We start from the raw sequence: 115,343 nt of genomic DNA, 5'->3' as shown, positions 1-115,343 counted from the left end.
CCCGTAGATGGGAGAGGGAGGTCGGAGACTTGCCTGTGGCTGCTCATTCACTTGAAGATGCCGAACGTCGAAAGGCCTGGGGTTTCGTGGCACCGGCGCTCGTCTGGACCATCGTCTTCTTCGTTGCTCCTTTTCTGTTCATGGCGGCAATGAGCCTCTGGGCGCAACAGGGCGGCTCGATCGTCCGCGTTTGGAACCTTGGCAACTACATCGCCTTCTTCGAGAAGGATGCGCTGTTCCGCGGGCTGACGAATTCCCTCGAGATCACCGCGATCGTGACGGCCCTCTCCATCCTGCTCGCCTATCCCCTGGCCTGGATCATTGCAGAGCGGGTGCCGCAAAGGTTCCAGCGAACGGCGTTAATTCTTGCGGTCCTGCCGTTCTGGACCTCGTACGTCGTCCGCTCCTATTCGTGGCTGCTCGTGCTGTCGCGCAATGGCGTCATCAATCAGACACTCATGAACATCGGCGTGATCAGCGAGCCGCTGGAGCTTGCCAGCAACCGTACGGCGACCGTTATCGGCTTCGTCCACTTCTTCGTCATGCTTTTGACGCTGACGATCTACGCAAACCTTGTGCAGCTCTCGCCAAATTACCGCCGCGCTGCTGCCGACCTCGGCGCAAATGCATTTCAGACGTTCTGGCACGTCATTTTGCCCCTGACCATGCCGGGCATCATGACGGGAGCCTTCCTCACCTTCGTGCTCTGCATCGGCGACTATGTCACGCCGCAGATCCTGGGCGGCAACAACGAACTTGTCTTGCCTCAGATCATCATGCTGCAACTTGGTCGCCGCGCGGACTTTCCGATGGCCGCAGCGCTCTCGATCATTCTGATGCTAGCGGTCACCGCAGCCTATGTCGCTTGCGCGCGCTGGCTGAAGATTGAGAGAACGTGATGATACGCAACCGGATCACCAGTATCGCCTGCAGCGCCTACGCGGTTCTGATCTTCGGCTTCATCTTTTTGCCTGTTATCGTGCTGGTGCTGTTTTCGTTCCAGGATGGGCGCCTGCCGGTACCGCCATTCAATGGCTTTTCCCTGCAATGGTATGAAGCAGTCTTTGCCGATCGCAAGCTGATGTCGGCACTGCTGCACTCCTTCTTGGTGGCGACGATCTCGTCGTTCGTCGCGTGCCTCCTCGGCTTCCTGGCGGCCTACGCGCTCGCCCGCTTCAAGCTGCCGGGCTCGGCCTGGCAGCGCGGCTTGCTGATCGCGCCAATGACAGTCAGCTACCTCATCATTGCGCTCGGACTCCTGACCGTCCTCAACGCGTTCGGAATTGGCCTATCGCTATGGACGGTCGGCATCGGTCACGTGGTGATTAATCTGCCGCTGTGCTTTGCGATCATCTACTCGTCGATGGGGGACCATCACATCAACATTGAACGCGCCGCACGCGATCTCGGCGCCAGCGATATCAAGGTGATGGTGCTGGTGACGGCGCCAATGCTGCTGCCGTCGCTGCTCGCCTCCTTCTTCCTGTCGATGACGTTTAGCTGGGATGAATTCATCATCGCTTTTCTGCTGTCGCGCTTCGACGTTACGCTCCCGGTCGAAATCTGGAGCCTGCTTCGTTCGGGCCTCAATCCTAAGACCAATGCCATCGGATCGCTGGTGTTCCTCGTTTCTGTCACCTTGCTGATCATGCTGGAACTGTTCCTGTTCAAAAGGACGAAAAGATCATGACCGCTCCGGTTTTAATCGAAAACGCGACGAAGACTTTCGGCAGTTTCACCGCTCTCGACGATGTTTCTCTCGACATTGCTGCAGGCGAATTCATTGTTCTGCTGGGACCGTCCGGCTGTGGCAAGACGACGCTTCTGTCCATTCTCGGAGGCTTTCTGTCGCCGAGTAGCGGTCGAATTGCCATCGGTGGCAAGGAAATGACCCACGTTCCACCGGCAAGACGTCCAACGACGACGATGTTCCAGGACTACGCGCTGTTCCCGCACATGAAGCTAAAGGACAATGTCGGGTTTGGCCTCAGAATGCGGGGCATCGGCAGGGCCGAGCGCGAGGAGCGCGCAAAGAGCTTTCTCGACCTCGTTGGGCTCAAGGCTTCGGCGGACAAGAAACCACATGAGCTTTCGGGTGGGCAGCGCCAGCGTGTTGCACTTGCCCGGGCCCTCGCCGTCGACCCTGACGTCCTGTTGCTCGACGAACCGCTCGGCGCGCTTGATCTCAAGCTTCGCCGGCAGATGCAGGATGAGCTGAAAGCCATCCAGAAGCGTGTCGGCACGACGTTCGTCCACGTAACCCACGATCAGGAAGAGGCCATGGCAATTGCCGATCGGATCGTGGTGATGAACCAGGGTAAAATCGAAGACTTCGGACCACCGTCGGAAATCTACATGCGGCCACGCTCGTTGTTTGCGGCAGGCTTTATGGGCGAGGTCAACTTCGTTCCCGGCAAGATCAGAGATATCGACGGCACCGGGGCGGTCGTCGAAACAGCGCTGGGGAAGGTCACATTGCCGAAAGCCTGCTTCACGGCTGGCTCGCCGTCCGCCGGGCAGGGGACAATGCTCTGCATCCGGCCGGAACATTTCCGCCGTGCAGGCGAAGGTGATGGCGCCGTTACGGCGCTCGGGCAGGCCACGGTGTCCAACAGCGCCTTCTTCGGAACCCACTATCGATGCCATCTGGCGCCCAATGGCGCTCCTGATATCAGCATCGTCGCGCATATGCCGCAATCAACCGTCATCGCCGAAGGTCAAGTGCTCACGCTTGCGGTCAACGTTGGTGATATCGTCGCCCTGCCGTTGAAACAGGCATAGGCACAGAAGATGGAACGGATCGCTGCGCACAAATGGTATGAGCTGAAGCGGCTGGCCGACGATGTCACGCAGATTTCCGAGCCCTTCATCCAGGAGTTCTATCGCTGCAACATCTGGCATGTGCGCGGACGGGATCGCGATATGCTGGTCGACAGCGGCATGGGCGTCGTTTCCCTGCGCGAATGGGTGCCGCTCGTCACCGAGCGGGATCTGATTGCCGTCGCGAGCCACACCCATTTCGACCATATCGGTTGCCATCACGAGTTTGAATGCCGGGCCGTCCATTCGGCGGAGGCCGATCTGCTCGCCGACCCTACCCGGCAAAACACGCTTGCTGATCCTTACGTGACCGACGATATCTTTGACGCGCTGCCGCCCGAGCCCTATTGCTCGAAGTGCTATGGCGTGAAAAAGGCGCCGGCCACGCGCATTCTGGAGGATGGCGATGTGATCGATCTCGGCGACCGTAGGTTCGAGGTTATCCACACGCCGGGTCACTCACCGGGCGGAATCGCGTTGTGGGAAGCCGAAACAGAAACGCTGTTTTCGGGAGACATCCTCTACGACGGGCCGTTGATCGAGGACACCTACCACTCGAACGCCGATGATTACCTCGCATCGATGGAGCGGCTCCTGGGAATTCCGGCCAGAACGGTACACGGCGGCCATTTTCCAAGTTTCAGCGGCGAGAAGTATCGCCGCCTGGTCACGGACTGGCTGAACGCAAAACAGAACAAAGTATGACGGGAGTAACGACATGCTCGACAAGCGCAAATTCTATATCAATGGCGAATGGGTAGCGCCGCTTGCTGCCAACGATCTGGAGGTTATCAATCCGGCGACCGAGAAGCCGGTCGCGGTGATTTCCATGGGCACGCCCGCCGATATCGATCGTGCGGTTGCTGCCGCGAAGACTGCGTTTGCCACGTACAGTCGCACGAGCGTGGAGGAACGACTTGCGCTTCTCGAAAGGCTGCTTGAGATCTACAAGCGCCGCTACGAGGAGATGGCACAGACGATCACGCTCGAACTCGGCGCGCCGATCACCATGAGCCGCGAGCAGCAGGCTGATGTCGGCGTAGGTCACCTGCAGGGCTTCATCGATGCACTGAAGCAATTGAAGGTGCGCGACGTGTTGTCGAACGGCGACGTGCTCTTGCGGGAACCGATCGGTGTCTGCGGCCTCATTACCCCCTGGAACTGGCCGATCAACCAGATCGCGCTGAAGGTGGTTCCGGCGTTGGCAACAGGCTCGACCTGCGTGCTGAAGCCCTCCGAGTTCACTCCGCTCAACGCCATGCTCTATGCGGAGATGGTACATGAGGCGGGCTTCCCAGCCGGCACCTTCAACCTCGTCAATGGCGACGGTGTTAATGCCGGCGCCGCCCTTTCGAGGCACAGGGACGTCGACATGATGTCCTTCACCGGATCGACGCGTGCTGGCATCGCCGTCAGCAAGGACGCAGCGGATACCGTCAAGCGTGTCACCTTGGAACTCGGCGGCAAGTCTCCCAACCTCGTCTTTGAGGACGCCGATCTCGAAGACCGCGTCACTGGCAGCGTCCTCGAATGTTTCAACAATTCCGGACAATCCTGCGACGCGCCAACTCGTCTACTGGTACAGAAATCGGTCTACGACAGGGCCGTCGAGATCGCTCAGCGCGTTGGCGGCAGTGCCACCGTGGGAAGCCCTGCGGAGGAAGGTGGCCACATCGGGCCGCTTGTCAGCGACGTCCAGTATGGCCGCGTGCAGGCATTGATCGAGGCAGGCATCGCGGAGGGCGCGCGCCTCCTCGTCGGTGGTGCCGGCAAGCCGTCGGGCTTCGAAACCGGCTATTTCGTCAAGCCGACGATTTTTGCCGACGTCAACAACTCCATGCGGATTGCCCGGGAGGAAGTGTTTGGTCCGGTCTTGGCTATCATGCCGTTTGAGACCGAAGAGGAGGCGATCGCAAACGCCAACGATACCAGCTACGGGCTGGCGGCATACGTGCAGACCAGCGATCCAGTCCGCGCCGAGCGTGTGGCAGGACGACTGCGCGCCGGCATGGTTCATATCAACGGCGCGCCCCATCGCTATGGGAGTCCGTTCGGCGGCTACAAGCAGTCGGGCAACGGCCGCGAAGGCGGGGTGTTCGGATTGGAAGATTTTCTAGAGGTGAAAACACTTCACCGTCCCGACGCTGCTTAATCTAATGGCTGGCTCAGTCGTGAATTCGGCCGTGACTGAGCTGGCTTGCCGATCACTGCGAAAGCTGTTCGCGGTTCCGTTACTGGGAGAGGGTCGACATATCCCGCATGCGCGTGGTGTTGAACCAGGTGAAGAAGGCTTCCCTTCGCATGCTGACGCTTCATGAAGTCTATGCGGCACAGCCCACAAATTTGCGCCAGCTTCATGCGTTCGGACGCATTCCAACCATCGATCGGATCGGAACGACTTGGCAACTATAGGGAGAGCAATGACTTGGCATGAACATGCGTCGCTGCTAATAAAACACCAGGGCACACCACAATGAGCAGGTAACAATGGATAAAGACCATATTACGCGCCGGAGCCTACTCTTGAGCTGTCTGGCGATGATGGCGACCTCGTGCAGCACGTCGAATTCTTCAGTCCGGAATCCCTATGCCTCAAGAACTTCCCCTATTCAACGACGGGAGGTTGCGTATTCGGGCGGCGAGGCGCCGGGCAGTATCGTCGTCAACACCTACGAACGTTACCTCTACTACGTTGAGGACGAAGGCCGCGCGACACGCTATGGCGTGGCAGTCGGCGAGGAAGGTCTTACTCTGAAGGGCAATGCCGTTGTCGGACGGAAGGCCGAGTGGCCATCGTGGACGCCGACCGCGAGCATGATCGAACGCAAGCCCCGGTTGGCTGAGTATGCTGGGGGCGTTCCCGGAGGGGAAAACAACCCTCTGGGCGCCGCGGCGCTTTATCTTTACCAAGGCGGGCGGGATACCTATTTCCGGATCCACGGAACGAACGAGCCCTGGCTGATCGGACAGGCCGTGTCGAATGGTTGCATCCGCATGACCAATGAAGACATTCTTCATCTTTACGGCAGGGCACCCGTAGGAACCCACGTATTGGTCATATGATGCTCGTATCCCTCAGTTTGGGCATCGCCCTCACAAACTGTACTAGCGACGGTAGGGAGCGTGCCTTAACCATGTGGCACTCCCCATCGGGGCGAACCTTCCCGCCGTGGTCATCGAGATTTCCGAGGGCGTGCGGGCACTTGCGAGTGTTCAAACCATCGATCCGCCCATGCCGCCGGACTGTGCTGTCAGCTTAACTGGTGATGAAGCTTCTGGCTAATATTCGGCCGTCATGATTGAGCCCTCCGCCAGTTACAAGCGTCAACGTGATCCGCCGTCCGTCATTAGCTACGCAGTCTGGCTGTGTTTTCGATTTCCGCTGAGCCTGCGTCTGCTGGAGCGTGGTATCATCGTTTTTCACGAGACGAACCGATGCTGGGCGACGAAGTTCGGCCCGGACTACGCCCGCCGTTTGCGGCGCAAAGCGCCGAGCCCAAACGATGTGTGGCATCTGGACGAGGTGGTCGTGATGATCGGCGGCCAAAAACACTGGCTGTGGCGCGCCGTCGACCAGCATGGTTACTCGACGAGATCATCCAGACCCGCCGCCCACCAGTGGGTGAGGCGATCCCGGTCAGTATATTTAACCCAAACAATGATGCTGGATCACAAGTTGTAAGGAGGGTATGATCTCTGCGCGCTCCTTTAAGCGCCCGAGAACCCCAGTGAGAACGGTTGAAATTGCATACCGGTATCAGGAGAAGGACGTCGGCGTTCGCCCCAGACCGCCTGACGCGACTACTGCCCTTTCGCGGTTGATCGACGGCAATCGCGCATTCGCCGACCTGCTTGACAGTGTGAAAGACGAAGGCACTTCAGCGCGCCGCGTCGTGCAAGTCGACGCGCGTGATCTAGGGCTGGCGTCCGGCATGGCCGAAGCGCCTTCACAGCGTCCGTTCGCGGCTGTCCTGGGCTGTTCCGATGCCCGTGTCCCCCTCGAACTGATCTTCAACGAGGGACCGAACGACCTGTTCGTCATTCGCGTGGCCGGCAACGGCCTCGGCTCCGACGTCTTGGGCAGCTTGAAATACGCTGTTGAGCACTTGGGCGGCACCCTCAAGCTCATTGTCGTCCTTGGACATAGCGGATGTGGCGCCGTGTCCGCAGCCGTGGATGTCTTCCTCAATCCTGGAATGTACCTCTCGCTGGTCGACCGACATTCGTTGCGAGAGATCCTCGACCGCCTGCTGGTCGTCGTGCACGTCTCGGCGCAAAAACTTCAGGCGGCGTTCGGGCCAGACATTCTCCAACGTGCAGGGTACCGCCAGGCGCTGATTGAGACATCGGTCGTCGTCAATGCTGCATTGGCTGCTTGCTCTGCCCAGCAGGAGATCGAGACACAGGGCGAACTGCGCGTTGTTTACGGCGTGTACCTTTTGGAGACGCGCAGGGTGTGGACGCCCAGTACCGGCCACCCTGACGGCGTCGGCTTGGCACCTGCACCCCGCGACGTGGCCGAATTTCAGCAGCTTGGAGACGCCATTGTTGGGTCGTCGCGGGTGACCGCCCTGCTTGGCGCTTAGCCCGAGTGGTTGCCGCAGCGCCCGGGCACCCCCTCGGCGCGAGGTCCACACAGGCTTGCAGGCGGCATCACGGGAGGGCGAAGAATGTCATGGAATCGGTGGTACAGCATTAAGAGCTACCTAAGATCCACACTGTGGGTCGTCCCGTTCATCGCACTGCTATTCTACGTAATGGTTATCCAGGTTGTAGACTGGATAAATGCGAGATTCATTGTGATCCCATTGTGGCCATGGGGGACGCCTGGGGCGCAGCGCATACTGGAGACCATCGTCACCCTTACGCTGACGTTCATCGTCTTCACCTTCGGGTCATTGCTTGTCGCAATTCAGGTTGCCAGCGGTCAGCTGAGTCCGAGAATCATTGCAACAGCCCTACTGCGTGACAATGTGATACGGACAACTGTGGGCATCTTTATCTTTACGCTCCTGTTTTCAGTAGGCGTGCTGGGACGACTTGAAGCCGAAGCACCATTCTTTCTTGTCGGAATTGCCGGAATTCTTGGATTCGCTTCCCTAATCGCCTTCCTCTATCTGATCGACCATGCTGCGCGGTTGCTGCGGCCCGTCAGCATCGTTCAGCGTATAGGCGACCTCGGATGTGACGTAATCGAAAAGGTCTATCCTGACTTGTTCGACGGTCATGACTCGCACACAGACTCGCGACGAACAATCAATCTGCCAGACCGCACCATACCCCATCGCGGCAAGTCGGGGGTCATACTAGCGGTAAATCTGAAGGGTCTTGTGAAAGAGGCGCAGCGGTTCGGGCTCGTCATTGAGCTCCCTCACTTTGTCGGGAGCTTCTTAGAGTCAGGCGAGCCACTTTTTCGGCTCTATGGCGACATTGCAAAAATCGAGGAAAGACGGTTCCCCCAAAATGTGGCGATCGGGCCCGAGCGCACGATCGAGCAGGATCCCACCTTTGCCTTCCGTATCATCGTCGACATAGCGATAAAGGCCCTGTCCAAAGCTATCAACGACCCTACCACTGCCGTACTCGCCGTCGACCAACTTAATCGACTGCTTCGAAAGGTTGGCGAGCGGCGGCTGCACGGCGACCAGGCTTTCGACAAATCCGGCCAATTACGACTGATCCTTCAGACGCCAAACTGGGAGGATTTCGTGCAACTGGCCGTGAGGGAGATTCGCTTCTATGGGGCTGAGAACTTCCAGGTCGCGCGGCGGCTACGCGCAATGCTGGAGAACCTATTAAAGACCCTGCCGGAGGCGCGTCACCCGACACTGCGTACTGAGCTCAACCTGCTCAATGACGCCATAAAGACTATCCATGTCCTGCCCGCCGACCTGGCGCTTGCTTCTATTGCCGATCCTCAAGGCCTCGGAGCAGGCTTGAGCCATAGAGTTTGAGGCGCCTCGGCGAGGAGCGGGATTGCAGTCCTGGCGATGCCCAAGTCTTAGCCTTCGCAGACCAACTCAGGCGGAGCATCCGACGCCATGGGCGGAACGGGAAATGTTGCCTCTTGGGCGCCTCCGGGAGGCCAGAAGGCGTCTTTTCCGAGTGCCACACTTCAGACCGAGCTTTGGCTGGATATTGCAAGTTGGCGGTGGCATAATGTCTATCACTGGTGGTGCACAAGCTGGGGTATTGGGCACTCAGAATCTAAAGGGTGGTAGTGGACTGAAACGCGCAGAATCCGACCGGGGGAGACGCGCATGTCAGCGGGCGCAGAAGAATCTCTGGGTTTCTGGGCCGAGCGCCTAGTAGGCCTCCTTATCATAGGCGTGATCATTTTAGCTTGCTTCTGGATCGCGTGGCCGCTGATAGGTGTGCTCGCATGGGGAGCGTTAATTGCTGTCGCGCTATATCCGGTGCAGCGCCGCCTCGCGAGCGCAATTGGAGGTCACCCGAAAACGGCGACGATGCTCATCGTCCTCTCCCTCCTGATCCTGGTGATAGTCCCGCTCTCTTATCTGCCGGGCTCCTTCGATCACGCGACCGAAGCGATAGCAACCATGACCAACAATTGGACGGAGCTGACCCTGCCTCCGGCACCGTCCTGGGTGTCCGACTTTCCACTGGTTGGGTCGACGATCGGAGAGAAGTGGAATGCGGCCGCGTCATCCTCGCGCAATGTACTGATTATTTTGAAACCCTATCTTGGGCCGGCTTTTCAATGGCTTGCGGCTCTTGGTGCATCGTTAGGGCTCACCGTCGTGCAGATGCTGCTTTCCATTATCCTCGCCGGAGTTTTTCTCGCCACTCAGGGAAGCACGGCCTCAACATTCCGCACAATCGGGCGGCGCCTTGGAGGCCCGACCGGGGAGAGCCTGGTCGATGTTGCGGTTCGCACCATTCGAAGCGTCGTGCAGGGGGTGATGGGGACGGCGCTCATACAGAGTATACTATCAGGCATTGGCTTCGCGATCGCGGGGGTTCCGTTTGCCGTCCCGCTGGGCGTGCTCTGCTTTGGCACGGCAATGCTGCAGATCGGCACATGGCTAGTATGGATCCCGGCTGCTGTTTGGCTGTCTTATCAAGGCGAAACTGGTTGGGCGATCTTCACCACAGTTGCGGGCATAATCATCAATATCCTCGACAATGTCATCAAACCGTTGCTGATCGGCCGCGGCGCTGGCTCTCCCATCTGGATCATCTTTATCGGCGTGATCGGCGGTGTCCTGACGATGGGACTCATCGGCATCTTTGTCGGCCCCCTTGTCATGGCTATTGGTTACTCGATCGTCAGGAACTGGCTGGGAGAAGAAGTGTCCTTAAACGCCTAGAAAAACGGACAGGGATGGTTGTTTGTGGGAGTGGGGGTCGAGCATTTCATGGCGAAAACACCTCAGGTGTCAGATCGGAGAAGAAGGAGGCGACTCTTTTTTGCTGCGCTCCTGAAGCAGCTTTACGTATTGTGGCCAATTTTCTCCGGGATCCTCGTCGTCATGGTCGGATGCGGGATCGTCATCAGCCGCATTGAAAACTGGAGTATCGGCGAAGCACTTTACTTCACTTTTGTTACGGGCTTGACCATAGGGTACGGCGATCTCACGCCCAAGCATGCCCTTGCGCGAATTCTTGCCTTGGTGATTGGATTTTCCGGTATCGTGCTGACCGGGATAGTCGCAGCGGTTAGTGTGCAGGCGCTCGGCGAGGCGGCTCGCGACCACGCGGAACGGAATTGATAGCCCGGCAACGTTGGAGTTGCGCCTGACGTCAGACGGTGGGCTTGACAGCGCGCCGCGGGAAGCTATCTGTCCCGAATTCTGCCAGCCGTTCCCTTGCTCGGCCACAGCAACGTTGCAAAGAACAGCGTGTAGACAATTGCAAGCGCTATATATCCGACGCGTGTCGCAAAGGTTTCGGCTGCGCCGCTAGAAAGTGGTGAGACAGCGGAGCCCAGCACCAGCAGAAAGACAGTCAGGGCTCCTGCATTGATCTTCGCCACGACAGTTGGTGTCGCCGCGCGGCCGCCGAATACGAGCCCGGCAAGCAACACCAGCAGAAACAGCGTCGCCAACGAATGCCTTAGTTCCAACACTGCGAACCCTAGCATGGCCGCCACGCCACCTAGTATGTTGACGAGGACAGTAGCCAGAGCAGGCCTGCCGTTAGCCTCTACGTCCAACTGCGACAGCAGCGACGCGACGGTGATGGGAATCACTACCGCGGTGGCAAGCCGGTCCTGGGTAAGGCAGAGCGTCACCGCAAGAAGCAGAATCAATGCGTCTGCAGCAGCGCGCCAAACTGGTTTCGGGGTTGAGGATGTAGATGGCCGCGCAGCTTCGACCGTTTCGATATCCGGTATCAATGCATAGGCCAGCCACGTTACGATGGCGCCGGCTGCAATGCTTTTGACGAAGACCGTCAAAATGGAGCTGCCCAAGTCAATGTTCAAAATAGTCAGCAGAGGGATCATGACGCTGACCACAAGGATGAGGAAAACGAGCGGATTGGGCTTGCCACTCGCCTGCCTCAGAAAGCAGGCGAAATAAATCAGGCCAAGTAACAGCAGCAGGACCGGTGGCTGCTCGGCCAGAAACGTGGTCAGGAACTGGACGATCAACGCAGCGATTAGGATGATCAGGGTCAGCAAGAATGCGCTTTGGAGAGAAATCGCTCGAGAACTTGAAATGAGGATCTGCGCCGCAAACAGGGCACATAGAAATGGGAGGGGATCGCTTGTGGCGACCGCCCAAGTGAATGCAGCCGCGACGGCGAGGGCAACGCGCAATCCCTTGCGCTTTTGGTTCGTGATGGAACTCAAGTTGATGTCTCGCGAATCCTCACTAGCTGACATAGGTGAGCACCGAGAGTAGCCGCATCCAACAGTACCCTATCCAGTTGGTAATCGGGTGCTCACCGGCATAGATCACCACATTGGCTTGCGAACCATAGCGGACGCCCCGCGGCAGTCCTTCGTCCAGGACCAGTTTTACCGGAAAACTCTGGGGCGTTCGGATCCAGCCGCTTTCCGTTGAAATCTTCGGCAGACCGGTGCTGGGATCGATCGAGCCTTGGGCGACGCCCAAGCCGACACTCTCGACCTTTGCCGGGAACAGCTTTCCGGGCAATACATCGAACAACACTTCGGCCCGATCGCCGGGGGTCACGTTCTCCAGGCTGTTTTCCTTGTACGCGGCGGTGATCCACACCGTATCGACGTCGATGAATGTCAGCGCTCCCTGGCCGACCGCCACCATGCCGCCCGCGGTCAGTTGAAGATTGGTCACGACACCTTCGCCCGGCGCTTCGATCGTGGTCCGACTGAGATCGAGTCTAGCCTTTTCCAATCCCGCAAGCGCCCCTCGCAGTTGGGGATTGTCGGCGCCCACCGGCCCCAGTTCCTGTTCGGCACGCTTTAGCTCGGCTTCGGCGGCGTCTACGGCTGCCTCTGCCTGATCGTAGCCCGACTTTGCCTGGTCGTATCTGGATTTGGGATAGACTCCCTGCTCAACCAGCAGCGTTGCCCGATTGGCCTGTTCGAGACTGAGGTCGCGAGAGGCCCGCGCCTCCACGAGCTTGGCCTGGGCAGTGTTGACGGCCTCCGTTGACGCACCGATGGACTGGCCTACGCTATCGAGCTGCGCCTCGGCCTCTGATACCGCAATCTGGTATTGATGGGGGTCGATGCGAAACAGCATTTGCTTGGGGGACACGCGCATGTTGTCGATCACGCCGACTTCAACGACCCGCCCGGCAACTTCCGGTGCGATGCTGATGACAAATGCCTGCACGGTGGCCTGCGACGACATTGGTGTGCGCCGCTCCATGAAGACACCGAGCGTAAAGAGAAAAGCCGCCAGCAGCAGCACACTCAGCGCCACCCTTCGCAAAGGATTGCCGGGCTCCTTTTTTGGCTCAGGAACCTCGACCCCTTTGTTGGGCTCAAGGGCCGATTCCGCTGTCATTTGTTCCCTCCTTGTGCGCCAGGGAGCTCAGTCAGACTGGAATAATTGTGGGCTATTCTAATCCGTCGCACGACAACAAGCTATGGCTGTGGGCGGCGCAGGCAGGGGCGGCGTAAGTAGCCTCATCGAAACGGCCACTAACCAGTTGAGCAGTGAGGACGACCGCCATAGGTTCCATACTTAGACTAGCTGCGCTCGACGCTGCCGCCTAAGTAGCGCTGCAGAGCGACAGGCATGTTGAAGAAAAGCCGCTCGCGGCCGAGTTTGTCGGCGAGACCGGAGGCCCGAACGTAGTCGAGCACATCGGGATTCAATCCTGCCAGCCACACCGTGATGCCCTGTGCGGCAAGGCGCCGTTCGCTCTCAATCATCATCTGCATGGCGGAATACTCGATGTCAAAGACACCGCTCATGTCGAGTGCAAGCACATGCGGCTTATGCTTGGCGACCAGCGACTGGATCTGATCCGCAACCTGTTGAACGTTAGCGAAAAAGAGCCGGCCCTCCGGACGGAGGATCAGCAGGCCCTCGAACGTTTCATCGTCGGGATGGTCAGGTGACAGCGGCCGGAGCACATCAGTGCCCCGCTTGCGGCCAACAACAAAGACCTTCGGCTTGGCCGACTGACTGGCCAGGCCGATCAGCGAAAGGGCGATCGCGACCACGATGCCTTGAAGCGTGCCGAAGACAAGTACGCCCAGGAACGCCGCCAGTGCCCAGCGGAACTCCATCCGCCGAACCCTACGGATGGATGCAAATTCGGCGGGGGCGATTAGTCCGGCCGAGTAAATAATCACGATAGCGGCGAGCACGGCTTGCGGCAGCAAGCCCAACAGCGGGGCAAGAAACAGCATGGTGGCCGCCGCCGCCGCGGCGGTGACCAGAGAGGCCTTTTGCGATTGTCCACCAACGGCGCGAACCACCGCCGTCTGGGACGTGCCACCGCCCGCGGGCATGGAGCCAAAGAAAGCTCCGGCCAGATTGGCGGCTCCCGTTGCCAGAAGTTCCCGGTTGGGCCTGATGGACGGCTCTGCAGGGACCGCGAAGGCCCGTCCGGCGGCAATCGTTTCGGTAAAGCTCATTAGCGCGATGCCGAGCGCCCCGGGCAGAAGTTGCTCGATCAAGCCGGGACTAGGAAGAGTGATTGATGGGAGCGACCGCGGGATGAACCCCACAGTTGCAACGCCCAGGGCATTCAGGCCGGCGAGCCAGGAAACCAAGATGCCTGCACCGACAATCACCAGCGGGGCCGGTGAATGGGGCCAGAGCCGCTCCATCGTCCACAACGCGATCAACGCCGCGGCTGCAATTGTCAGTGTGAGCAGCGACGTTGCCGGTACATGTTGCAGCACGCTGACGATATCGCGGAAAAAGCCTGCCTTAGCAATATGCACGCCGAGCAGTTTCGGCACCTGGTCCAGCACGATCACTAACCCTATGCCCGCTTTGAAGCCGGTCAAAACAGGCGACGAAATGAAGTTAGCCACGAACCCCAGGCGAAGGACCGAGGCAGCGATCAGAAGGGCGCCGGTGAGTCCGGTGAGCGTAGCGACGGCGGTGATCAGCTTGCCGGGATCACCATCGGGAACGACGGTCCCAAGCTGGGTTCCAGCCAGGATTGCCAGCGTGGTCGTCGAGCTGACGCTTAGCACGCGTGACGTTCCGAGCAACGCATAGACGATCATCGGAACGAAAGCCGTATAGAGGCCGACGCTCACCGGCAGTCCGGCAACCGTGGCATAAGCCATCGCCTTGGGCAGGACAACCGCCGCTGCTGTAAGTCCGGCTACCACGTCGAGCCGAAGGCCTGCTGTCAATGAGGTACTGCCATGCGTTGTTTCGGGGGTCACTGGAATCTGCTCCGAGCAGGCAACTACCTCCTATCTATAGCATTTTACGCGGCAAGTTGACGATCCCAAAATCTCGTCGTTGCTTTTGGCGGCGCGGTAGTGGAGTAGAATAGTCGCAAATTCAAGATTCTCTGATAAGTATAAGAATTATCTGATTTCTTAATAGCGCGAAGATGAGTATCCACGTGGCCGGAATTTTGGGCGCGACTTACCGGCACTACACGCCTGCCGGACCTGCGCGACCTCAGTCGGTGAAGAAATTCTCGGCCGTCCCATTATGGGCCAACGGCCACTCAGGGCGAGTCCATCTCGAACAAATGGTACCCCAGGGCGGTAAGTCGACGTAGAGCCCTGTCGACGAAAGGTCGTTCTCGGCGTGCTCGTAACGAGCGCCACTCGTGAGGTCGGTGAAGCGGACCGTACCACCACCCAGATCGGCGTATGGCGCGTCTCGGAGGTCGCGCATCTCAAGGTCGATGACATCGACTCGACACGCATGCTGATCCGCGTTGAACAAGGCAAGGGACGCAAGGATCGCAATGCCATGCTTTCTCCGCAACTCCTTGAACTGCTGCGACTGTGGTGGCGCGAAGGAAAGCGGCGCGGCGTGATGCTGCCTCATGGGCTGTTTCCGGGGCGCGGTCGCACCGACCCGATCTCGTCGCGGCAACTGCATCGCACGGTTCAGGAAGCCGCGGAGGTCGCCGGCATCCACAAGCGCGTCAGCCCGCATACCCTACGGCAGAGCTTTGCCAACCACCTTCTGGAGGATGGCACCGATATCCGCGTCATCCGACGGCTTTCAGCGGGGCAAACGTGCTCTCAATCACCACGAAAATCTCGGCAATCACACCTGCAAACACCACTCTCGGCTTGCTGGGACCGACAAGCGCCGCTGCCATCAGCGGCCCACCGGCAGATCCGATACGCAAAACCCCATAGCCGGAGAATGCCGACCGCGGGTTCCTGCATGGGAGGCTTTCGTACGCCTGGCGGCACCCGAAACCCTAAGCCGAAGCGGACCTGCCGTCGAGTGCGCACCCGCGTTTACCGCGGTTTTACCGTAACGTACTTGCTTCCTCGGCGAGTGGGGAACAACTTTCCTACGCAGCCGACAGTGGCCTCGCGCCACCGCGTCTTGCTTGGACTTCACTATGTTGGCCAGCCGGATTCTGTTCGCACCGGGATGGCTTGCGCGTCAACTCTCCAGACGCACCTCTTATCAGATCAAACTTTTGCGCGATGGCTCGTCGCAGGAAGGAAACTGACAATGATAGTGGAAGCTGACCAATCAAATTCGTCACGCTACGTGCCGAGGGGTTTATCAACGAAACTTTTGGGGTCGTGCGTTGCGGTGCTGGGGTTTGCCGCTTGCTTATCAGCCCCCGCGAGTGCGCAGCAAACGACAGCAAAGCCCAACATCCTTCTCATAGTTTCCGATGACACCGGCTACGGCGATCTCGGTCCTTATGGTGGCGGCGAAGGGCGGGGAATGCCGACGCCTAACATCGACAAAATGGCCGACCAGGGAATGATCTTCTACGATTTCTACGCCCAGCCGAGCTGCACGCCCGGTCGTGCTGCCATGATCACCGGACGCATTCCCAATCGGAGCGGTATGACGACCGTCGCATTCCAGGGTGAAGGCGGTGGCCTTCCCGCGGCTGAGTGGACGCTTGCGTCCGTTTTGAAACTCGGTGGATACGACACCTATTTTACGGGCAAATGGCATCTGGGCGAGGCGGATTATGCGTTGCCGAACGCCCACGGGTTCGACGTAATGAAGTATTGCGGCCTTTACCACCTCAATGCCTACACCTACGCCGACCCCACGTGGTTCCCTGATATGGACCCGAAGCTTCGGGCCATGTTCCAAAAGGTAACCAAAGGCTCGCTTTCGGGTAAGGCCGGGGAGAAGGCGGTCGAGGATTTCAAGATCAACGGCCAGTACGTCGATACGCCAACGGTGAATGGTGGGGAAGGGGTTGTCGGCATTCCTTTCTTCGACAGCTATGTCGAGAAGGCGGCTCTTGGGTTTCTTGACGATGCCGCAAAATCCGACAAGCCGTTCTTCATTGATGTCAATTTCATGAAGGTTCATCAACCGAACATGCCGGCGCCGGAGTTCGAGCATAAGTCGATGTCGAAGTCGAAATATGCTGACAGCATCGTCGAACTGGACACCCGCATCGGCCGAATTATGGACAAGCTTCACGAGACGGGCCTCGACAAGAATACCCTCGTTTTCTACACGACCGACAATGGAGCCTGGCAAGACGTCTATCCCGATGCCGGTTATACGCCATTTCGTGGCACCAAAGGGACCGTCCGCGAGGGTGGCAACCGCGTTCCCGCTATTGCGGTCTGGCCAGGCAAGATCAAAGCAGGCTCCAAGAACCACGACATCGTGGGTGGACTCGATCTGATGGCTACATTCGCGTCCGTAGCGGGGGTTGCCCTTCCGGACAAGGATCGCGAAGGCCAGCCAACCATCTTCGATAGCTTCGACATGTCGCCAATCCTCTTGGGAACCGGTAAATCGGAGCGAAACTCATGGTTCTATTTCACCGAGAACGAACTATCTCCAGGAGCTGCCCGCGTCGGCAACTACAAGGCGGTTTTCAACTTGCGTGGCGATGACGGGCAGCCGACTGGCGGCCTGGCGGTCGACAGCAATCTGGGATGGAAGGGTCCAGAAAAGTATGTCGCAACGGTCCCCCAGGTCTTTGACCTCTGGCAGGACCCCCAGGAACGCTACGACATCTTCATGAACAACTACACTGAGCGCACATGGACGATGGTTACTATCAGCGATGCCATCAAGCAATTGATGGCGACATATGTGCAATATCCACCGCGCAAACTGCAAAGTGCGAGCTACGCGGGTCCGATCGAAATTTCGAGGTATCAGCAGTTCCAGTGGTTACGAGATGAACTGAACAAGGAGGGGTTCAGTATCCCCATGCCGACCGGCAACTGAACAGGGCAAAGGAGGAGCGGTGCTGTTGTCTCTAATTACGACAGCGCCCCAGTTTCAGTGATGCGATCTCCCGGAGGAGACCGGCCCAGACGAAGTGTCCTGCGGCCGGACGAGGTCACCATGGGCGTTCAGGTCGACGCCGAACCTCGGCGAGAGTGAGAAAGGCAAAACGATCTCCACGATCCCGGAGTCGCGATAGCGAGGTGCCGTCGCCAGAGCGTCCATTACCTGACCGAAGCACTCCGGCGCGAGGAGCGGGGCGCGCAAGACCCGAACTCCTAAATTAGGTTCCGGTCCGCGCTACAGGTTGCAACCCGGATATTTGTAGAGGTCGGCTTGAGACAGATCGGGCGGGCATTTCATGGCGCCTTTGGCCTTCTGGCCGCATGACGATGCCTTAATCTGCGATATCGATGCATAGCGCCCTTGAGAGACGCGAACCTTGACGCACTGCTTCTTGTCGGCGTTCCACCAGGTATTGTTGCCGCCCACGTCAACATAGCCCCGCGCCTGCATTTCGCTCTCGGCGCCAGCGGCTCGCGAGCCCACGAGGTCGGCGATATCGGATGGCGATTTGGCGAACGCGGCCAAGGGCACCAGGACTACGAGGCTGATTGCTATTGTCAGGCGCATGATGATTTCTCCATGGCATCATACCGCGTGAGGTTAGTAGAACCCAGCATCGTTGAGTAAGGCTGTGGTTAGACGACCACTTGCTGCCGAAGATTCGCGGACTTGAAGTCCGCACGCACCGCCCGCTGCCAATCAGCCGGCGCCTCCCAGGACGGTCACCAACACCGCACCCCACAAGGCAAGCAACACGTTACCGATTGCATAGCCAAGCCCGTAGCCCAAAGCCGGTACGCTGCTTTTGGCGACATCCTGGACGGCGGCGAGGGCAGGGGCAGAGGTACCTGCTCCGCAGCAGGTTCCGAGAAGCACTCCCTCGTTCATCTTGAAAAGCCGAGTGCCGACCAGAACGGCAAGCCCATGCGAGGCAACGACAACGACGATCGTGATCAGTACCAGCGCAGGACCCGATGCGAGAAGGCCACTCACAAAGCTAGGACCCGCTGAGATGCCGACACATGCAATAAAGGCCGAAAGCCCCACGGAATCAAAGAGCCATAGTGTGGCCGCGGGAACAAACCCGAACGTCCGCCGCCTGGCGCGGAGCCAACCGGCGACCAGCCCGCCAAGGAGCGTCCCCACAGCCACACCAAGCCCCAATTCCAAGGCGCCAATCCGCAGCGCTGGAATACCGATCATTCCGCCGAAGAATATAAACATGGCGACATAGACCATGTCTGTCGCAGTTGTGGGCCGGTCGGCGTAACCCACCACAGCTGCGGCTTCCTCGACATGCTTGCGGCTGCCGACGATGGTCATCACGTCACCCCTCTCGACTTTCAAACCGCCATACGCAGGAAGGTCCTCGCCCAACCTGGTCATCTTGCGCAGGAAGATCGTGCGTGCCTCAGGTTCCCGCCTGAGTTCGAAGAGTGTCTTGCCGATGACCGATTTCTTCGTGACAACGACATCGAGCGTTTCGGTTGGTATATCAAGCAATTCCGCATCATCGATTTCCCTACCGATCCCGGCGCCCTTGTCCACCAGCAGGCCACGCAATCCTGCCACCGCGACAACGTCACCGGTCTCAAACCTGAAATCGGGATACGCAGCAACAATATCGCTGCCGCGTCGAATTTGCTCGATGTAAGCCTTGGCCCCACGAGGCACTTGCGCTTCAGCTTCGAGGACACTCATTCCAACCCATCGTGGATCAACGACGAAAGCGCGCGCTTCAATAGCGCGTCTGGCCGACTCCCCGGTCGTTTGACCTTCCGCTGCCGCGTTGAGTTTTGCCTCCATCTCAGCGCAGGCCTCCCGCAGTGGTCGCGCCAAAAGCCGCGGCAACAGTTGCGATAGCACAAGGATCGTTGCGATTACACCGACGAGATAGGAAACAGCGAACGCGGTCGCGACGTCCGCCTCAAAGGCGCGCTGCACTGCCTCTTGGGCACCGGTTTTCCGGAAGGTGTCGATCGCCACGCCAACGGTTGCGGACTCGGTCATCGCGCCCGCAAGCAGGCCGGCGGCACTCCCGACGTTCAGGCCCAGCAGTGCGGCCAGGGCCCAAACAACAGCAAGTCCAACGACACAGACCAGCGCCGTAATGGCAATCTGGGGTAGAGCCTCTCGATTGAGGCTCCGGAAGAATTGCGGCCCGGTGCGGTAGCCGATCGCAAAGAGAAAAAGCAGGAAGAATGCCTGTTTAACATCGTTTGCGACCTCAACGCCGGTCTGACCGATCAGCACGCCTGCGATCAAGCAACCGGCCACCGATCCCAGCGTGAAACTACCGACCCTAAATTTTCCGATCGCATAGCCGATAGCGAGCGTGAGAAAGAGTGCAAGCTCCGGATGGTCGTTGAGTATTCGGGAAAGCGTGTGCATGTAACCACCCAGATTTTCGTTAACGGCTAGAGGGGGCGGCGCAGCATCGGAGCGAAGGCGCTTCCGCAAGGAGCCGGCCCATTTCCCCGCGGCCTCCGGATGGCGTTATCGTGTGATTAACGCGCGCGGATTGATCGAAATACGTGCCGGCAGTTCACCGCATCCGCTTCTCACGCCACCTCACGGCCAAACCAGCCGATGCCATGCCGCGAAGGAAATTTGACCTGCTGATGCCATTGCCGTCTGACGAACTCACAACATTCTCCAATTCTTCAGGGTTCAGCTAGCGCCAGATCGAACAGTATGCAGGCCAGTAATTTTTAGAAGTACGTTACGGTTAATGCCGATGTTGCGAGGTGTTAGTTTCGCTCCTTTTCACGAAAGCCACGAAGCGAATAACTGCGACGCCCAGCGTGCAAAAGCCAACGGCATCAGAGATTGGGTGCGCGACGGTAACTCTATTGAAGTTACCGTAACGTACTTCTCATGGCGGTCTTTTCGCGCATCATATTGTCCACCTTAGGGGGAGGCGTGGTTGATCCGATGGGCGATACCCGAGGCTTCGCAAAAAATGGTTCGAAGGAGGCACAGCGTGGCCTCTGGCGACTATTGCTGAAGCTGCCTTCCATTCGCGGCCGCCTGCAGATCATTGCCGCCCGATCGAGCCATCTCAATGAACTCTTCGAAGCCTATGAAGAGGCGAATGTGGCACTCGCGCGTTTTCAGAGAGAGCGAGATCGGGAGGACTGCCCTTTGATCGAAGAATACGAGGCCCTGTGCGCCGAGATCGAAAACGATGTGTTGAGGTTTGTGCTTGACGACAAAGGCTCCATGTAACCGATCTTCCTTCACCGATTATTGAGCACCTCTTCTGAATTACATTAGAGATTTCGGTTGCAACTGTATGTCATTGAGTCGATAAAACTCCTGCGTAGATTTCAGCTTGGACGATTGCACCGGGGACGACCATGAGTGCTGGAATTCATGACAGACGCGAACAGATTCTGGACTACGAACAGACACGTGAAGCAGTTAAGCGTTTAATCGCCGACCCAAGATTTAAAGTCCCGGATCGCCAGAAGTCTATCTTGATGTATCTAGTCGAGCGTCGCCTGGATGACGAGAACGTCAAATCCTATGCGATTGCCATTGACGTTCTGGGGCGCCCGAGCAGCTTCGACCCCAGCACTGATCCAATCGTTCGCATCGAGATGAGTCGCCTTCGCTCCTCGCTTGAGGCTTACTATCTGGCATTTGGACATGAACACGACATCTGGATCAGTATTACGAAGGGAAAGTATGTTGTTTGCTTTACGCGCAGGCTGGAGCCGTCGATGGCGCTTTGTGAAGATGTTGGCGATCCGGTAGCGGATGACACCGTTCAACATCAGGCACATCCGGTACCCCAACAGAAGCCGTATCAGAAACAGGCGAGGCGACTTGCGTTGCCCTCGATTGTAGCCGTAGCGGCAATCGCGCTGGCCACTTACGCTTACTCCAGGCCAACCGTATCCGAAAAGCCCACTGTTTTCGTATCTGTCGAGGCTGCCAGTCCTGAACTCGCCGGAGAGGCGAACAAGATGCGAGACGGCCTGCTTACGGCCCTGACGCAGTTCCAGACGATGAATGTCGCACAGCCGGCATATGCCTCGGCCCGAGCCAACGCATCTGAGCGACGCTATGAAATTCAGCTCAAATATTACGGCGATGGCGATGATCGCAGCGTCTGGTGGCAGGTCGTCGACAACGCCACCGGCACGCTGCTGATGTCCGGCCTCGAGCGTGTCGACCTGACGGGAAAGAGTGATACCGCTGTGCAGGGTGATATTGTTAAGACTCTCGCGCAGCGGATCGCGGCAAACCGGGGCATAATTAATGCCATCGAACTGCAGGCGGATGGTTCGTCACTCGGAAACGGATGCGTGATAAGGGCCGAGTACGCGCTTGATGTCCGGGGCGACCTCGGCGCAGCGACGGAATGCCTGCAACAAACACTTCGGCTGAGGCCCGACGATTCCGATGCCAGTGCAACGCTGGCGCGGGTCCTCGTCGCCCCACAGGGAAGGGTGACAACGCCAGAGATCGCTGATCGTGCGCTCGGTCTCGCACAAAAAGCCGCCGGCACAGCGCCGATGTCCGACCGAGCGCAATTGGCATTGATGGCGGCGCAGGCCGCAAAGAGCAGACCGGAGGCCGCGATCGAAGCGGGCACCAGGGCGATCGCTCTCAATCCGAACAATCCTGATGCGGCGGCTGCGTTGGGCGGAGTGCTTTATTTCGCGGGATACAGGCAAGCGGGCGTATCAATGGCGCTGGACGCAAGCAAGGAAACGCCCGTGGTGCCCCGATGCGCGATGGTTGTGCTGGCGCTGGATGCATTTCGCAAGGCCCGATACTCGGAGGCCCTGCTATGGGCCGAACAGATAAATGGCAGCAGCCCCCTTACGAACGTAATCCGTTCAGCCTCACTCGGAGAACTTGGTTCTGATCAGGCCAAGGCGAGTGTTGACAACGGAGGCGTCAGCGGCGCTGTGTTCCGAATGACGATGGACGCAACCGGCTTGCAGCCCGACCTGGCTTTAATGCTTGAGCGGGGCCTGATAAAGGCTGGCGCTGATTTTGACCAAGTCGGCAGCGTTTCGCGATCATTAGATCCATCAACGAATCGTGGCTAGACCGACAGCGGGATCTAGCAAGGCGACCACTGGTCAGCGTCATGGCCGAAACCAACGAACGCAACATCTTCGCTTTTTGCTAAGTCGGATACTTTTTTGGTGCTTTGTCGAATACGAGATTCGTCGTCCATATCAGTGACGAAGATCTGGCGCGTTTCCGCATCCGCCATTGAACTGTGCATGACCGCAGCCGCCGCAAGCAATACATTGCCTGTTACAAGAAGGCGCGGACGAGAAGGGATTGATGCCCGGGAACGTGTCCGCTCGTTTCCAACAATTCTACCCCTGCAACAAGCTCAATGTCGCCTTCGACGGTTCGATTGCGGAGTGATGGGTAGTTGCGGTTCCATAATGCATGTTATGCCGCTTTTTGCTAAGTATTTGAAATAACACGATAATAATACCTGACGCGAAGCGCAATCGAAGCGGAACCAAAATCGACCAACCGCTCGACAAAGCGGCGGCGCTTCCGAGTGCGCTGCTTATTCAGCGGTCTTGGGAAATGTCTCAGCACTATCTAACTGCTGGATCTGGCACGGTTGCTAGCCGTCCTTGCCGTGTTCTTTTATCTGCGACTTTTCCGGTGCACCGGTACGGCCGAACTGAACGCGTTGGGTGATGTTTCGTCGATAAGCCGGCATTGGAACAGACCGTTTATTCGAAGCCGTCAGACCCACGTTCCCTTCATGGATTGTTGGCGCTCCGTCTGCGACCGCGATGAGACGTGCCTAACCTTAGTACGGCTTCGCCTCGGTCGATCCCCCCCCAACGGCAGTCGCGTGTTCTTACTCCTTCCCGTTTCGCCGTCATTCCTCGCCTACTAACAAACATGCGACTGCCGCCCTCCGTTTCATTTCGGCCAAATAGGTGCGGTCCGATCGTCCACGGACTCGTGACTGTCATCGAGGCCGCGATGGGCGCGGCCGGAAACAACGAAAGGAACTTAGAATGGCAACCATCGGCACCTTCACCTCCACCGAGAACGGATTTACGGGTTCGATCCGCACTCTCGCCCTCAATCTCAAGGCTCGCATCTCCCGGGTCGAGACGCCCTCCGAAAAGGGCCCTCACTTCCGCATCTATGCTGGAAATGTCGAGTTGGGCGCTGCTTGGCAAAAGACCTCCGAGCAGGGCCGCGATTACCTCTCCGTCAAACTTGACGACCCGAGCTTTGCTGCCCCGATTTACGCGACACTCGCCGAAGTCGAAGGGGGAGGAAGCCTCCAGCTTATCTGGTCCCGCCCGAACCGGGACTAGCGAGTGACCCGGCTCCGCCACAAGGCGGAGCCGGTTTCCAGCCTTTGCTGCGAACAGACGGAGTATAGCTGCCCAATAAAGCTTGATCGGTTATCAGCTCCCCGACAATGAGCGGTTTTCCCGATTGTGCTGAGCCTGTTGAAATAGGCTTCCCACTCGCCGGCGTCATCGGAATTGATGCGATCCCCTGCCCCATCTATCGTGTCACTGGCAGCGGTTGTCGTCCTTCACGAACTTCAGGAGACGAAACGATGGCCAATCTTATCGAACAGCAGATCGAAGAACTGCGCGCCGAACTCCGCAATGCAGGTTGGGCTGCTGGGCGTCGTCAAATCGTAGCCGAGCTCGAGATTGCCAGAGCAGAGCTTGCCGTCGCCATGGCCGAACAGTTAGATATCGTGCAAGTCGAGCCACCACCCTTAGGGCGCTCACTTTCGTCTCGAGTGCGACCCGGTGCACCTTTGCTGCGGATCTCGTTTCATCGCGATTGGGGATAATGCCTCCCGCGCGTCGTGCTTAAAGCTGGCAGTCAGAATTCTGACGCGAGGTCCTTTGCTCTTCAGTCGTCTTCAGGATGAGCGACGCCCACTGGCGACCGTGGCGTACCCTCTCTTTCGCTTAAGCCGGATCAGATCCAGAAAGAGCACCACCGCATCGTGCTCTCGCTCGAAATGGTGGGTCATTGTCTGTCCTTTGGCGCCTATACGTCCCCATCGACGGGTGAGGCAAACGTCACCAAACAGAGTCGCGTCAATCGACATGGCATAAAAGCGAGCCATGTTGCGGGTCGGATCGGTGCGCTCGATGTAGAGTTTGTAGGGTTGCGAGATCATGCACACAGAATCGCGCTTTGGAGATTCCGGGTCCAACGACAGTTTTGAATCGGTTCCGGCTCACTGATTCATTTCAGTGATGTCGCAATGCGACGCGGGCTAGTTCGAGCTCACATTCAGGGTCCGCCCGACGAGACTGAAAAGCGGCTCGCCCGAACGCATTGCCGCATGTCCTCACGTCGGAACCAGATGGCGCGGCCGCAGCGAAGCGGTGGCTTGCCGGTGGTAAAGATGATCTGCTCGTCGGCTCGCATGCAAAGAACTTCGTGCGGCTGAATCAGTGGCCTCGGCGCCAGTTGCTTCGATCGCGTGCGCGATGATCCGCGCGACTGGGAGGTCAAGCTGACTTGATCGATCTCTACCGTGGTCATGCCGCAGCGATGTGAGATGTAATCCGCCGTTTCAGGATCATTAATCGCCGCAAAGGAAAGCCAACTTGCGCTCTCAAACCACTTGCTTGATGCATCACGGCCACCGTAGGTTTCACGCATCTGACCAATCGATTGGTAGATCATCATCAGGGTGATGCCGTACTTGCGACCAGCGTCTCGCGCCGTCTCCAGAATTCGCATGTACCCAAGGCGTGCCACTTCATCAAGAAGGAAAAGCGCGCGCGTATTCATCCTGCCATCCCGATTGTAGATGGCGTTCAGGAACGTGCCGATGATGACGCGCGCCAGCCCGGAATGCATTTCGAGCGTCTTGAGATTGATGTTGATGAAAACGTCCGTGTCGCCGTCGGCAATCGCATCTGTCATAAAGCTCGATCCGGATACCAGCGCAGCGTAGTTTGGGTAGGAAAGCCAATGCGTCTCCTTGATTGCATTCGCATAGACACCGCTGAAGGTTTCCGGTGTCATGTTCACGAAAGAGGCCACATTCTCCTTCACGAAATCGGATTTGGAGTTGTCGTGAATCTCCTGCAATCGCTGGCGCAGTTTCGGCTCCGGTTCCGCTAAGTTGCTGCGTACCTGGCGAAGGGTCTGTTCTTCGCTCTTCGTATGGCCGGACAGGCAGACATCGGCAATGATTGCGGTGAGGAGCTGAAGTGCCGAAGCACGAAAGAAGTCATCGCGCACGCCCTGTGCTCGCCCATTTTCGCTCATGATCCAAGATGCGACCGAGGCTACGTCTTCCTCTTTGGTGCCACCGAAACGTCCGATCCAGTCGAGGACATTGATCCCGATGTCTGGGTGCTTTGGATCGAGGACAAGAATGTCCCTGCCAGCCTTTCGACGATGTTCGATCACGATAGGCGCAACCTCGTTCGATGAATCAAGCACGACAAGCGCTCCGCCCCATTTGAGCGCGGTTGGAATGGTGATTGAGGTCGTCTTAAAACCACCGGACCCTGCAAAGGCGATGCCGTGGGAAGATCCGAAAGATCCATCGAAGCAGAGCAGCGGCGACTTGCCGCCAACGCCCCAGGTCTCAGGATCGTCAACCCGAAATGGATGTGAAGCAACGTCGTCACGATCGACGCGGTAACACTCTCCAATCACGATGCCCCCGCTATTCGGGAAAAGCTGTGCCGCCTCCTGCATCGTCATCCAGTCGGCCTCCCCATGGAGGGCGCGTTTGCCCATAACACGCCTTGGCTCGGCGCGCGGGAATGCCGCATTTCCGAGAAGCGCAACCCGCAGCGCAAAACATCCAGTCATCAGTGCAGTCACCGCCCCAGCTATCGTCCCAGTCTCAAGATCGGCAACCATGCTGCTGCCTCTGGGCAATTGCCTTGCAAGAACAGAAAGGAGAATCACCTCGCGGGGAAACGCCATCAGGAATGTGGCGGCGGCCCCGGCAACGACGCCCCAGGCAGCAGAACGAATGTTGATCGAGCCGCCCGCGGCGAAGAGCACGATCACCCCGGCGCCTCCGCTTGCGACGAAGGGCGCGGCAATGCCTAGATGCTTGAGCGCGGCCTTGGCCGCATCGGTGTTGCCGAACGTTGCCAGCCATTGCTCGATGCCAGTGGTGCCAACGGTAACACCAATCATCAATATGATCGGTATGAAAAGGAGCACCACCCTATTTGCTGTCATGGCGGAATGCCTCGTTGCCGATGGCCATCAGTCGCGCTCGCTCGCCATCGTCGATCCCGAGACGGCGATTGAGATCGATCAGAGCGCCGAGAAGAAGTGCGCGCTTCTCGTAGCGGAGGCCCGCCTTGACAATCAGGCCCCCGAGTTCGATCTTGTCGCGTGTATCCTTCTTCCGCGCTTGCGAGTTTCTTGCGCGCTGCATCCGATCAATCCTCGCCAGTGCTGACTTGATCTGCTCCAGCGCGGTTCGACGCGCTTTGCGGGGTTCTGCTTGCCCCGCCTTTGTCCTTTTCTGTCGACGCAGGTCTCGTCCCGCAAAATCGTTTGACGAGACTTTCGAATGCCGTCTGAAGATCAGATTCCTCGATTTCCATGTCGCCTAGCCCAGCCTTGAGAGCGACGCGACCAATGCGCTCGGCCTCCCGCGTTTCGGTTTGCTTCAACTGCTCCTGGAGACGGACGATTTCTTCGCGAATTCTTGCAGACGGTTTCTTCATTCCCGGTCGGCCTTTCATACGGTTTCGACTTCCTCAAGCAGGAAGGTCCCGCAGATTGGCGAGATGATCTACTGACAGAAATGCGAGTTGGCGCAGCCAACACCTTTGAGCATGATCCCGACCGTTCCGAAGGAGCGGATCCGAAGGGCGCAATTATACGTCGCTGACGCGACGCTCTGCGCTTGGCCTTTTCGGGCCGCCGCTCCTGACGAGCTTATTGAATTCGATTGCTCGAACGAGCTGGTTTCACAGTGACCGTCCCGCATTTTTCAGTCACGATCGTTGCCCGCGGGTCCGGCCGCAGCGCAGTGCTGTCGGCTGCCTACCGCCATTGCACCAAGATGGAATATGAGCGGGAAGCCCGGACGATCGACTACAGCCGGAAGCAGGGTTTGCTTCATGAGGAGTTTGTCATTCCAGTCGACGCGCCGGGGTGGTTACGCGAAATCATTGCCGACCGCTCGGTTTCATCTGCGTCGGAAGCCTTCTGGAACAAGGTCGAGGATTTCGAGAAGCGCTCTGACGCACAGCTTGCCAAGGACGTGACGATCGCCTTGCCGATCGAACTCTCGGCTAAGCAGAATATCGAGCTTGTCCGCGATTTTGTCGAAAGGCATGTCATCGACAAGGGCATGGTGGCCGATTGGGTCTTCCACGATGCGCCTGGCAATCCGCATGTCCATTTGATGACCACATTGCGCCCGCTGACGGAAGACGGTTTCGGTGCCAAGAAAGTGCCCGTGCTCGGAGCGGACGGCAATCCGCTCCGCAACGACAGCGGCAAGATCGTCTATGAGCTTTGGGCTGGAAGACTGGATGATTTCAATGTCTTTCGCGACGGCTGGTTTGCCTGCCAGAATCGGCATCTGGCAGTTGCAGGTCTCGACATCCGCATCGATGGCCGTTCCTTCGAAAAGCAGGGTATCGAGCTGACCCCGACCATCCATCTCGGCGTCGGCGCCAAGGCAATCGAACGGAAGGCGGAAGGCTCGGGCGAACAGGTCTCGCTCGAGCGGCTGGAATTGCAAGATGAGCGCCGGGCCGAGAATGCGCGACGAATTCAGCGCAATCCGGGGATCGTACTTGACCTGATTGCGCGGGAAAAGAGCGTCTTCGATGAGCGCGATGTCGCCAAGTTCCTGCATCGCTATATCGACGACGCAATCCTTTTCCAAAGCCTTCTTGCGCGCATCCTGCAGAGCCCCGCGACCCTGCGTCTCGATCGGGAGAGGATCGACTTCGCCACAGGTCAATGCACCCCGGACAAGTACACAACCCGTGAGTTGATCCGGCTGGAAGCCGAAATGGTCAATCGAGCAATCTGGTTGTCGAAGCGATCGTCGCACAAGGTTCAAAAGACAGTGCTCGGCGCGACCTTTGCACGCAATGATCGCCTGTCCGATGAACAGACGAGCGCAATCGAACATGTCGCCGGTGGCGAAGGTATCGCGGCAGTGATCGGTCGGGCCGGTGCTGGCAAGACCACAATGATGAGGGCCGCTCGACAGGCATGGGAAGCAGCCGGATATCGCGTCGTTGGCGGTGCCCTTGCCGGCAAGGCAGCGGAAGGTCTCGAGAAGGAAGCAGGCATCATCTCCCGCACGCTTTCGTCGTGGGGGCTCCGTTGGAGCCAGGGCCGCGATCAGCTCGACGACAAGACGATTTTCGTTCTCGATGAGGCGGGCATGGTCTCGTCGCGGCAGATGGCGCTGTTCGTTGAAACAGTCACCAAAGCCGGCGCCAAACTCGTTCTCGTCGGCGATCCGGAACAGTTGCAGCCGATCGAGGCGGGCGCTGCCTTCCGAGCGATTGCCAATCGTATCGGCTATGCCGAACTCGACACGATATATCGCCAACGCAAACAATGGATGCGTGACGCCTCGCGCGATCTTGCGCATGGCAACATCGGCAAGGCGGTCGAAGCCTATCGGTCGAATGGAAGGATGATCAGCGCCGAGCTGAAGATTGAAGCGGTCTCAAACCTCATTGCGGATTGGAGCCGCGACTATGATCCAGCCGGGTCTTCCCTGATCCTTGCTCATTTGCGTCGTGATGTCCGGACGCTGAACGAGCTGGCGCGTGCCAAGCTCATTGAGCGGGGCGTCATCGATGGTGGGTCTACCTTCAAGACAGCCGATGGAGATCGCAACTTCGCGGCCGGCGACCAGATCGTTTTCCTCAAAAATGAGGGATCACTTGGTGTCAAGAACGGCATGCTTGCCAAGGTCGTTGAAGCGGGGCCCGGCCGCATTGTTGCCGTCATCGGCGAAGGCGAGCGTCGCCGCCATGTCGCGGTCGAGCAGCGCTTCTACAATAATGTCGACTACGGCTATGCCACTACAGTGCACAAAGCCCAGGGCGCTACTGTCGATCGAGTGAAGTTGCTTGCATCTCTTTCCCTCGACCGTCACCTCACCTATGTCGCCATGACCCGCCACCGCGAGGATCTCAGCGTCTATTATGGCCGCCGGTCCTTCACAAAGGCTGGAGGCCTCATCGAATTGCTGTCTCGCACGAACGTCAAGGAAACGACGCTCGACTATGCGCAAGGCAGCCCCTACCGACAGGCGCTCCGCTTTGCTGACGCACGCGGTCTTCATGCCGTCAATGTCGCCCGAACGCTTGTTCGTGACCGGCTCGCTTGGACAGTCAGGCAGAAGCACAACCTCATCACGCTCGCGTCGCGCCTGGCCGCTGTCGGATCCCGACTCGGCCTGGTCGGGCCGGCGATGAAATACCACGCAATCAAGGAGGCAGAGCCCATGGTTTCCGGGATCACCACTTTTTCGAGGTCGATCGGGCAGGTCGTCGAGGACAGGCTCGCGGCCGACCCGGGTTTAAAAAAGCTATGGGAAGATGTCTTCGTTCGGTTCCACCTCGTCTATGCCCAACCTGAGGCCGCATTCAAGGCCATCGATGTCGCTGCGATGCTGGCTGACCGGACGAGGGCGTCAGCGACACTGCTCAAGATCGCCGAAGAGCCGAGTAGCTTCGGTGCCCTCAAAGGCAAGACGGGTTTGTTCGCCAGCAAATCCGACGAGCAAGATCGGGACACGGCGGTCGTCAATGTCACTGCGCTGGCGCGCAGTCTGGGCCGCTATCTTGAAATTCGCGCCAATGCAAAACGAGAGTATGAGACAGAGGAGTGCGCCGCCCGCCAGAAGAGCGCGATCAATATTCCCGCTCTTTCTCCGAACGCCAGATCGGCGCTCGAGCAGGTTCGCGATTCGATCGACCGCAGTGACTTGCACGCAGTCCTCGAGCACGGGCTCGCCGACGAGAGGGTGAGGCTGGAGCTTGAGGGGTTTGCAAAGGCTGTTGCGGAGCGCTTCGGGGAACGGACTTTCCTAGGGATTTCGGCAAGGGACTCGAGCGGGCAAACCTATCGATCCCTCACGACCGGGATGAACTCTCTGCAGAAGGCAGAAATGAAGACGGCCTGGAATTTTCTGCGCGCGGCTCAGCAATTGTCCGCCCAAGAGCGGTCGACATCCTCTCTGAAGCAGTCCGAGGCCTTGCGGCAAACGATCAGGAAGGGGCTTTCACTGAAATGACCTTTTTGCACGATCAGCGCCGGCAAACATCGCGAATTTGGCGTCGCGTGAGTCTGCCTGTCGCACTTATCGCAGCTCTCTTAGCTCTCATCGTGACCGGAGGCGCGCTTGGGTATCGGATCAATCTAACGCCGAGCGAACCTCTCGGGATCTGGCGAATTCAAATGCCGGAAGGACCCTACAAGATTGGCGATCTGGTCTTTGTCTGTCCGCCGCCGACGCCCACCATGCGAGAAGCGTTTGACCGCGGTTACCTTCGATCGGGGATCTGTCCCGGTGGCTATGCGCCGCTCATCAAAACCATCGCTGCGATGTCATCACAAAGGATCGAAATTGACCGCTTGGTTAGGATCGACGGCCTTGCATTGCCGCATTCCGCACCGGCCCAGCTGGACGGCAAAGGTCGGAGCTTGAGGCGATTCAGCGGAGGAACGGTACCGACGGGCTACGTGTTTCTTCACTCTGGTTTCATCGGGTCCTTCGACTCTCGCTACTTTGGTCCAGTGCCTGCCTCCGGGGTGCTCGGCCTGGCAAAGGCGGTCCTCACCTATGCGCCGTGAACTGGTCCGCAACAGTGTCCTCTTGGGCGCGGCACTAGCGGCTGGCTGGATCGGTTGGTGCGGAAATCCCCTCACCCTTCCTGTGTCTGCCGCCTTTCCGTTTATCTGGTCCGTGGCGCGCAACCGGCCAAGTGCCGCCATGGCATCGGCGACCTATTTCCTTGCGGCATCTCGAGGTTTGCCGCATGGCGCAGTCGCCTTCTATGGTTCAAATCTCTTGTCCGGTCTGTTGCTCTGGTTGATAGCGTCGGCGGCCTTCGTCAGCGTCCACGCCGTCCTGTGGACCGAGAGATCGGGATGGCGTCTTGCAATCCGTTATCTCTTGGTCATGTTTTTGATGGCAGTGCCGCCCTTTGGAATTTTGGGCTGGGCTCACCCGATCACCGCCGCCGGAGTTCTGTTTCCCGGCTGGGGGTGGGTCGGTCTTGGCACAATGGCAGCCGGCCTCTTGATCATGACGACCAGGCTTCGGCCGGCTGCAGCCATAGCCATTATTGGCTTGTGGCTCTGGTCCGCCGCACAGTGGACGACGCAGCACCTACCCTCTTCGTGGTATGGTGTCGAGCTTACACTTGGAGCGTCGCTCGGCAGAACCAGCAATCTCGAACGGCAGCGTGGCCTTGTTGCAACGGCGCGGGCGGCAAGGCGCGGCAAAGGCGCCGTGGTTGTGTTGCCAGAGAGTGCGATCGGCTTCTGGACACCAACGGTCGAACGGCTATGGCTGCGTGAATTGCGAGCAAGCGGGTTGACGGTCGTCGCAGGCGCATCCGTGGTCGACGAGATCGGTTACGACAATGTGCTCTTGGAACTTTCGGAGTTCGGGGCGCGAATTATCTACCGCGAGCGTATGCCGGTCCCCGGTTCGATGTGGCAGCCCTGGCAGTCACTGATTGATGGCGGCGGCGGCGCACGTGCGTATTTCTTCTCCAATCCCGTCGCCGAAATCGCAGGCAAACGGGTTGCGCCGGTGATTTGCTACGAGCAACTCATCGTCTGGCCGGTCGTTCAGTCCATGCTTTACGACCCTGATATCATCGTCGCCGTTGGGAACGGCTGGTGGACAGGCAGCACGTCTATCGTGCCCATCCAGCGTGCCAGTGTCGAGGCTTGGTCGCGTCTCTTCCACAAGCCGCTTGTCTTCTCTGTCAACACGTAGTTCCGGGAGCCCTTCATGCTTGATCCTGCCCTCATAACAAAATGTGCCGATCCCTCCTTGAAGCCGGCGATCGTCGAGCAGTTCGTCAAAGCCGCAGGCTCTTCCGATCCCCTTGCTGTCACCGTGAGAGCGGGAGGGCGATTGGTCCTCGTGCCGAAGGCTGGAACACCCGAGGAAGCAATGGAAATCGTCAAGCAGAATGTCGGACATTCAGTCGTGCGCGTCGGCCTCACGCAGTTTCCTGCAGGTGTTGGCGTAAAAGACATTTCGGAAGTGACGTCAGGTCTTGTCGATCCGTGCGTGAACCTGCGCCTGGGAACGAGAATGTTCGCAAAGATTCTTCGCATTGTCAGCAAATGGTACGGAAACCCCGAAAGCGCTGAAGTTTTCCCGCAAGTGTTCGAGGATGCCATCGATGCGTGGAAAACGGGCGAGTTCGAGGCTCAAAGCGTATTTCAGGCCGAAGATCCCAGTGGATCGATCGCAGGTCAAGGCGAACTGGACGATCCAAATGGGAGGTATCCAGGAAAGCCCGAAAGCGCCTCATCGAGCTCGTCCGAACCACCCGGTGAAAACGAACTCGGCCGCGCGGGCATGCGGATCGATTTATCTCGAATCCTTCGCCAGTAGGTCAGGTGCGAAAGTCTTGACGACCCAATCCGTACGGCGATTCACCTGCCCTTCGAACACAACCGTCGCAGGCGGCGCTAGTTTAGACCGGCGCTTCTAGCGGCAGGAATAGATGGAAAAATCATGTGGTCATTGACTGGAGAAAGGTTGATCACGTCCTGAATTCGAAAGCGATATCTGGCGCCGCAGGCGTCGGCATAGAGATACCTTCCTCTAAGGTGGAGGCTTGCCACCAGAAGATCACGTTGATCATCACGGTCAATTACCGACAATACAAACATTCGAGTCTTTATCCGCTTCAATGAAAATCAGTTTGAATAGAGTTTAGTTAAAGTATTGATAAAATAATGTAGCATATAAAATTCCATATGCGTCTGGCGTGCAGAAAAATAGCGTAAATAGTACTTACCTATGATTCTTCTGTCGGGCTCCTTCCTCCCGAACCCGCCTCGTCGTCACCATGCCCGCTTTCCTTTGAACAGAGGTCCACGGGGCAACTACACGTTCACTTTGGCTTGTCCGCTTTCACTCGAGGGGCGATCAACGTCGAGAGAGGGGTATGATGCCCTTAATCGAATATTCGACGCGATGGCGAAAGAAATTGGCCTGGTCTGTCGCTTCACGCCAAGCTGCATGACTGTATTGCCCCCCGAATGCGATCCGATCTATCGCCCACGAGCAAGCCAGGATACCGAACAGGAAGAGTAAGCCGCGCATGCGGATACATTAGTCGCCTTCTATTTAGAAATGCCTAACGCAGGCTCAGCCCAGCGTCTGAGATTGGTGAGCTTTGCAAATCCTGCATTGCACGACCGGCGGCCATAGCCGAAGTCCCGATCGATCCTCCCGGTTGGATCTATAGAGAAAATTCTGACGACAGCCTCCATGACCTTACCAGGCCGCGCGTAGCGTTGCGCCACTGATGGGGTCAACGCGGTGACCCGGGACGCTGCTTCTTCGCGGAACGAAAAGCGCATTGTCGCAGCATTCGGCGTAATATGAGTCTCGTTAGCCACGAACGAGCGGCATCGGAATTCTCGCTTAACCCGGCCTTGGACCTGTGCTTTTCTATGCGGGTATCCGGCCGGGAGCTGACAGGGCCGACTGTCGGGGGAATGGAGGGGAAGCTTTGGAGCGAAGGCTAGCCGCAATCCTAGTTGCCGATGTCGTCGGGTTTTCACGACTTGTCGAAGCCGATGAACGCAATACGCTTGCGGTTCTGATAAATTTACAGACCTCGGTGTTTCGTCCACTGATTGCAAGACATGCCGGCCGGCTGGTCAAATTGATGGGCGATGGGCTGATCGCCGAGTTCAGCTCGGTGGTTGAGGCTGTCTCGTGCGCAATCGCGATCCAGAACACATTGGCGAATGAACAGGAGCCGGCCGGTTCCGCAAACAGGATCATCCTTCGCATAGGCATCAATCTCGGTGATGTCGTGGTGGACGGTGACGACCTGCTCGGGGATGGTGTCAACGTTGCGGCCCGACTGGAGCAGTTGTGCCAGCCGGGTGATCTTCTGATTTCGGGGGCAGCCTACGAACAGCTCGCTGGAAAGGTTGACGCGAATTTCGACTACGCTGGTGAGCAGCACCTCAAAAACATCGCGCGGCCGATCAAGGCATACCATTTACCACTCAGCGGGTCTGCCTACGCTTCACCCGAAACTCCAAAATCGACCGGGCCTGCCATTGCCGTACTTCCATTTGAGAACATGTCCGGTGATCCGGAGCAGGCTTACTTCAGCGACGGAATAACTGAAGACATCATTACGGAATTGGCACGGTTCAGCGAGCTTATGGTAATAGCGAGAACCTCGTCATTTGCGCTACGCGGCCGAATGCTCGATTTGCGCGAGGTCGGCAGGACGCTCAGCGCGGGCTATGTCGTAGAAGGGAGTGTAAGGCGCGCTGGTAACCGTGTTCGAATTACGGTTCAGCTCGTCGAGACAGCGAGCGGGACGCACCTATGGGCAGATCGATATGACCGATCCCTTGACGATATTTTTTCCACTCAGGAGGAGATTGCGCAGAGCATCGTCGCCATGGTCGCACAACGCGTCATAGACGACAACGAATTGACGTCACGACGCCGTCGCCCGGAAGACATGCGGGCATATGATCTCTTTCTGCAGGGCAACCGCCTCTCTGACGACTTCAGGCCAGGAGCGCAGGAACGCGCGGAGGCGCTTTTTGAGCGTGCCGCTAAAATTGATCCGACTTTTGCCAGAGCCCATACAGGCCTCGCCTACATATACCTCAACCGCGCGTCGGACGGTGCTATTGGCATTCCAAGACAAGAGGATGAGAACAGGATCAAAGCACTGCGTTCAGCCGAGATGGCTTTTGCCCTCGATCCGAGCGATCCACGGGTTCAGTCCACACTGGGATACATTTGCTTGACGTGGCGAGACTTCAAACGAGCTGAACATCATCTTGGGCTGGCGAAGTCGATGAACCCCAACGATGCTACCATCCTGATAATGTGGGCATGGATGCAGGGAGCGATTGGGCGGGCTGAGGAGGGCTTGGCCGGTGCGGAGATCGCGTATCGACTGAACCCGTTATATCCCAGTTGGTACAACTATTATAAATCCCGCCTCCTCTTCCAAACGGAGCGATACGCCGAGGCGGCGGTTCTTCTCGAACAGCGAACATTCGCCACGCCGGAAAGGGAGCCGCGAGACATGGCGTGGCGCGCGGCCGCCTACGCTCACCTCAACCGGATCGAGGATGCAGAGAAATGCGGCCGGGTCTTCCTCGATGCTGTCAGCAGGCGATGGTGCGGAGATGCGACCGCGGGTCCGGTTGATTATGTAAACTGGCTTGTAGATGTCTCATACCTCAGAGAAGAAAAGGACGTTGATCGGCTACGCCAAGGATTGAGGCTTGCGGGTCTACCCGCGTGAGGGGCGACACGCGAACCCGCTGCCATGCCATCAATGAAAGTTCCTCGCCTTCACCCTCAAGGTATCAATATGCAGGTCCGGGACGAAAATGTCCCTCGGCTTGGCCGCCGCCGTATCACGTGAGTCTGGGCTGCCTGGCGAACCATGCGCAAATTCATCGCCCCTACCTGTCGGCAACTTGAAGTCCAGATCGCGATCAGTCAGCTCGCCTAATTCACCGGACAGGTCGAAAAGCTGCTGCGCGACAAGATGTGCGACCTCTCCCTCGCGCTGAACGCGGCCGTTTATCGCCATCATCGACGATCCGAGGACGATCCGACGCCGGCGTTCGAACAGGCTTGGCCAGACGACGAGATTGGCCGGCCCAGTCTCATCCTCGATGGTGATGAACATCACGCCTTTCGCCGAGCCAGGCTTTTGTCTTACAAGGACGAGACCTGCCGTCATCAACCATCGACCGTCACGAGCGTTCATGGCTTCGGCACAAGTGACGATGCGGCGTGCCGCCAGCTCCTTTCTGAGGAAGGCAATCGGATGGTCGCGCAGTGTTAGTCCGACATGACTGTAATCTGCGACAACGTTATGACCCGCGGTCATCTGTCGGAGTGCGACCTCAGGCTCCTGCTGCTCGGTGATCGCACCTGATTCACGTTCGGAAGCGGCGGCGAACAGAGGAAGAGGTTCGTCACGCAGGGCCTTGATGGCCCAGATCGCATCCCGGCGCTGGAGCTTCAGCGACGGCAGGAAGGCATCGGCTTCGGCAAGTTGTACAAGCGCTTCCGTTGGGACATGCGATCGCCGCCAAACATCGTCGACCGTTTCGAAGGATGCGTTCATCCTGGCGGCGACGATCCGGGCAGAATCGGCTACGGCCAGTCCCTTCACCAAGCGCATTCCGAGGCGGACCGCGTGGCGATTGGTTCTTTCGATACGCTCGAGCGTACAATCCCAGCGCGACTGGTTGATGCAGACGGGCCGGACTTCAATTCCATGGGCACGCGCATCCTGGACGATCTGGGCAGGCGCGTAGAAGCCCATCGGCTGCGAGTTCAGCAGAGCGGTGCAGAAGACGTCGGGGAAATGGCGCTTCACATAGTTCGAGGCATAGGCGATCAGCGCGAAGGAGGCAGCATGGCTTTCCGGGAAGCCGTATGAACCGAATCCTTCGAGCTGGCTGAACGTCTTCTCCGCAAACTCGGCCGAGTATCCGTTCTTGATCATCCCCGAGACCAGCTTCTCCTTGAAGCGACTGACGCCGCCGGTGAACTTGAATGTGGCCATCGACTTGCGAAGCTGGTCGGCTTCGCCGCCGGTAAAGCCAGCGCAGACCATCGCCACCTTCATGGCTGACTCCTGGAAGAGTGGCACCCCCAGCGTCTTTCCGAGAACGGCTTCCAGTTCCGGTGTCGGGTACTCGACAGGCTCCTTGCCCTCCCGGCGTCGGAGGTAGGGATGGACCATGTCGCCCTGAATCGGACCCGGGCGGACGATAGCCACTTGGATGACAAGATCGTAGAAGGTCCTCGGCTTCATGCGCGGAAGCATGGCCATCTGTGCACGTGACTCGATCTGGAATGTTCCGAGTGTGTCCGCCTTGCGGATCATCGCATAGGTGGCCTTGTCTTCCTGGGGGATTCCCGCGAGGTCGAGGTCCTCGCCTTTGTGCTCGCGAAGCAGATCGAAGGCCTTGGACATGCAGGTCAACATGCCGAGCGCCAGAACATCGACTTTCATGAACTTTAGAGCCTCGATGTCGTCCTTGTCCCATTCGATCACCTGACGGTCGGCCATGGATGCCGGCTCGATGGGAACGAGATCGTCGAGTCGGTCATGGGTCAGCACGAAGCCGCCCGGATGCTGACCGAGATGACGGGGCGCGCCCATCAGTTGCTGGGCGAGCTTGAGCGTCAGAGCAAGTCGCCGGTCCTCAGGATTAAGGCCCTGTTCCCGCAGGCTCCGGTCGCTTGCCAATTCATCCGACCAAGACCACATGCCTGCCGATAGCGCCTTGATGATATCCTCCGGCAACCCGAGCGCCTTGCCGACGTCGCGGATTGCGCCCTTGGCTCGGTACCGCGTTACGGTCGAACAGAGGGCCGCCTTGTCGTGACCGTAGGTCGTGTAAATCCACTGGATGATCTCCTCGCGGCGCTCGTGTTCGAAGTCGACGTCGATATCTGGCGGTTCGTCGCGCTCCTGGCTCACAAAACGCTCGAACAGGAGATCGTTGGTCTCGGGATCGATCGAGGTGATCCCCAGAATGTAGCAGACGGCCGAATTTGCCGCCGATCCCCTGCCCTGGCAAAGAATACCCTTTGAGCGCGCGAAACGAACGATGCTGAACACTGTCAGAAAGTACGGCGCGTACTTCATCGTGCGGATCAGGTCCAGTTCGTGTTTTATGGCCCTGAGGACCTTCTGGGGCAAGCCTTCCGGATATCGGATTGGGATGCATTCGCGGACGTAATGCTCGAGCGACTGCTGCGCGTCCATGCCCATTACGACCGCTTCTTCGGGATATTGGTAGTTCAGCTCTTCAAGAGAAAACCCGCAGCGTTCGACAATCTCCATCGTCCGCGCCAGCGCCTCGCGGTAGCGTGGGAACAGTCGCTCCATCTCCTCGGGCGGCTTGAGGTATCTGTCAGCATGCCGTTCGCGCTCGAAGCCGACCTCATCGATCGTGGTGTTTTTGCGAATGCAAGTGACGACATCCTGCAACTGGCGGCGGCCGGGCTCGTGGAACAGGACATCATTGGTGACGACGGTTTTCACACGGTGACGCGCAGCCATCTTCGAAATCTCGTGAAGCCGCATCTGGTCGTTCGGTCGACGCCTCAGGCAGAGAGACACATAGGTCCGATTGCCGAATACCTCTGCCACCTTGCGAAGCTGGGCAGCGCAGTTCGCGTCCGGCAAATCGGGTAACAGAATGGCCAAAAGTCCTTCTGAATAAGCAACGACATCATCGAGCCCCAGGATGCACTTGCCCTTTCCGCCCCGGCTCTTGCCAAGTGTGAGCAGCCTGGTCAGCCGCGAATACGCGTTGCGATTGGTTGGATAGACAAGGATCGACATCCCGTCCTGCAGATCGAGCCGACATCCGACAACAAGGCGCAAGCCTGTCGCGCGCGATGCCTCGAGTGCCCGGACAATCCCGGCAAGGCTGTTGCGGTCAGCAACGCCGATCGCTTCGATGCCAAGTGCCTTTGCGGTGGCAAACAGCTCGTCGGCGCTGCTTGCGCCACGCAAGAAACTGAAATGGGTCGTGACTTGGAGCTCGGCGTATCTCATCCGAATATTCCGTGCATGAACCATCGATGGGATCCTGTCTCGGAGTCGACCCCGTCACCCGACCTGAATATCCAAAAACGCTCGCCGCCTTCGTCCTCGACAACAAAGTAGTCGCGCACTGCCTCTAGTTCACTGTCGCGCTTCCACCACTCGCCGAAAACGCGTTCAGGACCATCAGCGCGTTTGACCTTTCGTCGTTTGCCACGCCAAGTGATACTCGCAGGCGGATGATCAGGCAGGAGTGCGATAACTTCGATCTGCTCTGGGCGGGCGAGCAATCGCACAGGCCGGGGCCAGTGGTGCGCCCACGTTTCCTCGACATCTGGAGCGGCAGCCGCGATCCGCAGTACACTGCGCTCGGGAACATCTGAGGCGACCGGCACGACCCGGTAGACCCGTTGCCCTCTATTGCCAAACACGTCGATTAGCGGCGTGATGTCATCGTCCTGCTCCTCTATCAGGTCAGAGGCTCGCTGCTCCCCTTCAAGCGGCTGTGTCATAACCGCCGCCAATGTCATCTTCTCGATTCCGAACCCCGGTTCGATTCTTTCAGTACGATCTCGAAAGAGCTTCGACAGCCAGGCAACGTCGCGAGCAGGTTTGGCGGTTCCTGCACGGATTGCCTGGCGCGTACCGTCAACTTTCTCAACAATGAGATCGGTTCGCCGCACGCCAAGACCCTTGCGCTCCAGTTCGGCGACGAGCTGCACAACGAGGCGAGCAACATATTTGTTAATGGTTTCCGCGGCACCGATCGGCTCGGCAAAGACCCTGCTGACCTCTATAAGCTCAGGTACCCGGATCGGATCAATCGGCTCGGCGACCCGACCAAAAATCTGATCCAGGCGACGTCCAAGTTCCGGACCGAAGCGAAGGGTCAGCGGTGCTCGGGGTGTTGTTGATAACTCCCCAATCGACTTGAAACCGAGAATATTGAGATCGCTAACGATCTTGGCCGGAAGCCTGAGCAATGAAAGAGGAAGGTGTTCGACGGCCCCGACCGTCTGTCCAATCGGAACTATGACCGTCCCCGTTCGGATCGCGCGAGCACAAGCATGTGCCGCTCCCCACGTGTCGGCCACAGCAACCCGCGCTGTCAGTCCTTTCCCATGGAACCGGTTGGCTATTCCGGTCAACATCGGCAGCTCCCCACCCTGAAGATGGTCAGCACCTTCCGTGTCCATAACAATGCCATCGGGCTCATCAACAGCGACGATTGGAGAATACTGGCTGAGTGCCCAAAGCGTGATCCTTGCGAGAGCTGTTGCGTCGGCCGCCGGATCGGCGTCGATCAGCATCAAGCCCCTGAATATGGCCTGGGCTTTTGCCGCCGCCATCCCAACACGGACTCCCGCTTTCCTTGCTGCAGCGTCGGCCGCCGAGACCCATCGCTTTGGGCCGCTCTTTGCGATTACGGCAACGGGTTGCTCAACGGGAATAGAAGGGTCGTTGCGACGTATTCGATCCGTCGCCAACTCCGGCAGATAGATGGATACGACCCTGGACATCACACGCTCCTACGAAAAACTCAGCGCACTCACCCGCTTTCACCCGCATCAGTTCCAGAAACCATCTCGGCCTTCCCACACCCGGAACGGAAGCTCCTCCGACGGCACGACGCTCACACGCCACCTGGTCGTTGCCGCGGACGGTTGGCCGAAGTCGGAGGCCCCCGTCTGTCGCCGCCAGCGTCGAACGACCAGACCCATGGTTCCCGTTTTTTCGGCGGCAAGCTGCAGCCTGCGGGAGGCTGTCATCGGCAGTCGGACAAGTTCGGCGACGACCGCTCCGAGACCGCCGAACGATAGGGCCTCCTCCATGGAAGCAAGCACGTCTTCCTCCTTGTCGGCCCCGACGAAGACGACGCGGCCGGCTGAAAGCCAGCCTGAGCCAAAGCCGGAAGGAAGAGGTCCGGCACTTGGTACGCGCTGCTATTCCAGCGGCAAACAAAGCGGCTGCCGCGCCGTCGACGCTTCCCGATCCACCACCGGCGAACTCATGCACGGATCCGAAAGACAGCCCGCCTCCCGGCAGATGTTCATGGATCTCGCGAACATCGAAGGCCAGAAGCTGATTGCGGCGAACTAGGACACCTTCAAGGCGCGCGATAGGCTCTGTAAGCTCGGTGATGACAGGGTTTGCGCCTGGCTGCGCCATTCTGTGGCCTTCGTCAATTCAAGGGTTCCATCTCGTTCAAAAGCGAGTATGTTCTACATTTGTTCCTTTCTGGAATGTGAGTCAACGGGGCGCTTTTCGGGTGGATAGTGAACCAACAGTCCATCCACAGCGGCGCAGGGCTTCGATCCCTGAGGGAATTCAAGGTGCTAGCAAAGAGCGGTCCACAGGGCGTACAATATCTTTCGGATGAGAAAAAATTCCTGCTGTGAGCCGGCTCTGCGTGACTATCGAGGAGCCATCATCGTTATCGCATGCGATGTCTGTCAGCGGGCGACCGCTCTCGGCTGGAAGGCCCTTGTCAGACAGTGCGGGGCCAGCCTGTCCTTTCCGGCAACTTCGACGGCGGCTGACTGTTGGCTGTTTGCGACTGAACGGCGTGGATGGCGTCGACCGTTGTCAGGCTCGGTTTCCGTGTTTAGCTCCTGTTATGGAAACACTCGATGAATGATCCCGCCGCAAATCTATCAATCGAGCGCCACCGCAAGATCGTCCATATCGACATGGACGCCTTCTACGCGTCCGTCGAGCAGCGCGATAACCCGGAGCTTCGTGGACGACCGGTCGCAGTCGGCGGTTCGGAGGCGCGCGGCGTGGTGGCGGCCGCCAGTTACGAGGCGCGTAAGTTCGGCGTCCATTCGGCAATGCCTTCAGTGACGGCAAAGCGCAAATGCCCCAACCTGATCTTCGTGAAGCCGCGCTTTGACGTCTACAAGGCTGTTTCAGCTCAGATCAGGGAAATCTTTGCCGAATACACCCCAATGATCGAACCGCTGTCGCTCGACGAGGCCTATCTCGATGTTACGGAGAACCTGAAGGGCATGGAGATCGCGACGGAGATCGCGCTTGAAATCAGGGCCAAGATCAAGGCGACGACCAACCTCAACTCATCTGCAGGAATCTCCTACAACAAGTTCCTGGCCAAAATGGCGAGCGACCTCAACAAACCAAATGGCCAGGCCGTCATTACGCCGAAGAATGGACCAGCCTTTGTGGCTGCGCTCCCTGTCGAGAAGTTTCACGGCATCGGCCCAGCGACTGCGGAGAAGATGCATCGTTTCGGTATCGAAACTGGAGCCGATCTAAGAGAGAGGGATCTCGAGTTTCTGGTTCGGCATTTCGGCAAGTCCGGGCCGTATTTTTACGGCATCGCGCGTGGGATCGATGATCGTCAGGTAAAGCCAAACAGGGTCCGAAAATCTATCGGAGCGGAAGACACGTTCACTGTGGATATTCACACCTACGAGCCTGCCCTGGAAGGATTGAAGCCCCTGATTGCGAAGGTCTGGCAGTACTGCGAGGCAAATCGGATTACCGGCAAGACCGTGACGCTCAAGGTTAAGTACGCCGACTTCATGCAGATCACCCGCGCAAGGACGATTGGCCATGGTTTCCGATCGAAAGAGGAAATCGAGGAATCCATTTGCGTGCTGCTGGGAGCCGTCTTTCCTATCAGGAAGGGAATACGGCTGCTCGGCGTGACAATCTCCTCGCTCGAGCATCTGGCCGACACGTGCGTTGAACAGCTGGCCCTGCGTCTATGATGGGCAGCGGCTTGAAAATCAGTTTCGCCCCCGCGTCGCTACCACGCGGTACGAGCCGTACCCAACGCGAACGAATTCATCGACTGTACGTGGGCGACGTGCGGTTTCACCGTCACAACGCAGTTCCCCGGGTAGCTAAGCTTATGCTGGGCAAGGTGTTTCAGCAATTCCACGACATTACGCTTCTCAGTGAGCGGAAACGAAAAAGTCATCCAAATTCCTCCATACGGCACGTTTCGGGCGCCATTTAGGACTTGGTTTCTTTCGCTCCGCAATATGAAATATTTAGTAATAAAATTAAAATCGATTAGTTTTTTCGCTCGATTTTTTAAAATCGATTTAAAATCGTCTAGCGCCCTGCTCATCGTCCACACCACGGTCGCGGCGTCTGTGGGCACTTCGCTTCACTACAGACGAGGGGTACAGCGAGCCCCTCGCCTAGTGCGATCTCGATGTCTCTTTTGAGATTGGTTGCTGTTTCCATCGTTCACCAGTGCCGATTGATGGAGTTTAGCCAGCTAAGGGATGCTTTCAGCGGCAGATCGACTTATAGTCAGTCATGTGTAAGCAGCGCGCATCCAACCACAATGCGGACGCTGAACGAATTTGGCCCCCTCTCGCTACGCAGGCTGGAAAGGCCCTGACGCCTCCCTCGAGTGGAGTTTCATCGCGCTCATCAAATCGAAAAGAAAAAAAGGGGCCACGCAAAAATACCGTGGCCCATAAGTTGTGAAGGTCGAAAACCTCCAGAGGGGAACAGCTGCTGCGCGGAACTGGGAGGAGAAGCCGCTATATGCATCAGCTGTTACCGTTATGATCGTTTTTTGACCAATTGGAAAACATTTTTTGTGCAATGCAGCCATGCAAATGTGGATACTTGCAGCAAACCGCGCCGGTACCTCCGCGCTGTTCCTCCATTGGTCGTTCCGTTTCGCTGAGTTCAGCGCCTTAATGACCGGACCTTTGTCCGACACAACTTCGTTTCGACGCCTAGCCGCTTCGTGGTGCCTTGAAAGTCCGGGCCAAATGGCTGACCTTCGGTCCCCAGAAAAGGGAGGCGACTAGCGCATGTGTAATCTCTACCGCATGGATGATCGCGACTGGGTCAACAAATGGGCGCAGGACGTTGAGAGCCTGATCAACCTGATGCCCGCCTATCAGATCAACCCGGATCAATGGGCACCCGTCATCCGAAACACCTCCGACGGTAGGAAACAGCTCGCGAACTGCCGATGGGGCCTGCCCTCTCCGAGCTACTTGCAGAGGAAGGCAGCCGAAACCCGCGCTGAAAAGCTTCGAAATAAGGGCCTTCCAGTGGACATGGACGAACTCTTACGGATGGAGCCGGACGGCGGCGTTACCAACATTCGCAACTTGACTTTACCCCATTGGAAACGATGGTTCGGCCTTGAACACCGATGTCTCGTGCCCGTGACGGCCTTTGCTGAGCCAGACCCGGCAAGCAAGGAAGAAGGCGGCAGGACACCAAACGCGTGGTTTTCTGCAAGACCCGACAAGGCGGTCATGTTCTTCGCTGGCCTCTGGGTGAGACAATGGAAGAGCGTCCGCAAGGTCAAGGATGGGCTGACGACTGATGATCTCTACGCAATTCTGACAACGGAGCCGAACGACATCGTCCGGAATGTGCACGAGAAGGCGATGCCGGTCCTTCTGCAGACTGCTGAGGAGATCGAAATCTGGATGCGCGCACACTGGGAGGAAGCCAGACACCTGGCCCGGCCGCTACCAAACGACCGCATCGCCATCACGTCACGGGAGCCTTACGGGTCCACGATTGTAAACAAGGCTGGCGAGCCGCTTCCCGAACCGATGGTGCTTTAGAAGAACTCCGATCTCGGGAGACAGTGACCACTTCATAAAGTGTTGGAGCGCGTCTCATATGCAGGTGCTGCGCAAGTTAGATTCGGAAGTAGAACCAACGTCTAATTGTCCCGCGCCGAAAATGGAGCAGGAATACCAACCTGGTCCGGGCGCTAGGGAGCGGACACGCGGACATCGATCTCGATAAGTTGTCGTCGGCAACACACTGCTGACGAGAATACTAACGCTCTGGGAGGAGCCGATGAGTGCATCAGCATTTGCGCGGCATGCCAACTTAATCCAAGAGGCGATCGGCTCGAACGCTGCGGCCAGGTCCGCACTTGTCGCATCCTGGTGCAGATCGGCAGACCTTCACCGGCTCGACCCCGCCGAAAGCAATCGAACGAAACGACTGACGGATTCGGAGTTGCGCTTTGCTCGCCAGAAAATCGAACCGCTGGTCCGGGCTGCCTGCACTAGCCTTGATCGACTGTACCGCGCGGTTGGGGGCATTGGCTGCTGTGTTCTTCTCGCCGACCGCGACGGCATCCCGGTTGAGCGGCGTGGCGCCGTCGCCGACGACGAGACATTCAGGGAATGGGGGCTTTGGACGGGAACTGTCTGGAGCGAAGAAAGCGAGGGGACAAACGGAATCGGCACGTGCTTGGTAGAGCAGCGCGCTTTGACCATCCACCGAGATCAACATTTTTACTCCCGCAATACCCTTCTGTCCTGCACGACCGCGCCGATTTTCGATCACGAGGGCAAGCTCGCCGCCGCTTTGGACGTGTCCTCTTGCCGCGCGGATTTGACGGAGGGCTTCGTCAATTTGATCACAATGGCCGTTGGCGACGCGGCGCGAAGGATCGAGGCGGAGAACTTTCGTATCGCCTTTCCTGAAGCACGCATTATTGTCGCTTCGACAAACGAAAAGATGCCAAACCCTCTTCTCGCCGTCGACAGCAATGATTTGGTGATCGGCGCGACCCGATCTGCGCGCATCGCATTCGGAATCACGTCGGAATCGCTGATGAGGTCCCTTCCAGCCGCTGATCTTCTGGGAGATGAACCTGGCTATGCCGGAAATTTGCGGCAGGCCGAGCGCACCGTCCTGGAGCGCACGCTCGCCAGTACCGGCGGCAATGTAACGGCGGCGGCCGAAATCCTCGGGATTTCACGGGCCACGCTTTACCGAAAGCTCGCCAAATTTGGTCTGCGGGGCGCCCAATAGGAATTTTGCAGGGCACAGTGTCTCAACCTTGAGACACTGTGCCCTGCCGAACTGCCGCGCGCGGGCTGACATTCCGTCGAAAGCGAAAAACACTCCCACAAGGCGTCGCGCAGGGCGGCGCGTTTTGGGAGGAAAGCATGAACAAGGTCGAATTCCGTCGCACGGCCAAGGTGCCGTTTGCCAAGAAGTACGACAATTTCATCGGCGGCAAGTGGACGCCCGCGAAATCAGGCAGGTACTTCGACAACACCTCTCCGGTCAACGGCCGGGTCCTTTGCGAGATCGCCCGTTCGGAAGCTGTGGACGTCGAGGCCGCTCTTGACGCGGCCCATGGCGCCAAGGACGCCTGGGGCAAAACCAGCGCCGCAGAGCGGGCGCGGCTGCTCAACCGCATAGCCGACAAAATGGAAGAGAACCTCGGCATACTGGCGCTCGCGGAAACCTGGGACAACGGCAAGCCGATCCGTGAGTCAACCGCGGCCGACATTCCGCTCGCCATCGATCATTTCCGCTATTTCGCCGGAGCCATCCGCGCGCAGGAAGGTTCAATCGCCCAGATCGACGACGATACGGTCGCCTACCATTTCCACGAGCCTCTGGGGGTCGTCGGCCAGATCATTCCCTGGAACTTTCCGATCCTGATGGCCGTGTGGAAGCTGGCACCTGCACTGGCTGCTGGCAATTGCGTCGTGCTCAAACCTGCCGAACAGACGCCGGCATCGATCCATGTGCTGCTCGAACTGATCAGCGACATCCTGCCACCAGGTGTTCTCAACGTCGTCAATGGATTTGGCCTCGAGGCAGGCAAGCCGCTCGCCTCGAACCCGAGGATCGCCAAGATTGCGTTTACCGGGGAGACGACCACCGGACGCTTGATCATGCAGTACGCCTCGCAGAACCTGATCCCCGTCACGCTGGAGCTCGGCGGGAAGAGCCCGAACATCTTCTTCTCGGATGTGGCAGACGAAGACGACGATTTCTTCGATAAGGCAATTGAAGGCTTCGTCATGTTCGCCCTTAATCAGGGCGAGGTCTGCACGTGCCCCAGCCGCGCCTTGGTTCACGAGAAGATTTATGACCGCTTCATGGAAAGGGCATTGAAAAGGGTCGAAGCGATTGTTCAAGGTGATCCGCTCGACCCTGCGACAATGATCGGAGCCCAGGCCTCCAGCGAGCAGTTGGAGAAAATTCTCGCCTACCTCGACATCGGAAAGAAGGAAGGCGCTGAGGTCCTGATCGGGGGTGAGCGCAACGAACTCGCCGGAGACCTCGCCGGCGGTTTCTACGTCAAACCGACTGTCTTCAGGGGCACGAACAAAATGCGCGTCTTTCAGGAGGAGATCTTCGGGCCCGTGGTTTCCGTCGCAACGTTCAAGGACGATACCGAGGCCCTTTCAATCGCAAACGACACCTTGTACGGCCTCGGTGCCGGCGTGTGGACCCGAGACGGCACGCGCGCCTATCGGTTTGGCCGCGCAATCCAGGCAGGCCGCGTCTGGACCAATTGCTATCATGCCTATCCCGCGCACGCGGCCTTCGGCGGCTACAAACAGTCCGGCATCGGGCGCGAGACCCATAAGATGATGCTCGACCACTACCAGCAGACGAAGAACATGTTGGTGAGCTACAGCCCGAAAAAGCTTGGCTTCTTCTGATAACCTCCCAAGCGCATGCGGTGTGGCCATCCCGGCCACACCGCCCCATCCCCGGAGGTCACCATGCAGGACAAAGTCTTTCTCGGAAGAGTAAGGGCGACGCCAGCGGCGATAACGCTTCTGGACGAAATCATCACCGACCATGGACCGGTCCTGTTTCACCAGTCAGGTGGTTGTTGCGACGGATCTTCGCCCATGTGTTATCCCCGCGATGATTTCATGGTCGGCGATCACGATGTCCTTCTCGGCACCGTTGGTGACACGCCGGTCTACATCAGCGCATCCCAATACGAGGCCTGGAAGCACACTGAATTGACCATCGACGTCGTCCCGGGCCGCGGCGGGATGTTCTCCCTCGACAATGGCCGCGAGCAGCGCTTCCTGATCCGCTCCGCGATTTGCGAGGTGTCATCCCAACCGCTTCCGTAGAGACCACGGCTCCGAATTGCGATGCTTCAGCTGCTGAGCCGGATCAAAGGCATCACCGGACAAATGGCAGGTAGGCTTCCGCGGGGCGGCGACACAGTGGTGCGCCAGGGCCTTGCGATCACACGTGCAGGTTACGATTGAAGTCGTTCTTGAAGAAGGAGCTGGCCAATCGACGACCTCGATGTGGAACAATTGCCACACTGGCGCGCGAACACCGTCTGCTGCAGGAAGAATGGCGAGCGTTTGCTTTTCCTTTTTTAGGAATGTCCCATAACCTGCATGTGCCCAAATGGGCGGAAACGTCGCCAATGCCTGTCGAAGGCAATAGCAGAGCATTGGCGGCGTTTCGTTCGGTTGGCATTCTGTTCGCATTTGAGCGGTTTCGATCGGCGCGGATCCTATTTTCGCAGAGTCGCCAGATAGTGCTCGAGTGCCTTGATCGCCTTGTCGCGGTCCGCGCCTTTCAGCGCCGAGCCGATATCCCACTGCAGGTCGCCCTCGCTGTTCGAAAACATATCCTTCATTGCTTCTTGGGCGGTTCGAGCGCCGATCACACGGTAGGTCTTGATGGGATAGGCGAAGCCCTTGACGGTCAACGGAGGCAGTTCCTCGGCCTCGATTTCGTCCTTGACCAAAGCGTAGGTCTCGCCCGCCAGCAATATGCCGCCGAGGTCGGCATGGCTCTGCAGTCTAGAAGCGAGGTTCACCTCGCCGCCGATGATGGTATAGTCCATCCGATCCTCGCTGCCGAAATTGCCCACGGTGCAATAGCCTGTATTGATGCCGATGCGCAGATGGAACGGCAGGGCAAAGCCGGCTCCTGCCCATTCCCCGCGTAACTCCTGCATCCTGTTCTGCATGGCGATCGCCATTCTGACGCAGGCGACAGCGTCTTCCCTGGTGCCCCTGGTTTCCGGATCGCCGAAGAACACCAGGATTGCATCGCCGATGAACTTGTCGATTGTCGCGCCGTATGTCAGAGCCAGCTTCGCCATCTCGGTCAGATAGTGATTGAGCAGATCAGTCAGTTCTTCGGACTCGAGCTTGTCGGTCGTCGCCGTGAAGTCGGCGATGTCGGAGAAGAAGACTGTCAGCTTCTTGCGGGTGGACGAAATCTCGACGTTCTGCTTACCGGAGAAGATCGAGGCGAAGACCTGTGGCGAAAGATATTTCGACAGCTTGCTCGAGACCGCTTCCAGCGCCCGGTTCTGCTCACCGATCCGTCGGCTCGCCTCCTCCGCCTCGCTCTTGGCAGCTTCCGTGGCCGTGTGCAGCCGCGCGTTTTCCAGCGCAATCGAGGCAAGTTGCCCGAAACGCTTGAGAAGCTCTACCTCTTCGGCGCCGAACTCGAGGGCCGAGGCGTCGTCGTAGGCGATGCCGAGGACACCGACCACATTGTTGTCGGATTTGAGTGGCACGGCCATGATCGCCCTGATTGTCACATCGAGCTGGGCGGCGGCGGCCGCCCTCCCCGGCCAGGTCGGGTATTCGTTGATGACAAGCGCCTCGCGCGTATGCCAGACCGTCCCCGCCACGCCCTCCTTGCTCTCCAGTTGCTGACCCGCGGCCTGTCCCGCATAGACACCGACGCCGACCATGCGCTGAAGCGTCTCTCCGGCTTCGTCGACAAGATAGACGTATCCATGTTGCGTGCCGAGCAGACCTGCGGCGCGCGTCGTCAAATCCGACAGAAGTCCGGTCAGGTCCAATCTCGCAATCAGGCCGAGCGACGTATCGTGAAGGGCGCCTAGATATTCGCTCTGCCGGCGAAACTGAAATGCCAGCTGCTCCTGTTCCCTGCGGCGGTTCTCGAGGTCGCCGAGATTGGAGCCCAACTGCGCCGTCATGTCGTTGAACGTTGTCGCCAGCGTGCCGATCTCATCGCCCGATTCCACCTTCGCGCGCGCGGCAAGATCGCCTTGGCGAACCCGGTCGGCAACGCCCGTCAAGCGCTGGATCGGCCCGGCGATGCTTTCCCGGAAGATCAGCCCCAGGATCAGGCCGAGAATGGCGGCGGCCACACCACCTAGGAGGATAATGCGCTGGGCCTTCTGGAGCTGGTCGCGGCCGCCACCGAGATCCGCCTGCAGCCGTTGTTGCTCCTCATTGGCGATCTCGTCCAGAATTCCAAGCATGCCTTCGGCAAGGGGGACGGCCTGCGTGCGGAAGATATAGAGATCCTCACGTGCGTGTTCGCCTTCGACCGCTGTAAACATCTGCGCGGGAAACTGCAGGAAGACCGCCCGAGTCTTCGACAGCTTGTCGATCAATATTTTCTGGTTCGGCGTCAGCGCGACGGTTGCGTCGGTGATGCTCTTCCAGGCTGCATCGTTGATGGTGAGGTTAGCCTCGTATTCGTATTTGAAGCCGTCTCGCCTGGTGGTCACATAGCCCCGCAGCCCTGCGACCATCGCATAGAAGGAGCTCTGGAAGGACGCGAGGTCGGCCAGATAGGCCATATTCTCGGGCGTCGCGTCTCGCTTCTGCTGCGCCAGGATCAGCGCCGTTGCCGTCCCGACAATCGTGGCGATCATCGGGTTTGCATCCGTCACCAGCAGCTTGAGGGCGGGTTCGCGTCGAAGCTGGTCATTGCGTAACTCGAAGAGCTGATCCGTCAGCGGCTGCCAGGAGGCAAGCTTTTCGTGGAGCTCCCTCATCCGCTGTTCGACGTCTGCGGCCGGGTCGGGCCGGGGAGCTGTTCTCTCCTGGAGCAGACGCTCAAGCGACTGCATGTCCCCGAGAAATGCGGCTTTCGCCGAAGCGTAGTTGTCGCGGTAGCTCTCCTCGCCGAGCGCAAGATAGCCGCGAACGGCGCTCAGCATCCGTAGCAAGTCGGCTTGCGCCCGCGCCGAGGCGACCGCGCTCGGGGCGCTCAGGTTGGTCGTTCTGTTGATGCTTCTGACTGCATCGAGGCTGCCCAGATAGTTCAAGCCGACAACGAGCAGCGTCAGCGCCGCCAGAATGCCAAATCCGACCGTGAGCTTGCCGCCGATGTTCAGGTTTCTGAGAACGGGTGAAGCTGCGCGGACGAGCGCATACAGTGGGGCGACATAGAATGGGCGATTTCTTGCGACCACAGGCTCCTCGTGCTCCATGCCTTCAACTTCGGCCCCTCATGGCTTGCGCCGCCAGTCCGCGATGTTCCACGTCTCGGAATCCCATGGCGTGGGATTGAATCCGACGATATCGTTGCGAAGGCCGGGGACGTTTGCCCACTCGACAATGGGAATGACCGCGGAGTGAGCAATCAGCAAGTCGTTCATCGCCACGAACAGGCCAATCCGCTTTTCGGGATCGATCTCCGTTTCCGATGCGTGGAACAGCGCATCGTACTTGTCGCTGCAATAGCGGGACTCGTTCAGCCCCGACCAGTTGTTGCTTTTCTGAGCGGCCTGCGCGCAGGTCCACTTGACCATATAGCTTCCCGGATCGGGGCTCTTGTTGCCGGTCGCGAATTCCTCAAGATCCGCGTAAAAATGCTGGCTGGTATTAAGGATATCCGGTGAAGGCGAGAAGAAGACACTCGAATCGATCTGCTTGTCCTCGACCCTGATGCCGATCGCCGCCAGATCGGCGCCGATGATCGCCTGGGTCTTCTGGCGGACCGGGTTGACCGAGGTCTGGAAAAGAAGGGTCAAGGGAACGCCGTTCCTGTCGCGGATGCCGTCGCCGTTCGTGTCGCGCCAGCCTGCCTCGTCCAAAAGCGCGCGAGCCTTGTCGGGATCGAATTCCCAGGTGGTGTTGGGAGAATTATAGAGAACGGGGGCGACCAGGAGGTTTGCCGTTGGCCGGCCAGTCCTCCCGTAAAGCGCGGCGATCTTGTTGCGGTCGACAGCTTTCGCCAAGGCGAGCCTCACCTTGGCATCGGCAAGGATCGGGTTGGGGAACTGCAGGCTCGCGCGCTCGCCATCCGATGTCTCACGGTTCGGATCGGTGAAATTCAGCATGAGGCGCTCGACGTAGGAGCTAAAGTAGAGCGCCACCTTGCCAATCTGCTTCGCCTCAAGCTCCTGCAGTTCGGCATCGCCGATCTGCAGGTTCCACGCGTAGTCGACGACGCCGGTGCCGAGCACGGCCTTGGCGGCCGTCTTCGCATCGCCGCCACCCTGCAAGGTCACTTCGTCAAATCCCAAACGCGCCCGGTCGCGGTATTCAGGATTGGGCTCGTAGATGATCTTGACGGTGTTGACGACATCGTCGCCGATCAGCAGGACGTCCTCCGTACGGAACTCCTTGAGGCGATACGGCCCGGTCCCGACGGGGGCCAGGTTGGGAGGCGCGTCAACCGCGGCCTTGTTGTTGTAGGGAGCGAATATATGCTCTGGCAGGATTGTTCCCTGTATACCGACGAAGGGGAGCGCCCAGGCGGGATCGACATCCTTGAACGTTACCTTGACGGTCAGGTCGTCGAGTGCTTCGACCTTGTCGACCGACTTGTAGGTTCCGATACTTGAGGAGCCCACATCCGGATTGGTGATGTAGGCATAGGTGAACACAACGTCCTTGGCGGTGAAGGGGACGCCGTCCGACCATTTGACGTTCGGCTTCAGCTTCCAGGTGACCGACCGCCCGTCGCCCGCGACCTGGCCGTTCGTCAAGGAGGGAATTTCCTCAGCTAGAAACGGTACCAGATGTCCCTCGGCGTCGAAACTCGCCAGCGGTTCATAGACCACGCGGCTCGCAGTCTGATCCTTCACGCCGGGGGCAAGATGCGGGTTGAGGATGCTGGGTGCCTGCCAGAAGAGGAGCCTCAGTGTGCGATCAGCCGAATGGGCAGGGTGTGAGACAACCGCAAACAGCAGGGTTATCACCAGAACGAAAAAGCGTTGCGCTCTACCCATATTTGCACGTGCCTCCGTCATTTGCGATGCCAACCGGCGATGTTCCATGTTTCGGAATCCCAAGGCGTCGGGTCGAAGCCCTCAAGGGAGTTGCTTATTCCGCTGACATCGGCCCAGTGAACCAGAGGAATTGCCGCGAAATCCGAAACGAGCAGATCGTCCATCTTCACGAAGATCTGCCGGCGCTTGGCCGGATCGACCTCGACGGCCGACGCCCGATAGAGCGTGTCGTAATCCTTGTTGCAGTAGCGGGCCCAGTTTGACCCGGACCAGTTATTGGCCTTTTGCGCCGCTTCGCCGCAGGTCCAACCGATCATATAGCTGCCGGGATCGGGGCTCTTGTTGCCGTAGGCATATTCTTCCATGTCGGCGTAGAAATGCCGCCGAGAGTTGGTGCTGTCGGGCCCGGAGCCCAGAAAGATGCTGGAGTCGATCATCTTGTTTTCGACCTTGACCCCGATCGCCTCCAGGTCTGCCTTGACGATCTCCTGGGTCTGCTGGCGAACGGAATTGACGGTTGTCTGAAACAGGAAACGCAGCGGCACGCCGTTCTTGTCGCGCACGCCGTCGCCGTCGCTGTCTTTCCACCCTGCCGACTCGAGGATCGACTTGGCCTTGTCGGGATCGAACGCCCATTCGCTATTCGGCGAATTGAAGATTGCCGGGGCGACCAGAATGTTGCTGGTCGCACGGCCCGTGCGGCCATAGAGCGCCGCGATCTTCTGTCGGTCGATAGCAAGTGCGAGTGCGGCGCGTACATTGCTGTCGGACAATGTGGGATGCGGATATTGCAGGCTCGACCGTTCCCCGTCGGCGGTTTCTCGGTTGGGGTCGGTGAAGTTCAGCATGATGCGCTCGACATAGGAGCCCCAGGAGACCGTCGCCTTGCCGACGCCGTCCTTTTCGAGCTCCTTGAGCACGACATCGTCGACCTGGAGGTTCCAGGCATAGTCGACCACGCCTTCCTTCAGCACCGCCTTGGCCGCGACCGAAGCGTCGCCGCCGCCCTGGAGCGTCACCGCATCGAAGGTCAGCTCATCCGCGTTGCGATAATACGGATTGCGCTCGAAGATGGCCTTCACCGTGTTGACGACATCCTCACCTATGACAAGCACATCCTCTGTCTGAAACGCCTTCAGGCGGTAAGGGCCTGTGCCTATGGGGGCCAGGTTCACGGCTGCCGTCACCGCATCCTTGTTGTTGTAAGGGGCAAACACATGCTCGGGCAGGATCATACCCTGCACGCCGACAAACGGCAGCGCCCAGGCCGGATTGACGTCCTTGAACGTGATCCGCACGGTGTCGTCGTCGACCGCAACGACCTTGTCGATTGTCTTGTAAGAGCCGACACTCGCCGAGCCGACATCCGGGTTTGTGATATAATTGTAGGTGAAGACCACATCTTTGGCTGTGAAGGGCTGGCCGTCGGACCATTTGAGACCGTGCTTGAGCTTCCAGACGACTGAACGGCCGTCGGCACTCACGCCGCCATTCTCGAGCGTCGGAATGTCCGCGGCGAGGAAGGGAACGAGATGTCCCTCGCGGTCGAAGCTGGCGAGAGGCTCGTAGACGATCCGGCTGGCTGTCTGGTCCTTGATGCCCGGAGCCAAGTGAGGATTGAGCGTGCTTGGAGCCTGCCATAACAGCAATTTCAACGTCTTGTCGGCCGACATGGCGTGTCGTGGGACAATCACGATCGACAGGAAGAGAATAGTCAGCAAAAGGAAGCGCGCTGTCTCCAGGAACGCTCCGCGTTGCAACCGGCACCGAGCTTCTCTCCGCATCGCACTCCCCCACGATGGTATTGCCCGACGGCGGCAGGACCGCTGCGCGTCAGTATCCTAGAAGTCCATCAAATTCCTTGCATGCGTCTCGGCAAATCCATGTTGATCTCATCATGAACAGTTGGCAATACCCAGGGTGGTAGAGCGAGAAAGCCCAAAGCCTGTCGAAATTGGCCGCTTTTCGACATTACTCGACGAACAGGATTGCCAGGCTGACAGAGGCTTCGCCTTATCCTAGCTGAGGCAGGCAAAGACTTCTGCGATACGCGCGGCCCCGGGCGCAGTGTCTGCAACGGGCCTGAGAGCGGTCAATGCGTGACGTGTCGTTCCGGCGCTCCAACCGCCATGCCCAGGTCGCGGCAGACACCACGTCGCCAATACCGCGCATTTTAGCAATCTGACATACGAACAGATAAACCCTAGCGTGTTAAACTCTGGAAGAATTTAGGAGTGAGACATGAAGTTTCCAATGGTGGTAGCTTTGAGTTCGGCAGCGGCATTCTTGGGAACCGGCGGCTACGCCGTGTTGCCCAAATTTGTGACCGCTCCGATCCAGCGTTCGTTTGCTGCACCGACTCAGCCGATGATCATAGACAACGGAGTGATCGTGCAACGAGGCACGGCCTGCAACATCAAGGGCAACGTTAGCATCGAATCTGGCGACCGCATCTATCACGTACCGGGCCAGCACTATTACGAGGCCACAAAGATATCGCCGCAATATGGCGAGCGCTGGTTCTGTTCCGAGCAAGAAGCGCGTCAAGCTGGTTGGCGAAAGGCCAAATACTAATCCCGCCGAGTGAAAATTCGTCGCTACTTGGAAATTGACCTCGACCCCCGCGTCTTCGCCGATGGTGCGTTTCCCTCACTCGCAAGCGGAGCGATGGATCCTATTGAAATGAACGTCAGCGCTGTCACTGTTAAATCATTGTTCCAGTCGTGACGGCTTTTGCGCCACGTGTAGACCATGTTGATCTGGAAGCATGTTGCTGGCATAGAAGCCGATACGGGAATGGTGTCTCCCTATAACCGCGCTGTTGCTGATGACGCCTGCTGATCAACGCCCCATTTGGGCGAGCAGGAGGCGTGCGTGGGATATCTCATTGTATTTATCGGATCAGGGCTCGGCGGCATGCTTCGCTACGCAGTGGGCATGCTTTCAATTCGTGTCTTCGGGACGAATTTTCCGTACGGAACGCTCGGCATAAATGTTTTGGGCTCTGCCTTCATGGGCATTGTCGTGGGTGTTTTCACAACGTCCAACCTAACGTCGCAGGACGCCAAGTTGTTTTTGACCACTGGCGTCATTGGTGGTTTCACCACGTTTTCGACGTTCTCACTTGATGCAGCGGTCCTGTGGGAGCGCGGCCAGCAATTGGCTGCTGCGGCGTATGTCGTAGCAAGTGTCATTGTATCGCTTATGGCTCTGATACTGACCATGATGGTCGTCCGGCGACATCTATGAAGGTCGGCCTTTGGGGCCAATGAATGAACCCGCTGCGCGGGATGGCGCGTGAGTTGAGGTAGAGGGCACGAGGCGGGCGTCGGCAGCCCGATGTCGGGAAATACTTTGAGGAAATTCGGCACTTTGCCAAGGGCCATTCTATGTCCTGCTGAGTGTTGGCCAGCGCGTCGGGTCGCCTCGCTTCACCTTGAGCCGGGCGGGCGGTTAATCCGACGCATGTTGGACGTTCGGCCGCACTCGGCCGAACGCACGCGCCGACGCCTCCCTTCGGAAGTTCGAAATCTTTGGTTTCAGTCCCATCATTTCAGCTATAAAATGGGAGACATCGCTCAAAGGGGATTCAAGACCCATGCCCACAGAGAAGGAGGGCCGTGCGCCTGTTGCGCTGGAACAGCGCGACGTAGGCGCCGACCAGCGGATGTTCTCGCCTTCCGTTGCGCGAAATTCGGCGCCGATCCTCGCGGTCCTAAAACGTGTCCTTCCAACACATGGCACTGTGCTGGAGATTGGTTGCGGGACCGGCGAGCACGCTGTGTGTTTTGCGGGAGCAATGCCCAACCTCACCTGGCAGCCGAGCGATCCGGATGCCGACGCCCGCGCCAGCGCGTCCAGCTGGATCAAATTCGCAGGGCTGAAGAATGTGCTGGCACCGCGGGATATTGATGTGTGCTCAGGACAATGGGGCGTCGAACAAACGGGGCATTTTGACGCCATCGTGTCGATCAATATGATCCATATCGCGCCATGGGCGGCAAGCTTAGGATTGTTCGCAGGAGCTGGCCGCTTGCTTCGCGCTGGTGGGCTTCTTGTTCTCTACGGCCCATTCATGCGCGACGGCGCACACAACGCCCCCTCCAATGCTGCTTTCGACGCGGCTCTAAAGGAGCGAAACCCATCCTGGGGTGTGCGTGATATCGCTGATCTTGAACAAGTGGGTGAGGCCGCTGGACTTAATCTCCGCGAGACGATCGAGATGCCTACCAACAATATGTTGCTGGTCTTCTCCAGCGGTAGTGCCTGAACGACAAGCGTCCCAGACCCCGGAAGCGGCCGGACCGCAAAGGTGCCAACGGGTACTGCCCCTGCGACAAGAAATGGGAGGACGCATCATGTCCACGCTCCTCTCTAGCAAGAATAGTGCGTTGCGTTCATCCCTTGAGCCCACCTCCGATAGCGGTTATCTACAGGCTCACAGGAGGCTGCATCCTCCAAGCGGCCATCGCAGAGTTTATTCAACGCCACCACTGAAGTGGTAACGGGTTCCGGGATTTGCTGCCACGCTCGAGGCACTGCAGCTAGAAATCACAACGTCGGATACACTCGCCGCTGCTCGATGCTCAATACTCAATCTTATCAGTGAGTGTCCAACTGCCCAAAACGTCGCCACACGCCTCCATTCTGCACACTCAAAAAACGTCGGTTGCCGAGGTAAAGGCTAGTTTTCAACGTACTGCGAGGGAAAGATAATGTCCTGATCGACCAGAACATTGAATTTGTAGCCAGGCCTGACCCGAAGCGTCGGTTGAACGTTCAGATTCTTGGAAATGGTTTGCTCGGCCACCCGACCGAAGGTTTCCGCAAAGTTTCGTCGCACAGCATCTGAGGCAGTGTCCTGTGTCGCAAGCGTTGAACTCTCGGGTATCGCCATATCGATCCCGGTCCCTAGCAGAGCGATAAGAACCGCCGACCCAAAGGTAGGCCATAGGTGACGATCGGTTTTGTCTTTGAACCCGCCGTATCCCTCCGCGTCGGTGCCCGCCATGCCGCCGAGCTGCAGCGTTGACCCATTCGGAAAACTGATGTCGGTCCACACAACGAGGACGCGTTGCTGGCCGAACGAGACCTTGGAATCGTAGCGTCCGAACAGCTTGGCGCCTTGCGGGATGAGAAGGCGGTAACCGGTTGCGCTGTCGTAGACATTTGCGCTGACCTGAGCAATTGCCCTCCCGGGCAGGTCGGAATTGAGACCGGTGATGAGAGTTGCCGGTATCACAGAACCGCGCTTCAGCTCATATGGCGAGAACTGCGGCACGACCTGCTTTGAGAGGTAACCAAGGTCCTTGATGTCCTGATTGAAAAAAGCCTCCTTCGAGACCTGACCACTCGGATCAAAATTCTGGCTGATCAGGCCCGACTTCATCGCCGCCTCGTAAAGATCGGATGCGCCACTTGTGCCGTCGTTAAGGTTCTGCGGATCACCGTTTTTGGTGCCTGTGGAGGTCTGCCCAGCATCGGAAATATCCACTTTCAACGGAGAGTCATAGGCGGTCACGCGTGCCTGGAGGCGTGCCATGCGCTGTCTTTGTGCCTCGCGCAAGAACTGTTCGTCCTGTTCGCGCTTTAGCCGCGTCCTCCACTCCTCCTCAGATTCAAGTCGAAGTCGCCTCTCTTGTCGGTCAATCGGTTCATGTTCGGCAACCGGCTGCTTGACGGCCTCCTTCTCGATTGCCCGCGGCGTTGGCTGGAATATTTCCTGCCTTTCCAGCTCGCCGATGATGCCGTCGGAAATACCTTTCTTCAGCTGGTCTCCGAAATTCGTTGCCGGCGTGTTCGACGTGGTGTCGAAATCATTCCCACCATTGAACGTTGTCCCACGCCAGGAAAGTCCGACCACCACGACACCGAGGAACAGCACGGTGATGACAATGGCAATGACGATCGGCAGGCGATTGAGGCGGCGCATAGCTCGCTGATCGACCGCGTGGCTCGTGACGCCAAGCTGAAGCGACTGGACCATTGTTGTCTCTCTTACTGTCGTTGCATGATGGAGAGCGGACTTGCGGGCGTGGCGCCCGCGGGTGTCGTCGCATAAGCGCGGCCAAGCGCGATCGACGGTGTCATCAGGCGTGCAAGGACCTCACCATTGAGGCTATCGATCGAGTAGGTGAGTTGGATTGGCTTTTGGTTCTTGCCGACTCTCCCGTCCGTGATGACGACAAAACCCCATCCCCTCAGTGCTGCCTCGAGCGCGCTTGCATAGTCCGAGCCGTCCGCATCCATCTTGATGGGTGTCCTCACCGGTCTGTCGATCTGTTCGGCAAACTGGCTTGCCATATCGCCTGCGATGGCACTCGCGGCGACTGGCCCGACGGCGGCTCCCTGTGCCGAATGGGTGTCAATCGGTCCGCCAGGCACCTGGCATCCAGAAAAGAGGCTGCACGTGATAAGCAAGCAGGGGGCCAATTTGTGCATTGATCAGCCTCCGCGCCGAATAGTAATTCTCTGCTGGTGCCAACCGACGCCCGATACAAGGATTGCTTCGTCGAGCGCATAATCGACGACCATGATGTCGTTCTTCATGCGATAATTGACGATCCGGTTCTGCCCACCGGAAACGACAAAGAGTACAGGGGCGTCTTGACCCGCGATCGACTTTGGAAACTGGATGTAGGTCTTGGCCCCGTCGGAATAAACGCGCATTGGTTTCCACGCCGCCGAACCGCTGAGCGAATAGGAAAAACTCAGCCTCTCAGGGGCTGCGCCAAGGTTGCTTCCGGTTTGCAGTCGCGCATTGATGTCGGCGAGCTTGGTCGAAACGTCTTCCGGATACTCGAAACCGACGCGCGCCATATACTGGCTTGGGTGCGATTTGAGCTGGATATGATAGGTCCGGCGGGACGTCGTGACGACCATCGACGTCAACAGGCCAGGCTCCGACGGCTTGACGACAAGATGGATCGCCTGCCCACTGGTTGCACCTGATGTCGCAGGCTCGACTTTCCATCGGACAGTATCGCCGACGAGGACGTCGCGTACGATTTCGCCCCCCTGAAGCTCGATGTCGCAAACCTGCAGTGGAGAACAGACGACCGAGGGCTGGGCTTCGCCAAAGAGAAACATGACCTTCCCGTCCGGACCCGTTGCAACAAGGGCCGGCGTTCCTCGCCACTTCCTCGAGACGTCCGTCGCCTTGACCTCATTTGGCGTCATGCCTTGCGCAAGCGAAGCGCCTGCGAAGACGAGTCCGATCATGCAGCCGAAGGCTGCCATCAGTTCTGTTTTGTACATTCGGAAACTCCCCTGCCCTTAAAGCTGTGCGGTCCAGTCGAAATCCCGAACGTAAAGGCCGATCGGGTTAACGCGGATGATTGCCTCATCCTGTGGTGCGGTCAGTGCAACCGTTGCGATCCCGCGAAAACGGCGCGTGCCGGTTTCTTTGCCCTTGCGGTCCCTCTCGTACTCCGTCCAGTCGATCTGATAGGTTTGCTGCGAGAGTGCCACGATGTTGTTCACCTCGATGGCAACCGTCGATGTCTTGGCCTTCTCGAACGGCGAATTGCCGCGAAACCAACCGTTTACCTTCTGCGTCGAGGGGTCGGAAGTCCGTAGAAGGGCATAGGTGCGATCGATATACTGCTTCTGCACCACGGCATCCGGCGTAATCGACCGGAAGCTGGTTACAAAATTGCCAAGTGCCGCCCTGACCACGCGTGCGTCGGCATACTCGATCTGCTCCGGGAAACCTGCCGTGACCGAGGTGCCAAGTTTATCCACCTCGACGATGTAAGGGACCAGCCTGACCTGGGTGCTGAGGTACAAAGCATACCCAAAGCCCGTCACTGCCATGGCGAGAGCGAGGATCCCGACGGTCCGCCATGCAGCAGCGGCCTTGACGTAAGAGCCGTAGCGCTCGGACCATTCCTGCCTGGCGACAAGGTACGGGTTTTCGGAAGGCCGGTTTGCTGCCATTCGATTTCTCTCCTAAGGATCACGGTTTATCGCTGCGTTCGGGAGGTGGCTTAAGGCCAGCGCGACCGCTCAAGCTGGCATCGAGTTTGGCATTGGCAAGGCCGAGGATCGAGCCGGCATAGGCACCGGGCGAGCCGATCGCCTTTTCCTTCGCTGCCGATGCGACTGCTTTGCCGGCGGAGCTGATGCCAGCACCGATGCCGCGCGCGGCAGCCCCGGCAAGCGAGGACCCGGCGGCGCGAGCTTCCTTTGCAGCAGCGAAGCCTGCGATGATAGCGCCCGTACCTAGAAAGAAGCCTGCCAAGGCGACCGAAGCAGCCTGACCGCCGTGTCGAATGACCTCCATACCGCCCGTAACCGAGGCTCCCTGCACGACACCCTGTATGATGTTCGGCACGTACATTGCGATAATGAAGACAACGACAGCTATGCCGGCGATCGCGAGCGCAGTTTGGAAGTGATTGCCAAAGTCCGGGTCATCGGCCAGTCCGATCAAGACCTCGGACCCGATGTGCGAGATCATGACAAGTGCCATGAGTTTCATCCCGACAGAGAACGCGTATACGAGATATCGTATGGCGAAGTCTTTGGTGAAGGATGACCCTCCAAGACCGAGCATGATCATGCCTGCGAGCAAGCCGAGGTACATCTCAACCATCACGGACACAAATATCGCAGCGACCAAAGAGAAAGCAATGACGCTCACCACCATCGCAAAAGCCGCTGAGATGGCAAGCGCGGTCTCGTGGAACGGCCCGAAGCGAACTTTTTCTGCCATCTTGGTCGCGACGGCGAGTCCGGTATTGAACACGTCTGCGGGCGAGGCCGCCTCACCCCCGGCTCCAATCTGAAAGAGGCTGTCGACGACGGCTTTTGCAAATGTTGGTCCTTGGGCGAGGACGAAGGCAAAGAAGCCGACGAACATGATCCGCCGAACGAGTTCAGCAAACCAGGCGTCCAGTGAAGCCGCCTGTAGCGCGAGCGATATGGAGGCAAGTCCGATCTCAATAGTCGCCAAAATCCAGAAGAGCGAGCGAGCGGCGTCCATGACCTTCGTTTCCCATCCCTTGGCAGCGGAGGTGATTTGAATCTGAAGTGAAGTCAGGGCAGCCCCCTCTTGGGCAAGCGCGGGATGCACCAGCAAGATTGTGAAGGCCGCGAGTGCTGCAGCGGTTCTGATTTGGGCAAGCGCCTGGTTCATGGGATCACCATTCCACCTTCATCTTCTCGCCACCGGATGTAGGCGGAGCGATTGAATGGAAGAATTCCTCATGCAACTTCTGCGCCAGGTCATTCTCGGTCTGTTCTGATTGAAGCCAGGTCCCCACCATGGTCATCTGTTGTGAAACGAGGCCGCGCAGTTTCTGTATCTGGGCGACTTGTTGCGCGGCAATCTCGTGGCCGATCTGCAGGGCTTTCATTTGCCCGTCCGCCGTCTCCGACATGCTGCGAAGCGAGCGCATCGTGCTCTCTTCGCCGTCGAACTGGTCGGCGGTCAAACTGGCCGCCTTCAATGTGGCTGCAATGGTGTCCCGGTTGGTGTCGGACCAGGTCTGGTATGTTGAAGAAAGATCCTCGCCCTTCGAAAGATTGCCCTGGAGCTCGGCATAACTCTTGAACCGCTGCTTCAGCACATCGTCTGCGCTGCCCATCGAAAAAGCGATGCCCTGCCCCTGGTCAACGATGCCGCGGAGCTGGTTGAGGTCGTCTTCCACCCGCCCCCAGATGTGATCCGGAAGCGTTGCGGTGTTTTGCAGCATGTTCGTGTAGATATTCAGTTGGTTTTGAATTTGCTCTGCCAACTGGCTGATCTGCCTCAGTTGATTGTCGACCTGAAGGCCCGAGCTTTTCAGAAGATCGATGAGCTGGGCGTTGTTGGCGAGCTGTGTCCATTCGGTAGCCGCGCCAGTGACCGAACCTGCAGAAGCGGTTGCGGCCGAACCCAAGATGAGCGTGCAGGCGATTAGTCCGACAAGCCTCTTATGCGATATTGAATAGCGATGCGGCATCGTGGACTCCTCTCGACTCAAGCCAACGGACTGGCCAGTCCTCACCATGATTGGACTTCAATATGCGGATGCGCTTGAGGTCTTCCTTGCCTGAGACCCCAACGAAACTAAGAGCAACGGGACCGAGCGACATGTCGAACAGACGCCGCCCTTCCGGTGTTGCGACGTAATATTCCCGCTTCGGGATCGCGCTCGCGACGATCTCGATCTGGCGTTCGTTGAATCCAATTCTCTCATAGAACTCGCGCGTGCCCGGTTCACGGGCGGCACCGTTCGGAAGGCAGATCTTTGTCGGACAGGATTCCTTCAGAACGTCGATGATTCCAGAGCGCTCGGCATCAGAAATGGATTGCGTGGCGAGAACGACAGCGCAATTCGCTTTTCGGAGAACCTTCAGCCATTCGCGAATCTTGTCCCGGAAAACGGGATGGCCAAGCATCAGCCACGCCTCGTCAAGGAGGATCAGACTTGGCGAGCCATCGAGACACTTCTCGATCCGTCGAAAAAGGTAGCTGAGAACAGGGACAAGATTGCGCTCGCCGCGGTTCATCAGAGGTTCGATCTCGAAGCACTGGAATCCACCAATTGCCAGCCCGTCCTCTTCGGCATCGAGCAATTGACCCATGGGTCCGTCGACCGTGTAGGGATGAAGGGCATCCTTGATTTCACGGACCTGAACGCCAGACACGAAATCCGAAAGCGATCGGCCGGGAGCAGTCGCCATGAGCCCAATCTGACGGGAAATCGCGTTGCGAAGATCCGGGGTGACGGTAACCCCCTGAAGTGCGACGAGCATCTCGATCCATTCGATTGCCCAGGCCCTATCACCGTCCGTGCCGAGATCAGAAAGAGGGCAGAACGCAAGCGCCGGTTTTTGCATTTCGCTATCACCGATCTCGTAATGATCGCCACCACAGGCAAGCGTCAGTGGAAGCAGAGAACAACCTTTATCAAAGGCAAAGACCTGTGCACCCTTGTAACGCCGGAACTGAGCAGCAATGAGTGCGAGTAGCGTCGACTTGCCTGAGCCTGTTGGACCGAAGATCAGCGTGTGACCGACGTCGTCGACATGAAGGTTCAGCCGAAAGGACGTCGAGCCGCTGGCGACTTGCATCAGCGGTGGAGAGTTTTGTGCGTAGAACGGGCACGGTGCCGTCGGGTTGCCAGACCACACGGAGTTAAGAGGAATGAGATCTGCGAGATTACTGGTGTTGATAAGCGGTTCACGGATGTTGCAGTACCAGTTGCCGGGTAGGCTGCCGAGATAGGCGTCCGTTGCATTCAGCGTTTCGATCCTCGCTCCAAAGCCCTCTGCCTGCACCAGCCGGCGGATTGCCTCGGCCTTTTCTTGCAACGCCTCGCTGTTTCCGTCGAAGAGGACGACAACCGGCGTGTAGTATCCGTAGGCGACAAGCCGGGATGAGGCATGTGCGATCGCGTCCTCCGTTTCGGCCACCATGGCCATAGCGTCCTGATCTATGGAGCGGCTTTGCGTCTGAAACAGCTGATCGAAAAAGGGTCGTACCTTCTGTTGCCATTTCTTCCGCGTGCGCTCGAGCTTCTGGCGTGCTTCTTCCGCGTCCAGGACAATGAAGCGCGATGACCACCTGTAGGTCAGCGGCATCAGATCGAGGGAGTTCAAGATCCCCGGCCAGCTTTCGGCGGGCAAACCGTCGATCGCAACCACACCGAGAAATCGGTTTTCAACCTTCGGCGTCAGTCCATGTTCAAGCTGTGCCGTTACAAGCCAGTCAAGATACATGGGCACATCCGGCAAGCGGACGGGATAATTGTCACCCGTGATGCAGAAGCGGATGAATTGCAGAAGTTCGTCGTATCGGGCAACCGTCGTCCCACCCCGGTCGCTTGTCTCACGTGTTTCCATGCGTCGGATAGAGAGCGTGTTGGCAAGATACTGTTCGACCTCTCGCACCGCATTCTTGAAAATGGCAAGCACTGTATCCGCGTAAGACCTCTTGCGGCTTTCTTCGTCAGAGTAGATGTACCTGCTGAGCGCAGACTTCTTAGCCTCAAGTGGCCGATGGGTCAGGATCACTGCGTGCTTGCTTTCAAAATGCCCCTGTTCCCGTACGAAATGCGCGCGGCGCTCGGCATCGATTGCTCGCGTGACAGCGTCGGGAAAATGGCAGCGGTCCTCGGAGGGGTAGTCGACGGTCGGAACACGGATCGCTTCGACCTGGATCATCCACCCACTGCCAAGTCGCGAGAGAACTGCGTTGATCTGTCGCGAAAGCTCATTGCGCTCGAGATCGGTCGCACTTTCTGAATCAGGTCCGGCAAAGTACCAGCCAGCCATAAGGCTCCCGTCCTTGAGGAGTAGCACGCCGTTGTCGACAAGGCCTGCATAGGGAACAAGATCTGCAAAAGAGGGATCCGTGATCCTGAATGCTCTCAAAGCAACCATGGCCCACCTCCTCAGTATTTGCGCCACGGCGAGGTGGTTGGTTTGTAGAAAGGCTTGTATGAAATGTGCCTGATATAGACCTGACGCATGAGCGGATCCGACTTCGCCAACATGCGTAGCAGGCCGATGACGACAATCCACACCGCGACGCCGAACACTACGGAGTACACAGTCAAGACCACGAAGATGAGAATGGCTGCTGCCAAGCCAGTAATCAGCACCAGTTCGCGGTCAGCGCCCATCAGAAAATTTGGGCGAGACAATGCCCGATGGATGCGGTTTCGTTGCAAGCCGGACAGGGATTCAGCCATTTGCTTTCTCCTCTCGTTCCAACACCTTCGATGATGAGCGTTGATCATCGATCCATCCGATCGATGCGCCTGTTGCGTCGAATAGAGCGACAATCCGGGTAGCGCCAAGGAGGATACCGGCCACAAGGACCACGTACACCATACGTCGCGCGAAATCGTTGAGTTCGCCGCCGAAAATCAGCATCCCCCCTGCGATCGCGACGGCAGCCAGCGCAATGTAACCGGCGACGGGGCCCGTGATCGATTGTTGGATCCGTTCGAGCGGGCCCTCCCAGGGAAGCCCGCCGCCGGTACTGGCGAGCGCGGGCATCACTGTCACGAAAAGGAGTGCTGCGCTGAAAAAAGCGGTAGCAAGCGGAATTTTCCTATGTGGCACGGCGACGCTCCTGTTCTTCGGTTGGTTGGTCGGATTGGATTTCGTATTGGCCATTGACGAAACGTCTGACCCGAATGACGTCGCGCACACGACGGCCCCGCGGAGTGCGTTCAATAGAGACAATCAGATCGACTGCCTCCCCGATGACTGCCTCCATTGGCTGCATGCTTGCCTCAGCGGTAAGCTGCTCCAGGCGGCGTAGCGCCGAGACTGCGGTATTCGAGTGGATCGTGGCCACCCCCCCAGGATGACCGGTGTTCCATGCCTTCAGCAATGTGAGCGCAGCACCGTCTCTGACTTCACCAACAACGATACGGTCGGGGCGCAGGCGCATCGTGCTCTTCAACAGCCGGGCCATGTCAACAGCGTCGCTGGTGTGCAGCAGAACCGCATTGTCGGCTACGCACTGGATCTCGGCGGTGTCTTCGAGCACAACGAGGCGATCCTCAGGAGCGCACTTGACGATCTCGTCGATGACAGCGTTCGCAAGTGTCGTCTTTCCCGAACCAGTTCCGCCCGAAATGATGATATTCAAACGCGAGTTGACCGCATTTCGGATGGTCGCGGCCTGCACTTCTGTCATGGTTCCCGAGCTGACGTACTCGTCCAACGGGATCAGAGAGGACGCCCTTCGGCGTATCGTGAATGTCGGCTTTGCGACCACCGGAGGCAGCAACCCCTCAAAGCGGTGGCCGCCAATCGGGAGCTCACCCGAGATGATGGGGTGGTCGGTGTCGACAGCGCACTGCAGCGCGTGTGCGACCGTACCAATGACGATTTCCGCTGCCGCTGAGGCCACTTGGCCGTGCGGTGAAAACCCTTGGCCTAGCCGTTCGACAAAGACCTTGCCATCAGGGTTCAAGACGATTTCAACGACACTCGGGTCATCAATTGCGGCACACAGGCGGTCGCCCAGGGCATGACGCAATTTGCTGATCAAACGAACTTGAGCAGGATGTTGCATTGTCACCATGCGACCTTCGGTTGGAGTGCAATTTCGTTCTGCTGGTTCGCACCGGGAAAGTGCGGTTGGAGGTGAAATTGCCCACTTGCGATCCGATGATCCACTCGCAAACTTGTTAGTGATTTCTCGTCGTCGACGACATTTCGTTAACCCGCGGTCCGTGGGCGGAACTTGGCCGAAGTCGGAGCGCGACGCTGGCGACCAAACGACTGGTTCCAATCCATTTCAGAAGCAAATGACGGCAGAAGCGCTCGACCCGTTCGGGGTCCTATGGAAGGCCAATTCATCTCCGCAGCACATGAATCGTTGAAATCCGATATTGGACCACTGGCGGTCCGCTGAAGACCATTCCCATGGGAACAACGCCAAGAAGCGAGATCATGTCATGGGAAGAACAAGACTAATTTTCACTGTGTCGGCCTTCGCGGTCGCAGCTCTTGCCACGCCGCTGCGCGCGGAAACGCTTGTCGTCAACAGCTATGGAGGACCTTACGAAGCCATCATCCGCAAGGCCATCATCGAGCCATTCGAGCAGCGAACTGGGATAGATGTCGTCTATGACCCCGTCGGCTCAGCCTCGCAGGATTATGCGAAGATCAAGGCGACCACGGGCCGGCCCGGCTTTGACGTGGTCGTCATGACCGCCTCTCAATCGCTGCAGGGCTGTAAGGACGGCGTTCTGGAAAAGCTTGACGCAAATAGCATCCCGAACCTTGCGAAACTCTCGCGAAGACTGACGGAAACGGCCGGTCCCTGCGGTGCTGTGCACGAGGTCCAGTACATGTCGTTGCTTTACCGCACGGACAAGTTGGCAACGCCGCCGGTATCTTGGTCAGCACTTGCCTCAAGCGACCTCGAGGGTCGGGTCGTCCTGCCGACATTTCAAAACACCATGGCCATCTACCTTGTCGAAATGTTCTCACTGATGAATGGCGGCGACCTCGTCGACAATCTCGCTCCTGGGTTCAGGGCAGTGGCCGCAATCGCCAAGCAATCGATCGGCTTCGAACAGAGTTCGGCAATTCTCGAGAGCTACATTAAGGATGGAACCGTCTGGGCGATGCCTTTCTGGAGCGGCCGGGCGCAATTGCTTGTCGATAGCGGCTTGCCTGTGGATTACATCAAGCCAAAGGAGGGCAGCATCCCGCTTGTCGCCACGCTGAACATTCCAATCGGCGCCGAGCATAAGGATGCTGCGAGAAAGTTCATTGACTTCTTCCTGGAGAAAACCAGTCAGGAAGCGTGGGTGGGCGGTTACAAGGTGGGGAGCGCCCGCACCGACATCGATGTTCCGGCCGCGATAAAAGCACGCCAGATCACCTCAGATGCAGACTTGAATTCCCTTCATTTGCCGAACCTGACTACCGTCGCAGAACGCCTGCCCAAATGGGCGGAACAGTGGGAACGCGACGTTGTCGCGCACGCAAATTGAGGGGTCCCATGACTATTATTGCCTTAGAGATGCCTGGCAAACGGCGAGTGTTTGCCAGGGGTTGGATCAGGTTTCTGGGATTGTCACCAGCGACCTGTCTGCTGGTATTTTTCTTCGCTCTGCCGATGGGAATGATGATCGGAATGAGCTTTCACAATCCGTCATCGCAGGGAATGAGCCTTCTTAGCTATTCGCGTTTTTTTACCGACGGCCTGTCACTCCTCGGCTTTTGGAGGACAACTCTCATGTCGAGTCTGGTTGCGATTTCGGCAACCTTGCTCGCCTATCCAGTTGCCTACTATCTGGCGCGTTCGAGAGGGCGGTGGCGTTCAATCGTGTTTGCCATCGCGCTCGCGCCCGAGCTCGCCGGTGTCGTTCTGCGAACCTATGGCTGGCTCATCATCCTGGAAGACAGGGGTTTCATCAACGATGTCCTACTTCACGCGGGGCTGATTTCGTCCCCCGCTTCCCTTGTCGAAGAACTTGTTTGCGGTTGTCATCGGTCTCACCCATGTCGTGTTGCCTTTCGCAATCCTGTCCTTGACGACAAGTATCCAAGGCATAGATGACAACCTCGAACGCGCAGCCCAGATATTGGGAGCGCCGCGTCATGCCGTTGTCTGGCACATCCTGCTTCCTCTGTCGGTTCCGGGTCTCATAAGCTCATTCCTTCTTTCCTTTACAATGTCTGCTAGCGCCTATGCGACGCCCGCGCTGCTCGGCGGAGCCAGCTTCAAGGTCCTGGCGACCATGATTTCCGAGCAGGTCCTCTTCTATATCGATTGGTCCTTCGCAGCTGTCATGGCGAATGCGCTGCTGATCCTCATGCTCGTGATCTCGTACGCCGGGGTGCGTTTCGAGGCGGGTTATCGCCAAAAGTATCAGAGCGTCGCAGGAGGTATGGAATGAACAGAGTGATATCCGCGCTGTTTTGGTGTGCTCTTGCACTGGTAATCGCCTTCATCGCGCTGCCAATTGTGGTGGTCTTTGCAGCTTCTCTCAGTCCAACCGGCGACGTGACATTTCGACCGTGGGAGTGGACGGTCAAATGGTACTTCGATCTTGCGTCGCAGCGGTGGCTTGGACCGTTTTGGCTAAGTGTCAAAATTGCCATTGTCGTTTCTGTCGTAAGTGGCGCGATCGGAACCGTTGCTGCTTATGTCGTCGCTTACGAGAAGTTCGCAGGAAGCGCGGTCGTCATGGCCGCACTCCTTTCGCCGCTTTCCGTGCCGCAGATCGTAAAGGGCGTGGCAGTGGTTCTGTTTTTGTCCGTGATCGGACTACAGCCGTTGCTCGGAACGCCGGCTCTCATTGCCGGTCACTGCGTGCTTGCGCTTCCCTTTGTGGTTCGCATGGTTGCCACGTCGATTGCAAACTTTGACTGCAACCTCTTCCGAGCAGGACAGATTCTCGGGGCCAATCAATGGCAGCGGATCAGGTTCATCCTCCTGCCTGCGATCAAGCCGGGTATTCTGTCAGGGGTGACATTCGCATTCATCATCTCGTTCAACAATATTCCGCTCTCGGTGTTTCTGGTGCGACCGGGAGAAACCACGCTGCCGATCACCGTCATAAACTATCTCGAATACAGCCTCGACCCCGTCATGGCTGCGGTCAACGTCGCATCCATGGCCTTCATTCTGATCGTGATTTTCAGCTTCGAAAAACTCGGCGGTTTTTCCGCCCAACTGCATGGTGGTAGCAAATGAGTGCAATCGACGTGGAACTGATCTCCGTCAGCAAATCCTTCGGTCCGATATCGGTCGTCACAAACATTGATCTTAAGATTCCGAAGGGAGAATTCGTCAGTATTCTCGGACCGTCCGGGTGCGGGAAGACCACAACCCTCAACATGATCGCGGGGTTTAGCGCGCCGTCCGGCGGCGACATCCGTATTCGCGGCCGCAGCCAGGTTGATGTTCCTCCCGAACGCCGAAACATCGGCCTCGTTTTTCAGAACTATGCACTTTTTCCACACATGACCGTCGCCGAAAATGTTGGGTTCGGCCTGCGTATGAAGGGCACGCCAAAGAACGAAATCGGATCAATCGTTCAGTCCTCGCTTCGCAGGGTTCATCTCGACACACTGGCAGACCGCTATCCCAGAGCGCTGTCGGGCGGACAACAGCAACGCGTCGCCCTGGCGCGGGCGCTTGCGCCACGACCCTCGGTTCTTTTGCTCGACGAGCCGTTATCCAATCTTGACCTGAAACTGCGCGAAGCAATGCGTGCGGAATTGAAGGAGATGCAGCAGGAACTGGGTATGACCTTCATCTACGTCACCCATGACCAGGAAGAAGCGATGGCAATGTCCGATCGTATCGTCGTCATGTGGAAGGGGGTCGTCGCGCAGCAAGGGGATCCCGGTTCCATCTATGGCGATCCACAATCGACCTTTGTCGCCGATTTCATCGGGAAGTCCAATATTCTGACATTGAGGGAGGTAACGTCGACTGGAACCGCATGGGATGCTGCAATCGACAGGTGCGACATAAGACTTCGCGCGACGCGCGGAAAGGGAGATGCCCGCTATTGTGTCATTCGACCCCAAGACATCCAGCCGCTTGTCGACGACGCTCCGGTTCCGGAGGATTTCAACGTGCTTAGAGGTATGTTGCGAAGAGTGATAAATCTTGGGGCATCGCTCGAGATGAGCGTTGAACTCGCGCCCGAAATTCACGTCAGCGTTCTGGTTCCTTCCGCAGGGTCGGACGCAATGCCGGCCCCTGGGCAACAGCTGAAGCTCGGCATTCCTGCCTGTGCATTGAAACTCCTGGCCGACTGAGCAGCGATCGATAAAGCAGCCGCATCAATGCCTCGGGGTTCATATTGGAGATCTCCCAGGGGCCCGCTCTAGGATCACCGTGACCTAATCGAGAAGGTCACTATAGGAGATGAAAATGCTTACAAAGGAGCGGCTTAAGGCCATTCAGCATTCCAGCAACGTGTGTGCTGATATCGAGGGTTTTGATTTCGACCGATACGACAGCCGCGACATCGAGGCGATCCGAAGTACTGGCTGCAGTATGGGGTAATACGGTTCAAGCAGACCCGCATCACAGACGCGCAGCAGGTGGCATTCTCCCGGCATTTCGGCGAGTTTGTCATCCACCCGAAGCAGTTGCAGGAAGGGGGACATCCAACGCACAGGGAAATTCTTGTCATCAGCAACGCAATGACCGACGGCAAGCCCAGTGGAGCCATGGGAAACAGTGAGGCCACCTGGCATACGGACACATGGTTCTACGAGAAGCCTCCGGCTGGGGCGATTTTGCGTGCAGTTCAAGTCCCTCCTTCAGGCGGTGATACCTACTTCCTGTCGACCTATCTTGCCTACGAAACACTGCCGGCGACACTGAAAGCAGCCGTCGATGGACGGCAGATCTTCTTCCAGAACGTCTATGACAAAACGGGTAAGCTGCGGCTGGGAAAATCGACCCCGAAGAGCCAGGACTATCGCGAGTGGAGCGGCGTCGTGCACCCACTTGTGCGCACTCACGGCGAGACGGGTCGCAAGGCGCTTTATCTCGGCGGAACAATTGACGGCGCATGGATCGTCGGAATGAGCCGCGACGAGAGTGAAGCGCTGTTGGCGGAGCTGTGGGATCACACTACCAGCACCAAGCAAGTCTTTGTGCAGCAGTGGGACGAAGGAGACATCATGATGTGGGACAATCGATGCACGATGCATCGTCGCGATTCATTTGATCCGGCCTTCATCCGGACCATGCACCGTACGACGACCTCAGGCGAACGGCCAGTCTGATCCCAAAAACGAAGAGCTATCCGTGACAATGTTCTATCAATTGATGGATCGCCATCCACCCCTGAATCCTGACCTGATCGAACTATTGTCATCGGTAGAGACGGCGACGATTGGCCACGTGGAGCATGTGGGATTTGTGGGAAGTCAGGTCCTTCCGCTGTTCCCGGCTCATGCGGCCGGAGTTGCCGTAACCGTCGCGGCCCCCGGCCGCGACGGTTCTATCATCTACAAGGCGATCGACCAGCTCATGCCCGGCGATATGCTTGTGATCTCTCGTGTCGACGGCGATGACATCGCCTGCGTGGGAGGCGGGGTGGCGATGGCTGCCATGGCGAAGGGCGCCGTTGGCATCGTCGTGGACGGTCCATGTACTGATGTCGAGGAGATCGTGGAAGTTGGGCTGCCGGTCTGGTGCCGGGGTGTGTCCTCCAAGACCACCAATCGTCAATTCAGCATCGGTGGTTCCTTGAATGTTCCCGTCGCCTGCGGACGTACCGCCGTGTTGCCTGGCCAGGCCGTACTTGCCGACCGCTCCGGAGTGTTCGTCGCCGATGCCAACCGGATGCGCCAAATCGCTGAAGCAGCAAGGCAACGCCAGCAAAGATCGGTCGCCGTGCGAACGCATCTGGCGGCAGGCAGATCGATTTTTGAATTCCAGCCGGAGACCGGATCGTGAAAATCGCGTTGATTCAAATGAACTCGCAACCGGACCGCCGCCGGAATCTGGTTCAGGCCGAGCGGCTGATGAACGAAGCGATGCGCGGAACTCCCGACCTGATTGTTCTACCTGAGCACTTCGATTGGATGGGAGGAACCGCAGATGACAAACGGCGCGCCGCCGATCGCGTCCCCGGGGGCGAGGCCTACGGTTTCATCGAGCGTTTTGCGAAGGACAATTCAGTCTGGATACATGCCGGCAGCTTGCTGGAACGGCAGCGCAACGACGGACCCGTGCACAACACGACGATCGTGTTTAATGCGCGCGGCGAGCAGGTCGGCCGCTATCGGAAGATACATATGTTCGACATAACGGCGCCGAACGGGATGACATACGCGGAATCGTCGGTTGTGACGCCGGGCGATGATCTTCTTATCTACGAGTTGAATGGATACAGGATCGCATGCGTGATTTGCTACGATCTTCGTTTCTCGCGCCTGTTCGATCGGTTGGCCAGCGAGATGGTCGATATCTTCATTCTCCCCGCTGCGTTCAACCGCCAAACCGGACGCGCGCACTTTGAGGTCCTATGCAGGGCGCGGGCGATCGAGTATCAGGCTTACTTCGTCGCATGTGGTCAATGTGGCAGTTACCCAACTCCCGGCGGCCCGCGCCGGGAAACGTTAGGCCGTTCTCTTGTTTGCGACCCCTGGGGAACGGTGATTGGCAAAGCCGGCCACTTTCCGGCAGTTCTCCAGGTCGAAATCGATCCGCATCGCCTTGCCGAAGTACGGCGCCTGATTCCGATGTCAGAGCATCGGGTGCTCCTTGATGGCAAGCACCTCCACATCAAGCCGGAACGCATGTAGCGCCGGCGTTTCGCAAGCGCTTTGCTTTCCCAGGAATTTATCCAAGCTTCATCCTGCCGTTTCCTCCGGATCGCTAGGTTCTTCCGATTGGCGAGAAGGAGAAACCGTCCATGCAGGAACAGAACATTCAAGCTAGTCGCGACGTGAAATTTCTCAATTGTGAAGAGATCCGCGCCGCAGGCGCCGACCTGACCACGCAGGAGCTTCTGGACGCAACAGATGCGGCTTGGCGGGACATCCGGTCAGGAAAATCGTTTGGTGGCAAGTCCGTGCTGTCGCTGCCAGAGGAAGCCTTCTGGGAGGTCGAAAGCGTCGCTCCATTCAAGTCCCAGTTTGAGAACGAGCGGTTGGGATGGAAATTGTCGTGCCTCTACAGCGTCAATGATCAATTCGGCGGCGTCAAGATCATCGGTGCCAACGCGTTCAACCGCAATCTCGGCTTTCCGCGATCGACCTCGACCGTACTGCTGCTGGAGAAGCGAACCCTGCGCCTCGTGACGGTTCTGGAAGGAACCGCAATGTCCGCCCGGCGCACGGGCACCTATGCAACGACGGTTCTGGGCATGTTCACGAATCCAACGGATAAGCTATCAGTCTTTTTGTTCGGGTCGGGCCCAATCGCCCGCAGCGTGATTGAGTGCCTTGATTTCCGTTTCGCAGACAGGATCGAAGAGATCGTGGTGCGTGGGCGTAGCAGGGAAGGCCTTGAGGCACTGATGGCAGACATCGCGGGTTGCACGACGATCCCAGTCATCCCTGCAAGCGACACCACACGCCTACCGTTCTGCCGGTTTGTGATCACGGCCACGAATTCCAGAACACCTCTGTTTGACGATTGCGCCCTTCATCGACGCGCCATATCGCTGCATCTCGGTGGAGATGAGGTCCCAGAGACCTACCTCCAGCGAGCACTTCGATCGGGTCTTGTCGTCTGCGATGACGTAGCGACCGTCTCTCGCCGAAATTCGCAAAGTATTGCGCTGCATTTCTCCAGGCGCGGCCTTTCCCTCGAGCAGGTCGGCCCGTTGATCGGAGTTGCAGAGCTTTCGGGCTCCGGTGATTTGCACGTCGAGCAGGAAGGTCCGACCTGCGTCACCTGCGTTGGCCTCCCGATGCTCGATCTCTATGTCGCACAGGCAACCTACAAAAAATACCGTGCTTTCAACGATCACATGCTGGCAACCCGGACTTGATGAAAGGGAGGCGGTTCATTGTACCTTTCCGAAATACTCGCCGAACATATCTCGGCTGTCGCCGCTCGACCTCCCCTTGCCGAGACGCGCAACATGGCAATCCGGTGTGTTCTTGATCTTATCGGTGCTGCCATCGTCGGTCATTCCTCCGACAGTGCAACGGCAGCGCGTCGATCCGCAGCTACCCTCTTTGGCAAAGGCGAGACGCCGATATGGTTTTCGGGACAGGAATTGGCCGCTGTCGGCGCCCTTTTCTGTAACGCAGCAGCGGCCTGCGCCCTTGATATCGATGACGGTCACCGGGCAGCACGAGGCCATCCCGGAGCCTCAGTGGTAACGACTGCCCTTACCATCGGCTCGATGCAACAGCTTGGCGGCGACGACATCATCGCTGCAATTGTCGCAGGCTACGACATTGGAGTGAGGACGGCAGCGGCACAGAACCCGCAAACTATTTCCACGCGGCAGTCGGGACGCTGGGCTGCCATCGCATCCGCCGCAACCGCGGCGGTCTTGCTCAAGGCTTCACCAGGGGTGACTGCTCAGGCGCTTGCCATTGCCGGCGTGCTTGCCCCGAACCAGCAGGCAAATGGTAGCTCGGGTTACTCGAAGATGACCGGCAACGACGTCAAGGAAGGCATCCCGTGGAGTAGTGCCACGGGGCTTATGGCTCTCGAGCTTGCGCGTCGCGGTTTTACGGGTCCTTCTGATCTGTTTGATCACCCTGACTACTACGACCCAAGGCTGCTACTCGGAGAACTCGGTCACCGTTGGGAGATCCTCGGCACTTACTTCAAACCCTATGCGTGCTGCCGCTACATACATCCGGCTCTCGATCGGCTTCTTGAGCTTGTTGAACGCTATGGTTTGACGTCAGAGACCCTCATCTCGATCGATGTCGAGACGTTCGGCTGGGCGCTCCGGCTTGCAAATCGCACCTCGCCGGAGAACCTCGTCGATGTCCAGTATAGTCTTCCCTACTGTCTCGCGATTGCCCTTGTTGACGGCTCCTCCGGATTGTTGCCGATAACAACCGAGTGCCTTGCACGCCCGGATCTCGTTGCTGCTGCAAAGAAGGTTCAGCTCGTGGTTCATCATCAGAGCGACCGCCTCTTTCCTGCCGAAACCCTGGCACGCGTCACTGTTCAAACAAAAAATGGCAAGTTTGTTTCCGACTTGGGTGGCCCACTCGGAGATCCCGGCTTGCCGCTGCTGTGGCACGGTATAGAGGAGAAGTTCTGTCGATTGACAGCCGCCAGGCTTACGCCGGGGAAGCGACAAGCCATTGTCGACGGCGTGCTGGCACTGGCGCAGGGCGAGGCAGGACCGCTATTTGCGGAAATGCCACAGTATTTGGACATGCACGAGGATTGACAGGGTTCATCGCAATGTGAGCGCCTCATGTGGGCACACTACGTCCTGATGCTGGAACCGGACGCTTCATGGGTGCTTGGGGATTTTGTCGCTTCTCGCACCGTTCCAAACGGCAAAGCGGCCATTGATCATCAGGTGCCGCACGCGAGCAAGGTTGTGGCTTTCGACAATCGCAACATCGGCACGCTTTCCAGGAGCGAGAATGCCCCTGTCTCCCGCAAACTCGGGGAAAATCCGAGCAACGTTGCCGGTTGCAAGCGCTATCGCGCCAGGCAACGTCGTCTGCTCTCGTTGTACCATGCGGTTGATCGCTGCAAGGATGCTGTCCCAATCGCCGCCGGCAAAATCGGTAGACAAGGTATCGACAAGCCCCTCACGGACCAGGAGGTCGATGTTGGTCGCGTCGTTGCGCCAGCGGGTTGTAATGCAGTCGAGTGTTGAAACGTCGATGACGACGCCACGCTTCTTGAGTTCGCGTGCGGAGGCAACACATTCATCCGGACGAAACGAGGGATGGTTGGCGTGAGCCGCCACAACGCGGGCTGATGGATATCGCACTGCCAGGTTCAGTAATGTTCGTGCTGTTGGGAGCGCGTGGTGGAATATGCCTGGCAGGCCATAGTGCGCACTGGCTGCGGCAATCTCCTCCAGTCCTCTCAAGGAGAGCGCGACAGGGGGCATGACGGTTTTCGTTATCAGCTCCACAAGTTTCTGGGCGGACATGATCGATAACAGACCGCATTCGGCGAGAAGTGCTTCGATCAGTTCAATTGGAGCTGCGTCCTTACCGTCGAGGGTGCGTCCAAGGACGGCTTCTTTGAGACTTCGCGCCCATTTCGGGGAGAGCCTGATGCCCGACAATGCAAATATCGCGTCCGGTATGAAGCGATAGTCCTGGGCCCCTCCCCCAAGCGTTTGACCACCGCCGGCTTCGCCAAGCGCTCGCACCCCAGCACCAATCATCGTCTCGATGGTCGCTGCATGATGACGGTCGCTGAGACCGGCGCCGTCAATTGCAAGTGCGGCGCGAAGGTTGCTCGGCGTATGCGCGCTCGTGATATGTATGTCGAGAGGATGGTTGTTTCGCCCATCGTCGATTTCATCGGCCAGTGCGAGGCCGCAGACATTCAGGAGAGTAGAGGTGCCGGAAAGCAGGTGTCGGTTGCGAAAGTAATCGACGTCGCTCGACCGAAAGGGCTTGGACCCGCTCGGCATCGAGGGGCCGTGCACACACCCATGCGCATGCGCGTTGATAATGCCGGGAATGATCGTGTAGCCGTCGGCGTCGATGACAAGCGATCCCGCGGCGGCCGCAAGCTGACCCTCCGCGACCTGGACAATCGTTCTGCCGCGAACACGGACGGAACCGCGGGTGTGAACTGTTGATCCATCTCCCGTGACAACGCGGCCATTGAGGATCAAGGTTTCGTACGCCATCGCGCTCTCCTTTCGGGCAGGGAGACGGAGCCGATGCCATAGCCGATGCCGCGCACCGTACGAATGGGGTCAGGGGCTCCCTCAATCCTCAGACACCTGCGCAGTCGCCCGATGTGGACGTTCACCGTCTTGCAATCGACGTATATTCCACTTGGCCAGCACTGCCTGATGATCTCCCTGCGGTCGGAAATCCTGTCGGGCTGAAGAAGGAAGTAGCGCAGGATGGCAAACTCGATCCGTGGAAGGTAGACGGGGCAATCGGCACGCCACACGCGCCGCGCCGCCACGTCCATCTCGATGTCGCCATATCTCAGGCGCTGTGTCGTGCCTTGCATCATCAATGCCCGAAGCAGATGACTGGGCGGAACCGGTCGGGTAAAGACTTCATCGGCGCCCGCGTTGAGGAAGGCGAGACCCTGGCCATGCGCCCCCGGGTCAACCAGGGCGACAATGATGATCGCGCTGCCTGCTCGAAGATCGCAAATCTGCGCACAGGCCGAAACTGCGTTCCTGACCCGGCCGTCAATCAGAAGCGCACAGACGCTGTCTTGGCGCGCGGCGATAACGATGTCATTGGCTTCTGACTGCAGGCTCGTCGCAAAGCCGGAATGCTCTAGAAGGTGGCGGGCAATGAAGCACAGATCGCCGTCCCCTGAGCCGATAACAATCGTCGGTCTCATGGCATACTGTCGCTGTTGTTGTGTTTTGGCACCCGTACAATCTCACGAGAGAGGGTGCGCTTCAAACATTGATGTCCAACGCTCGATTAAGAAATATTTCTACGATGTTCACACGACATCTAAGAACGGGACGAAGCAGACGGCACCTGTCGGACATTACGCCTTGGTATCCCCAAGTGCTGGTTTTCCATTGATATGAATGGCCAATGAATTGATTTGTCGTGAAATTGGAGGCTGCAAAGGAACGGCTGCATAATTTTGTTCTCACCTCGTCCCCTCCGGAGAACCAGATGTGTACCCCTTTGGAAATGTCGAACTTGTCGTCGGAAGAAAGCAGACTGGAGGATGAGGAGCACTGCAATGATCCCCATGTGGCAGCAAAACCCCTACCCTGCCTGACCTGTCGCAACCTCTCCTGTAAAGGACGCAAGGCTCAGCCGCAGCTGGACGGCACCGCCAAAGGCACGGCCCCAACGAATGAGCCCATCGAGTGATAGTGCCGATCATCTTGAGTTTAGTCTTCTCGACATAAGTAACACGCAAAGGTTGCAAATTGCCTTTAAAGATTAAATCGAAATGCCTGAGAAGGCGGGATTAGCAATTATGCGAGTTGGCAAGAGTAAATATTGACCGCAACCTTAGAGGGATTATCGTCGGACCTGTCATACGCTTCCGACATGGCATTCAATCCATAAGGGCAGGCGGAGAGAACTCATTCAAGCGAAGATCATCTTTGCGGATAACGGCGGCACGGATGCTCATCCAATCATTGCTGCAATCGAAAAGGAGGCGATGGCTGTGTCGGTGGTACACTCCATCCTTCAACTGCGAAGGCATCTCTATCGATCGCAATATGACGCGGTGATCGTCGATGCCGTTTCATCGCCAAACGAAGCAATCGACTTCTGTCGGCAAATCAGGACCAGCAGCGCCATCCCGATCTTCCTTATTGTGGAGCCCTTCAAGGCGGATCTGATCGTGTTGGCGCTAGAAGCCGGGGCCGATGATTGCATGTCACCTCCCGTCTCGATCCCTGAATTTGTCGCCAGGATCAACAACCTTCTGAGACGTGCCTCACACGCCCGCATTCCCACACATCGGCAACCGCTAGCATTCACCTTCGCCGGCTTTCGTCTCAGCGTTCTTGAACGCCAGCTTTGGGGTCCGGACTGCCAGATCGTTGATCTCACCTCTGCAGAATTCGATCTGCTGCTGGCACTGTGCCGGAACCCGGGAAGGCTGATGCGACGCGAAGAGTTGCTGACATCGACGCATGCCGGTGTTGCAGGACCCGTGACGCGCAGCATCGACGTCCACATCAGCCGTCTGCGTCAAAAGATAGAACACGATCCGCCGAACCCTCGCCTGCTCAAGACAGTGAGACTTGGAGGATATGTTTTCACGGCCGACGTGATGGCGGGCTAGGCCATGTCCGCGAACTATTAAGTTTTGTTTCCGGACACCGTTCCAATTGATGCGCGAGAACCATGCAACTAATCGTATGCACGCCTGATCGTCATGGACGGGCTGAAAGCTGGGTTGGCGTCGCGCAGGCGACGACGGGGTTCATTGAATTGCGCAAGGGTGGTCGTCGACATCAGCGTCCACATGGAGCTTTGCGCATCCTGGGGGAGCTTATCGGCTATGAATATGCGTACTCTTTTTCACGAAATGATCGATTCGACCGCGACAACGTCCACGGAGGATTCGCTTCGCGCCGCCGTTGCGAGGATCACCACCAAGCATGGTTTCGAGCGCTTCGCATATCTCAATCTCGACGCCGTAAGCGCCAGGAGCTTTGCCGTATCGAACTATCCGCAGGACTGGCAGGCGATGTATTTCGGCCGCTCATACATGGCGCTGGATCCCGTCGTCACTATGGGCAAACGGATGATGCGGGCGTTTCAGTGGTGCGTCGATGAGCAACGACGACGGGCGACGAAAGACGAGCGCGGTTTCTGGGACGCGGCGTCGCAGTTCGGCATTCGCGCAGGGGTGACTGTGCCGATACGCGTATGCTACGGGCAGGTTGCAATGCTGACCCTGGCTTCCTCTCAAAATTTGCGTCCAAGAGAATTCTGCGAAACCGAATGCGCCGTCGCCGCAACCTCGGCGACGTTTCTGCATTCGCGTCTCGTCTCGACGAATTGTCCGACAACCCAGCGTCAGCCAGGATTGTCCGACCGCGAGGCGCTGTGCTTGGGATGGATAGCCGCGGGGAAGTCGATGCAGGACATCGCCGAGATCCTTGGCTTGAACTACCACACCGTTCGCTGGGATCTCGACAACATCCGCGCGAAACTCAACGTAAAGAACCTGAAACAGGCACTTTCCCTGGCGCTGCAACTGGGTTTGATCTGACAGTTCCTATCGAAGAACCTGTTCGGCCACCGCGGCCGAACAGTCCTTTGGCGTCTCTTGATGGCGAGATGAATACATCCCTCAAGTGCGGATGCTCCGGACGCCGATCCAATGTCTGCCTTACGCCACCTTCACCCTTTCGACGAATTCAGAATGGTAGTCGGCAGGACAGATCCGCTCGAAGGTTGCCTGGTCGGCGGCGAGAACACCCGCAACACTTGGCGTTTCGTTGATGAGGCGAAGTTCTCCCAGACGTCTCATCGGCCAACCGGAGCGATTGAGAAGTCGCTCGAGCCGGACATCGGTTACTGTGACGATCTCGTTGTAGCCGTTGAGAAAGGACCATTCCGCAATTGCGGCAAACATGGTCCGGGTCGCCAGATGCAGCGGACGCCCCTCCATTCCGTGACAATGGTCGATGTCGACACAGAAGCGCGAGCTTTCGATCATGGACGCATGAGGGCGGAACGTGTCACCACCCCCAAGCAAGCATGAAAATAGAGTTTGCAGCATCGTTGGGCCACAGGCAGGGAGAAGGCGCGCGCAGCCAACGACATTGCTTTGCTCATCGATTGCCAGAATGTAGGTCGGCTCAAGAGCGTCGAATTCGTCGCACTCGCGCTCGCCCTTACACGCGACCCAGCCTAAGCGCTGCGCAAAGACACGGGCGCGCAGCCGATACATTTGTTCAAGGAGATCTAGGTCACGGGATGTTCGGGGTTGACTGAGTGCGACTGCCTGCATGATCAAAATCCTCCGCAATTTGGGTTACGCAATCAGCGTGAACGGAGGTGACAGAGATTTGAACTCGCAGATTTGCGGGTCGAGACAAACGGCTGCGCCGAGACGGGAACCAACACGAGCTATCTATCGAGAAAACAGTACTGCACGGTCCCGACATATGGCGCCGGAGTAGGAGCGATGAACTGCGTTGGCACAGACGCTGAGATTTAAATGCTGTGATCGAAATGGCCGTTCATTCTGTTGCTGGAGGACGTAATCACGCCGATTGCAAAGCGCGTAACCTGTTGACGATCTGTCGGACCGTCAACATTCTGGTCGCTCCGGCTGATCGCCCGGAAAAGGTCAAGAGTAACTGGATCTGGCCGGGCGCGAATGTGATGAATGCCGGAGTTCACCGAATTTCGCTCAAGGACGGACCGAAGCTGGTTGCATACGATGAGCACGGGAATTCGCAGGCGCGATCCCATTGGACGGGCCCCGGTGCCCCCTGGAGGTGACCCCGTTCCATGCAGAAAAGGTGGGGATACTGTCCGTCATCGAGAAACACCTGGCTTTGCATTGATGTAATGTGGGACGGCGCCACGTTCTAAAATGCGGCTGAGCTGAACGAAGGACTGAATGACAAAACAACTCGATATGTTTGCTTCGACGCTGGCGGCCAGCGAACTGCAAATCGAGCGTATTCGCCGAACCGATCGGAAGTCGATCGGTTGGAGTGCAGAGGAAATGGTTGAATGCCTGGAGGCAACCGGGGACTACCGCGTGTTACGCAGGCTTGCTCCCCGTTCCGCTCCCACACGTCGCCGACCGGAATTTGGACGCCTGGGCGTTCTCATCGACACCGAGACGACCGGCCTTGATCACCGCAAGAACGAGATCATCGAGATAGGTGCGGTAAGCTTCACGTTCGATGACGAAGGCCAAATCGGGGACATCGTTGATGTCTATTCTGGACTGCAGCAGCCACAAACCGCGATTCCCCCGGGGATTACCCAACTGACGGGGATCACCGACGAGATGGTGGCGGGGCAACAGATCGATATGGCGTCGTTGCGGCGGATTATCGAACCGGCAGATCTCATCATTGCCCATAATGCCGGCTTTGACCGCCCTTTCTGTGAGAGGTTTTCTCCGGACTTCAAAGACAAGGCCTGGGCGTGTTCGGTCTCTGAGATCGACTGGAGCGCGCGCGGTTTCGAGGGCACAAAGCTCGGCTACCTTGTCGGTCAGGCAGGCTATTTCCACGTTGGCCATCGCGCCGTTGACGATTGCTTCGCGCTGCTGGAAGTCCTCGACCATCAGAAAGCGGAAGCTGAGAAGCCTTTCGCCGAACTGCTCAGGGCCTCCGAGCGATCGCGCGCTCGTCTGTTTGCCGAACACAGTCCTTTCGACATGAAGGATCACCTCAAAGCACGGGGATATCGTTGGTCTGACGGGAGCGACGGTCGTCCGAAGTCCTGGTGGATCGAAGTCGACGAGGATCTTCTGGCAGACGAACTTCACTTCCTGCGAACTGAAATATACCGTTGGGACGATGCCGACCCGCCGGTCCAGCACCTGACTGCGCTGGAAAGGTATAAGGCGTAAGCTTCCACGCCGGGTCACTTCCTCTACCCGCCAAGCATGCAGCAAAATGCGCATCCCCTTGGATGCGTCAACAGGTTGTTAGGACTTTGTTGACCATAATTGCCTCTCGCATGCCTGGCTTTGCAAACCGTCTGCACGCCTGCCAGGCCAAAGGGTTGAGGTTGGCCATGTCTGATGATCCGGAAAGGCGGTTGACGCCGTGCATCTTCGGTGCTGTCGGCAGAGCGCTATGGTCAATCGCCAGACGCGCTCGGCAAGCGGCGATCGCAACACTCGCCGTTCTCCTATCAGGAATGACCGCCGAGGCAGAGGATCGTGCCTTGAAGCTCTTTTTTACGCACACCGGAGAGCGAACCACGATCACGTTCAAACGCGACGGAAGATTTGATCCGAGAGGGCTCGCGCAGATCAATCGCTTTTTGCGTGACTGGCGGAAAAACGAACCCACGCGGATGGATCCGCGTCTGCTAGATCTCGTCTGGGAGGTTTATCATCGCAGCGGTGCGCGTGACTATATCCACGTTGTATCAGCTTACAGATCTCCGACGACGAACAAGATGCTGCGCTCGCGTTCTCGAAGCTCCGGCGTTGCAAAGACAAGCCAGCATATGCTTGGCAAAGCGATGGACTTCTACATCCCTGGTGTGAAACTGCAGACATTGCGGGCGCTTGCCATGCAGTTGCAGATCGGCGGTGTTGGATACTATCCCCGTTCCGGGTCCCCCTTCGTGCACCTTGACGTCGGTCGAGTAAGGGCGTGGCCGCGGATGTCGCGGCAGGAACTCGCAAGCATATTCCCGAATGGGCGCACCATGCATGTCCCGGCTGACGGCAGACCCCTTCCGGGCTACGCCCAGGCTGTCGCCAACCACAACAAGCGCATTCAATCTGGCTCGATCGAGAACGCTGCAACAGCCGACGAGGAAGATGCTGTCGAACCCGGCCAGGCGAGCCCTTCGGCCGGCCCCATTGAGGTCGCACTCGTGCCAGTCCCATCCAGCCGCGCCGAGAGGGCCCTTTCCCACCAGGCAGGCCCAAATTCGGTCACTGCCCGGGCGAACGGCCAGGCGCCAATCGCGGATCTTTCCTTGTATGCCGTTCCGATCCCGAATCTCCGGCCTCCGGAAGAGGCGGTGGGTGCAGCGATTGATCAAATTCAGACGGCATCTATCGGTGCCGCGGAACCGGAGCAAAATACACGAAAGTTCCTCCCTTTGCTCAGGGAAGGTCCGACGTCTGGCTTCACGCTGTCCGCACGGTCCGCTGCCTCGTTGCCAATGTCCGGATCGTCGGAACTTCAAGCTGGTATCGGGAGCGTTTCGGCAAGGCGGCTTTTAAGTTGGGCTCTGCATTTGCCGGACAGGGCGCCGGGCCTTTCTGCACCGTATGGTCATCGACGCCTGATCATTCTCGACTCGGATCGAGGTCCATACAACGCCTCTCTTGCGACCTCACCTTAGTTTGAAAGTGATGGTCCCAAACGTCGGGCTGCCAAGCATTTTCGGCAGCTTTAGCGAACGACGGTCATCATAGATCCCCTATTCCGTCGCCGTCTGGATGAGGACTGAGCGCGCATCGCTGGCGGACGAATTTCCGTTGATGTCAGACATCCCCTGACGACGACGATGTAGTCTTCACCATCGTCGATTGGCCAGGCGGCCGGCAAGGCCTCGGCGACTTCGCCAGGCGTATTGACCAGCCTCTATTTCGAGGGCCAGGCAAGCGTCATGTGTTGCTCCTGCGACAACAATAAGGCCGGGATCGTCAGCATTCCATGCATGACAAGCCGTCAATATCTGCATGTCGAACTCCCGACTGCCGTGGTGACGCGACGGTGCCGCTGCAACTCATGGATATCCCATGTATTGGCGCGAGGTGGTTGCCAAGGTGATGTCGCGGAAAGCTGTCAAGGAGAGCAGCTTTGTACATATTTTATCGCGCGTATCTTTTAAAGTTGACGCGCGTTAATTTTGAAAGTATCTCTCCCGCCATCCGCCGACGACAGGAGGCCCGTCTCGCGGATGTGGCTCAACGGCCTTCGTTACACTGGGGAGGATCATGTCTCTTTCTTCTTTCGCAAAATCCCTGCTTGCCGGCGCAACCTTTGCCCTTGCGGCCGCATCTGCGCATGCTGACGGAATTGGTGTGTCACTGCTGACGCAGCAGCATCCGTTTTACAACGAGCTGGCAAAGGCGATTACCGCCGAAGCCAAGGAAAAAAACGTCAACGCCGAAATCGCCATCGCCAACCAGGATCTCAACAAACAGCTGGCGGACATCGAAGACTTTATAGTCAAGGGTGTCGACACAATCATCATGTCGCCGGTCGACAGCAAGGGCGCTTTGGCCGCTGTCATGCGTGCGCAGACCTCGGGCATCAAGGTTGTCACTGTCGACGTTCCCGTCGAAGGCGCCACGGTCGCCTCCTACATTGGCACCGATAACTATGCTGGCGGCGTCAAGGCCGGCGAACTCATGGCCGAGCAGCTGGGCGGCAAGGGCAATGTCGCGATCATTGACTACCCGCTCGTGCAGTCTGTCGTGAATCGCGTTAACGGTTTCAAGGACGCCATTGCCAAGCATCCCGACATCAAGATCGTTTCAATTCAGACCGGCATTACCCGCGCAGAAGCGCTGGCCGTCGCACAGAACATGCTTCAGGCCAATCCCGACATCAACGGCATTTTCGGCTTTGGCGACGATGCGGCACTTGCCGCTTCTGTTGCTGTCAAGTCGGCAGGCCTGACCGGCAAGGTGAAGGTGATCGGCTTTGATGGCATGCCTGAGGCAATCAAGGCGGTCGACAGCGATCCCGATATGGTCGGCGTGATCCAGCAGTTCCCGGACCAGATGGGCAAGCTCGCGGTCGATACCGCGGTAAAATTGAAGGCCGGCGAAACCGTTCCGGAAAGCCAACCGATCGTCCCGGGCGTCTACGTCAAGAAGTAACACTCCTCCTCCCGAGACGGCTTTTCCAGAGAAAAGGACCGCTCACTTCCGATGGCCCACGCCTTGCCGTGGGCCATCGTAACGCTCGACCTGAAGGATGACGTCATGGACGCCGCATGCGGTAGTACAATCCTCGAAATCAAGGGTGTGACCAAGGTGTTCGGCGCCGTCTTGGCGTTGAAGGACATGCAGCTCAGCGTGCGACGCGGCCGCGTACACACCATCCTCGGCGAGAATGGAGCCGGCAAATCGACGTTGATGAAGATCCTTGCCGGGGTTTACCAGCCGACGTCGGGTACGATTGTCCTCGACGGTGCGCCCTATCATCCCGCCAATCCCCAGGATGCGGCCCATGCCGGCCTAACCATCGTCTTTCAGGAACTTAGCCTTTGCAACAACCTGACTGTCGCGGAAAACATCCTCGCCACGCGCGAGCCCACACGCGCCGGCTTCATCAACGACAAGGCGCTCGTGCGCAAAGCCGCCGAGCTCGTAAATGAACTTGGCTTGCCGGTCTCCGTTACCGATAAGGTCGGGGACCTGTCGATCGCCCAACGCCAGCTGGTCGAGATCGCCAAGGGCCTCAGCATCAACGCCAAGGTCGTCATTCTCGATGAACCGACCTCATCACTCAGCGACAGCGAGGCGGAGATCCTGTTTGAGATCATCGCGCGCCTGAAGTCGCAGGGCGTCGCCATCATCTACATCTCCCACCGCATGGAGGAAATCATGCGGTTGAGCGACGACATAACGGTTGTTCGCGACGGCAGCTATATCACCACCCGCGACAAAACCGAGACGACGATCGACGAGCTGATCGCGCTGATGGTCGGTCGCGACATGAACGAGATCTATCCGCCCCGCGCCGTGCCCGCGCCCGCGCCCGCGCCCGCAATCGACGTGAAGCCGGTGCTTGCGGTCAAGGGTCTGTCGCGCGAGGGTGAGTTTCAGGACATTTCCTTCGATGTCAGACCCGGCGAGATTCTTGGTTTCTTCGGCCTGATCGGCTCCGGACGATCCGAGGTGATGAACACGCTGTTTGGCGTGCACCATTCATCGGCAGGCTCGATCGCCATTGACGGTGCGGAGGTGAAAATTGCCTCGCCTGTCGACGCGATCAACAGGCACATCGGCTTCGTCACCGAGAACCGCAAGGAGGAAGGCCTGGTTCTCAGCCACAGCGTTGAAAGCAACATATCGATGGCGGCGCTCGATGAGTTTGCTGGTCGGCTCGGCTTCCTAGCGCGCCGGCGAGAGCGGCTTGCCGCTGCCAGCGAAATCGGCAGGCTCGCGATCAAGACCACCTCGCTTGAGACGACAACTGGCTCACTTTCGGGCGGCAACCAGCAAAAGATTGTGCTCGCCAAGTGGCTTTTGACCAAGCCGAGAATTCTCATCCTTGATGAACCAACACGCGGCGTCGACGTCGGTGCCAAATTTGAAATCTACAAGATCATCCGCCAGCTGGCGGCGGAGGGCACAGCAATCTTGCTTGTCTCCTCCGAGCTTTCCGAAGTCATCGGCATGAGCGACCGAACTGTGGTCATGAGTGAAGGCCGCATGACGGCGATCGCAGACAAAAGCCAGATGACGCCGGAACAGATCATGAGCTTTGCGACGGGATTCCTATCATGAATGACAAGCTCGCGGCCAACGCCGCCTTCATGCGCGTAATGAAACAATATGGCGGCATCTTCCTGTCGCTGATCGTTCTCTGCGTGATCTTCTCGATCACAAACCAGCGCTTCATGTCGCTGGCGAACTTCCTGAATGTGCTGCAGCAGGTCGCTGTGATCGCCATTGCGGCCTTCGGCATGACCTGGGTGATCCTTCTCGGCGAGATCGATCTTTCGATCGGTTCCATCATCGCGGTTGCCGGGATGGTCGGCGCGCAATGTTTTCTATTCGGCCTCGGCTTCGTGCCAGCGGTCTTGCTAACGCTGTTCGCCGGCGCGTTTCTCGGTTTCGTGAACGGCGTGCTGACGGCGAAATTTCTTTTGCCGTCCTTCATCGTGACCGTCGCGACCATGGGCATCTATCGCGGCCTCGTCAGCCTGCCGACTAATGGCGCGCCAGCCATGATCATGGATCCGAGCTGGACTGCGATTGGCACCCAGAGCCTTCTCGGCATTCCCCTTGTCATCTGGTTCGTTGCCGTGCTTTTCGTCTTCAACCACATCCTTTTGTCGAAGACGACCTTCGGGCGCCGTGCCTATTTGACCGGCGGTAACCGCGAAGCGGCCCTTTATTCCGGCATCAAGGTGGACCGGCTGAAGATTGTCATCTTCATGATCTCGGGGATCATGGCGGCGATCAGTGGCATCCTGCTTTCCTCCCGCCTGTTCTCTGCCCAGACGAATGCAGGCATGAGCTACGAGCTTGATGCAATCGCAGCGGCTGTTCTTGGCGGCACAAGCCTGTCGGGTGGGGTCGGCACCATGATCGGCACGCTGATTGGCGCGCTCATCATCGGAGTGCTCAACAACGGCATGAACATGCTATCGGTTCCCTACTTCTACCAGCTCATCGTCAAGGGCCTGGTCATTCTCGTGGCCGTCTATCTCGACGTGCGCGCGAAGCGGGCGAAGCAATAAGAAAAGGGAAGCACCCGGCATGTCCAAGATACTTACCATTGGCGAAATTCTCGTCGAGATCATCGCTACGCAACGCGGCGATGGCTTCCGCGAGGCTGTTCCACTCATCGGACCTTTTCCGTCCGGCGCACCAGCGATCTTCATCGACCAGGTCGGTAAGCTCGGCCAGGAATGCGCGATCATTTCCCGCGTCGGCGATGACGACTTCGGCTGGGTCAACATCGACCGGCTAGAGGCAGACGGCGTCGACATCTCCGGTATCGAGATCGTGCCGCAGGGCACGACAGGCAGTGCTTTCGTGCGCTATCGCGAGGACGGGAGCCGGGCGTTCGTTTTCAACATCCGTCACAGCGCCTGCGGCACCATCGAGTTGTCGGACAACACGCTCGCCCTCATCGATACCTGCACCCACATGCATGTGATGGGGACGGCGCTCTATGCTCCGAGCGTCGTCAAGAGCATCCTGACGGCGACCGAAAGGGTCAAGGCCCTTGGCGGAACGGTATCCTTCGATCCAAACCTGCGGCCCGAAATACTTGATGCGCCTGGCATGCGCGAGGCGCTGCAAGCCGTGCTCGCAAAGACCGACCTCTTCATGCCGAGCGGCGAGGAGCTGTTCCTTTTTGCCGAGGCCAAGACAGAGAAGGAGGCCGTGGCCGAACTGCTTGCCAAGGGCATCAAGGCGATCGTCATAAAGCGCGGCGACAAGGGGGCCAGCTATTTCGACAAGGATACGTGGCTCGATCAGTCGGGCTACAAGGTCGAGGAGGTCGATCCGACCGGCGCCGGCGACTGCTTCGGCGCAGCTTTCGTGACCTTCTGGCTCGCCGGCTTGGAACCCGCAGCAGTCCTGCGCTACGCCAATGCGTCCGGTGCACGCGCCGTGACCAAGGCAGGCCCGATGGAGGGCGCCTCGACCCGCGCAGAACTGGACGCGCTCATCCAATCGCAAGGGAATGCGTAACATGCAGAAAAGCTACCTATCCGATATCGCAAAGTGGCGCGGACGCGACGGCGTCAAGGGCATTCCCTCTGTATGTTCTGCCCATCCTGCCGTCATCGAGGCCTCGATGCTGCATGCGCGGCGCCGCGGCGTGCATCTGCTTGTCGAAGCGACCTGCAACCAGGTAAACCAGGACGGCGGCTATACAGGAATGACGCCCGCCAACTTTCGCGCTTTCGTCGAGAATATTGCCGCTAAAACGGGCTTTGATCTTGGAAGGCTGATCCTCGGCGGCGACCATCTCGGACCCAATCCGTGGAAACATCTGCCAGCCGACGAAGCAATGGCAAAGGCATGCACGATGATCGAAGCCTATGCGAAGGCCGGCTTCACCAAGCTGCACCTGGACACCAGCATGGGCTGCGCCGGCGAGCCAGTGGCCCTCCCCGACGCAATCACGGCTTCTCGCGCTGCCCGACTTGCCGCCGTTGCCGAAGAGGCATTGGACGGCATCAACGGCATCAAGCCGGTCTACATCGTCGGCACCGAGGTTCCAATTCCTGGCGGTGCGATGGAGGAGCTTGATGTACTGGACGTGACGAAGCCGGAAGCTGCGCGCGAGACGATCAGCGTCCATCGGGATGCCTTTGAGGCGGCCGGTGTCCCGGACGCCTTCTCCCGTGTTGTCGGCGCAGTCGTGCAGCCCGGCGTCGAGTTTGGCAACGAGAACGTCATTTCCTATGTTCCGGAACGAGCCGCAGCTCTTAGCGCCGCCCTATCCGATCTTCCGGGTCTGGTATTCGAGGCGCATTCGACCGACTACCAGACGCAAGATGCTCTGCGTCGCCTCGTGCTTGATGGCTTTGCCATCTTGAAGGTCGGGCCGGGGCTGACCTTTGCACTGCGCGAAGCTTATTACGGGCTGGACCGGATCGCCGAGTTCCTGTTTGCCGGCAAGCGCAAGGAAACGCTCGTGGCCACCATCGAGCGCGTCCTCACAGCCGAGCCGAAGAACTGGGAAAAATACTATCATGGCTCCGAGGCCGACCGGCATATTCAGCGCCATTTCAGCTATTCGGACCGCGTCCGCTATTACTGGCCCCATTCCGAGATCGACGCCGCAGTGACTGCAATGTTCACGCTCCTCGACGGCGTTGATATTCCGGAGACTCTGATCAGCCAGTACCTTCAGGCAAGCTACGCTGGGGTGCGCGCAGGCAAGGTCAAGCCACGGGCGCAAGATCTGACTATCGCCGCAATCGATCACGTGCTGGATGACTACTTCGAGGCCTGCCGCGCCTAGCCAGTGCGACGGTTGCGCGACGGGCAGACATCTGCTTGAAGTGTTCCTATAGTTTAAATCGATTAAGCATGAACGAGGGTGGGACCGGCTTTGACAAGCAAACCGATCAGGACCATGGAGGATTTCTCCGAATATGTCGGGTTGTCCCGCCCGACGGTATCCAAATATTTCAACGATCCAAGCTCGGTCCGCATCAAGACCCGCAACATCATCGAAGCGGCGTTGAAGGAAAGCGGGTTTCGCCCGAACATCTTCGCTGTCAATCTGAACCGTCGCCGCAGCAACATCATCGGGATCATCATCCCGGACTCAACCGATCCCTTCTACATGGCTTTGACGCGGCGCGTGGAATTTATCGCAAATGCCAGCGGCTTTCTGGCCTTCATTCTCTCCTCTGACGGCAACCCGGAGCTGGAAGCTCGGGCAATTGAGACGTTGAAGTCGATGAACGTGGCCGGTGCCATCATTGCGCCACTTGGTGTTCAGTCTCATCAGGAAACACTGCTGACCCTTGCAGCCGCGATCCCACTGGTTTTCGTCGACTCTCCACTTGATGACATTTCGCCCTTTGTCGGCACCAACAACCGCAAGAGCTTTCAGCTTATCGTCGACTATCTTTGTCGGTCCGGGGAGCCCCCATGCTACCTCGGAATGCCGCCAGTCAACACCAATGCCCGAACTCGTGCAGCGGCCTACGTGGAAGCGATGCGCGAGTTGCAGATGGAGCCCGTCGTCCTGCCCCTTTCCGAGAAGGCGGATTGGGACTTCGAGCGCATCGGTTTTGAGGAGGCGCTACGCTGGATTGACGGGGGCGGTTTTCCAACCAAGACCGTGCTTTGCGCAAACGATCGCATCGCCTTTGGCGCTATAGCCGCTGCCTATCAGCGCGGACTGAAGGTCGGCCGAACGGCAGACAGCGATCTCAGAATCGCCGGCCACGACGATCATCCCCTTTCACGCTACGCGTGTCCACCGATCACGACCGTCGCCCAGAATTTTAACGAGATCGGCAGACTGGCAACGAAGCTTTTGTTCGAGATGATTGACCTCGACGGCGAAGTCGCAGCCACCTCTGACAAAGAGCGGGTACTCCTCAATGCGGATCTCATCTTGCGGAGCTCCGCCTAACGCCTCGGCCCCGTTCAGCTGCGAGCGTCCGATAGGACTGTCCCAGTTTTCTGTCCGATTGAGCTCAAATGATCACACGGCGCGACCATCACCCCTGTCGATGTCCGGCAAATACGCAACAACAATCGATCGAAATGTGAAGATAGCGTCACCGATCAGGATGCAGCTATTCCCTTTTGGTGTCCGCGATACCAACGGCAGAGCGCCGTCTAGTTTGAGTGCAAGCGCTTTTCCGTTCTGGCGTCGAATAGATGGATCTTGTCCAGGTCTGGTGCCAGCAGCAGTGAATCGCCCGGACGGACGTCAAGTCGATCCCTTACCGATACGATGACATTGTCGGAACCGAGCTTGGCCGTGAGCTGCGTTTCGGCCCCTGTGGGTTCAGTCAGGATAACCTTTGCAGCGGAACCGGCACCGATCGAGAGGTGCTCGGGCCGAACCCCGTAAATGATGTCGGATCCAGGCTTCACACTGAGATTTTCGGGCAAAGGCAGCTTTGCACCACCACGAGCGATGAACTCAAGCGGACCCGATGAATTAACTTTGCCGTGAATAAAATTCATCCCCGGGGAGCCGATAAATCCGGCTACGAACAAGTTTGCGGGGCAGTCGTAAAGATCGAGTGGCGAGCCAATCTGTTCAACAGATCCGTCGCGCATGACTACAATCCGGTCGGCCATGGTCATGGCTTCAATCTGATCGTGGGTCACGTAAATAGTCGTTGTCTTTAGCCGCTGATGCAGTTGCTTGATTTCGGAGCGCATCTGCACGCGCAGCTTCGCGTCCAAGTTCGACAACGGCTCATCAAACAGAAAGACTTGCGGGTTTCTCACGATCGCGCGGCCCATCGCTACACGCTGCCGCTGTCCACCCGAGAGATTTCGAGGGTATCTTTCCAGAAGTGACTCGAGACCAAGTATTTGTGCCGCTTCCCGAACACGTCTCCTTGTTTCTTCCTTCGGGGCCTTCGCAAGCCTGAGCGAAAACCCCATGTTGGCTTCAACGGTCAAGTGCGGGTAAAGCGCATAGGATTGGAACACCATTGCGATATCGCGCTCTTTCGGTGCGACATTGTTCACGATCTTGCTGCCTATGGAGATCCTACCGCCCGAGATCTCTTCAAGCCCTGCAATCATTCGCAGGAGGGTTGATTTGCCGCAGCCGGACGGACCGACAAGAATAACGAACTCGCCATCCTGGATATCAATATCCACCCCGTGCAGCACTTCAAAATGACCATAGCTCTTTCGGGCATTCGCGACTGTTACTGACGCCATCATGTTCTCCGGCAGTTATCTCTGTTCGATAGTCGTCTCGTTCGAGGGTCGGTACTGATCGTTACCTGCTCGTTGCCATTGAGTAAGGGGCAAGCGCTGCATCGATCGCTGCCAGGCACAAATCGCGAGCGCTCGCACCGATCCGCTCTGAAACGACATCGGAGTAGACCCGGCCGAGGTATTGGCTGATCAAGGTCTGCGGGATATCGCCGTGAAAACGGCTGAACAACTCGTCTACCGCGGCGCTCGCTCGCGGATCTGGCCAGTAATAGCGGATTCGATCGCTGTAACTGAAGTGACGTTGAAGCTTTATTTCTTCGGCGGTTCCACCGTAGTGCCCCGCCCAATTCAAAGGCCGATCCAACATGATGGATTCCATGGATTCGACCAGTGTCGTTTCGCGGTCTCCGCAAGTAGTCGAGGCAATGGCATCGAGGCCATACAACGCCTCCCGAAGGGCAAAGGTGAGACCAGGCCCAACCTTGAGGATAGCAAATCCGCCGTCAACAAGGGCAGCCAGGCCCTCGGTTGTCTGGTAGTCGGTGGAATGTGCTTCGAACAGCAACCCGGGCATTTCATCCAGGGCCGAAATCAGGCTCTTTGCTCGTTCGGGTTTGTAGAGCACAACATTTGAATTGCCGAATTCGACACCGGGTTGGACCACGATGCCGATAACGCGAGCGATCGCCGTAGCTATTCCTGCTTGCGCAAAGGACTCCTGATGGACCTTCAAAGTCTTAAGAGCGGCGTCACAACGTGTGATGTCGATGTCCGCGATTTCATGGGTTGCTCCACCGGGTGGTGGTACCTCAGTTCCGATGATGTAAACCGGCGGACGACGATTTGAACGAAGAGCAGCTTCCTCGGCTGCCTTGGCCAGCCGCGCGGCGCGTGCAGCTGTCAACTCGTCGTGAAGAGCGATTGGTTCACCCGCGCAACCCATCGATGTGTCTAGATGAATCTTCTCAAACCCGGCCTCCACATAAGCGACGACCATCGCCTCGGCGCGCGCCATGGCTTCTTCGGCCGCCAGGAATTTCCAGGGGTTTGGGCCGAGATGATCGCCGCCAAGGATGATCCGTTCAGTCGGGAAATCCAGTTCCGTAGCGATGCCCTCGATAAATCGACGAAAGCCCGCCGGTGTCATTCCGGTATAGCCGCCCTCCTGGTTTACCTGATTGCACGTGGCTTCTATGAGAACTGGTTGCTCTTCGGTCCCGGCGCGCCGAAGCGCGGCCTCGATGACAAGTGGATGCGCCGAGCAAACCGAAGTGATGCCGCGGGGAATAGGAAGCGATCTTCCTCCGAAAAGCTTTCCAAGTGCGGTCTGCCGGTTTTCTTCGATCCGTGTCATGCGAGCTTCACGACTTTGGTCAGGTGTCTGGGAGAAACGGTATCGATTTGGCGAGCCTGAGCGACGCGCTCGCCGAGGATCTGCAACGCTGGAAGAACAATCAGTCCTGTTAGCGAAAGGTCGACGTCAATGGGCAGCCCAACGTCTCCTGGTCCGCCAATTCCGATGACAGCCGCGCCCTTTTCCCTCAATTCCTCAACCAGCTTCACCTCAGCCTCCTTCTGGTCTGAGCTGTAAAGCATGACCACCGCGGTCTTTTCGTCGACGAGACTGATTGGGCCATGGCGATACTCCAGCGGATGAAACGCCTGTGTCATCGTCTGGCTCATTTCCATGAGTTTGAGCGCACCTTCCAGAGCGACACCAAACAACGGTCCGCCGCCGAGAAAGACGAAATGCGATCGGTCTGCAATAATTGTCGGAAGGACTGCATCGAGTGCATTGGCGAGCTTGCGGGCGGAAGCGCCAATGGAGCCGGGGATTGGCTGCCCAATTGCCTGCATACCGAGGAGGACCATTAGACTTGCCGAAACCGTCATGACGATCCCCTCCTGCGGATGAGTCTCGGATGTCACCAACCGATCGCAGTTCCTTGCGAGCGAACTTTCAGCCTCTACGGTTATAGCCGTCACGAAGGCGCCAGCTTTGCGGCTTGCCTTTGCGGCTGCGACGGTCTCGGTTGTCTCGCCACTGCGCGATAGGGCGATGACGTGTGTCGCTTGCCAATCAGGCCAGAAGGCGGACGGTCGGCTCTGCCATTCCGCGCCGGGCACGGCTATGGCTTTGCGACCTGACATGTTGGCATACGCAGCGAGCGAGAGCGCGAGATTATAGGACGTGCCGCAGCCAACGAACACCAACAACTCGGCACCCTCTACGGACGTGTTGGCGCCAATAGCCTTTTCCCAGTAGGGGAACTGTTCGAAAATAACCTTCTCGGTCGTGTTCATGTGGACTCCGATTTATTTGACTGAGCCGGCCAGCAGGCCGCTGACCAGGTAACGATTCAGGAAAATGACGACGAGAGCGGGGATGACGATTGCAATCGATCCGCTTGCTGTGATGAGGCCGTAGTCGATGAAGTTCTTGGTGACGAACTCGGGAATGAGCACCGTCATTGGCTTCGTTGCCTGAGGCGAGAAGATCAGCGGCACCAAATACTGTCCCCACGCGCCAAGGAAGGTCAAAATCGCCGCTGCCGTCAATCCAGGGCCGGCAAGGGGCAACACGATGTTGAAGAAAATGTAGAGTCGCCCTGCCCCATCGAGTTGGGCTGCTTCTTCAAGCGCAATCGGAAGGGCTTCGAAGACACTGCGAAGTAGCCACAACGACAGGGGCAGAAAGGCAGACACATAGATCAAAGAAACCCCGACATATGTATCAACCAGATGCAGTTTGATCATGATCTGGTAAAGCGGGATCAGAACGGCATAGGCAGGGACCGCCAGGGTCGCAACAACCGCCACAAAGAGAACTTTGCGACCGGGAAACTGTAGTCGTGTGAACGCGTAGGCTCCGAGCGCCGACACCGCCACGCAGAGCAAGGTGGCAGCCACCGACGTCACCACGCTGTTGATCAATGCGGCTCGGAATTGTTTGAAGACCTCGACCCCACCGATCCGGGCAATATTAATACCGAGAAGCCTCGAATAGTGATCGAGGGTGAAGTGCTGTGGAAAGAAGCGGATCGGCCGGGTCGAAAAGTCTTCGGTTGGCGTCACAGAACTCGCAACTGTCCAGTAAATCGGTCCGAGGGACCAGAGCAACAGCGCTGCAACGCCGACCCAAATCATGATGCGGTACTGAATTGTGGGCTTCATCAGTCGAACCGTGTGTTGCGATAGACCCGAAGGACGTAAACGAGGGAGATGAGCAGTGATACAAGCGTGATCACCACAGAAAGTGCCATGCCGTATGAGAAGCGCAGGTTCTGAAAGGTCTCGAGGTAGATCTGGACGAGAATCGGCCTGGTTTCCAGGCTGGCACCGGCGAGTACCCAAGCCTCATCGAAGAGATTGAAGGCGTTAACGGTGGCGTTGGTCATGGCAACGGCGATTGCGCTGCGAACAAGCGGAAGCGTGACCAATCCAAACATTTGCAGGCGAGTGGCCCCGTCGATGCGCGCAGCCTCGTAAAGATGAGCGGGTATGCTCTGCATCGCGGCGAGAACAATCACGACCGTCAATGGCATCATGCGCCACACGTGAACGACGGTCACAGCGATGATGGCACTTGTGCGATCGTTGAACCAGACATGATTTTCGAACGGAAGGCCAAGCGCTGACAGAATGCCGTTGAGCAGGCCTGCACCAGGCTGATAGATCCAAAGCCATATTACCGAGTTCACGACACCGGGAAGTGCCCAGGGAAGAATGACGGCCGCCAGCACCCACTGGCGCCCCACCTTCACCTGGTTGATCAGCGCCGCCGCAAGGACGCCGAAGACAGTTTCCGCCGCCACCGCAAGGACGACGTACATGAGCGTGTTTGCCCACGTCGTTCCGAGCTGCGCGTCTGACAGCATCCGCGTGTAGTTCTCCAACCCCACGAACGGAGTTCCTGCTTGCATGGGGTTGACCCTGTGCAGGCTGTCCCACACGGTTCGACCCATCGGGTAGAAAACCAGGGCGGCCATCGTGATTGCAATCGGAGCCACCAGTAACAGGCCGAGTGTGGTGTCGGCGTTAAAGCCGACCCCACGCTTGCTGGTCACATCTTGCGATGCAAAAGCGGTCATTGCGCCATGGCCTGCTTGGCGGCATCGGCGATCGCCGCCACCGCTTGATCGACAGTCATCTGGCCCTTTGCTGCGCTATTGATCGCGGTATTTACGCCGCTTGAGAACTGCGGGTACCATGGAGGCGTTCCCTGCGGGAACAGCGGCTCAACTGTCTTGGATTGCGCAACAAGTGCAGCTCCGCTGTTCAGCTTTCCAGCATCGTTGAGCTCCGACAGGGCCGAAGTGCGTGTTGGCAGAAACCCATTCACGACATTCTTCTTTTGGAAGTCCTTGCTGGTAAACCACTTCACGAAGGCGATGGCGGCATCCTTGTTGGCAGAGACGTTCGGTATAGCAAGCGCCTCCGGCAGACCGAAACTGCGTGTCTCACCACTTGCCGTGGGCACCAGGATTGCTTCTACCTGACCGGCAACCTTCGACTGCTTCGGATCATTCATTTGCCCGAGACGACCGGGCTCGCCGGAAATCATGATACTGGTGAGACCCTGCGAGAACATGCTTTCGTTGATCTGACTGTCTTTCAGACCGGTCGACGCCGGATCAACCAGCCCTTCCTTCAGAAGCATCAATTCGAAGGCAAGCGCCTTGTAGCCAGCCGAATCCGGCTTCGTGAAAAGTGGATTGAAATCCTTGTCGAAGAGTTCGCCACCAAAGGCCTTCGTCAACAGGTACCAGCTGGTCGAGGCGCCCTCCGTCGCGGAGACGGGAAGGCCGATCGGATATTCAGAGATGCCCTTTTCCTTGATTTTACGGGCGACCGAAACCAATGCGTCAAGCGTCTTCGGCATTTCCGTAATGCCCGCATCGGCGAAGTGCTTCTTGTTGACAAGCATGACGCGGAAGTCGTTGGTATAAGGAACGCCAAGAAGCTTTCCGTCGACCGTGAAGATTTTCGCGACGCCAATATCCTTCACGGTATCTGCATCAATCACGTCGTTCAGAGGCAGGAACCAGCCAGCGGCACTGAACTGCCCCGTCCACGACCAGTCGAATTCGGTCACGTCAGCAGGCGCAGTACCCGCCACCAAGGCAGTGACAAGCTTCGGTCGAATGTCGTCCCACGAAAGGGTCTGGAGATCGACGTGGATTCCGGTTTCAGCTTCGAAGTCTGCCGCGATGTTCGGGCCCTGTGGAGAGGGCATCAAAACCGTAATGGACTGGCCGGCGAGTGGCTTGGCTTCATCGGCATGAGCTGGCGTTACGATCGCCAGGGCCGCCGAGGCGAGTAATGGCAAGATAAACTTATGCATGTTCCCATCCTTCATTGTTCTTAATGCTCAGTTTATTCGCAGACGTGCCAACGCTGTCGGCGGTGGCAGCGACTTGCCCGAACCAGCTCTCATCGGGGAACCAGTCGAGAAGTTGGGCGGCGGCAAGTAGCGCGCCACCAATGGGGGGAAGCTTCGAGGGGACTGGGGACTTTCCTATTCGGCGCGCCAGAGATCCCAGGAGCAGCGCACTATTGAAACTGCCTCCGGCATAGGTCCACGATGCGTCGTTGTCACAATGTCCAGAGATTGCACTGTGATGCCTGGCGAGCTCGTCAGCGGCCTGTTCGATCAGCCCGATCGCCGCCTCGTCGCCACAACGAGCAGCCCTATCCACCAATGTGGAAATCGCTGCGATACCTGCTCTTCGATTGGGTAGCAAAGTGACCCAGTCACCCAGCGCATTCATCGGATCGTCCGCTTCGATCTGCAATTCATCGAATAGAATCTTGGAAAGTGCTGTCGGGGGAGCGCGACCATCCAGACTCTTGCTGATTACACTCAGCGCGCTCCTGCCAATCCAGTAACTGCTACCTTCGTCTCCGATTTGATCGCCCCAACCGCCGATCCGTGCAGATTGGCCAGAGGCGTTGCGCGCCCACGCCATTGACCCCGTTCCCGAGAGGATAAGGATACCGGGCCTTCCGGCGAACGCACCAAGGTGGGCAGCATCGACATCGTTGAGGATGTGTCGGCGCGCGTTTGGAAACAGCCGGTCAATGGCTTGCTGCTGCAGTTCCGACAGGCGTGCAACTTCCCCGAACGCAGGCAGGGCCGCGGCCACTGCGGCCACGTTTTGGTGATTGAGGAACGGGCCAAGTTGCTCTTCCAGTTCCCGCAGCCAATTTGGATTATCCATCGGGTTAACGCCGCGACCGCGAGACGACTGCACGATACGTCCGGACCTGTCAGCTAACGCGACCAGGACCTTGCTGCCCCCGCCATCGATTCCCAGGACAAACTCGTCACTCATTCCTTCCCCCCAACTCCGCGATCGTGGTCGCGACGCCGAGCTTAGCGAGGTCGTCTCGCCAATGAACCGCTAGTCCGGAGTCAGTGATAACCTGTGCGACATTCAGCGGCGCGACCTTGTAGGTGGCCATTGTCCCGAACTTTGAGGAATCGGCGAGGACGAAGCGATTTGCCGATCTGGCGAGCATGTGGCGGTTCAAGCTCGCCTCGGCGCTATCAACGCTGTAGATCGCGCCATCAGGACTAATGGCGCTGACACCAAGGAAGAGCTGATCGAACCATATGCCGTCCAGCATCGCCTCGGCCTGGGGGCCCACGAGCGAAGCGTTTTCACTCCGTAACTGGCCACCAAGCAAGACCACTTCGAGGTTCGGGATATTCAGGAACTCCTGGGCGACGGTCAGGCCGTTGGTGAAGATCCTCAATGGCAACGGATTAATGCGGATCAGGCGAGCAAGCTGAAGGACGGTAGTGCCCGCATCGAGGAAGATTGCGGATCGCGGATGAAGCAATTCATAGGCGGCCGTCGCGATGACCCGCTTAGCCGAAAGGTGCTGCTTTTCCCGCTCCTGAAATGCAATCTCTACCGACGATCCCTCGGCAATGCGGGCCCCCCCATGCACCCGGTCAATCGCACCTTCTTCCTCAAGGATCTGGAGGTCCCGCCGAACGGTCGCAAGCGATGAACCGGTTGCATCAGCCAGCGCCTGGATCGTCGAAAATCCGTTCGCATACAAATGGCTGCGAATAGCATCCAGGCGATCGACCTTAACCCCGATTGGTTGGCTCATTCACATCTCCCAGGATACAATATCAATCACCCTCCCACCGCAATTAATCAGAGTCAATCACAATTTTGATCGTTTCTGATGTTTTTGCGATGAAAAGCAGAGCAGCGGGAACTGCGCACGGTCAGCCGCTGAGCGGGAATCCCATTCAGTGATATGTCGGCAGGAGGTCTCCGTGTGCCTCGATCAAGTCGTTGACAAGACTCCAGATCTGATCGGGAGAGAGTTCCGCGGAGGTGTGGGGATCAAGCAGGGCCGCCTGGTAGATGCGATCTCGATTTTTTGTCAGCGCGGCTTCAACGGTGAGCTTTTGAACGGAAACGCTCAGGCTCATGACGGCCGCAAGCTGCGAGGGTATCCGCCCTATCCTGATCGGCTGAATTCCATTGCGATCCACATGGCAAGGCACTTCGACAATGCACTCGTTCGGCAGGTTCTCTATCAGTCCGTTGTTTGGAACATTTCCATAAATCAGGGCTGGACTGCCTGTTGTCGCCGCGTGAATGATCCCTGCGGCATACTCATTGCTCCGGCAAACCTCGATCGGCTTGTCGCCTTCAAGGCCCCTGCGCAGTGCGTGCCAATCAGCTATCTGAACTTCACAACGACGGATGTATTCGTCGAGAGGAATGTTGAGTTGATCAACCAGATCGCCCCTTCCTTCCTTGATGTACCAGGATGTGTATTCGGAAAAATGCTCGCTCGACTCTGTTACGAAGTGACCGAGCCGCTTGAGCACGTCGAAGCGAACGCGGTCATCCGCCGGAACACGCCCCTCAGCTGCCAGGGATTTGAGGCGCGGGTATAAGTCTTCACGGCGCCCATCTTGATGAACCTTCTCGTAGCGCAGGAAGAACGCGACATGATTTATCCCGGCCGAAACGTAGTTCACGTCTGCGACGTCTTCACCGAGGCATTTCGCCAGGTGTCCGGCCGTGTGCTGGACGCTATGGCACAAACCCACACTTCGGATTTCCGGGGCTAGTTCCTTGATCGCCCAGCAGTTGATGGCCATGGGATTTACGTATTGCATCAAGATTGCCTGCGGGCAGACCTCTTGCATGTCACGGCAAATCGCTTCCAGCACTGGTATAGTGCGCAGCCCTCGGAAGATGCCACCAACTCCAAGTGTGTCGGCGATCGTCTGCCTTAGTCCATACTTTTTTGGAATTTCGAAATCGGCAACCGTGGCTGGCCGATAGCCGCCAACCTGCATCATCAGGATCACGAAGTCCGATCCGCTCAGCGCCACTCGCCGGTCCAGGGTCGCCTCCACTTTGACCCCGACGAGTTTGAGGGCGTCGCAAATCCGGCGCGCAACAATTTCCGATGTCTTTAAACGTTCTGGATCGATGTCGAACAGGCTGATCGTGAAGTCGCAGCCTTGCGATGAAAGCACGTCTCCAAGGATATTCTGAGCAAAAACGGTGCTGCCGGCACCGACGAGGCAAATCTTCGGCATTGCAATCTCCTTTCAGATCATGCTTCGTAATGCGCTTTAAAATTAGGGATTTCCTCCTTCGAAATGCCAATTTACTCCGAGAATCGAGCGCGAAAGATATTAATGAAACGCAGAGGTGAGCGCGGGGAATGGACAGGTTCCAGAGGCGCCTTTTTAGTGGAGTGTCATACCGCGGACGCTATGGCCTCCGCTCACTGGCACGACCACTTGGAAATTAATCTGCTATTGGAAGGGCAAATGACCTACCTTTTCAATGGGCGACAGGAAGTGGTTGAGGCGGGCAGAATGGTTCTCTTCTGGGCCGCTATTCCGCACCAGACGATATTGGTCAGCGATAACGCGCCGCTTGTTTGCGCTTACCTTCCGCTCGTTGATTTTCTGGCTCTGCCAATAGACAAGGACGCCAGACGATTGATCATGCAGGGGAGATTTCTCGCAGATCAGCTATCGGATGGGTCAGATGCGATCGCCTTTCCGCGGTGGGAACGTGAATGGCAAAATGCTGATGCTGTTCGGCAAAGATTGATTGTGGACGAGGTGAAAGTCCGAATTCGGCGATTGATATTGGATAATGCGGACGCGGCGACTTCGACCCGACATACTGTCGGCACTACCACGAAGGGACACGCGGTCCGGCACGTTGAGATACTGAGCGACCTGATCAATTCGCAGTTTTCAAATGCAATCAGCGTGCCGGACCTCACAAAGATCGCGGGTATGCATGAGACCACCGCCAACCGGGCGTTTCGGGATGTTCTCGGGATGTCCGTCAACGAATATCTGACCCGTTACCGCATCGCCCGGGCGATGCAACTTCTCACTGATACGGACCGGTCAGTCTTGCAAATTGCGTTTGATTGCGGATTCGGCTCGAGCAGCCGGTTTTACGAAACCTTCAAAGAGCGCACTGGGACCACTCCCCGTCAGTTCCGAATATCGATGACCCCGATAAGTCCCTTTGATCGCTTGAACAACGAACGGGCGCGATCCTTCTGACCGCTGGGAGCTCAGCGATCTTCCAGACGAATTTTGTGGCGTAGGCCCGACGGGGTCGCACTCTTCCAAATCGCACGAGGCTTCGCCCGCGTGCGAAAGATACGATAGTGAAATTCACAATGTCAGCGGACAGGTCAGACCGCGCATCAGCGAGCGCGCCGACACCGGATTGGCAGGCCCGGCGAAGGACATCTGCAGATAGGCGCGCGCGCCCTTGGCGCGCACATCGATCAGGAACCGCCGGCCGGCGTCGCGGGGCCGCAACCGTGATCCGTCCAGGAACCGCAGGAGGCCCCACGGTCCGGCTTCACCCTTCTTGTCGACTGCAATGCCGTTATCGAAGGATATCTCAAATCCGCGCGATGGTGACGCTCCTGGCCATTTCAAGGTCACTGCCTCCCCTGAAGTGACGACCGGAGCATGAGCGCCGCCGATTGAGACGGTCGCAGCTCCTCGTTGGGCGAGCGCCTCCAGCACGATCGGGACATTGGGCGGTGTTCCCTGTTGGAACAGAGCCTGCCCAAGGGCCACTGCCCGCTGCAAGAATGCTGCGCTTTCCGGTGTATAGCCGGAAAGCCGCGCCTCCGGTCTCCAACGCCACGGTGTCGTCGACGTGTCCATCAAATGTGCCAGTTGCGCCCGAAAATACTTTTCGATCGTGCCCTCCGGCGCGAAGATCCGTGCGACCTCGGCCATGTCCGCGTCAGGGCCATCGAAGAACGGATAATGGCCATTCACGGCGGCCCGGCAGGCGGCTGAAATCTGCGAACCCCAAGGTGACTGGGACTGAGACTGGGGCTGGGGCTGGGGCTGGGGCTGCGGCACCTCCTTTGCAACATGATCCGTTGCAACGTCCGGCGCCTGATCCAACGTAGGTTCGGCGGCCCTCGGGGCAGCCGTCTGGGAGATCACATCCTCGACGATTTGCACGACCAGAAGAGGTGCTTGCTGCAAGGCAACGATGGAGTTCGCACGCTCCTGTGCGTCCATGAGGGATTTCTTGCCAATCTGTGTATCTGCATCGAGAACAGCAAGAGCGACGTTCAACGATACGAAAAGTTGCGAGATTTCCGACATCCGCCCCTGCTCGACGAACTGGATCGCCGGCCCCAACGCCGCCGCGATCCGAAGCTGATTGGCGTGGCTTCGGCCACGATCCGTCCCGCCCGACTGGCGCCAGGCCTCACGGATAAGTGCCGAGAGCGGCGAGTTGCGTGCGCTTAGCGCACCGCTGATCACGACCGCCGTTGGCTGGTCGGTGAACGGCCTGACGCGTAGCTCACCCAGGTACTCCGTCCATACGTCAAGCGTACGCTTTTGAAGCAGATCCATCACCGCGTCTTCGGTCGTCGTGCCATTGGAGGCAATAAGAGTAGCGGCCTCGGACCTTGCCCTGCGGATCGCCTCGCTTGCACCGTCGGACCGCGCGTAGCTCCATCCAGCCTCCGTATAGAGGCCGGCGATACCGCGCCCGATCGGTACGCCTGACCGGTGGATCAGGATCGTCTCGAGACCTGGCACTGCCTGGGAAAGAGACCAGGCAGGAAGTGCTGCGGCCTTTTCGGCACGGGTCAGTTCAAGCAATGCGCGCTCGCTTGCCGAGCCTTCAGCAGCGAACTGCCGTGCCTGGGCGACCGTTTCGGGATCCGGAGATGGAAGTCTCGGCTGTGGCCCGGACATGGCGGCGACATGCTCGGCCAGCAAGGCAAGCTCGGGAAAGGCCTCGGCTCGGTCGGCAACCCAACCAGCAAGAAACCGAGGCTGCCAGTCAGAAGTGCCCTTCAGGATCGACCAGGCGCGCAGGGAATCGTAGAGTGCATTGGCCTCGCCTTCGGTGGCAAGCGCAACACCGAGTGCCTCGGCGAGTGGCTCGGCAACAAGGGATTCGGCCGCCTCGCCATAGCGACGACGTGCGGCCGCTGCCGGGTCGAGCATCTCGATATGATGAATCAGGCCAAGCGGAGACTGGCCCGCGTCCTGCTCGACAAGCTGGACTGCCGCCAGGAACGCATCGAGTTGGGCCGCCCGCGCAGCCGGCGTAGCGGCCTTGCCAGCTTCTACAACGCTTCCAACGGCTGGCAATTGCGCCAACAACCGCTCGCGAAACCGCCATTCCGCCCATCCAGCCCAGCCGACGAGCATTGCGAAAAAAAGGACAATCGCAAGCAAGACGAGTCCACGGTCTGCCCGCGTTCTATGCTGCTCCGCCTTCGACTGCGCGGCTTGCACTGCCTCATTGCAATGCCCGAGAAAGCGGGCCAGATCGCGCCGCGCCAAGCCTCCTTTCGCGGCCTGGGCAGCGCGTTCTGCGAGCCCATCGGCGCCAATCATGTGGCCAATTGGAAGGGCGGCTGCAAGAGCACGTTCCCATCGCTTGGCCGGCAGCGCCGGATTGCTGCGAGCCCGCACGTCAAGCAGCGCGACGAGCGCGTCGCGAGCATCCAGGAGCCAGTCAGGAGGAATGTTCCTGCGGCGTCCCTCTTTCTCGAACTCGGCCACAAGGAGGCGGGCAGTCGCTGCCAGCTCCTGCGGATCCGGCCGCTTCTCGCTTTCGGCGCGCTTGGCGAGGCTCAGCAGCGGCTCGGCCAATGCGGGAAGCATGTCCGCTCCCGTGAAATCCCGACCCGGCGGTTGGCCATGGTCGCTCACAGCTTGCCCTCCGCAGCCCATTTGCGCAGCAGCGCCTCGCCGACTTCAAAGTGCATGGAATCTTCGCGACTATAGCCGGCACCCCAGTACCAGCCGGCATCGTTGAAAAACTCCGCAAGGACAACAAGTCCGAACTGCGTGTTGTCATCGCCCATTCGGTCGAGGTTCTTCTTGAGTGTCAGGTCGACGGCCGCGCCCCAGGCGTGCGAGGAGACAGATTTCGTGGAGCCGCGCACATAACGCGCGCAAAGCGCACCGGCCGTTCCGATCGCGGCGTAGATGTCTGGCTCTTCCTTTCGCAGACGCTCCATGATCTGCCCCAAGGAATCGAGCGCAGGCCTGATCATCGTCAGGCGGAAATGCCCTATGTCTCGGCTTTCCAGGGTTCTCAGTAATTTTGGGTTGGTGACCGGCTGGCAGCTTGTGGAATAGACACTTCGTGGCTCGCCAAGGACCTCGCGTAACACTGCCGGGGTCGGGCGTATGACACGCTCGTTGAAGCGCTTCTTCGCCAATTGCATGGGCTCCGTCATATTTTCGGTTTCTTCCGGCGGCGCAATGCCACCGAACTGATCGATCGAAAACGACTGCGGGCTCACAGGTTCGCCGGGCGGCGGCGAAACCGCAGAGCTTTGCGGGACGGGTTCGGGACGAGGCGCCTCTGCCAGTTCCTTCACCTTTCCTTCTAGATCGGTCACCCTTCGCTTAAATGAGTTCAGTTCAGCGCGCAGGTCCTGGATTTCCGCGTCCTGTTTGGCAAGCTGTTGCGTTGCCCGATCAATCCTTCCCTCATTCGGATCGAGCTCGGTATTTCGCAGCAAGTCTCCAACCAACGCGAACGCGACCGCCGCAAGAATGATGCTCATTCCAATGACGACGGCTGCAATCGGATCTAGTGGCCTCAAGGCGCTGCAGCTCCGTCAATCCGAACGACCACCACAGAGACGTTGTCCGGAGCGCCATTATGGAGAGCGGCGGCTATCAGTCGCTGGCAGGCGACGTCGGGGTTTGGCGCGCTCAACTGTGCGATGATCTCTGGCTCGGCAACACAGTCAGTCAATCCGTCGGAACAAAGAAGCAAATAATCCCCCGGCTTGAGAGGGACTTCGATAGAGTCGACATCGAGCCGTTCGGCGGCACCGATCGCGCGGGTAACAACGTGCGCTTGCGGATGCTGCCAGACAGCGTCAGGCGTCAAACGTCCATCATCGACAAGTTCCTGCACGACCGAATGATCGCGCGTGAGCTGCAACAAATCCCCTGCCCGCAAACGGTAGGCCCGGCTATCGCCCACCCACGCGATCGTCGCTGTTCCACCATCAATAAGTGCGACCACCACTGTTGCGCCCATCTGCGCGACATTGGCCGACGCCGCCCAACGACGGATGGCGGCATTGGCTGATTGCAGTGCAGCGACGAGATGAGCGCCGGAAATGGGTGCATGCGGAAGGAGGGCGAGCTGTTCGATGACCAGGTCTGCCGCGACATCCCCGTGGCCGTATCCGCCCATCCCGTCAGTTACCGCCCAAAGTGCGCCTGAGGGGTCAATGAGAATCGCGTCTTCGTTGTTTGTGCGCACATGCCCGGTATGGCTCAGTCCCGCTCCTTGCGGCCTGGAGGGCCAGCGCGTCGAAGGATTGTCCCGAGAATCCGGGGTCATGATCGGATAACCCCATTGATCGATCCGTCGTGAGCGCAACTGCCGGATCGGTTGCAGCCACAATGATCCTATAGTATTTTCAAGGGGGGCGAAACCTTTTTGCCAAGGAGCCTGAGATGAAGCGCCTGATGACCACAAAGCTGACGGTGTTTCTCGCTCTGTTCTTCGTGACACAAGGTGGTTTGGGTGCACAGGAACTGAACGATTCCGCGCTCAAGGAACGATTCCAGCGACAGATCGACTTGTTCAAGGCGGCACGCCTCGGAGCGACGCGCGGCCTGGTTCTTAACAACGGCAACGCAGCGCCCAACGCCCAAGCCGTCCCGGTGACAATTGCAACGCCCGAGACTGAACCGGCCAAGACCGCTCCAGCTCCCTCTTCCCATGCAACCGTTGAGTCCCAAGGCACCCAGACTGCTCCAGCGGCCCCCAATACAGCTCAGCCATCTGCCCCGAAGCCGACGGCGACGTCGTCGGCAACGGCAGTGTCCGCGGCCGCGGCGACGACAGACCCACAGACATACTGGAAGCTCCCGCCTGATGACCAGATCAACGTCCGGGTGAATTTTGCATTTGACTCTGCGGCGATCGCTTCGGAGCAAAGACCAATGCTGAGGCAGCTTTGCGAAGTCGTAAAGGACATGGACATCAAACTCGTCCGTATCATCGGTCACACGGATTCTGTCGGTGGCGCGAGCTACAACCAGCATCTGTCGGTTCTGCGGGCGAAGGAAGTTGCGCGGTTTTTCACGGATGATTGCCATATCCCGCGCGAGCGGCTCGAAGCGGTTGGTGTCGGCGAGCAGTTTCTTCTCAACCAGGAAAACCCGAAGGCCGACGAAAACAGGCGCGTGGAATTCCAGGCGGTGAGCTAACGGCGCTCCCCGGCGACAGCCACGTCTTTGCCTATTCGAATGCGTAAGTGAAGCCTTCCGGGGATGTTCCGATCGTGGCCTTGGTAAGGCGTTTACCCTCGAGGGACCAGTTCAGAAGACCCTGGCTGAGGGTCGGCAGAAGTGTATTGGTCAGGATCGCGTCTATCATGCGCCCCCCCGATTCGACCTCGGTACACCGTGCCTTGATCAACTCCAGGACCCCGTCTCCGATGACCAGCTCGGCGTCATGGTTGGCGCGAAGCCGGCGCGCGATCTTCGCGAAATGATGTTGTGTTATCGCCTCAATCATTGAATCCGAGAGCGGATAATAGGGAACGACAATCACACGTCCGAGGAAGGCTGGCGGGAACACTTTCAACAGTGGTGAACGTAGTGCGCGTTCGAGCTCCTCGGGCGGCGGCCGCCTCTTGCCGCCGTCGGCAAGCTTCATGATAACATCCGAACCGACATTCGACGTCAGCAGGATGAGACTGTTCCTGAAGTCGATCCGCCGGCCCTCGCTGTCGTCCATCATTCCTTTGTCGAAAACCTGGAAGAAGATTTCGTGCACATCGGGATGCGCCTTCTCCACTTCATCGAGCAAAATGACGGAATAGGGCCGCCGGCGCACGGCCTCGGTCAGCACGCCCCCCTTGCCATAGCCGACATAGCCGGGAGGCGCGCCCTTAAGGGTCGAGACCGTATGGGCCTCCTGGAACTCCGACATGTTGATGGAGATCAGGTTCTGCTCGCCGCCATATAGGGTTTCGGCGAGAGCCAGCGCCGTTTCTGTCTTGCCGACGCCCGACGGACCGCATAGCAGGAACACGCCCACCGGCTTTTCGGGAGAGGCCAGGCCCGCACGGCTGGTTTGCACACGCCGGGCGATCGATTCCATTGCGTCCTCCTGGCCGACGACACGCTCGCCCAGAACCGCGGCAAGCTTTAGCGCCTTTTCGGTCTGGCTGGTCAGCATCCGACCGACAGGAATGCCCGTCCAGTCCTTTACGACAGAGGCAACAGCGTTCTTGTCGACGGAAAGGAGGACCAGCGGTGCCTCGCCCTGAACCCCGGCAAGCTCCGCCGTCCGGGCCTTGAGCCGTTCAAGCTCGGCGCGTTGATCCGATGCATCGGCGGCCTCCCGCCCGGCACGCTCTACGTCGGCGGCACCCGGCAATTCCCCGCCTGCCTCCGATTCAGCAAGCGCGGCATCGAGCGCAACTCCTCTTCCTCGCAGGCTAGCTCGCAGACCAAGGATCTCGTCGACCATCGACTGTTCGCTTTCCCAGCGAGCCTTTGCAGCAAGCAACGCGGACTCTATTTCGGCGAGAGCGGCTTCAACTTTGGACTGGCGCTCGGCGACTTCAATGCCGATTGCCGCTTCACGCCCGATAATGCCCTGCTCGATCTCAAGGGACTGCTTGCGCCTCAGAAGGTCTTCAACCTCAGCCGGCGTCGCGTGCTGCGATACCGCCACCCGCGCGCAGGCCGTATCGAGCAGGCTGACTGCCTTGTCCGGAAGTTGGCGGGCGGGAATGTAGCGATGTGACAGGCTGACGGCCGTCTCGATCGCTTCGTCCAGGATCTGCACCTGATGGTGTTTCTCCAATACACCGGCCACCCCACGCAGCATCAGGATGGCAGCTTCCTCATCAGGCTCTTCAATCTTGACCACCTGGAACCGGCGGGTCAACGCCGGGTCTTTTTCGATATGCTGCTTGTACTCTGCCCATGTCGTTGCGGCGATTGTGCGAAGCTCGCCACGCGCCAAGGCTGGCTTGAGAAGGTTCGCAGCATCTCCCGTTCCCGCTGCCCCGCCTGCCCCGATCAAGGTATGAGCTTCGTCGATGAAGAGGATGATCGGCGTCTCCGATGCCTGAACTTCGTCGATGACCATCTTTAGCCGCTTTTCGAACTCACCCTTGACGCTTGCCCCCGCCTGCATCAATCCGATGTCAAGCATGTGTAGCGCCACGCCCTTCAGCGGAGGCGGGACATCTTCTGCTGCAAGGCGAAGCGCAAAACCCTCGACCACAGCTGTCTTGCCTACGCCGGCTTCACCAGTCAGGATCGGGTTGTTTTGTCGCCGTCGCATGAGAATGTCGACAATCTGGCGGACCTCGGGATCGCGGCCGACGACCGGGTCAATTTTCCCATCGCGCGCTCGACGGGTGAGGTCCGTCGCATACTTCGCCAATGCGGAGTCACCGCCTGCCGGGCGTTTTTTCCGGGGCTGTTCTTGGATCTCGGCCTTGCCGGCATTTTCAAGTGATCCGGCAAGCAGGTCATCCAGCCGTGGAAGTATCGAATCCGCCTCGATCCGATCGAATTCGGCGCTGATCTTCAACAGAAGGCCGTCAAGCACCGCAACCTTTCTGCATGCCAGGAGCACATAAGCCCCGCGGACTTCTTCGGATCCAAACTGCAGGCCTGCCAGGCTCCAGGCTTCCTGGATGGCATGAAATATGTGATCGGAAAACTCCTCGATAGAGGTCGCGCCATAAGGCAGCTTGTCTATTGCCCTTGCCATGTCGGCAGCAAGCCGGCCAAGATCGATGCCGGCATCGGCAAAGAGAAGCTGAAAATCCGCACGGTCCACCAGAGCCAGCTGTTCGACCCAGTGAACAAGTTCGACGTAGGGATTGCCGCGAAGCTTGGCCGCGTCGGCCGCCGCCTTGAACGCGCGCAGGCAAACGGGATTAAGTTTTCCGACCAGTTCCTTGCGCTTGAAGCTCTGCGAAGACATGTTCTGCTCCATGTCGATCGGCTCCTGCCCAGGTGATCTTAAAGAGGTCCCGAGCCTCGTCTTTGATCGCTGGTCACAGCGTGCCACATTAGAGTATTCTTGACAAATATTCAGGGCCACGTGTTCCTGGTGAACAGTCTCGCGTAATTTCCACTGGGTGCGCTGGGAGGCTCCAGATGATCGATCCGCTGCCTGGCGACATCTTTCGCAAAGCTCAGGTGCTTAACAACACCTACGAGATCGAGGGTATCCTCGGCCGCGGCGGCACAGGTGAGGTCTACAGGGCAAGCAACCGGATCACAGGCCGTGTGGTGGCGCTAAAGGCGCTGAAACGCGAGCTATCGGGAAACGCCGGGTATCTGGAGCTTATGAAGCGTGAGGAGGAGATGCGCAACATCTCCCACGATGCGGTTGTGCGCTACACCGACTGCAGCCAGACCGAAGACGGCCACGTCTATCTGGTGATGGACTACGTCGCCGGAACACCTCTCAGCGAGTGGCTCGAACGTGGCGGGGCGTCGCCTCGGGATCTGCTGGTCGTGGCCCACAGAGTGGCCGAAGGCCTTGTCGCGACGCACGAGCACAAGATCGTTCATCGCGACCTTTCCCCTGACAATATCATCCTGCGCGACGGCAGGCCGGAGGAAGCCGTTATCATCGACTTCGGTATCGCGAAGGACAGCAAGACAGGGGCTCGTACAATTGTCGGCAAGGAATTTGCGGGCAAATACGAATATGCGGCGCCGGAACAGTTGCATGGGCAGGCGGAGCCACGCTCTGACCTTTATGCGCTGGGCGCTTCGCTGCTTGCCACATTTCGAGGAAGGATTCCTGACGTCGGAACCAGTCCCGGCGAGGTTGTCCGTCACAAGGAACGGCGACTTGATACCTCGGGTGTTCCTGAACCGTTGAAGTCGCTGATCGACGATCTCACCAGGCCGGACCCTGCCCAACGCCCTCCGAGTGCTGCCGCAGTCGTCAAGGAAATCGGCAGATTGCTGCAGCCTGGTCTCGCCAAGGCACGGCGGGAGACCGGGCATCAAGCAAGGCCCAGGTGGCAGCCATGGCTCGCGATCCTGCCCCTGGTGGCGCTGGCGGCAATCGCCGGGCTTTGGTTTTTCGGGGTTTTTGAGCATTTGTCCCCGACTGCGCTTCCGATCGCAACCCCTTACAAACTCACGGCCGGGGTGGATGCCCAAAGCCGCCCCATGCTTGCGGGTTTTGCTCCGGATGCTGAGCAGCAACAGGCAATCCTGTCGACCTTCAACCGAACGGTCGGGCTTCCTCCGCCCAATGGCGCTCTGACGCTTGCCCAGGGTGCTCCATCTGAACGCTGGGCGCAGGACATTGACGCCTTGTTTAAAGCCGCCGCTCCACTCGTCGAGTGGAAGCTCGAAGTCGCTGATCGGACAGCTCGCCTCACCGGTCTGGCGGCGGACAAAGCTGCACGCGAAGATGCGGTCACCCGCTTTGACGCTGCGGCAAAGTCGACCGGTTACCAGAGTATCGTCCGGATCGCGGCCGGTCCGCGGGACCTGTCGCCGGACCAGTTGAAGCCTCTTCTCGTGCCACTTCAAACCTGCGGTCCGCTCCTCGTTCAACCTCCGGCGAGCGGCAGCTTTCCTCTCGGCTCGACGCTGGTCGTCCGTGGAAATGTCGCGTCCGGCGATGACGTCGAAGCCCTGAAAAAGACGCTCGCCCCTCGTGTCGGAGATCGCGAGCTACGCTTCGACGCCACAGTGCTCAACAGCCAACTGTGCGTTGTTCAAGAGCTGCTGCCAGATGCACCGCAAGGTCAAATGTCGATCGTTCTCGGCTACGGCGACAGGACCGAACCGAACATGGCAGGCGTCTATTCGGTCGGCGACAACCCGGTCATTGACGTAATTGCGCCGGCCTCGCTCGACAAGGGATACCTGTGGGTCGTTATCGCCGACGTCACCGGCAATCTTTTCAATGTTCTTCCGAACATAAAGAGGCCCGATCACGCCCTTGCCCAAATTGGGTCCGTGTCGGGTGGCATGCGCACTATCCGTGTTGCCTACCCTGCCGCAGAGGGTGCAGCCGATCCTTCCAAGCTCTCCTTTTCCGTCGACGCGACGTTCGGCAGAAGTCTGATAATTGTCATGCAGACCGACCAGCCACTTTTCTCACAGCTTCGACCAACAACGGAGTCCACCAAGTCGTTTGCCGAAGATTTACGCGCTGCGATAGCTAATGGGCATGTGTCAATTCTCTCGATGAGCACCCGGCTGATCGACACCCGGAATTAATTAGAAGCCGGACATACACGGCATTAGTATAGACCGGGAAGTTGTGGTAAAAAGCAAATTGCAAGGGAATACTAGTCGGTTAACGGGGGTTCGGTTGTTCGACTCTGCTCTCTGGTTAAGTCCGCTGGACGGTGTGAACCCGTCAGGTGAAAGCTTGCGGAATGACGGACGGTTTCACGAGCTCGAGCGCCTCGTGCAACCGCAGATAGAAATTAGCCGTGACGAGCGCAACAACCCCGTTTCACGGACCGAGGTCCCGGTCGACTGGTCGACAGTCCTTCGAAAATCTGAAGAGTTGCGCCCCCATGGACGGGATCTGAGGCTCCTGGTGATCGTGACGCGCGCGCTTGCCAACGAACAGGGTCTTGCCGGGCTCGCTGACGGGCTGAACCTGATCACTGGAACCTTCGACATGCATTGGAAGACGATGCATCCGGAACTTCGCGAGGGCTTGCCACTCCGCGACGCCGCCCTACGTCGGATCAACGCTCTTCTACAGCTTCAGAACGACAAGGATGGCTTGCTCGGCGATCTTCGCAAGATGATTTTTTTTACGCCGCGGGGCGTCGGCCCTGTCACAGGGCGCGATCTGGATCGCGGGGCGATCGACACCCGAACCGTTCTCAGCGAGGCCGCACCCGGACTGAGCGAGGCCGAGAAGGCGTCGCTTGTAAGCGCCCATGACCAGTTGCTGAACCGTGTAAGGATCGGTTGCGCTGCCTTTGCAGAACAAACCCCCGACGAGGCGATAGCGCTTTTTGAGAGCGCAAAGGCTGCGGCGGCTGCAATGGAGGCGCTTGAAACATCGCTCAATCGGCAAATCGGGGAGGATGTACGTGTCACATTGCCGGATTTGAGCCGGTTCCTGCAGCGAGCGGTTTCCACGCTTGAACGAGTAAAGCCGAGCCCCAGGCAGGAAACCGCAAACGATGAAGGCCTCGACCGTGAGGGTGCGCCCGCAATAGCCACCGCCCCCGCCGCTCCGACTTACATCGGAGCACCGGCAGTCTTTCCGTCACGGCTTACATCGCGCGAGGATGTCACAAAGTGCATCGACCTGATCATCGCCTTTTACGACCGTACTGAACCGTCGAGCCCCATCCCCCATCTGGCGCGGAGGATCAAACGCATGGTGCCGATGGATTTTCTGGAACTCATGGAGGACCTGGCGCCCTCCGGTTTGAAGGAATTCCGGCTTCTGGCCGGGGTGCCGGAAAGCAAGAAACCTGTCCCTGGGACGAAAGGTGACCATCAATGAGCGAAACTAAGGCCAAGGTAATTGAAAGAAACCGGGCGCCTCGCGTCCAGATAGCTTACGAAGTCGAAACCTACGGCAGCCCGACAACCATTGAATTGCCGTTTGTAATGGGCGTGATGGCCGATCTCGCAGGCGCCTCCCAGACGCCGGAGGCCAGCAAGTCCGTCCGGGACCGCGCCTTTGTCGAAACGGACGCAAACAGGTTTGGCCGCTTCATGGAAGCGCTCAGTCCACGTGTGAAAGCTCGCGTGAAGAACACCCTTCCCCAACCCGAGGGTGAAGAGCGCGATGAAGAGCTTGCAATCGACCTGACCTTTACCAGCATGGCTGATTTCGCGCCCGATCGTGTGGCCGAACAAGTCCCGCAGCTTGCAGAACTCTTGAGAATGCGCCGCCAACTCGAAGAATTGCTCGGCTTCATGGATGGACGCGTCGACGCTGAAAAACGCATCGCGCAACTTTTGAACAATGAGCCCCTGCTAGCAAAGATCGCCGACCAGGCGCTCGACGATAGCAGCAAGTCGGAGGTCTGAGCCATGGCCGAACAGGAAAAAGCCGCTCCCGCTGGTGTCGCGGAAGCCGAGGGAGTCGACCTTCAGGAATTCAGCGGTCTTCTGGAGAAGGACTTCAAGGTCAAGAAGGATGACAGCGACAAGCTTCAAACCTTGGTCAGGAACCTGGCGCTTGCTGCCCGCGCCCGCGCGGAATCGACCGTCATCTCATCGAACGCGATCAAATCGATCAAGTCCTTGATCGGTGGCATCGACAAGCTGCTGACCGAGCAGACCAACGAAATTCTGCATGCGCCTGAAGTGCTCC

At 58.3% G+C, this 115,343-nt stretch carries 92 protein-coding genes, 4 pseudogenes and 1 riboswitch (1 of these 97 cut by a window edge); of the genes and pseudogenes, 54 read left to right on the top strand and 42 right to left on the bottom strand.

All coding sequences use genetic code 11. The features are described 5' to 3' along the window. Positions 1 to 35: 35 nt before the first annotated feature. The 11 genes and pseudogenes from AF71_RS08360 to AF71_RS08310 all read left to right on the top strand — a co-directional run bounded on the left by AF71_RS08360 (position 36) and on the right by AF71_RS08310 (position 10,553). Positions 36 to 899, top strand: coding sequence for an ABC transporter permease (locus tag AF71_RS08360; protein WP_018859534.1), 864 nt, complete (start codon positions 36 to 38; stop codon positions 897 to 899). Next, the gene (locus AF71_RS08355) at positions 899 to 1,690 is read left to right on the top strand and encodes an ABC transporter permease (RefSeq protein ID WP_169680922.1); all 792 of its coding nucleotides are present in this window, start codon (positions 899 to 901) and stop codon (positions 1,688 to 1,690) included. Before AF71_RS08360 ends, AF71_RS08355 begins: the two co-directional genes overlap by 1 nt. Continuing rightward, positions 1,687 to 2,781 carry an ABC transporter ATP-binding protein gene (locus tag AF71_RS32230; RefSeq protein ID WP_169680920.1) on the top strand — a complete coding sequence of 365 codons (1,095 nt, stop codon included), beginning with the start codon at positions 1,687 to 1,689 and terminating at the stop codon, positions 2,779 to 2,781. Before AF71_RS08355 ends, AF71_RS32230 begins: the two co-directional genes overlap by 4 nt. Before the next feature lie 9 nt (positions 2,782 to 2,790). After that, on the top strand, positions 2,791 to 3,525 hold the full coding sequence (locus tag AF71_RS08345; RefSeq protein WP_169680918.1) for an MBL fold metallo-hydrolase: 735 nt from the start codon (positions 2,791 to 2,793) through the stop codon (positions 3,523 to 3,525). 13 nt (positions 3,526 to 3,538) lie between these two features. Then, the gene (locus AF71_RS08340; RefSeq protein ID WP_169680916.1) at positions 3,539 to 4,972 is read left to right on the top strand and encodes an aldehyde dehydrogenase family protein; all 1,434 of its coding nucleotides are present in this window, start codon (positions 3,539 to 3,541) and stop codon (positions 4,970 to 4,972) included. Between the two features lie 335 nt (positions 4,973 to 5,307). After that, positions 5,308 to 5,883: a L,D-transpeptidase gene (locus tag AF71_RS08335; RefSeq protein WP_169680914.1), complete on the top strand. Its 576-nt coding sequence runs from the start codon at positions 5,308 to 5,310 to the stop codon at positions 5,881 to 5,883. 232 nt (positions 5,884 to 6,115) lie between these two features. After that, a pseudogene (locus AF71_RS08330) lies at positions 6,116 to 6,406 on the top strand (DDE-type integrase/transposase/recombinase); the annotation flags it as partial. A 142-nt stretch (positions 6,407 to 6,548) separates the two neighbouring features. Further along, positions 6,549 to 7,406, top strand: coding sequence for a carbonic anhydrase (locus AF71_RS08325; protein ID WP_169680912.1), 858 nt, complete (start codon positions 6,549 to 6,551; stop codon positions 7,404 to 7,406). A gap of 84 nt (positions 7,407 to 7,490) precedes the next feature. After that, a complete protein-coding gene (locus tag AF71_RS08320) occupies positions 7,491 to 8,774 on the top strand; it encodes a DUF2254 domain-containing protein (RefSeq protein ID WP_169680910.1) in 1,284 nt (427 codons plus the stop codon). A gap of 306 nt (positions 8,775 to 9,080) precedes the next feature. After that, complete coding sequence (locus AF71_RS08315) at positions 9,081 to 10,151, top strand: AI-2E family transporter (RefSeq protein WP_169680908.1); 1,071 nt, start codon at positions 9,081 to 9,083, stop codon at positions 10,149 to 10,151. Between the two features lie 48 nt (positions 10,152 to 10,199). Beyond that, on the top strand, positions 10,200 to 10,553 hold the full coding sequence (locus tag AF71_RS08310) for a potassium channel family protein (RefSeq protein ID WP_169680906.1): 354 nt from the start codon (positions 10,200 to 10,202) through the stop codon (positions 10,551 to 10,553). Positions 10,554 to 10,618: 65 nt separating this feature from the next. Here the strand turns inward: AF71_RS08310 and AF71_RS08305 are convergent, their stop codons facing one another. From AF71_RS08305 to AF71_RS31570, 4 genes are all read right to left on the bottom strand, one after another. Beyond that, entirely contained in the window at positions 10,619 to 11,464 is an 846-nt protein-coding gene (locus AF71_RS08305) for a hypothetical protein (protein ID WP_246733614.1), read from the bottom strand. A gap of 193 nt (positions 11,465 to 11,657) precedes the next feature. Continuing rightward, positions 11,658 to 12,779, bottom strand: coding sequence for an HlyD family secretion protein (locus AF71_RS08300; RefSeq protein WP_169680902.1), 1,122 nt, complete (start codon positions 12,777 to 12,779; stop codon positions 11,658 to 11,660). A gap of 185 nt (positions 12,780 to 12,964) precedes the next feature. Further along, entirely contained in the window at positions 12,965 to 14,629 is a 1,665-nt protein-coding gene (locus AF71_RS08295) for a SulP family inorganic anion transporter (RefSeq protein WP_348644119.1), read from the bottom strand. A gap of 244 nt (positions 14,630 to 14,873) precedes the next feature. Beyond that, positions 14,874 to 15,251, bottom strand: a complete 378-nt coding sequence (locus tag AF71_RS31570) for a hypothetical protein (protein ID WP_246733613.1) — start codon at positions 15,249 to 15,251, stop codon at positions 14,874 to 14,876. 648 nt (positions 15,252 to 15,899) lie between these two features. Between AF71_RS31570 and AF71_RS08285 the strand changes: the two genes are divergently transcribed. After that, entirely contained in the window at positions 15,900 to 17,609 is a 1,710-nt protein-coding gene (locus AF71_RS08285) for an arylsulfatase (protein ID WP_169681002.1), read from the top strand. A gap of 300 nt (positions 17,610 to 17,909) precedes the next feature. Here the strand turns inward: AF71_RS08285 and AF71_RS08280 are convergent, their stop codons facing one another. Together AF71_RS08280 and aspT are read right to left on the bottom strand one after the other, a co-directional pair. After that, on the bottom strand, positions 17,910 to 18,242 hold the full coding sequence (locus AF71_RS08280) for a hypothetical protein (protein ID WP_169680900.1): 333 nt from the start codon (positions 18,240 to 18,242) through the stop codon (positions 17,910 to 17,912). Between the two features lie 132 nt (positions 18,243 to 18,374). Beyond that, positions 18,375 to 20,066, bottom strand: coding sequence for an aspartate-alanine antiporter (gene aspT, locus AF71_RS08275; protein WP_169680898.1), 1,692 nt, complete (start codon positions 20,064 to 20,066; stop codon positions 18,375 to 18,377). Between the two features lie 543 nt (positions 20,067 to 20,609). Here aspT and AF71_RS08270 point away from each other — a divergent pair. The 4 genes from AF71_RS08270 (at position 20,610) to AF71_RS08255 (ending at position 24,495) form a co-directional block, all read left to right on the top strand. Next, the gene (locus AF71_RS08270; RefSeq protein WP_169680896.1) at positions 20,610 to 20,903 is read left to right on the top strand and encodes a hypothetical protein; all 294 of its coding nucleotides are present in this window, start codon (positions 20,610 to 20,612) and stop codon (positions 20,901 to 20,903) included. Positions 20,904 to 21,157: 254 nt separating this feature from the next. Continuing rightward, the gene (locus AF71_RS08265; protein ID WP_246733612.1) at positions 21,158 to 22,741 is read left to right on the top strand and encodes a hypothetical protein; all 1,584 of its coding nucleotides are present in this window, start codon (positions 21,158 to 21,160) and stop codon (positions 22,739 to 22,741) included. 948 nt (positions 22,742 to 23,689) lie between these two features. Continuing rightward, a complete protein-coding gene (locus tag AF71_RS08260; protein ID WP_018860148.1) occupies positions 23,690 to 23,998 on the top strand; it encodes a DUF736 domain-containing protein in 309 nt (102 codons plus the stop codon). Between the two features lie 251 nt (positions 23,999 to 24,249). Beyond that, entirely contained in the window at positions 24,250 to 24,495 is a 246-nt protein-coding gene (locus AF71_RS08255) for a hypothetical protein (RefSeq protein ID WP_169680667.1), read from the top strand. Positions 24,496 to 24,567: 72 nt separating this feature from the next. Here the strand turns inward: AF71_RS08255 and AF71_RS08250 are convergent, their stop codons facing one another. The 4 genes from AF71_RS08250 to traC form a co-directional block, all read right to left on the bottom strand. Beyond that, entirely contained in the window at positions 24,568 to 24,759 is a 192-nt protein-coding gene (locus AF71_RS08250; protein ID WP_245268049.1) for a WGR domain-containing protein, read from the bottom strand. A gap of 188 nt (positions 24,760 to 24,947) precedes the next feature. Then, entirely contained in the window at positions 24,948 to 26,873 is a 1,926-nt protein-coding gene (gene traG / locus AF71_RS08245) for a Ti-type conjugative transfer system protein TraG (protein WP_169680891.1), read from the bottom strand. Beyond that, positions 26,860 to 27,075 (bottom strand): type IV conjugative transfer system coupling protein TraD, encoded by a 216-nt coding sequence (locus AF71_RS08240; protein WP_018860152.1) that lies wholly within the window; start codon positions 27,073 to 27,075, stop codon positions 26,860 to 26,862. Before AF71_RS08240 ends, traG begins: the two co-directional genes overlap by 14 nt. A 4-nt stretch (positions 27,076 to 27,079) precedes the next feature. Beyond that, positions 27,080 to 27,370, bottom strand: a complete 291-nt coding sequence (gene traC, locus AF71_RS08235) for a conjugal transfer protein TraC (protein ID WP_169680889.1) — start codon at positions 27,368 to 27,370, stop codon at positions 27,080 to 27,082. Positions 27,371 to 27,621: 251 nt separating this feature from the next. Here traC and traA point away from each other — a divergent pair, with 251 nt between their 5' ends. The 5 genes from traA (at position 27,622) to AF71_RS08210 (ending at position 36,178) form a co-directional block, all read left to right on the top strand. After that, on the top strand, positions 27,622 to 30,924 hold the full coding sequence (traA, locus tag AF71_RS08230; RefSeq protein ID WP_169680887.1) for a Ti-type conjugative transfer relaxase TraA: 3,303 nt from the start codon (positions 27,622 to 27,624) through the stop codon (positions 30,922 to 30,924). Continuing rightward, positions 30,921 to 31,484 (top strand): conjugative transfer signal peptidase TraF, encoded by a 564-nt coding sequence (traF, locus tag AF71_RS08225; RefSeq protein WP_169680885.1) that lies wholly within the window; start codon positions 30,921 to 30,923, stop codon positions 31,482 to 31,484. Before traA ends, traF begins: the two co-directional genes overlap by 4 nt. Next, the gene (locus AF71_RS08220; RefSeq protein ID WP_169680883.1) at positions 31,474 to 32,640 is read left to right on the top strand and encodes a conjugal transfer protein TraB; all 1,167 of its coding nucleotides are present in this window, start codon (positions 31,474 to 31,476) and stop codon (positions 32,638 to 32,640) included. The genes traF and AF71_RS08220 overlap by 11 nt, the downstream gene beginning before the upstream one ends. Positions 32,641 to 32,655: 15 nt before the next feature. Next, the gene (locus AF71_RS08215; protein WP_169680881.1) at positions 32,656 to 33,270 is read left to right on the top strand and encodes a TraH family protein; all 615 of its coding nucleotides are present in this window, start codon (positions 32,656 to 32,658) and stop codon (positions 33,268 to 33,270) included. A gap of 1,129 nt (positions 33,271 to 34,399) precedes the next feature. Then, on the top strand, positions 34,400 to 36,178 hold the full coding sequence (locus AF71_RS08210; protein ID WP_169680879.1) for an adenylate/guanylate cyclase domain-containing protein: 1,779 nt from the start codon (positions 34,400 to 34,402) through the stop codon (positions 36,176 to 36,178). A 30-nt stretch (positions 36,179 to 36,208) separates the two neighbouring features. Here AF71_RS08210 and AF71_RS08205 read toward each other — a convergent pair whose 3' ends face one another. The 3 genes and pseudogenes from AF71_RS08205 to AF71_RS08195 all read right to left on the bottom strand — a co-directional run bounded on the left by AF71_RS08205 (position 36,209) and on the right by AF71_RS08195 (position 41,626). Then, on the bottom strand, positions 36,209 to 39,469 hold the full coding sequence (locus AF71_RS08205; protein WP_169680877.1) for an error-prone DNA polymerase: 3,261 nt from the start codon (positions 39,467 to 39,469) through the stop codon (positions 36,209 to 36,211). After that, positions 39,466 to 40,977, bottom strand: coding sequence for a DNA polymerase Y family protein (locus AF71_RS08200; RefSeq protein WP_169680875.1), 1,512 nt, complete (start codon positions 40,975 to 40,977; stop codon positions 39,466 to 39,468). Before AF71_RS08200 ends, AF71_RS08205 begins: the two co-directional genes overlap by 4 nt. After that, a pseudogene (locus AF71_RS08195) lies at positions 40,898 to 41,626 on the bottom strand (ImuA family protein). Before AF71_RS08195 ends, AF71_RS08200 begins: the two are co-directional and overlap by 80 nt. 461 nt (positions 41,627 to 42,087) lie before the next feature. On the opposite strand from AF71_RS08195, the gene dinB reads away from it, so the two are divergent. From dinB to AF71_RS08170, 5 genes are all read left to right on the top strand, one after another. Continuing rightward, complete coding sequence (gene dinB / locus AF71_RS08190; RefSeq protein ID WP_169680873.1) at positions 42,088 to 43,188, top strand: DNA polymerase IV; 1,101 nt, start codon at positions 42,088 to 42,090, stop codon at positions 43,186 to 43,188. A gap of 1,068 nt (positions 43,189 to 44,256) precedes the next feature. Further along, the gene (locus AF71_RS08185; RefSeq protein WP_192304532.1) at positions 44,257 to 45,030 is read left to right on the top strand and encodes an SOS response-associated peptidase; all 774 of its coding nucleotides are present in this window, start codon (positions 44,257 to 44,259) and stop codon (positions 45,028 to 45,030) included. A 241-nt stretch (positions 45,031 to 45,271) separates the two neighbouring features. Continuing rightward, positions 45,272 to 46,240 carry a helix-turn-helix domain-containing protein gene (locus tag AF71_RS08180; RefSeq protein ID WP_169680871.1) on the top strand — a complete coding sequence of 323 codons (969 nt, stop codon included), beginning with the start codon at positions 45,272 to 45,274 and terminating at the stop codon, positions 46,238 to 46,240. Positions 46,241 to 46,377: 137 nt separating this feature from the next. Continuing rightward, positions 46,378 to 47,895: an aldehyde dehydrogenase gene (gene adh, locus AF71_RS08175; RefSeq protein WP_169680868.1), complete on the top strand. Its 1,518-nt coding sequence runs from the start codon at positions 46,378 to 46,380 to the stop codon at positions 47,893 to 47,895. Positions 47,896 to 47,958: 63 nt separating this feature from the next. Continuing rightward, positions 47,959 to 48,324 carry a DUF779 domain-containing protein gene (locus AF71_RS08170; protein ID WP_169680866.1) on the top strand — a complete coding sequence of 122 codons (366 nt, stop codon included), beginning with the start codon at positions 47,959 to 47,961 and terminating at the stop codon, positions 48,322 to 48,324. Between the two features lie 398 nt (positions 48,325 to 48,722). Here the strand turns inward: AF71_RS08170 and AF71_RS08165 are convergent, their stop codons facing one another. From AF71_RS08165 to AF71_RS08155, 3 genes are read right to left on the bottom strand one after another with little or no spacing between them, the layout of a single operon-like run. Next, a complete protein-coding gene (locus AF71_RS08165; RefSeq protein ID WP_169680864.1) occupies positions 48,723 to 51,419 on the bottom strand; it encodes an adenylate/guanylate cyclase domain-containing protein in 2,697 nt (898 codons plus the stop codon). A gap of 18 nt (positions 51,420 to 51,437) precedes the next feature. Beyond that, positions 51,438 to 53,165, bottom strand: coding sequence for a peptide ABC transporter substrate-binding protein (locus AF71_RS08160; protein WP_037089536.1), 1,728 nt, complete (start codon positions 53,163 to 53,165; stop codon positions 51,438 to 51,440). 17 nt (positions 53,166 to 53,182) lie between these two features. Further along, positions 53,183 to 54,949 (bottom strand): peptide ABC transporter substrate-binding protein, encoded by a 1,767-nt coding sequence (locus AF71_RS08155; RefSeq protein ID WP_169680862.1) that lies wholly within the window; start codon positions 54,947 to 54,949, stop codon positions 53,183 to 53,185. Positions 54,950 to 55,406: 457 nt separating this feature from the next. On the opposite strand from AF71_RS08155, the gene AF71_RS08150 reads away from it, so the two are divergent. From AF71_RS08150 to AF71_RS08140, 3 genes are all read left to right on the top strand, one after another. After that, a complete protein-coding gene (locus AF71_RS08150) occupies positions 55,407 to 55,739 on the top strand; it encodes a hypothetical protein (RefSeq protein WP_169680860.1) in 333 nt (110 codons plus the stop codon). Positions 55,740 to 55,948: 209 nt separating this feature from the next. Continuing rightward, positions 55,949 to 56,009: riboswitch (Fluoride riboswitch) on the top strand. Between the two features lie 30 nt (positions 56,010 to 56,039). After that, positions 56,040 to 56,414, top strand: coding sequence for a fluoride efflux transporter CrcB (crcB, locus tag AF71_RS08145; RefSeq protein WP_169680858.1), 375 nt, complete (start codon positions 56,040 to 56,042; stop codon positions 56,412 to 56,414). A gap of 349 nt (positions 56,415 to 56,763) precedes the next feature. Then, complete coding sequence (locus AF71_RS08140) at positions 56,764 to 57,435, top strand: DUF938 domain-containing protein (RefSeq protein WP_169680855.1); 672 nt, start codon at positions 56,764 to 56,766, stop codon at positions 57,433 to 57,435. Between the two features lie 414 nt (positions 57,436 to 57,849). On the opposite strand, the gene trbI is transcribed toward AF71_RS08140, so the two are convergent. Genes trbI through trbB form a run of 10 tightly spaced genes read right to left on the bottom strand, consistent with a single transcriptional unit; the run spans position 57,850 to position 67,197 of the window. Further along, on the bottom strand, positions 57,850 to 59,151 hold the full coding sequence (trbI, locus tag AF71_RS08135) for an IncP-type conjugal transfer protein TrbI (protein ID WP_169680853.1): 1,302 nt from the start codon (positions 59,149 to 59,151) through the stop codon (positions 57,850 to 57,852). Between the two features lie 11 nt (positions 59,152 to 59,162). Next, on the bottom strand, positions 59,163 to 59,606 hold the full coding sequence (gene trbH / locus AF71_RS08130; RefSeq protein WP_169680851.1) for a conjugal transfer protein TrbH: 444 nt from the start codon (positions 59,604 to 59,606) through the stop codon (positions 59,163 to 59,165). A 3-nt stretch (positions 59,607 to 59,609) separates the two neighbouring features. Further along, positions 59,610 to 60,422: a P-type conjugative transfer protein TrbG gene (gene trbG / locus AF71_RS08125; protein WP_169680849.1), complete on the bottom strand. Its 813-nt coding sequence runs from the start codon at positions 60,420 to 60,422 to the stop codon at positions 59,610 to 59,612. 18 nt (positions 60,423 to 60,440) lie between these two features. Then, the gene (locus AF71_RS08120; RefSeq protein ID WP_112824142.1) at positions 60,441 to 61,103 is read right to left on the bottom strand and encodes a conjugal transfer protein TrbF; all 663 of its coding nucleotides are present in this window, start codon (positions 61,101 to 61,103) and stop codon (positions 60,441 to 60,443) included. Between the two features lie 19 nt (positions 61,104 to 61,122). Continuing rightward, on the bottom strand, positions 61,123 to 62,304 hold the full coding sequence (gene trbL / locus AF71_RS08115; protein WP_025659139.1) for a P-type conjugative transfer protein TrbL: 1,182 nt from the start codon (positions 62,302 to 62,304) through the stop codon (positions 61,123 to 61,125). A 4-nt stretch (positions 62,305 to 62,308) separates the two neighbouring features. After that, positions 62,309 to 63,112 (bottom strand): P-type conjugative transfer protein TrbJ, encoded by an 804-nt coding sequence (trbJ, locus tag AF71_RS08110; RefSeq protein ID WP_169680846.1) that lies wholly within the window; start codon positions 63,110 to 63,112, stop codon positions 62,309 to 62,311. Continuing rightward, a complete protein-coding gene (locus tag AF71_RS08105) occupies positions 63,084 to 65,537 on the bottom strand; it encodes a conjugal transfer protein TrbE (protein WP_169680843.1) in 2,454 nt (817 codons plus the stop codon). Before AF71_RS08105 ends, trbJ begins: the two co-directional genes overlap by 29 nt. Before the next feature lie 11 nt (positions 65,538 to 65,548). Next, a complete protein-coding gene (locus AF71_RS08100; RefSeq protein WP_025659142.1) occupies positions 65,549 to 65,848 on the bottom strand; it encodes a conjugal transfer protein TrbD in 300 nt (99 codons plus the stop codon). Further along, complete coding sequence (locus AF71_RS08095; protein ID WP_169680841.1) at positions 65,841 to 66,224, bottom strand: TrbC/VirB2 family protein; 384 nt, start codon at positions 66,222 to 66,224, stop codon at positions 65,841 to 65,843. The genes AF71_RS08100 and AF71_RS08095 overlap by 8 nt, the downstream gene beginning before the upstream one ends. Continuing rightward, complete coding sequence (gene trbB, locus AF71_RS08090; RefSeq protein ID WP_169680839.1) at positions 66,214 to 67,197, bottom strand: P-type conjugative transfer ATPase TrbB; 984 nt, start codon at positions 67,195 to 67,197, stop codon at positions 66,214 to 66,216. The genes AF71_RS08095 and trbB overlap by 11 nt, the downstream gene beginning before the upstream one ends. A gap of 376 nt (positions 67,198 to 67,573) precedes the next feature. Here trbB and AF71_RS08085 point away from each other — a divergent pair, with 376 nt between their 5' ends. The 9 genes and pseudogenes from AF71_RS08085 (at position 67,574) to AF71_RS08045 (ending at position 76,480) form a co-directional block, all read left to right on the top strand. After that, the gene (locus tag AF71_RS08085) at positions 67,574 to 68,620 is read left to right on the top strand and encodes an ABC transporter substrate-binding protein (RefSeq protein ID WP_169680837.1); all 1,047 of its coding nucleotides are present in this window, start codon (positions 67,574 to 67,576) and stop codon (positions 68,618 to 68,620) included. A 29-nt stretch (positions 68,621 to 68,649) separates the two neighbouring features. Next, positions 68,650 to 69,529: pseudogene (locus AF71_RS08080) on the top strand (ABC transporter permease). Beyond that, complete coding sequence (locus AF71_RS08075; protein ID WP_169680835.1) at positions 69,526 to 70,329, top strand: ABC transporter permease; 804 nt, start codon at positions 69,526 to 69,528, stop codon at positions 70,327 to 70,329. The pseudogene AF71_RS08080 and the gene AF71_RS08075 overlap by 4 nt, the downstream one beginning before the upstream one ends. Continuing rightward, positions 70,326 to 71,405 (top strand): ABC transporter ATP-binding protein, encoded by a 1,080-nt coding sequence (locus tag AF71_RS08070; protein WP_169680834.1) that lies wholly within the window; start codon positions 70,326 to 70,328, stop codon positions 71,403 to 71,405. The genes AF71_RS08075 and AF71_RS08070 overlap by 4 nt, the downstream gene beginning before the upstream one ends. Before the next feature lie 115 nt (positions 71,406 to 71,520). After that, a pseudogene (locus tag AF71_RS08065) lies at positions 71,521 to 72,386 on the top strand (TauD/TfdA family dioxygenase). 22 nt (positions 72,387 to 72,408) lie between these two features. Further along, entirely contained in the window at positions 72,409 to 73,062 is a 654-nt protein-coding gene (locus tag AF71_RS08060; protein ID WP_025659150.1) for an RraA family protein, read from the top strand. Continuing rightward, positions 73,059 to 73,913 carry a carbon-nitrogen hydrolase family protein gene (locus AF71_RS08055; RefSeq protein ID WP_025659151.1) on the top strand — a complete coding sequence of 285 codons (855 nt, stop codon included), beginning with the start codon at positions 73,059 to 73,061 and terminating at the stop codon, positions 73,911 to 73,913. The genes AF71_RS08060 and AF71_RS08055 overlap by 4 nt, the downstream gene beginning before the upstream one ends. A gap of 110 nt (positions 73,914 to 74,023) precedes the next feature. Next, a complete protein-coding gene (locus tag AF71_RS08050) occupies positions 74,024 to 75,106 on the top strand; it encodes an ornithine cyclodeaminase (RefSeq protein ID WP_169680832.1) in 1,083 nt (360 codons plus the stop codon). A gap of 18 nt (positions 75,107 to 75,124) precedes the next feature. Further along, entirely contained in the window at positions 75,125 to 76,480 is a 1,356-nt protein-coding gene (locus tag AF71_RS08045) for an MmgE/PrpD family protein (protein ID WP_169680830.1), read from the top strand. 66 nt (positions 76,481 to 76,546) lie between these two features. Here the strand turns inward: AF71_RS08045 and AF71_RS08040 are convergent, their stop codons facing one another. Together AF71_RS08040 and AF71_RS08035 are read right to left on the bottom strand one after the other, a co-directional pair. Beyond that, positions 76,547 to 77,917 carry an amidohydrolase family protein gene (locus AF71_RS08040; RefSeq protein WP_169680828.1) on the bottom strand — a complete coding sequence of 457 codons (1,371 nt, stop codon included), beginning with the start codon at positions 77,915 to 77,917 and terminating at the stop codon, positions 76,547 to 76,549. After that, on the bottom strand, positions 77,899 to 78,597 hold the full coding sequence (locus tag AF71_RS08035) for a response regulator transcription factor (protein WP_169680826.1): 699 nt from the start codon (positions 78,595 to 78,597) through the stop codon (positions 77,899 to 77,901). Before AF71_RS08035 ends, AF71_RS08040 begins: the two co-directional genes overlap by 19 nt. A 792-nt stretch (positions 78,598 to 79,389) precedes the next feature. Here AF71_RS08035 and AF71_RS08030 point away from each other — a divergent pair. Further along, positions 79,390 to 80,022: a response regulator transcription factor gene (locus AF71_RS08030; protein ID WP_169680824.1), complete on the top strand. Its 633-nt coding sequence runs from the start codon at positions 79,390 to 79,392 to the stop codon at positions 80,020 to 80,022. A gap of 219 nt (positions 80,023 to 80,241) precedes the next feature. Further along, complete coding sequence (locus AF71_RS08025) at positions 80,242 to 80,958, top strand: autoinducer binding domain-containing protein (protein ID WP_018856392.1); 717 nt, start codon at positions 80,242 to 80,244, stop codon at positions 80,956 to 80,958. Positions 80,959 to 81,078: 120 nt separating this feature from the next. Here the strand turns inward: AF71_RS08025 and AF71_RS08020 are convergent, their stop codons facing one another. After that, positions 81,079 to 81,702 (bottom strand): acyl-homoserine-lactone synthase, encoded by a 624-nt coding sequence (locus AF71_RS08020; protein WP_026371687.1) that lies wholly within the window; start codon positions 81,700 to 81,702, stop codon positions 81,079 to 81,081. 618 nt (positions 81,703 to 82,320) lie between these two features. Between AF71_RS08020 and AF71_RS08010 the strand changes: the two genes are divergently transcribed. The 8 genes from AF71_RS08010 (at position 82,321) to AF71_RS07975 (ending at position 92,206) form a co-directional block, all read left to right on the top strand. After that, positions 82,321 to 83,289 carry a 3'-5' exonuclease gene (locus AF71_RS08010; RefSeq protein ID WP_018856388.1) on the top strand — a complete coding sequence of 323 codons (969 nt, stop codon included), beginning with the start codon at positions 82,321 to 82,323 and terminating at the stop codon, positions 83,287 to 83,289. Positions 83,290 to 83,456: 167 nt separating this feature from the next. Continuing rightward, complete coding sequence (locus AF71_RS08005) at positions 83,457 to 84,749, top strand: DUF882 domain-containing protein (protein WP_169680820.1); 1,293 nt, start codon at positions 83,457 to 83,459, stop codon at positions 84,747 to 84,749. Between the two features lie 598 nt (positions 84,750 to 85,347). Beyond that, the gene (locus AF71_RS08000; protein ID WP_169680818.1) at positions 85,348 to 86,238 is read left to right on the top strand and encodes a substrate-binding domain-containing protein; all 891 of its coding nucleotides are present in this window, start codon (positions 85,348 to 85,350) and stop codon (positions 86,236 to 86,238) included. Positions 86,239 to 86,343: 105 nt separating this feature from the next. Next, complete coding sequence (locus AF71_RS07995) at positions 86,344 to 87,873, top strand: sugar ABC transporter ATP-binding protein (RefSeq protein ID WP_169680998.1); 1,530 nt, start codon at positions 86,344 to 86,346, stop codon at positions 87,871 to 87,873. Beyond that, positions 87,870 to 88,832 (top strand): ABC transporter permease, encoded by a 963-nt coding sequence (locus tag AF71_RS07990; protein WP_025659163.1) that lies wholly within the window; start codon positions 87,870 to 87,872, stop codon positions 88,830 to 88,832. The genes AF71_RS07995 and AF71_RS07990 overlap by 4 nt, the downstream gene beginning before the upstream one ends. Positions 88,833 to 88,851: 19 nt before the next feature. Next, positions 88,852 to 89,796: a sugar kinase gene (locus AF71_RS07985; RefSeq protein WP_025659164.1), complete on the top strand. Its 945-nt coding sequence runs from the start codon at positions 88,852 to 88,854 to the stop codon at positions 89,794 to 89,796. 1 nt (position 89,797) lies between these two features. Further along, positions 89,798 to 91,078 (top strand): D-tagatose-bisphosphate aldolase, class II, non-catalytic subunit, encoded by a 1,281-nt coding sequence (locus tag AF71_RS07980; protein WP_025659165.1) that lies wholly within the window; start codon positions 89,798 to 89,800, stop codon positions 91,076 to 91,078. A gap of 114 nt (positions 91,079 to 91,192) precedes the next feature. Continuing rightward, the gene (locus AF71_RS07975; RefSeq protein WP_025659166.1) at positions 91,193 to 92,206 is read left to right on the top strand and encodes a LacI family DNA-binding transcriptional regulator; all 1,014 of its coding nucleotides are present in this window, start codon (positions 91,193 to 91,195) and stop codon (positions 92,204 to 92,206) included. A 209-nt stretch (positions 92,207 to 92,415) separates the two neighbouring features. On the opposite strand, the gene ugpC is transcribed toward AF71_RS07975, so the two are convergent. From ugpC to AF71_RS07930, 9 genes are all read right to left on the bottom strand, one after another. After that, the gene (gene ugpC / locus AF71_RS07970) at positions 92,416 to 93,483 is read right to left on the bottom strand and encodes a sn-glycerol-3-phosphate ABC transporter ATP-binding protein UgpC (protein ID WP_169680816.1); all 1,068 of its coding nucleotides are present in this window, start codon (positions 93,481 to 93,483) and stop codon (positions 92,416 to 92,418) included. Positions 93,484 to 93,544: 61 nt separating this feature from the next. After that, the gene (locus tag AF71_RS07965) at positions 93,545 to 94,837 is read right to left on the bottom strand and encodes a D-tagatose-bisphosphate aldolase, class II, non-catalytic subunit (protein WP_169680814.1); all 1,293 of its coding nucleotides are present in this window, start codon (positions 94,835 to 94,837) and stop codon (positions 93,545 to 93,547) included. Further along, on the bottom strand, positions 94,834 to 95,787 hold the full coding sequence (locus AF71_RS07960) for an SIS domain-containing protein (RefSeq protein ID WP_025659169.1): 954 nt from the start codon (positions 95,785 to 95,787) through the stop codon (positions 94,834 to 94,836). The genes AF71_RS07965 and AF71_RS07960 overlap by 4 nt, the downstream gene beginning before the upstream one ends. A gap of 12 nt (positions 95,788 to 95,799) precedes the next feature. Continuing rightward, positions 95,800 to 96,657 carry a carbohydrate ABC transporter permease gene (locus AF71_RS07955; RefSeq protein WP_037215255.1) on the bottom strand — a complete coding sequence of 286 codons (858 nt, stop codon included), beginning with the start codon at positions 96,655 to 96,657 and terminating at the stop codon, positions 95,800 to 95,802. Beyond that, the gene (locus AF71_RS07950; protein WP_025659171.1) at positions 96,657 to 97,574 is read right to left on the bottom strand and encodes a sugar ABC transporter permease; all 918 of its coding nucleotides are present in this window, start codon (positions 97,572 to 97,574) and stop codon (positions 96,657 to 96,659) included. The genes AF71_RS07955 and AF71_RS07950 overlap by 1 nt, the downstream gene beginning before the upstream one ends. Beyond that, positions 97,571 to 98,827, bottom strand: a complete 1,257-nt coding sequence (locus tag AF71_RS07945) for a sugar ABC transporter substrate-binding protein (protein ID WP_169680812.1) — start codon at positions 98,825 to 98,827, stop codon at positions 97,571 to 97,573. Before AF71_RS07945 ends, AF71_RS07950 begins: the two co-directional genes overlap by 4 nt. Further along, positions 98,820 to 99,818, bottom strand: coding sequence for a BadF/BadG/BcrA/BcrD ATPase family protein (locus AF71_RS07940; protein ID WP_169680810.1), 999 nt, complete (start codon positions 99,816 to 99,818; stop codon positions 98,820 to 98,822). The genes AF71_RS07945 and AF71_RS07940 overlap by 8 nt, the downstream gene beginning before the upstream one ends. After that, positions 99,811 to 100,608 (bottom strand): DeoR/GlpR family DNA-binding transcription regulator, encoded by a 798-nt coding sequence (locus AF71_RS07935; RefSeq protein WP_025659174.1) that lies wholly within the window; start codon positions 100,606 to 100,608, stop codon positions 99,811 to 99,813. Before AF71_RS07935 ends, AF71_RS07940 begins: the two co-directional genes overlap by 8 nt. 145 nt (positions 100,609 to 100,753) lie before the next feature. Further along, positions 100,754 to 102,067 (bottom strand): alpha-glucosidase/alpha-galactosidase, encoded by a 1,314-nt coding sequence (locus tag AF71_RS07930; protein WP_169680808.1) that lies wholly within the window; start codon positions 102,065 to 102,067, stop codon positions 100,754 to 100,756. Positions 102,068 to 102,169: 102 nt separating this feature from the next. Between AF71_RS07930 and AF71_RS07925 the strand changes: the two genes are divergently transcribed. Next, on the top strand, positions 102,170 to 103,063 hold the full coding sequence (locus AF71_RS07925; protein WP_169680806.1) for a helix-turn-helix domain-containing protein: 894 nt from the start codon (positions 102,170 to 102,172) through the stop codon (positions 103,061 to 103,063). 114 nt (positions 103,064 to 103,177) lie between these two features. On the opposite strand, the gene AF71_RS07920 is transcribed toward AF71_RS07925, so the two are convergent. The 3 genes from AF71_RS07920 to AF71_RS07910 are packed head-to-tail and all read right to left on the bottom strand — an operon-like array spanning position 103,178 to position 107,372. Beyond that, a complete protein-coding gene (locus AF71_RS07920; protein ID WP_169680804.1) occupies positions 103,178 to 105,664 on the bottom strand; it encodes an ImcF-related family protein in 2,487 nt (828 codons plus the stop codon). Positions 105,665 to 105,708: 44 nt separating this feature from the next. After that, positions 105,709 to 106,617 (bottom strand): M15 family metallopeptidase, encoded by a 909-nt coding sequence (locus tag AF71_RS07915; RefSeq protein WP_025659178.1) that lies wholly within the window; start codon positions 106,615 to 106,617, stop codon positions 105,709 to 105,711. Next, positions 106,614 to 107,372 carry a protein phosphatase 2C domain-containing protein gene (locus AF71_RS07910; protein WP_169680802.1) on the bottom strand — a complete coding sequence of 253 codons (759 nt, stop codon included), beginning with the start codon at positions 107,370 to 107,372 and terminating at the stop codon, positions 106,614 to 106,616. Before AF71_RS07910 ends, AF71_RS07915 begins: the two co-directional genes overlap by 4 nt. A 116-nt stretch (positions 107,373 to 107,488) precedes the next feature. Between AF71_RS07910 and AF71_RS07905 the strand changes: the two genes are divergently transcribed. Further along, positions 107,489 to 108,247 (top strand): OmpA family protein, encoded by a 759-nt coding sequence (locus AF71_RS07905; RefSeq protein WP_169680800.1) that lies wholly within the window; start codon positions 107,489 to 107,491, stop codon positions 108,245 to 108,247. A gap of 31 nt (positions 108,248 to 108,278) precedes the next feature. Here the strand turns inward: AF71_RS07905 and tssH are convergent, their stop codons facing one another. Beyond that, the gene (gene tssH, locus AF71_RS07900; protein WP_169680798.1) at positions 108,279 to 111,005 is read right to left on the bottom strand and encodes a type VI secretion system ATPase TssH; all 2,727 of its coding nucleotides are present in this window, start codon (positions 111,003 to 111,005) and stop codon (positions 108,279 to 108,281) included. A 164-nt stretch (positions 111,006 to 111,169) separates the two neighbouring features. Between tssH and AF71_RS07895 the strand changes: the two genes are divergently transcribed. The 4 genes from AF71_RS07895 to tssC all read left to right on the top strand — a co-directional run. Further along, on the top strand, positions 111,170 to 113,266 hold the full coding sequence (locus AF71_RS07895; RefSeq protein WP_169680795.1) for a serine/threonine-protein kinase: 2,097 nt from the start codon (positions 111,170 to 111,172) through the stop codon (positions 113,264 to 113,266). A 94-nt stretch (positions 113,267 to 113,360) separates the two neighbouring features. Continuing rightward, positions 113,361 to 114,524: a type VI secretion system ImpA family N-terminal domain-containing protein gene (locus AF71_RS07890; protein ID WP_169680793.1), complete on the top strand. Its 1,164-nt coding sequence runs from the start codon at positions 113,361 to 113,363 to the stop codon at positions 114,522 to 114,524. Beyond that, positions 114,521 to 115,057: a type VI secretion system contractile sheath small subunit gene (gene tssB, locus AF71_RS07885; protein ID WP_018856378.1), complete on the top strand. Its 537-nt coding sequence runs from the start codon at positions 114,521 to 114,523 to the stop codon at positions 115,055 to 115,057. The genes AF71_RS07890 and tssB overlap by 4 nt, the downstream gene beginning before the upstream one ends. Positions 115,058 to 115,060: 3 nt before the next feature. Continuing rightward, positions 115,061 to 115,343, top strand: the 5' portion of a protein-coding gene (tssC, locus tag AF71_RS07880) for a type VI secretion system contractile sheath large subunit (RefSeq protein WP_169680791.1). The gene runs 1,226 nt beyond the window's last position; only the first 283 of its 1,509 coding nucleotides appear in the window; its start codon is at positions 115,061 to 115,063; its stop codon lies beyond the right edge, outside the window.

Source organism: Rhizobium sp. 57MFTsu3.2 (assembly GCF_012932765.1).
Lineage (GTDB): Bacteria > Pseudomonadota > Alphaproteobacteria > Rhizobiales > Rhizobiaceae > Rhizobium > Rhizobium altiplani.
This window is presented reverse-complemented; position numbering and strand designations above follow the sequence as displayed.

Coding starts and splice junctions, on each gene's coding strand:
- AF71_RS08355 (WP_169680922.1), top strand. CDS start 899: ATGATACGCAACCGGATCACCAGTATCGCCTGCAGCGCCTACGCGGTT.
- AF71_RS32230 (WP_169680920.1), top strand. CDS start 1,687: ATGACCGCTCCGGTTTTAATCGAAAACGCGACGAAGACTTTCGGCAGT.
- AF71_RS08345 (WP_169680918.1), top strand. CDS start 2,791: ATGGAACGGATCGCTGCGCACAAATGGTATGAGCTGAAGCGGCTGGCC.
- AF71_RS08340 (WP_169680916.1), top strand. CDS start 3,539: ATGCTCGACAAGCGCAAATTCTATATCAATGGCGAATGGGTAGCGCCG.
- AF71_RS08335 (WP_169680914.1), top strand. CDS start 5,308: ATGGATAAAGACCATATTACGCGCCGGAGCCTACTCTTGAGCTGTCTG.
- AF71_RS08320 (WP_169680910.1), top strand. CDS start 7,491: ATGTCATGGAATCGGTGGTACAGCATTAAGAGCTACCTAAGATCCACA.
- AF71_RS08315 (WP_169680908.1), top strand. CDS start 9,081: ATGTCAGCGGGCGCAGAAGAATCTCTGGGTTTCTGGGCCGAGCGCCTA.
- AF71_RS08310 (WP_169680906.1), top strand. CDS start 10,200: ATGGCGAAAACACCTCAGGTGTCAGATCGGAGAAGAAGGAGGCGACTC.
- AF71_RS08300 (WP_169680902.1), bottom strand. CDS start 12,779: ATGACAGCGGAATCGGCCCTTGAGCCCAACAAAGGGGTCGAGGTTCCT.
- AF71_RS31570 (WP_246733613.1), bottom strand. CDS start 15,251: ATGAGGCAGCATCACGCCGCGCCGCTTTCCTTCGCGCCACCACAGTCG.
- AF71_RS08285 (WP_169681002.1), top strand. CDS start 15,900: ATGATAGTGGAAGCTGACCAATCAAATTCGTCACGCTACGTGCCGAGG.
- AF71_RS08280 (WP_169680900.1), bottom strand. CDS start 18,242: ATGCGCCTGACAATAGCAATCAGCCTCGTAGTCCTGGTGCCCTTGGCC.
- aspT (WP_169680898.1), bottom strand. CDS start 20,066: ATGCACACGCTTTCCCGAATACTCAACGACCATCCGGAGCTTGCACTC.
- AF71_RS08270 (WP_169680896.1), top strand. CDS start 20,610: ATGGGCGATACCCGAGGCTTCGCAAAAAATGGTTCGAAGGAGGCACAG.
- AF71_RS08265 (WP_246733612.1), top strand. CDS start 21,158: ATGTATCTAGTCGAGCGTCGCCTGGATGACGAGAACGTCAAATCCTAT.
- AF71_RS08260 (WP_018860148.1), top strand. CDS start 23,690: ATGGCAACCATCGGCACCTTCACCTCCACCGAGAACGGATTTACGGGT.
- AF71_RS08255 (WP_169680667.1), top strand. CDS start 24,250: ATGGCCAATCTTATCGAACAGCAGATCGAAGAACTGCGCGCCGAACTC.
- AF71_RS08250 (WP_245268049.1), bottom strand. CDS start 24,759: ATGTCGATTGACGCGACTCTGTTTGGTGACGTTTGCCTCACCCGTCGA.
- traG (WP_169680891.1), bottom strand. CDS start 26,873: ATGACAGCAAATAGGGTGGTGCTCCTTTTCATACCGATCATATTGATG.
- AF71_RS08240 (WP_018860152.1), bottom strand. CDS start 27,075: ATGCAGCGCGCAAGAAACTCGCAAGCGCGGAAGAAGGATACACGCGAC.
- traC (WP_169680889.1), bottom strand. CDS start 27,370: ATGAAGAAACCGTCTGCAAGAATTCGCGAAGAAATCGTCCGTCTCCAG.
- traF (WP_169680885.1), top strand. CDS start 30,921: ATGACCTTTTTGCACGATCAGCGCCGGCAAACATCGCGAATTTGGCGT.
- AF71_RS08220 (WP_169680883.1), top strand. CDS start 31,474: ATGCGCCGTGAACTGGTCCGCAACAGTGTCCTCTTGGGCGCGGCACTA.
- AF71_RS08215 (WP_169680881.1), top strand. CDS start 32,656: ATGCTTGATCCTGCCCTCATAACAAAATGTGCCGATCCCTCCTTGAAG.
- AF71_RS08205 (WP_169680877.1), bottom strand. CDS start 39,469: ATGAGATACGCCGAGCTCCAAGTCACGACCCATTTCAGTTTCTTGCGT.
- AF71_RS08200 (WP_169680875.1), bottom strand. CDS start 40,977: ATGTCCAGGGTCGTATCCATCTATCTGCCGGAGTTGGCGACGGATCGA.
- dinB (WP_169680873.1), top strand. CDS start 42,088: ATGAATGATCCCGCCGCAAATCTATCAATCGAGCGCCACCGCAAGATC.
- AF71_RS08185 (WP_192304532.1), top strand. CDS start 44,257: ATGTGTAATCTCTACCGCATGGATGATCGCGACTGGGTCAACAAATGG.
- AF71_RS08180 (WP_169680871.1), top strand. CDS start 45,272: ATGAGTGCATCAGCATTTGCGCGGCATGCCAACTTAATCCAAGAGGCG.
- adh (WP_169680868.1), top strand. CDS start 46,378: ATGAACAAGGTCGAATTCCGTCGCACGGCCAAGGTGCCGTTTGCCAAG.
- AF71_RS08170 (WP_169680866.1), top strand. CDS start 47,959: ATGCAGGACAAAGTCTTTCTCGGAAGAGTAAGGGCGACGCCAGCGGCG.
- AF71_RS08165 (WP_169680864.1), bottom strand. CDS start 51,419: ATGGAGCACGAGGAGCCTGTGGTCGCAAGAAATCGCCCATTCTATGTC.
- AF71_RS08160 (WP_037089536.1), bottom strand. CDS start 53,165: ATGGGTAGAGCGCAACGCTTTTTCGTTCTGGTGATAACCCTGCTGTTT.
- AF71_RS08155 (WP_169680862.1), bottom strand. CDS start 54,949: ATGCGGAGAGAAGCTCGGTGCCGGTTGCAACGCGGAGCGTTCCTGGAG.
- AF71_RS08150 (WP_169680860.1), top strand. CDS start 55,407: ATGAAGTTTCCAATGGTGGTAGCTTTGAGTTCGGCAGCGGCATTCTTG.
- AF71_RS08140 (WP_169680855.1), top strand. CDS start 56,764: ATGCCCACAGAGAAGGAGGGCCGTGCGCCTGTTGCGCTGGAACAGCGC.
- trbI (WP_169680853.1), bottom strand. CDS start 59,151: ATGGTCCAGTCGCTTCAGCTTGGCGTCACGAGCCACGCGGTCGATCAG.
- trbH (WP_169680851.1), bottom strand. CDS start 59,606: ATGCACAAATTGGCCCCCTGCTTGCTTATCACGTGCAGCCTCTTTTCT.
- trbG (WP_169680849.1), bottom strand. CDS start 60,422: ATGTACAAAACAGAACTGATGGCAGCCTTCGGCTGCATGATCGGACTC.
- AF71_RS08120 (WP_112824142.1), bottom strand. CDS start 61,103: ATGGCAGCAAACCGGCCTTCCGAAAACCCGTACCTTGTCGCCAGGCAG.
- trbL (WP_025659139.1), bottom strand. CDS start 62,304: ATGAACCAGGCGCTTGCCCAAATCAGAACCGCTGCAGCACTCGCGGCC.
- trbJ (WP_169680846.1), bottom strand. CDS start 63,112: ATGCCGCATCGCTATTCAATATCGCATAAGAGGCTTGTCGGACTAATC.
- AF71_RS08105 (WP_169680843.1), bottom strand. CDS start 65,537: ATGGTTGCTTTGAGAGCATTCAGGATCACGGATCCCTCTTTTGCAGAT.
- AF71_RS08100 (WP_025659142.1), bottom strand. CDS start 65,848: ATGGCTGAATCCCTGTCCGGCTTGCAACGAAACCGCATCCATCGGGCA.
- trbB (WP_169680839.1), bottom strand. CDS start 67,197: ATGGTGACAATGCAACATCCTGCTCAAGTTCGTTTGATCAGCAAATTG.
- AF71_RS08085 (WP_169680837.1), top strand. CDS start 67,574: ATGGGAAGAACAAGACTAATTTTCACTGTGTCGGCCTTCGCGGTCGCA.
- AF71_RS08075 (WP_169680835.1), top strand. CDS start 69,526: ATGAACAGAGTGATATCCGCGCTGTTTTGGTGTGCTCTTGCACTGGTA.
- AF71_RS08070 (WP_169680834.1), top strand. CDS start 70,326: ATGAGTGCAATCGACGTGGAACTGATCTCCGTCAGCAAATCCTTCGGT.
- AF71_RS08050 (WP_169680832.1), top strand. CDS start 74,024: ATGCAGGAACAGAACATTCAAGCTAGTCGCGACGTGAAATTTCTCAAT.
- AF71_RS08040 (WP_169680828.1), bottom strand. CDS start 77,917: ATGGCGTACGAAACCTTGATCCTCAATGGCCGCGTTGTCACGGGAGAT.
- AF71_RS08035 (WP_169680826.1), bottom strand. CDS start 78,597: ATGAGACCGACGATTGTTATCGGCTCAGGGGACGGCGATCTGTGCTTC.
- AF71_RS08030 (WP_169680824.1), top strand. CDS start 79,390: ATGGCTGTGTCGGTGGTACACTCCATCCTTCAACTGCGAAGGCATCTC.
- AF71_RS08025 (WP_018856392.1), top strand. CDS start 80,242: ATGAATATGCGTACTCTTTTTCACGAAATGATCGATTCGACCGCGACA.
- AF71_RS08020 (WP_026371687.1), bottom strand. CDS start 81,702: ATGCAGGCAGTCGCACTCAGTCAACCCCGAACATCCCGTGACCTAGAT.
- AF71_RS08010 (WP_018856388.1), top strand. CDS start 82,321: ATGACAAAACAACTCGATATGTTTGCTTCGACGCTGGCGGCCAGCGAA.
- AF71_RS08005 (WP_169680820.1), top strand. CDS start 83,457: ATGTCTGATGATCCGGAAAGGCGGTTGACGCCGTGCATCTTCGGTGCT.
- AF71_RS08000 (WP_169680818.1), top strand. CDS start 85,348: ATGTCTCTTTCTTCTTTCGCAAAATCCCTGCTTGCCGGCGCAACCTTT.
- AF71_RS07995 (WP_169680998.1), top strand. CDS start 86,344: ATGGACGCCGCATGCGGTAGTACAATCCTCGAAATCAAGGGTGTGACC.
- AF71_RS07990 (WP_025659163.1), top strand. CDS start 87,870: ATGAATGACAAGCTCGCGGCCAACGCCGCCTTCATGCGCGTAATGAAA.
- AF71_RS07985 (WP_025659164.1), top strand. CDS start 88,852: ATGTCCAAGATACTTACCATTGGCGAAATTCTCGTCGAGATCATCGCT.
- AF71_RS07980 (WP_025659165.1), top strand. CDS start 89,798: ATGCAGAAAAGCTACCTATCCGATATCGCAAAGTGGCGCGGACGCGAC.
- AF71_RS07975 (WP_025659166.1), top strand. CDS start 91,193: ATGGAGGATTTCTCCGAATATGTCGGGTTGTCCCGCCCGACGGTATCC.
- ugpC (WP_169680816.1), bottom strand. CDS start 93,483: ATGGCGTCAGTAACAGTCGCGAATGCCCGAAAGAGCTATGGTCATTTT.
- AF71_RS07965 (WP_169680814.1), bottom strand. CDS start 94,837: ATGACACGGATCGAAGAAAACCGGCAGACCGCACTTGGAAAGCTTTTC.
- AF71_RS07960 (WP_025659169.1), bottom strand. CDS start 95,787: ATGAACACGACCGAGAAGGTTATTTTCGAACAGTTCCCCTACTGGGAA.
- AF71_RS07955 (WP_037215255.1), bottom strand. CDS start 96,657: ATGAAGCCCACAATTCAGTACCGCATCATGATTTGGGTCGGCGTTGCA.
- AF71_RS07950 (WP_025659171.1), bottom strand. CDS start 97,574: ATGACCGCTTTTGCATCGCAAGATGTGACCAGCAAGCGTGGGGTCGGC.
- AF71_RS07945 (WP_169680812.1), bottom strand. CDS start 98,827: ATGCATAAGTTTATCTTGCCATTACTCGCCTCGGCGGCCCTGGCGATC.
- AF71_RS07940 (WP_169680810.1), bottom strand. CDS start 99,818: ATGAGTGACGAGTTTGTCCTGGGAATCGATGGCGGGGGCAGCAAGGTC.
- AF71_RS07935 (WP_025659174.1), bottom strand. CDS start 100,608: ATGAGCCAACCAATCGGGGTTAAGGTCGATCGCCTGGATGCTATTCGC.
- AF71_RS07930 (WP_169680808.1), bottom strand. CDS start 102,067: ATGCCGAAGATTTGCCTCGTCGGTGCCGGCAGCACCGTTTTTGCTCAG.
- AF71_RS07925 (WP_169680806.1), top strand. CDS start 102,170: ATGAAACGCAGAGGTGAGCGCGGGGAATGGACAGGTTCCAGAGGCGCC.
- AF71_RS07920 (WP_169680804.1), bottom strand. CDS start 105,664: ATGCTTCCCGCATTGGCCGAGCCGCTGCTGAGCCTCGCCAAGCGCGCC.
- AF71_RS07910 (WP_169680802.1), bottom strand. CDS start 107,372: ATGACCCCGGATTCTCGGGACAATCCTTCGACGCGCTGGCCCTCCAGG.
- AF71_RS07905 (WP_169680800.1), top strand. CDS start 107,489: ATGAAGCGCCTGATGACCACAAAGCTGACGGTGTTTCTCGCTCTGTTC.
- tssH (WP_169680798.1), bottom strand. CDS start 111,005: ATGGAGCAGAACATGTCTTCGCAGAGCTTCAAGCGCAAGGAACTGGTC.
- AF71_RS07895 (WP_169680795.1), top strand. CDS start 111,170: ATGATCGATCCGCTGCCTGGCGACATCTTTCGCAAAGCTCAGGTGCTT.
- tssB (WP_018856378.1), top strand. CDS start 114,521: ATGAGCGAAACTAAGGCCAAGGTAATTGAAAGAAACCGGGCGCCTCGC.